A 115,343-nucleotide genomic window follows, 5' to 3' on the forward strand; every position below is an offset into this window, starting at 1 on the left:
ATCTATACCTTTTTCTAAAAAGAAATTTGTAAAAGAAAACTTATCTTCAAATTTTTCTGGAATTTGATATTTTTTTGAAATGTAATTTTCACTGACAATAATTATTTCATCATCTTTCAAATACTCTTTTTTAAATTTTTTAAATCCATGATCAAAAATAATTTTAAATTTACTAAACCATTTTGGAGTTTGTGAATTTTCTTTTTTTATTTTAGTAGAAGTTACTGGCATTGCTGAGGCAAAAGGTTTAAGCAAACCAAAAAAATTTTCAGCTACAAATCTTCCTTGTTTACTTATGTTATAAACAGCTCCTATTGATTCAAGTTTTTTGTATGCATTAATAGCAGTAATTCTAGAAATTGAAAATTTTTGCATTAAAAAAGCTTCCGAAGGCATAATATCATTTGGCTTTTTTTTATTAGTTATTATTAAATTTATTAAATACTTTAATATTATTTCTTTTTTTGTTTCCATAAAAAAAATTTTAAAGTTTTTTTACCAAAAAATTACTAAACTTATTGATATAAAAATTTAAAGTATATTTGATAAAAATTGCTCCCATTAATAAAAAAATTAAATGCATAAAATTACAATGATTGTTTTTTATTTAAAACAAGATTTCTAATTTCTAAAATTTTTTACTGAAAAATAATTGAACTATTTTTCAAAACTCAAAAATCACTTTTATCATTTGAATCATCAAAATCAGAATTAAATAAAATCTTTTTATTTTCTAATTCTTTTAGATAAATATTTTCATTAGAAAAATTATGAGCTATAAAAAGTTTTTCTTCTTGATGTTGAATTTCATAGAAAACAAATCCCTTTTTGATTTTTAAAAAATTAACTTTTTCAAAGTTATTGTCTAATTTAAAAAAATTAGAATTTTTATAAAAATGTATCAATCTTGTTAAAAAATTAAAAACATGTTTTTTAACTAAATCATTATTTAGATTTTGTCATTTTAAACCATTTGTGTAATCACTTGTTTTATATGAATTTTCATTAACTCAAAAATTAGATTTATCAACCAAATTATTTTCACTATTCAAGATTTTTAAAGATCTTGCTGAGTCATAACCACTAAAATCAGTTGGCTTAGAATGACAAAATTCTGTTCCTGCTAAAATTAGTTGTTTTCCTTGTGTGCTAAATTGCATCATTAAAGCTTGTCTATAAATTTTTATACTATCACTAAAACTTTTGTTCGTTGTTGTTATTATTTTGTCTCACAAACTAAAACCATCATGACAAGCACTATATTGAAGATTCATGTTGTAATCTTTTGAAAAAAGATGATAGTTCTTTTTTTCTAAATTACTTTTTTGGAAAAGTGGATATTTTTTTACATTACCAACAATCGAAAAAAGATAATGATCAAAATAATCTAAATTACCTTGAATAAGGCCATAACTTTTTTCAATTAAATCAAGGTCATCACTACCTTTAATTGCATTTCTAGTTGTGTCATTAAAATAAGCAAAACCTTTAGAGTTTGTGTTTGTTCCTTTGGTATAACTATTTTCATAATTTAAATCACTAAACTCTCATGCTTCTCCATGTAAAATGATATTTGGATTTATTTTTTTAAGTTTTTTGAAAATTAAATTTAAAGTTTTTTTATCAATAAAAGTTGAAAGATCAAAGCGAAAACCATCGACTTTAAAATATTCAACAAAATAAACAAGTGAGTCAATAATTAATTTTCTAACCATTTTAGATTCAGTATTTAATGCAAAATCATCAACTGGTAAAATTTGAGAATTTTCTCTAAAAAAGTAGTCCTTTAAAATATTGTTCATTAACATGTTAGTCATCATGTGATTGTAAACAACATCCATGATAACTGCTATTCCATTTTTATGAGCCTCTTCAATAAAATCCCTAAATTCTATAATTCTATTTGAAGGATCTTCTGGTTTAGAAAAATATCATCCTGCTAAAGAAAAATAATTTAAAGGATCATATCCTCAATTGTAATTTGTACTTCACTTTTGTCCATTGCCTTTTTCTATTATCTCTAAATTAGAATCATCTAAAGTATAAATAGATTGAACTGGCAAAAGCTGAATATGAGTAATTCCTAATTTTTTTAAATATGAAAAAATTTGGCACTCTTGTGCTGCTTTAAATGTACCTTTTCTATTTTCTAATTTTTTATCTACTAAAGAACTAAAGTCTCTAATGTGCATTTCATAAATAACTAAATTTTGATCTTTTTTTATATCAAAATTTTTATCTGAAAAACTCTCGTTTTTAAAGTGTTTTTGTCAATCTATTATTGCAGCTTTTGGAGTTTTGTTTGTTTTACCTTCTCAGTTAAAAACAGAAAGAGATTTTGCATATGGATCTAACACTAATTTGCTTTTTTTGTTTTCATCTTGAACTTTAATATGATAGTAATAATCTTCAAATTTTAAAGGTATTTTGACTTGTCAAATTTTTTGTTTTTTAACAAAATTTATTTTTTCAACAACTTTATCATTGTCTAATTTATCATAAATAATTAAATCAACACTAAGGGCAAAAGGTTGCCAAAAATTAATAATAAAGTTTTTATCTTTTTTTCAAATTCCTAGCTTTGCATTTGTTGCAAAATTTTTGTCTATATAATCTATTCTTTGAGCAAAAGACTTTTTTATTCCTCTGAAATAAATCATGTTAGTAATTATATTTTCTAAAATAAAACATCACTTATTATCTTGATATAACAATGCAATTTTGTTTTAAAAAAATAATTTTTTTCAATTTTAAATCTAGTTTTTAAGCAAGATTGTCTAAATTTGAAAAATGAAAATAATATTTAAAAAATTAACTATTTTTTATAAAAATTCAAGTTGTTTAAATACAAGTTTTTAATTTTAAATCTAAAAATATTATTTTAATTTTGTTAAAGTTATCCATTATTTTTTATATTGTTTTATTGAACATTTTTATCTTAAATATAAGTGATTTAAGCTATGTTTAAATTAAAATAGTAAAATAAAAAAATATATTAATTTATTTCAAAATTTAGGAGTTTAAAATGACACCACACATTAATGCCAAAAAAGGTGAAATTGCTAAGGTAGTTTTAATGCCAGGAGATCCTCTAAGAGCTAAAACTATGGCAGAAAAATATTTAAAAAATTATAAATTAGTTAGTTCTGTTAGAAATGCTTTTATTTATACAGGTGAATACAAAGGAAAGCAAATTTCAATTGCCGCTTCAGGAATGGGTTGTGCTTCGATTGGAATTTACTCACATGAGCTTTTTGACAAATATGAAGTTGAAAAAATCATTAGAGTAGGAACTTCTGGATCATATGTAAAAGATTTAAACATTGGAGATGTTGTTCTAGCAAAAAGTGCCTACACTGATAATCAAAACTTTTCGCTAGTTTTAAGTGGTAAAGCCGAAAATGTTTTTTATCCTTCAAAAGAGCTTAATGAGCAAATTAGTAAAATTGCAAAAGATCTTTTGATTCCAATCAAAGAAATTCAAGTTCACTCAAGTGATGTTTTTTATGCCACAAGGCCTCTTGAAGAGACTATCAAAATTACTCAATCTCAAGCTGTTGAAATGGAAGCAAGTGCACTTTTTGCTGTTGCAAATAAATTCAATAAGCAAGCAGCAACACTTCTTACAATTAGTGACAATCTAATAACCCATGAAGAAGCTAGTTCTCAAACAAGACAAAACAACTTTACCAAGATGTTTGAAATTGCACTTGAAATTGACTAAGGTAAAATATGAGAATTGTAGATCTTATTAACAAAAAAATGACCGGTAAAGCACTAACAAAAGAAGAAATTGATTTTTTACTTGATAGTTATTTAAATGAGAGTATGCCAGATTATCAAATGGCTGCTTTTTTAATGGCTGTTGTTTTTAAATCAATGGAAAAAGAAGAACTGGCCCACTTTAGTTTAAAGATGCTTCAATCAGGAAAAATAATTGATCTTTCATCAATTAAGCAAATCAAAGTAGATAAACACTCAACTGGAGGAATAGGTGATAAAACAACTTTGGTAATAGCCCCTATTATTGCAGCTTTAGATTTACCAGTGGCTAAAATGAGTGGAAGAGGCCTAGGTCACACTGGAGGAACTTTAGATAAGCTTGAGTCTATTCCTGGATTTAGAATTAATCTTTCAGAAGAAGAATTTATTAATCAAGTTAAAAAAATCAATATCTCAGTTATTAGTCAAAGTCAAAGCCTTGTTCCTCTTGATAAAAAACTCTATGCTCTTAGAGATGTTACAGCAACAGTTGAGTCAATTCCTTTAATTGCCTCATCTATAATGTCTAAAAAACTAGCAACAGGCTCTGATGCTATTTTACTAGATGTAAAATGTGGTAATGGCGCTTTTATGAAAGATATAGATAGAGCAAGAGAGCTAGCCAAACACATGGTTGATATAGGAAAGGTTTTAAACAAAGATGTTGTTGTTGAAATTACTAATATGGACAGGCCTTTAGGAAAAGAAATTGGTAATAAAAATGAAGTTATAGAAGCAATAGAAGCTCTTAAAGATAAGTGATCTTGAGACTTTAAAGAACTTATTTATAGCTCATGTATTAACATTTTGTTAATGACCAAAAAAGCCTCTACAAATCAAGAGGCAAAAACTATGATTGATAGTGTCATAAAATCTGGAAAAGCTCTTGAAAAATTTTATGAATTTGTCCAAGCTCAAGGTGGAGATGTTGAGATTCTAAAATCGAAAAGTTTTTGAAATCCAAAATTTAAATTAGAAATTAAAGCCAATAGCAATGGATATTTAAATATTTATGATGCTTTAACTTTTGGAATTGTAGCTATGAAATTAGGAGCTGGTAGACAAACAAAAGAGGAAAAAATTGACTTTGAAGCTGGTATAAGTTTGAATAAAAAAACTAATGATTTAGTTAAAAAAGGTGATGTTATTTTTAGTTTATATTCATCAAAGCCCATTGATCCTAGCTTAATTGATGAGCTAAAAAATTCTTGAAAAATAAGTGAGAGCAAAGTTGATTTTAAAATGATTTTAGATAAGTTTTAATTACAAAAACAAAGCCCTTAGAATAAATAAAAAGTTTTTATGAGAAAAATAGCTCTAAAAACTTTTTTTGTTATAAAATTGCAAACCAATATTTGCTTAGCAAAAAAGCACCCTTAAAATTTGGTATAATTTTAATATCTTAAAATCTTGGAGGATATTATGAAAATGAAAAAAATTCTTTTAATATCAGTTGCTAGTATTTCTTCAGCCTTTGTTATTACAAGTGTTGGAGCAATATCGGCTAAGGTAGTAAGGGATAAAAACGTCCTTGGCCTAGTAGAAGAGTTGCAAGAAGAGTTAAAAGCTGTTGAGTTTTTAGCAATCAAAGATAATGCAAAAGAGCTTAAAGAACTCTTTGCCTCACAAATAAATGATGCAAGTCTATTAACTACTGAAAACATTGACTTAGTATTTAAAGATCGCTTAAATAAAAGTCTTGATCCAAAGATAAAAATTTCATATGAATTAATCCCTAATGAAGATGAGCAAAAAGCAAAAAGTGCAAATGATGATGAAGGTAGTTTGTTAGTTCGCATAAAACTTCAAGTTGATAGTAGTATAACAACCCAAGATATTAAATTAAATGGATTTAAAACTTTAATTCAAAGCATAAAAACAAATGATTTAAATCTTAAAGTTTTAAATAAAGACAAAGTTTTAGCTAGTGAGTTATTTGAGCCAAAGCAAAATAGCATAACAAAGCAATTAGAATTAGTAGATAAAAATACAAATCTAGATCTTGATAATTACAACTTAACTTATGAAAGTCTCTTTTTAAATGATCTTGAGGGTAGAGCTAAAATTAGAGTTAATGCAACACTTAAAACAAATGAAAATATCAAAAATCATTTTGATTTTGTTTTAGAGAATTTCAAAAAATTTGCTCTTGATGAATCTTTACTTAATGCTGATTTTACTTTAACAAAACAAAATCAAACAATTCAAGAATTACAAAATGCAATAGCTCAGGCTTTTAGCAATCCAAATGATAGCAATGCTAACTCACTTGAAAAATTAAGCAATCACTTAGATATAAAAGTTCCTGAAGGTTTTGAATTTGAATTTGTTTCACTTGAGCCAAAAAATAATGATTTTACAATCGCTAATTTAAGCTACAAACTAGTTGTTAAAAACTTGCACAATGCTGATGAGCAAAATCCTAATTCAAAAAACGGAATACTTAAAAGTCAAACAAAATCTATTGAACTTTCATCATTTGTTGACTACTCTGATGAACTTCTAAAATTGATGGATAAAATTTCTAAAGTTGTCTTAAGTCAAAACTCAAAGTTAAAAGAAACTTTACCTTCAAAAATTGAAAAAGATAAGTTAAATTTAGACAATTTAAAAATACTTACAACCAATGGAAAAAATGATAGTGATTTTCAATTGTTAGATGGTTATAATCTTGATTTTGATATTGTAAAAAATGAAGATAGAAATGATGTTGAAGGAAGTTTAAATCTTAAAATAACTCTTAGCAAAGATGGAAAACAATCTAAGTCCAAAACTCTTGTTTTATCAGGACTTTTATCTGAGATAGATTTATTAAAAAATAATAGTTTTAAAGTTGAAATTCCAAATAAACAAAACATACTAGCAAGTGATTTAATTTCAAACAAAACTAATGTTGAAAATGTCATTAAAAAAGATCTTCAAATCAAGGATTTAGAAAATTTTGATTTTGCAAATTATCAAAGAATTTTTAAAGCCGTTTTTGTCAATGACAAAGAAGGAAAATTAACTCTAAAGATGAATTTAATTTCAAAAGAAAAAAACAAGAAAAAAGATTTTACTTTTCAAATTAGTGGATTCAAAACTTCTCAAGTTTTACCAATGAATTTATTAAACTTAAAGAATGTTAAAATGCTTACTGTTGATGAAATTTTTAGATCATTAAATCAACTTAAAAATCTTCCAGAAAACACTAAAGATCAAAATTCAAAACAAACATTAAAAAATCTTTTTGATGTTGTTTTAGATTCAAATTATGAATTTAATTTTGTAGATTTTAAAGCAAAGGAAAATGCAAAAGATGTTGGGCTTTTAACTTACTTTTTAAAAGACAAAAAAACTAATATAGTAAGTACAAACATTGAAGTTGGAGTAAGTGTTTTTGAATCAATTTCTAAAGCAATTGAAGATCATCTTTCTAAAATAGTTGAGGCTTTAGTTGTTTCTAATTCTAGCTTAACTAATAAATTGGCTACTGAATTTAAAGTAGGGCAAAAACTAGAAAATTCAATGATTCAACTTTATGATAAAAACAAAAATTTAATTAAACCAACAGAAGGTTTTGAACTTTCATATGTTATTGCAAATAATCCTAATTATGATTTAAAAAATGGTACAGTTGAAATTGAAGTTCAATATAAGAAAAATAACACTGTTCAAAAAGTTACAAAAAAACTTAGTGGCTTTAAAAAACTAGAACAAAGTGATTTTGATGTTGTTGCAAAAAGAGATATTTTAAATCAACATCCAAGAGTTTTAAAAGATGACAAAACTAACTTTAACTTTATTAAAAATACTCTTTCAACAAAGACTTTTGATCTTAAATTTAAAAATAACCAACAAAGTAATGAAATTCTAAATAACTATGATTTAACTATTGAAAATGTTAAATACAAAAACATCTCAGGTCAAGTAAATTTTGATATTAAATTCACCAAAAAAAATGGCTCAAAAAATGATGAAATTATCTTTAATAAAACCCTTACTGGACTAAAAGCTGATTTAATTTTTAAAGATTTTCACCAATACTATGAAGGTGATGAAACAAATCATAGAATTATTTCAGTAACAGCTAAATTACCTCGAAATCAATTTATTCAAAAAATTGTTGAAGCAAGAGAAAACAATGACATAGATGCTCTTGTAGATTATTGATTAAAATTGATTGCACCCGATGTTCCAGGTCACATTAAATCTAAGAAATTAACTTTCTTAATAAGAACTAGTAATCTTGGCTCAACTAACTCAAACAAAGGAGCTCATAGAGTTGATTATTTAGATCAAAGTGCTGAGCAATTTACAATTTTTAGAGATTTAGATGTCTCTGGTTTTAACAAAAGTGAAGTAATTAAAAATCATCTAAAAACTTATCTTTCTCAATATGTTTTTGCAATTAGAAAAAACAATTCAAAAACTCCAGAAGAATTTAAAAATGAATACAACGCAGCAAGGGATTCTAACTCAAGAATTAGAGTTATTCAAAGTTACTATAATTTATACATCCCACAAGGATATGAAATTACCATAGATAATAACAATTCCTTAAAAGCGCTTCAATATAAATTTGATAATAGGCTTTCAAAAGAAGATAAATTTAGTGACTATGAATTAACATATAATTTGAAAAAAGGTAATCAAACAATTCAAAGAAAAACAATTTTAAGTTATGGTCAAAAAGTGTTTTTACCTATTGCAAATAAAAATGGTTTAAACTTTGCTTTTATTAAAAAAGATTATCTAGGTAGATATTCAGATGATATGTGAAGATGACATTTAAAAAGCTCTCTAAAACAAATTAAATATAGATGAGGAAATAAAGAAGTCTTCTTCTATGATGTTAAACCAAGTGATTTTTGAATTTGAGACAAAGGTAGTTGAAGAGTTCATCTAACAGTAAGAACAGGTCCTCGCTATGGACAAATTAGACGTATTTGAGTTAACTTTAGATTAGTTGATGGAAAAATCCAAATTTGAGGAGATCACCCAATTGATGGAATGCTTTTAGCAGAATAACTCTTCAAAAAACAAAAAACCAGCCAATTTTACTAGCTGGTTTTTTGTTTTAAGCTTGATTCTCTAAAAAGTAAATCTTTGACAATTTAAACTTTGTCTAATTGCATTGCTTTTTTTCTTTTTGTCTTTTTGTTTTACAAAATCAAAAAAGCTAACTTGTTTAAAAAAGTAGTATTTTTAAAACTTTTAAAATATTAATAAATATTTTTAGATTGAAAAGGTTTTGTAATAGTTTTTTTGACAAAAAATGCCTCAACCTAAAAAAAGGTTAATTTTAGTATAATTTAAATGCATTGGAAAGTATTATGAAAACTAAAAAAACTCTATTAATAACTCTAGGGATCACTTCTGTAATACTTGTAGGAACAAGTATAGCAGCAATGACCACAAAAATATTAAGTGATAAGACAAATTTTTCTTTATCTCAAGATTTAAAAGGCGAAATTAATGATGTTGAATCTTTAAAAATTAATCAAAAAGCTTTTGAGTTAAAAAAAATTTTTCCTTCTCAACTAAAAGATACTAGCCTTTTAACTTCAGAAAATATTAATTTAAAATTTAAAAATAACCCCAACGTTGCTCTTGATCCAAAGATAAAAGTTTCATATGAATTAATAACTGATGAAAATAAACAAAAACAAAATCATGCAAATGATGACGAAGGATCTTTGCTTGTTCGTTTGATCTTTTCTCTTGGAAGAGCAAAAGCTAGCAAAGATGTAAAATTATTTGGATTTAAAACTCTAGTTGAAAACACTTAAAAAAGTGTTTTAAATTTTAAAGTTTTAGACCAACACGAAATTTTCTAAATCAATTATTAGACAAAAATAGCTCTCTTAAATCTGATCTTTTTACCATTAAAAATCAAGGTAAATTTTAAACCTTGATAAATATAGAGTGTTTTTAAATGATGTTTAATTAGAGCTAAAATTAGAGTTAATACTAAAACAAAATATCAAAAAATTATTTTGATTTTCTTTTAGATGATTTTAAAAAATAATCAACTAAATCCAATCTTTGTCAAACAAAACTATTTAAATAGATATGATAATGGTAATTTAAAATAAGAACTTCCTAACTTTTATTAAGCAAGTTAAGTTTTACAAAAATAACAAAGCAGTTTTCTTTGTAGATGTTAAAAAAAGATAAGCCAGTTTAAAGCAATAACATCTTTCTAGTCTTATATCAATATTAAACAATGAATGCATCAAAATTTATTTTAGATTTATTGATGGCAAAATCCGAATCTGAGCAAACCATCCAATTGATGTTTTTGGCATAATTTAATAAACTAACAAGTGATTTTTGAAAAATCAACTCTAAAAGTAAAAACTAATTTTTTATGACTTTGGTTTTTACTTTTTTTATTAATCTTTATCTTTAATAATTAAGCAAACTAACTAATATAAAAGTATTTGAATTAATAATTTTAGTTTTTGTTTATCTAATAAAAAAACTATTTTTTTAATAATTAGTTTGTTTTTTAACATTTTAAAAAAGTTGAAAGTAAATCTAAATTAATTTAATTTTTTAAGATGTTTTTAAAGTTTAAAACAACAAAAAAGAGCTTGTTTATTATAAATAAAAAAAATTTTATAAAATATGTATTGATTTTTTATTTATATGTTAAAATTAAAAAGCCTATTTTGATATTTTTTAAAAACACTCTGAATTTGGTATAATATTACTAGATTAAATTTGGAGAGCGTGTTGTATGAAGCTAAAAAAAAGTGTAATAATATCTATTATTGCTGGTGCACTTACAGTTGCTACAATAAGCGCAATTGGTATTGGTGTAAAAGTAGCTAGCGATAGAAGAAGTTCTCCTCCAATTAGGCAAAACATGGATGATGTAAAAAGACCCCAAAGCCCTGAAAATGAAACAATCAAAAATATAAATCATTTAGAAATAAAAGAAAAAGCAAGAGTTTTAAAAGATTTATTGGCCTCAGATTTAAAAGATCCAAAACTTTTAAATTCAGAAAACATTGATTTAAAATTTAAAAACTCATCAATTAACAAACTTGATGAAAAAATAAAAATAACCTATGAACTTATCACAGGAAAAACAAATAATGTAAATGACGATGAAGGTAGCTTAGTAGTTAGGGCTAAATTCCAAGTTGATAATCAAGAAATTGTTAAAGATTTAAAACTAATTGGATTTAAAACTTTAATCCAAAGTATTAAAGCAGGTGATTTAAACTTTAAAGTTTCAAATAAAGATCAGATTTTAGCAAGTGAGCTTTTAAGTTCAAACCAAAATGTTGCAACTAAGTCACTAGAGCTAAAAAACCAAAGTAAAAAATTAGATCTTAATAAATATAACCTAACATATGAAAAGATATATTTCAATGATGTAACAGCTAGTGCAAAAATTAGAGTTAATGCAAAGCTTAAAACAAATGAAAATATCAACAATAAATTCGAATTTGTTATAAATGGTTTTAAAAAATATGTTATTGCAGATTCATTAGAAGCTAAATTTACTTTAGTTAAAAAAGATATAGCAATTGAAGAGTTAAAAAGAGTTGTTACTGAAGCTTTTAAATCAAAAACAACTCAAGAGGCTTTTGCTAGTCTTAAAAATTATTTAGACATAAGTCTTCCTGAAGGCTTAGATTTTTCTTTTGTTTCAATTGAGACAAAAAATGATGATCCAGAAAGTGCAATTTTAACCTACAAACTAGTTATTAAAAACTTGCATAGCGGTAGTCAAGCAAATCCTAGTTCAAAAAACGGAGTAGTTGAAAGTAAGTTAAAAACTTTTGAAATAAAAAGATCTCAAATTCAAGAAGAGCAGCCAAAACCAAAGCCAAAACCACCCGAAAAAGATAAACCTAAAGAAGAGAAACTACCAGAGAAAAAAATGGATAGAGTTTCTAAAATTGAATTAACTCAAAATTCAGTGTTAAAATCAATTTTACCTTCAAAGGTTAACAATAATCAATTAACTTCATCTAATATAAGACTATTAAAAAATGATGGTGAATTTATTTTACCTTATGGAACAAGTCAAAAATTTGAAATTCTAAAGGCAGATGATGTCAACGGTATATTAGAAGTTAAACTTAGTCTTTCACAAGGTGAAAAAGTAATTGAAACAAAAACTTTAGAATTACAAGGGCTTTTAAGTGAGTTAGACTTTGCAAGCCAAAGTGATTTTAGTGTAATTGAAATTGAAAAAAGAGCACAGCTTAATATTGGTAGAATAGCTTCTAAAACAAATGAACTTGAAAAGCTTATTATTTTAAATCCCAAAGCAAAATTCAAAATGGAAAATTATGATAAAACTTTTTTAGTCTCTTATATTAGTGATAGACGCGGAAAAATAATTTTCAAAATGACTTTATCTACAAAAAAAGGAAATAAATCAAAAGTATTTAACTTTGAAATTGATGGATTTTATAGATATTGAAATACTCCAGAAATTTTAATGCATCTTGAAAATCCTTATAAATTAACAGTTCAAGAAATGATTGATGGATTTTCAAAACTAAGAAAAGGTCATAGCCCTAGAGAAGCAGCTGATAAACTAAAAGAGCTTTTTGTTGAATTTGTTCCAGTAGGTTATGAATTTTACTTTGTTGATTTTAAAGCCAAAGCAAATGCAAAAGATATTGGTGTTTTAACTTACTATTTAAAACATTTAAAAACTGAAGATGAAACTGGTCATATCCAAACTGAAGTTCAAGGATATGATCCACTTCTTAAAGCTATTGAAAAATCTTTAAATAGTATTTCAAAAATTGAACTTGATGCTAATGGTCAATTAAAAAACAAACTTGCAACTGAATTTGAAGAAAACCAAGTATTAGATAGCAAATACAATAGTGAATTTAAACTCTATGATAAAGACAACAATCTAATTACTCCATTAGAAGGAGTAAACTCTTTCTACAAAATACATAATAATCCTGATTATGATCTAAAAGAAGGATCAATCAAAATTGAGTTTCACTATAGTAAAGATGATAAAAGCGGTAGAATAAGTAGAACAGTTACTGGTCTAAAAAAATTTGATGCTAGCTTATTTGATGTTGCTATAAAAAATGAATTTAAATATGCCAATTATTTTGGAGTATTAAGAGGAGCTAAAGAAAACTTTAAATTTTTAGAAAATTCACTTGAAACTCGAATTTTTAATCTTAATTTTAAAGATCCTAAAATAGGCCAACAAATTATAAAACACTATAGTTTTAGTGTTTCAAACCTTCAACAAAAAACCATTGAAGGTGATGCAACCATTGACGTTAAAGTTTTTCAAAAAGGACAAAGAGAGCCTATTTTTTCAGCTAACAAAGCTTTTGATGGTTTTAAAAATTTTGAATTTTTTGAAGCTTCAGGACTTTGAAAAGATAGATATAAAATAGAAAATGAACAAGAGCCTAACAATCATACAGTCTTTTCTATACAAACTTCAACCATCCGTGAAGATTTTATTAAAAGAATTGATTATATTAGAAACATAAATAATTTAGAGGCTCTTAGTGCTTATTTATTTAGCTTAATAGATCCTGTTCATTTGAATGGAAATAGCTTTACATATTTAATTAGAACTAACAATCTAGGTTCAAAACAACAAAATAGAGGAGCTCATAGATTAGACTATACAAGTGAAAGTGGAGAACAATTTAGAATTGTTCATAATTTAAATATTCGAGGTTTAAATCAACAACAAAAAAAGGAAAAAATAAGACAAGAAATATTCAATTATTTTAAAACAGCTGTTTTTGCAATTAGAAAAGACTTTTCAATAGATGCTCTAAAATTTGAAAGCGGATTTACATCTCAATGAACTTTAAGTTCAAATCCTTCTAAGGCAAAAGTTGATTTTCTTAAAAAATACTATGATCTTTACATTCCTAGTGGATATGAATTAACTATTGTGCGTGGTGATTATTTATGACCAATACAATATGTTCATGATAAAAAAATCTGACAGGGTAATGAATTTACTGATTTTGAACTAAATTACACATTGAAAAAAGACGGAAAAGCCATTAAAGGTCAAACCATTTTAACTTATGCTAAAAAAGTATATTTAAGAGCTCCACAAAAAAATGGACTAAATCCAGTATTTGTCAAAGCTGATTTTATAAAAAAATATAATGACAATGTTTGAAGATGAGCATTGCAACACTCAGTTAAACAAATTAAATACCGAGACAATAAAGATCAAATTTTCTTCGTTGATGTTCATAAAACAGATCAATGAGGATATGGAAAAGATAATTCTGTAACACTAAGACAAGAATTTAAAAAAGATGGAAAATGAATAAAAAACAAAGTTAAATTTAAATATGTTGATGGAAAGATCCAAATTGAAGGAGATCATCAAATTGATGGCTTAGTTATTTTAGAACCAAAAAAATAAGTCCCTATTTTAGATTTGTCTTTAACTTAGGGTTTTAGATTTATTCTAACAAGCATATTTTAGTTTTATTAAATTTTTGATTTATTTTCCATCCAAGTTTTTTATCCATTGAAATCAACTTTTATGAAAAACTAGCTTATTTTTCTCAAATAATTTTGTTTTTTGCTTTTTTTAAAATTTTTGGCAATTAACTTAAGAATAGAAAAATAAGTCGAAATATGCTCTGTTAAGTAAAAACTAAAAAGCAAAAAAAAGCAATAATTTTATGCAAAAACAAGGCTTATAAATTAACCAATGTCTCTAGATAAGATCTTGTGACTTTTAAAAATTTATTATTTTGTATAATTTTAGTATATTGAAAGGAATTTTATGAAAATAAAAAAAGCTATTTTGATAAGTGCCATAGGAGGTTCTGCGGCAATCGTGGCCTCGGGTTCTGGTATAGTAACTTGAAAGGTTTTAAAAGATAAAATATGAATCTTCTTTATCAGAAAAATTAAGTGCTGAAATACAAGATGTCAAAGAATTAGAAATTAAAGAAAGTGCAAAAGATTTAAAAAATTTATTGCCTTCTCAAATAACTGATTCAACTCTTTTAACTAAGGACAATATTAACATAAAATTTTTAACTGACACAGATACTCAACTTGATGAAAAAATAAATGTTTCATATAAATTAATTTCTAATGAACAAAAGCAAGAAGAAAATAGTCAAAGAAATTCAAACCAAAATCAAAATGAAAAATTCGCAAATGATGATGAAGGTACTTTAAAAGTTCTGGTTGAATTTTCATATAACGGAGTACCCGTTACTAGAGAAGTTAAATTACATGGTTTTAAAAATACAATCCAAAAAACTCAATCAAATAATTTAAACTTATCTCTTTCTAACAAAGAGCAAATTCACCCTAGTGAGCTTATTGATTCTAATCAACAATTAGTAACAACTAATTTTGAACTAAAAAGTTTGTTAGAAACTTTAGACATTGAAAAATATAAAGTTCTTTATGAAAAAGTTTATGTAAATGACATTGATGCTGAGGCTAAAATTAGATTAACTCTACAACTTAAAACAAACGAAAATATAAAAAATTCATTTGAATTTGTTTTAAAAGATTTTAAAAAATACAATCTAGATGATTCTTCACTTAAAGCTAAGATAAATTTAGTTAAAAACGACCTAAGCATTGAAGAGCTATTGAACATTACATCAAAAGGCTTTGGAGCTAATAAAACTGAAGATGATGTAAATAAGTTAAAAGAAACTTTAAATATTGATCTTCCTAATGGATATGAATTTGAGTTTGTCTCACTTGCACCAAAAGCAAATGATGCTTCAGTGGGTCTTTTAACTTACAAATTAGTTAAGAACAATTTAGATAATGGAACTAGTGAAAATCCTAATTCAAAAAACGGAAGAATTGAAACTAATACAATTGTTGAAGAAATTACAAATTTATCTCTTAAAAAGAATGACTCTAAAGATGAGCCTAAAAAAGATAACTCTAACACAAATTCTAAAGATGAGCCTAAGACTGATGAGCCTAAGGTTGAAGAGCCAAGAGAAGATGAGCCTAAGACTAATCCAATGAGTGATTCTAAGGATAAACCTAAGATCGATGAGCCTAATGAAAAACCTAAAGACCAACCTAAAACAGAGCCTAAAAATGAACCAAAAGACAAACCTAAGGTTGAACCTAAGGATGAAACATTAGCTATATTTGATAAAATTTCTAAAATTGAACTTAAAGAAAATTCTCAACTAAAACAAAAACTTCCTTCACAATTCAAAGAAAGTGATCTAAATCTAAGTAATTTAAAAGTTTTAGTAAGTGATGATAAAAATAAATTTTCAGAGCTTTCTTTACCACAAGGATATTCAATTAGTTTTAAACTTGCTTCAAATAGTAACAATGATGAAGGAACTTTAGATGTTAAAGTGATTGTTCAAAAACAAGGTAAAGAAGTTAAAACAAAAGAATTAAAATTAACAAATTTATTAACAGAATTTGAATCATTAAAAGAATCAGATTTTCAATTAGATTTTTCGAATAAAAAAGATAGACTTGCTAGCTCTGTTGTTATGAATGACAAGATAATCAAAGAAAGTCTTGTTGTAAAAAATAAAACTATAGAAAATTTTGATTTTAACAAATATGATATTTCTTACTCAGTTAGTTCTCTTGATGAAGTTAATGGTAAGTTAAAAATTAAAATGACAATTTTTAAAAAAACAAAAGATAGATTAAAAGAATTTTTATATGAAGTTGTTGGATTCCAATTAGGAATAACTAATAAAAATATTTTAATAAGTGTAAGAAATGATAAAAAATTATCAGCTGATCAAATTATTAGAGAATTCTATTACCTAGGAGACAATGCAACTCCTGAGCAACAACTTGAAAAATTACAATCTCTTTTTTCAGTGGCCATTCCCGATGGACTTGAATTTGAGTTTATATCTTTTAAAGCAAAAGCTAACTCTAATGATAGAGGTATTTTAACCTACACTCTAAGAAACAAAAAAACAAATGCAAGATCAGGAAAAATTAATGTTGAAGTTAAAACACATAACATAATTGATAGTTACTTAGCTCAACATGTTCTTGAAGTTAATGAAATTGCTTTAGAAAATGACTCTCCATTTAAAAACAAATCAATTAATGAACTTTCACCAAATCAAATCCTAGAAAACATTACCTTATTTGATAAAAACAAATCTATAATAACTCCTGAAAAAGATATTCAAGTTAAATATAAAATTGCATCTAATCCTCAATATAATCTAAAACAAAATTCTATAAATGTTGAAGTTATCTTTGAAAAAAATGGTCACTCACAAAAAGTAACAAGAGTGCTTAATGGATTTAAGAAATTTGATGCTTCATGGTTTGATGTAGTTGCAAAAGGAAATATTTTAAAAGACAATCCAAGAGATATTAAACAAGATAAAACACATTTTAAATTTATAGCTAATACTTTTGGTACAAAATCTTTTTATTTTAAATTCCAAAATAATCAAACAAGTAAAGAGCTTTTAAAACACTATAATGTTTCAGTTGATAATATTGAATATAAAAATGTAGCAGGTGAAATTCACTTTGATGTTAAATTCACTAGAAAATCTAACTCAAGCAGTGAAACTAATATTGTAATAAGAAAAGTCTTTTCAGGATTTAAAAAAGATCTTATTTTCACAGACTTTGAACAATATGACGATGAAGATACAAGAGAGCATAGATCAATTGCTATAACAACCAAAATGCCAAGAAATCAATTTATTCAAAAAATTGTAGAAGCTAGACAAAACAATGACTTAGATGCTTTGGTTGATTACTTTACAAATTTAATAGCTCCTTTTAGAATTTCAAATGAAACCCTATCATTTTCTATAAGAACTCAAAACATGGGATCACCTAGAAAAAATAAAGGTGCTCATAGAGAAGATATCGCTGATCAAACAGCTGAGCAATTTACCATTTTACATAGACTAAGTAATCTAGTTACAAATAAAGAAAAAAACATTAGAGATCACATAAGAGAATGACTTAATGAAACAGTTTTTGCAATTAGAACAAGCCATTTAAAAACTTCTGAAGAATTCAAAAATGAGTTCTTAGCAAAAAAAACTTCAAGTGAAAGAATTGAATTAATTAAAAAATACTACGATTTATACATTCCAGAAGGTTATACTCTTAACATCTATAACACTCATAATATAACTTCACTAAAATATAAATATGATAATCAAGTTGAAAAAGAAAATAAATTAAGTGACTTTGAGATCTTATATATAATTACCAAAGGTAATAAATCTTCACAAAGAAAACTAATTTTAAACTATGGACAAAGAATTTACTTTAACCATCCTAAAGCAAATCAGCTAAATCCATTATTTATCAAAAGAGACTTTTTGAAATACAAAGATGAACATTGAAAATTTGATTTACAAGGTGCTCTAAAACAAATTAAATATAGAACATATAATAAAAAAGTATTTTGAATTGATCTTGATAATAGAAGAGACAGCTGAAATCAAACTGATGATAATACTTGAACTCTTAATATAAGTGTTAGAAATCATTGATATGAATATAGAAAATACTTTAAAGTTCACTTTAGATATGTAAATGGAGAAATTCATATTTGAGGTGATCACCCTCTTGATGGAATCTTATTAGCTAGATAAAAACTTTGAAAAACAAAAAAACTAGTTATTTTACATGACTAGTTTTTTTGTTTTTTTTTTTTTTTTTTTATTATTATTATTATTATTATTATTATTATTACCCATTAGTCTTAATGAACTTTAGATTTTATTTGTAAACACTGCATTTCATATGTTAGTTTAATAAAAAACAACAACACATATTAGTGCTGTTGTTTTTAAAGGTGATTTTAGTCAATATACTTAATTAATACTTCATTAACTTGATCACTTGGTACCTGGTCACTTTTATCAAAAATCAATAATCAGTCAAAATTTTCTTCTTTAATTGCTTTATTAAATGAATCTCTTATACCATCCCTTTCTTTTTGGATAGTTAATTCAATGTTTCTAGTACTTTTATTATAATTTAATTGTTTTATTATAGGACTTTGATATCTATCATAACCCCCTAAATAAACATGGTAACCTCGAAAATAAAATAAGCTATGTTTTTGAAAAAAATTTTCATCAAAATTTTCAATATTTGGTTTTCCTGGAAAAAGTTTTTCAGGAAAATATTTTCTAAATTTTTCCATCGAATCAATGAAAAAAGCATCACCTGTTTTAAGATGTTCAATTAACTGATCTTTTGTTATATGTGGATTTTCATTTAAAAAGAAATTAAAATCTTTTTCTTTATACTCTGATCTACCCCCTTCTTTTCGAATGCTTTCTCCATACATACTATGACTAGAAATTTTGATATTCTTGAATGTATTGCTTTTGACTTGGTTTGGATCACTTTGACACGAAACAAAAGCTACTAGTGATAAAGGCAAAATGGTTAGTGATAATAATATTTTTTTAAATTTATTCATATTTTCCTATCTATTGTATGCTATAAGAAATAGCTAAATCATAACTTTGATTTCTAGACATTTTTTTGTATTGTTTTACTTTTATATCATATCAACCATCTTTTGTTGCATATAATGAAGCAACCTCAATATTTTTGTTTCTAAATGTAGAAACTTTATTTAAAGCCAAAAATACAAAATCAGTAAATTTATTTTTAATTTCATTTACAAAATATTGCTTGTTTTTAATTGCAATTGTAATTTTCAAAATATCATGTCTTCTATATTTTTCAACAAGATCATTGTAATTTTTTAGAATATTTTTATCTACAACATCTTCATTAACTTTTACAACTTGATGTTGCTTTGGAACAAATGCACCAAGTGTATTTAAAGATAAATTTAATAAATCTAGTTTCATAACTAACCCCTTATTTTTTATACTAAATTAAGTCTTGTTTTAAGCTTAAAAATTTAATAAAATAAATGATAATTAAATTATAGTTTAAATAATTTGTTATTGTTGATTTGAGTCAAAAAATAAGGAAAAAATAAACACAATTTATTATTGCTACTTGTTTTTTATTAACACATTGCTCTCAATGGCCTTTAGTAAATTTATCAAGAATAAATTTTGAAACTTTTTAAAATGAAATTATCTTTAGATTTTATTTGTGTGCACTACATTTGATTTAGTTTTGAATTATTTAAATTTTTAATTTAGCAAGTTCAATTTTATTAAAATTAATAATCATGTTATAGTTCTTCTCTATAAGAATACAAAAGAAAATTTATAAATTAAATTAATTATCTCGAAAATAAATTAACTAACTAAAAATTTAAAAAATTTAATATTAACAGTTAGTTTAATGAAAAACAACAACACATATTAAACTGGGACAAAAAAATAAAAAACACTTTTTAAAATATACTTTAAATAGGAGTGTTTATGAAACAACTAAAACCAGAACAATGAAAGAAATGATTTTCATTATATGAAGAATTTTATGATGGAAAAATTAATATAAAAAAATATATATTTTTAGTAAACAAAAATATTGGTAAAGATTGAAAAAATACATATGTAAAATCTTGATTTTTCAAAAAATATTCTGCTTTTCAAAAAGATGAACAATCTTTAATTTCACAAACTGGCAAATCTACAGCTAACAAAAAAAATAACGGTAGACCACCAAAAAGAAAAGAAGTTAATGAATATACAAGAGAAGAATTAGAAGAGATTGTTAAAATTTATAGAATAATTTTTGATGACATTAGTGAAAAAGAAATTCGAAAAAAAATTAAAGAACATAAAGATAAAGAAAAAATATTAACTAAAATTTCATGAAAAGAATTTCTCTTTTCAAAATCAACATATTATTCTTGAAAAAAACCTAAACTTGCAGAGCCGAAAAAAGATCAAGAAATTGAAGAAATTATTAGAAAATCATTTCATGAAAACAAAGGTATATTTGGTAGAAAAAGATTAGAAATTTATATTCAAAATAAATATAAAAGGTATATAAACTATCGAAAAATAGGTAGAATTTTGCTTAAATTAAATCTTTTTTGCAAAATTAGAAGAGCAAAAAGAAAAAATGAAATTAAAAATCTTAATACTAAATATCAAAATCTAATTCAAAGAGACTACAATGGCAAATTTAACAACATAGTTGCCACTGATGTAACTTATATTCCAAGCCCCAAAGATGCAATTAACAATCATGTTTATTTATCGATTGCAATTCATCATCAAAGCAAGAAAATAATTAATTGAAATCTAAGTAAAAGAAATGATGTTAAGTTAGTTTTAGATCATATTTCTAAAATCAAATTTGATAAAGAGTGAATAATTCACTCAGATCATGGAAGTCAATATTCATCAAATCAGTATAGTGAAATTATTAAAGAAAACAATGGGATAATTTCAATGAGTAGAATCGCAAATTCACTTGATAATCGAGAAGCAGAATATTTCTTTTCAAATATCAAAAGTGAGTGCTTAAATGATCTAAAAATTTCAAAATTATCATTCAAAGAATTGCAAGAAATTATTCAAAATTATATTGACTGATACAATAATGAAAGATTACAATCAATCTTAGAATGAAAAACACCTCAACAAAGCTGAGATGTTCTAAGTGTTTTTTAAATAGTCACTTTTTTTGTCCTAGTTTATATTAGTGTTGTTGTTTTTAAAGGTGATTTTAGTCAATATACTTAATTAATACTCCATTAACTTGATCACTTGGTACTTGGTCACTTTTATCAAAAATCAATAATCAATCAAAATTTTCATCTATAACCGCATCATTAGCTGAGCTTCTTATACCATCTCTTTCTTTTTGAATAGTTAATTCAATGTTTTTAGTACTTTTATTATAATTTAATTGCTTTACTATAGGCCATTGATATTTAACATAAGCCCCTAAATAAACATGATAGCCCCGGAAATAAAATAAGCTATGTTTTTGAAAAAAATTTTCATCAAAATTTTCAATATTTGGTTTTCCTGGAAAAAGTTTTTCTGGAAAATATTTTCTAAATTTTTCCATCGAATCAATGAAAAAAGCATTACCTGTTTTAAGATGTTCAATTAACTGATCTTTTGTTATATGTGGATTTTCATTTAAAAAGAAATTAAAATCTTTTTCTTTATACTCTGATCTACCCCCTTCTTTTCGAATGCTTTCTCCATACATACTATGACTAGAAATTTTGATATTCTTGAATGTATTGCTTTTGACTTGGTTTGGATCACTTTGACACGAAACAAAAGCTACTAGTGATAAAGGCAAAATGGTTAGTGATAATAATATTTTTTTAAATTTATTCATATTTTCCTATCTATTGTATGCTATAAGAAATAGCTAAATCATAACTTTGATTTCTAGACATTTTTTTGTATTGTTTTACTTTTATATCATATCAACCATCTTTTGTTGCATATAATGAAGCAACCTCAATATTTTTGTTTCTAAATGTAGAAACTTTATTTAAAGCCAAAAATACAAAATCAGTAAATTTATTTTTAATTTCATTTACAAAATATTGCTTGTTTTTAATTGCAATTGTAATTTTCAAAATATCATGTCTTCTATATTTTTCAACAAGATCATTGTAATTTTTTAGAATATTTTTATCTACAACATCTTCATTAACTTTTACAACTTGATGTTGCTTTGGAACAAATGCACCAAGTGTATTTAAAGATAAATTTAATAAATCTAGTTTCATAACTAACCCCTTATTTTTTATACTAAATTAAGTCTTGTTTTAAGCTTAAAAATTTAATAAAATAAATGATAATTAAATTATAGTTTAAATAATTTGTTATTGTTGATTTGAGTCAAAAAATAAGGAAAAAATAAACACAATTTATTATTGCTACTTGTTTTTTATTAACACATTGCTCTCAATGGCCTTTAGTAAATTTATCAAGAATAAATTTTGAAACTTTTTAAAATGAAATTATCTTTAGATTTTATTTGTGTGCACTACATTTGATTTAGTTTTGAATTATTTAAATTTTTAATTTAGCAAGTTCAATTTTATTAAAATTAATAATCATGTTATAGTTCTTCTCTATAAGAATACAAAAGAAAATTTATAAATTAAATTAATTATCTCGAAAATAAATTAACTAACTAAAAATTTAAAAAATTTAATATTAACAGTTAGTTTAATGAAAAACAACAACACATATTAGTGTTGTTGTTTTTAAAGGTGATTTTAGTCAATATACTTAATTAATACTCCATTAACTTGATCACTTGGTACTTGGTCACTTTTATCAAAAATCAATAATCAATCAAAATTTTCATCTATAACCGCATCATTAGCTGAGCTTCTTATACCATCTCTTTCTTTTTGAATAGTTAATTCAATGTTTTTAGTACTTTTATTATAATTTAATTGCTTTACTATAGGCCATTGATATTTAACATAAGCCCCTAAATAAACATGATAGCCCCGGAAATAAAATAAGCTATGTTTTTGAAAAAAATTTTCATCAAAATTTTCAATATTTGGTTTTCCTGGAAAAAGTTTTTCTGGAAAATATTTTCTAAATTTTTCCATCGAATCAATGAAAAAAGCATTACCTGTTTTAAGATGTTCAATTAACTGATCTTTTGTTATATCTGGATTTTCTTTTAAAAAGAAATTAAAATCTTTTTCTTTATACTCTGATCTAGGTCCTTCCTTTCGAATACTTTCTCCATACATACTATTATGACTAGAAATTTTGATATTCTTGAATGTATTGCTTTTGACTTGGTTTGGATCACTTTGACACGAAACAAAAGCTACTAGTGATAAAGGCAAAATGGTTAGTGATAATAATATTTTCTTAAATTTATTCATATTTTCCTACCTATTGTATGCTATAAGAAATAGCTAAATCATAACTTTGATTTCTAGACATTTTTTTGTATTGTTTTACTTTTATATCATATCAACCATCTTTTGTTGCATATAATGAAGCAACCTCAATATTTTTATTTGAAGATGTAGAAGATGATCTTATATTTTGGTCAACTTCACTTTCAATATATAAGTCAAAATCATGAACTATTGGTTTTTCAATATTATTTGTGGGAATTCATAAGTTATATCAATGACTATCTTGTTCAAATTCATTTTTGAAATTTCACGCTAGTGCTGCTTTTAATTTTTGACCTTTTTTTAGATAAACGCTATGTGTGACTATTTTATCCTGAGACATTAAGTGATCATCACTACCTTTAAATTCAATATATTTTAAATTATCTAAAGATTTTTCAAGATTAGGAATATTTAAAACTCCAGCTCCCATTTTTTCATCAATTCCATCTTGTTGAGTTGATGAACTAGATAATGCCGAAAGACTAATTAAATTATCTAAACCTTTTTTATAAATTTGTTCTTTTTTGTTCATTAAACTTGCAATTACTCCAGCTACCAAAGGAGAAGAAAAACTAGTTCCAGATAGAATTGGAACTGGAGTAGAAAGTGTTACACTTTTACCACCTGAAAAAGAACCATAATTACTATAAGATGCAACTTTAGAAAAATCATTGTGATCCAAAGCTCCTACAACTATTGAATTATATGATAATTTATTTTGCTGCAAGTTGTGATCCTTTTCCTTATATATAGCATCATTTCCAGCTGAAGTAACAATTGTAACTTCATTATTTTTGTTATTTTGCAATTGATCAAGATAATTTGCATATTCATTATATTTATTACCTGGCCCAAGGCCAAAACTCATATTAATAACCTTTACTCCATTAGACATTAATCATTCAATTTCTTGTGATATTCCATTTCAATTAAATCTTTTAATACCATATAATTTTATTCTTTCGTTAACTCCTTTATAACCCCCTGCAACAGAAGCTACATTTGTAGCATGTTCTCCAAAAGTATTATTAAATCATCAAAATCTTTCCTTGTTTGTGATTCATTCTTTATCAAATAATAGTGGATTTGGAGATATTTTTCCATCATCATAAATTCCCAACTTAACATTTTGCTCACCTGTAGAAAATTCTCTTCTTTTTTCTTCTGTTAGACCAACATAATCATAAGCTCGTTTCCTTTGTAAATATTCATTGTCAAGACCAATAAAAATTTCCTTAGAGGGAATATTTCTTGAAAATTCTACTTTTTCTTCAGAAATTGGAAAAATATTTAGAGAATAAAAATTTTTAATTTTTAAGATCAAACTTAAATTTTCTAAAATCTTTTCCTGTCATCCTTTATTTAAAGTCAAAAATACAAAATCAGTAAATTTACTAACATAAATTTCATAATCACCTTGAAATTTATTTTTAATTTCGTTTGCTAAATATTGCTTGTCTTTAGTTGCGATTGTAATTTTCAAAGTATCATGTTTTCTATATTTTTCAACAAGATCATTGTAGTTTTTTAGAATATTTTTATCTACAACATTTTCATCAACTTTTACAACTTGATGTTGGTTTGGGACAAATGCACCAAGTGTATTTAAAGATAAATTTAATAAATCTAGTTTCATAACTAACTCCTTCATTTTTTAAGTCTTATCATTTAAAAAAATAAATGATAATTAAATTATAGATTAAATAATTTGTTGTTGCTAATTTTAGTCAAAAAAATAAAGAAAAAGGAAGCACAAATTATTATTGGTGCTTGTTTAATATTAGTTATTCAAAATAATTAAAATATTAAGCAGATTTCATATGTTTGTTAAAAAACAAATCAAGTCTTGAAGATTTTCTTAAAGCAGTATTTTTGTGAAAAACACCTTTAGATTTTGCTTTATGAATTTCATGGTGAGCATCACTGACTAATTTCTTGGCATTATCTGAGTCTTGAGTTATAGCTAATTTAGCCTTTTTAATAGAAGTTTTAACTCTTGATTTAATCATTGAGTTTCTCTTTCTTGCCTTTTCCATTGTCTTGATACTTTTAATTTTTGATTTTATATTTGCCATAATTTTCTCCTTTTCTTCAAAGTAAATGCTGCTTAAATTAATAATTGCTGCGTTATTATACAATAAATATGAATGAATTATCCAACTTATTCAAAAAATTATTTTAATATAAAAGTTTAAATTTTTGAGAAAAAAGATCTAATTTTTCCTAAATTATTTTTTTTATTGAAAAATTTTGAATTTTTAGCTATTTATAGTTGTAAGACAATTAAAAATTTAAAAATTCAAGGAGAACAAAATGCTTTTATATAGATTAGGAAAAATTATACATGTAAATAAAAAATACATAATTTTTGAAAGTGACTCAGCCGGTTATACAATTAATATTACACGAGCTGAAAATTTTGAAAAAGATCGTACTTTAAAGCTTTATATTTATGAGCTTTCAAATGAATATCAAAAAACCCTTTATGGTTTTACTCACTTTAAAGAAAGAGTTCTTTTTGAAGATCTAATTTCAATTAATGGAATAGGTCCACGTATTGCATTAATATTATTAAATGATGGATGAGAAAAGATTGCTTCATTGATAGCAAATGGAAACTGGGAAACTCTAAGTAGATATCCATATATTAATGTCAAAAATTGTCATCAGATAATTTTTGAATTACAAAACAAATGAGCTAAGTTTCTTGAAAAAGATGAAAAAGTTCCTAGTGCAAATATTCAAAACATCTCGGATGCAACAGAGACTTTAAAAATGCTTGGTTTTAAAAGAGAACAAATTAAATATGCTCTTGAAAGTGCGAATTTACAAGATGATGTTGAAACACTAGTTGAAAATGCAATTAAGAAAATATCAACTGTAAATGGCAAAGAAGCAAGAAATTAGACCTAAAAATTTTAGTGATTTTGTAGGTCAAAACAAGTTGAAAAAGCTACTAAAGGTAATGATTAGCTCAGCACAAGTACAAAATCGTCCTTTAGATCATATTTTGTTTTATGGTAATCCCGGAACAGGAAAGACTTCTCTTGCTAGCATAATTTCAAATTCTTTAAATTCAAGAATTAAATATGCTCAAGGTAATCTTTTAGATAAAAAAACTGATATATTAACTCTTTTTGCTTCAGTAGAGGAAAATGACATTATTTTTGTTGATGAAATTCATGCGATCAACAAAAATATTGAAGAACTTTTATATTCAATTCTTGAAGATTTTGTAGTTGATATAGTAATAGGAGTTGAATCAAATAGTAAAATAATGCGTCTTAATTTAAAACCTTTTACATTTATAGGAGCTACTACTCAAATAAATAGAATTTCAAAGCCATTAAGAGATCGTTTTGGTTTGATTGGCCAAATTTCAAACTATCAAGTTGAAGATATTGAAAAAATTATAAAAAATAATTCTAAAAAGCTTAATATCCAAATTGATGAAAAAGCTACTAACTTAATAGCACTTTATTCTCAAAACATTCCTCGTCTTGCAATTAATTTACTCAAAAGAACAAAGGATTTTTGCATTTATGAAGAGTGTCAAATTATTGATTACAAATTAGTTAATAAAACTTTAAAACAACTAGGAATTTATGAAAATGGCCTAAATGAATCACAAGTTAAGTATTTAAGGTCTTTAAGTGAGACTTTTTATAAAAAAGCTGTTTCTCTTGATCTAATTGTAGGTTTTTTATCTCTTCAAAAAGAAACTATTATCTCAGAAATTGAACCGCTTTTAATTTCTAATAATTTAATTGTAAAAACACCAAGAGGAAGAAAAATAACTCAAAAAGGAATTAGCTATTTAGAAAGAATATAAAAAGCTAATTTCCCATCGAAAATTAGCTTTTGAAATTAAGAGACAAAATCATTTATTCCATTGAATGTTTGTTCTTCAACAAAACCAACACTTCAAAAGTTATTTGCTTTTCTTCTTCTAATCATCTTTTGTCTAAAGGTTTCTAATTTCACAAATAATCATGAAGCTATAAAAATAGATGAATAAGTTCCTGAAATTAAACCTACAAATAGAGCTATATTGAAGTTTACTTCAGTTGATCCTCTAAATGATAGAAGAACAACTATGGTAACTAAAGTAGTTATTGTTGTAAGCATTGACCTTTTAATAGTGTCTTTAATGGCTTTGTTGGTAATATTGATTAGCACTTTTTGATCAATTTTTTGGTGATAGTATTCACTATGCATAATTTCTTTGATTCGATCAAAAGTAACAATTGTATCGTTAATTGAATAACCAATAATTGAAAGAATAGCAGCTACAAAGATTGGTGAAATTTCTAATCTAAATATTATAAAGAAAGCAATTACAAAGACAATATCATGTAAAAGAGCAACAATTGCTGCTATTGAAAAAGTTCATTTTAATCTAAAAATTGTATAAAGAACTATTCCAACAATACCAATAGAAATTGAAACTATAGAATTTTTAACCAATGAGCTTGCTTCATTTGTTGAGACTATAAAAGGAGTAGAAGAGATATTTGAAAAAGTTTTTGAAACTTCTTGGATTATGTAGTTAATTTGATCTTGATCAAAAACTTGTTTTGTTTGAAGAGAAACTACATAATTGCTTCTAGCTTGATTTTTAGCATTGATAAAAATATCTTGAGCTCCACTTGTAATTAAGTTTTCACTTCCATTAGCCGTGTTTTTTAAATTTACAAGAGTATTTTTAATTTCTTGAGCTTCAGCTAAAGATAAATTATCAATTGAACTTTTTTCAAAGGAGATATTTGTTCCACCTTGAAATTCTAATGATCTTTCAAAACCTGACAAGAAATTTCCATTGATTCCAGCAAAAATTGAATAGATAATTATAGCTATTAAAACAAAGACTCCAAAGAATAAAATAAACCATTTAGAAAGTTTGAAATAATTTAATTTTTCAAAAAATGTAATTATTTTTTTCTCTTTTGTAAAGAAGCTTCTACCTACACCAATTAAATAAAGTCTATTGTCAAAGAAGCCTGTTCCTATTAATAAAGAAGTTGCCATTCTAGTGATAATTAACATCACAAACAAAATAAATATTATCGAGAGAATAAGTGAGATGCTAAAACCTCTAATGAGCTTTGTACCAAAGTAAAAAAGAATTCCACTAACAATTAAAGTAGTTATGTTTGAGTCCAAAATTGTTGAAAGAGAGAATCTATGAGCATTTTTAGTAGCTTTTTTTAGACTATCTCCATATTTGAGTTGCTGTTTAATCCGTTCAAAAGTAATAATGTTGGCATCAACTGACATACCTATAGCTATTACTAAAGCCGCTATTGTAGCTGGTGAGTATTCTCCATTTAATCAAGTAAAAACAGTTAGTGAAAGGAATATGTAAAGTCCAATGGACAAAGAGGAGGCTATTCCAAGAACACCATAGTTGTAAATCATAATTAGAGCAATTACAATAAATGAAATTATTCCTGCAATAATGGCATAGTTAAATGATTGAGTTCCTAAAGTAGCATCAACAAATCTTGAAGATAAAAGCTCTAAAGTGTAATCACCTGAACCAAAGTTTACATCAAGGGCAAGTTGTTTAGCTGAAGAGGCAGTTAAATTACCAGTAATTATAAAAGTTTCGGCATTAAGAGCTTGTCTAACATTGGCCTCTGAAAGAAGAAAACTACTTACATTAAGGCGACTTTCTCTTTTAGCATTAGGAATAAGTCTGTTAACTCTTCTATCTATTTCAAAAGGTCTATTGCCATTAAAGACAAAATTGTATGGTCTTTGTCCTGAAGCTTCTCAATCAGCTGCATTTTCTGCTAGTTGACCTTTTTCTACAAGTCCTTTAAGATCAAGTCAAAAAAGTAAGGTTGGAATTCTACTTTTTGAAATATAGTCAGTTGCTTTGGCAAATTCTGTAATTGCATCTTGATTTTTTAGTCCAATTTGTACTATTGAATTACCAGGTCTTGAAGGATCAGGTAAATCTCTAGCTGAGGATTCTTTAATAGGAGCTACATATCGATGTCACTCAATTTCTTCAGGTTTTGAATAGTCAAGTCTTATATTAGGATTAAAAAATCCATCTTGGAAAATAGGATTAGAATTAACATCAGTTAAGATTAAAGAAGGTTTTTTGACAATTGAATCTTCAAATTTCTTTTTATCATCATCTGAAGAAACACCTGTACTACTAATTCTAATTTTACCCCCACCTTCAACACTAACATTTGAGCCATTGACACCAGCTCCACCAGTAAGTCTTTGATGAAGGGAATTAGAAACTTGAGAAGTTAAATTTTCATCAGCATTTTCACCTTTGGCATTTCTAACTTGAATTAGTGATTCAATTCCTCCACCATAGTCAATTGATTTATTAACATTAGGAGCAACATACAAACTTGAACCAATACTTACAGATAAAACTGTGGTTATGGTAATTAAAAAAACAATAAATCATCGTTTAGGGTTAGTTAAACTAAATATTTTTTTAAAAAATTCTTTCATGTTCAACTCCTCTAAAACTTAAAATTAAAATAAATTACATTTTAAAAATAACGAACATTATTTTAACACAAGAAAATATATGTTCGTTACACAAAATCACTATAATAAAAAGTTAAATTTTTTTATTGACCCATTTTAATTTTAAAAATAATTTTATCCATTATTTCATTTTCGCCAATCATTTTAGGCCCGTGAGCTTCTCCTGGAAAAAAGAAAACAAACTCATTAGAATTTAAAGAAAGTTTATTTCTTGTAGTATCTAAAGCATAAAGTTTAATATCAGCTGCTGTGTCAAATTCTTTTTTAAGATTTTTTAACTCTTCTTCTTGAGCATAGTAAATATCTTCTCTTGGATCTACAACAATATGTAAATCAGCATATTTTTTGTGAACTTCATATAATCCACTTTCAAGATTGTAACCATCCATTTTAACTTTAACTACAAAAACATCATCATTTTTTAAAAGAGTTTTTCCTTCAACAAGCTTATCAAGAGAATTTTCTTTTAATCAATTTATAACAAAATCTAAATTTGGGTGAATATTTTTATAACGATTTAAATTATTTAATTTATCAACTATCATATTAGCTCCTTTTTCTCATAAAAATTTTATATAAAATTAAATAAAAAATTTTCAATTGAATTGAAAATTTCTCTTTTAATATGGAAAAATAAATTTTTTTTCATAAAAATTAATTTTTTGTGGAAATATAATTCTCTTTTAAATTATTTTTATTTAATTTTGATTCTTTTCTAACAGAAATTAGCGCTGGAATAATTGAAACTAACAAAATTATCAAAAGAATTACAAGTTTAATTATTGAAGATTGTTGATCTTTTCCTTCCAATATAAATATATTTGCAACTGATACAACAAATATATAAGCAAATGTTGAAAAGAAAAATACAATTGTAACAATAGCTGTTGGAATAAAATATTTTTTCTTTGCAGTTTTAATTTTTTTAGTTTTTCTATTTATTAAAGCTCCTAGAATAGTTACAGTAATAATTGAAAATAATAAAAATGATGAATAATTTGTTAGAACATCAACAAAACTATATAAATAAGTGCCAGTTCCATATTGTCCAAGATCTCAAGTATCTATTCTGTAGGCAAGAATAGCAATTAGTCCAAAAACTATAAAAAATAAAGTGCTTGATAAGAATAAATAAATTCATGAAACAAAAAGAGTTTGTTTTCTATTTTTAACATCTACTTCTTGTTTCAAAATGATTTTGTAGATAAATTTGTGTAAAAATCTAAACTCATTTGCTTCACCTTGTTCATATAATCCTCTAAGTTGATATGGTGAAGAAAGAGCAAGAGAGTTAATAATTCCTAAAATTCCAATAGCTATACATGAATTAAAAAATGCAAATAATCTAGCGTTTTCAGGTTTTTCTAAAAATGAAATAGTATTAATTGTTCCATCATTTGAACCATAATTAAAGGCAACAGTAATTAACATATAAATAACAGTGATAATGGCTAGTCCAATTACAGTTGCCATTCCAATTTTCTTTTCTGCTTTAGGACTTAGCTCTTCTTTAATATTTGAAATTGCATAAAAATTGTCATAAGCAAAGGTAATAGCAGGAAGACCAGCAATAATAATTAATCACTTACTCATTCCTGTAATTCCCACTTCAGGCTTAATTTGTTTTTGTAAAAAAGTATTACCAAGTTCCAAATCAGCAAAAACAAAAGCTATAACTGGTAAAACAAAAAGAGGAACTACTTTAACAATTGTTGTTATTCATTGAGCAACTTCACCAATTTTAATTGATATTAAGTTGATTACCATGAAAATAAGAAAATTAAAAAGGCAAAAAGTAGAACTAATCAACCATTTTTTAAACTAACTCCTACATCAACAAAAGAAGAAGTAACATAAATGGTCATCGTAAATAAAGAAACTGGAATAAAAAATCACTTTTGATAATTTAAACTAGCCTTGTGGAATCATTTAGGACTAAAAAGGAGAGTCCATTCTAGGGTTCCTTTATTAGTTTTTTGGGCAGAAAAAAGTTCAACTATAGCAAGACCCATTGCAATAATTCCAATTAATGAAACAAACCAAGCAGATAGAACAAAGGCCAATTCACCATGAGCCATTCTTAGTAATTCTCTATTTTTGAAAAATATCCCAGCACCTATTGTTGATCCTACAACAAAAATAATTACTGACAAGTACGAAAATTGTTTCACTTTTTTCATAACACTCCAAAATTTTCCATTTGCTAATTTCTATATTTAAACTCATATATAATGATTTAAGAATTAAATATATTTAATTCAAATTTAAAAATAGTTTTTTAATTATCTCCAAATTATTAAAAATTTATTAAAAAAATAGATAACTTAAGAATGAAAAATATGAATGATAAAAAAATAAAAATTGACCTTCACCTACACTCTCCATACTCAAGCACAAATGGAACAAAAATCAAATGAACTTCAGAAGAAGAAGCCATCAGAATTTTAAAGGACAATAACATTGCACTAGCGAGTTTTACAGATCACAATACCTTTAATTTTGATTTTTTTACTAGAATTCAAAATTTAGCATTGGAATATAGCCCTAAAGTAGTTTTTCTACCAGGAATTGAAGTTGATTTAGTTAGAAAAGATGGTAAAAAGGGACAATCAATTTTTATTTTTAACCCAAAACAAGATTTAATAAAGCTTCAAAAACACATCAAGAAAATTGCTAGAAAATGGATGTACACTTATCAAGAATTTTTGGATCAACTAAAAGATTTTGATTTTTTAGCAATTCCTCATATTGGGAAAGGATCAACTGAAGATTTTTTGAAACAAGAAGACATAGAATCTTGTCAAGTTGATGCTTTGGAAGTGACAAATTTAAATCATACAAATTACAAAAAAATAATAAAAAGTAACCCTAATTATTCAACAGTTGCTTTTAGCGACACTCATGCATGGAATAAATATCCTCAACATACAAAGCTAATAACAATGATAGAAGGAGATCCATCATATGAAAATTTAAAAACTAAGTTACTAGAAAGGAAAAATTTTGTCAAACAGCCTCACAAAGAAAGTGAGTAAAAGCAATTAGAAAGTGAAATTAGTATGATTAATAGCATTACAATAAAATCAAAGAAAAACAATGAAGAAAAGGAAATAAATTTTGGAAAAATAAATATCATAGTTGGAGAAAAAGGGTCGGGAAAAAGCACTCTTTTCCAAATTTTAATTTCCCATTTTTTAAAAAGTCAATGCTATCCTTTAGTGGATTTTTTGACAAAAAAGAATATTAATATTAGTACTATTAAAATAGATGATGAAGAAATTTCACTAAGTGATTACACAAAAGTAAAACAAGGTGATTTTGATAAAAAAGCTGATAAGTTAAATTTTATTAGTCGTCAAAATGATGAGATAAAAACAAAACTTGATAATAATAAAACCATTAAAAAACAACATGAAAATAGTTTAGATCAATTTGTTGATGAAATCATTGAAAAAAATAGTTTATCTCTAGTGGATAAATTAAAAGAGTTCAAAGAAAAAATAGATTATTTTAATCAAAAAAGTCAAGAGATAAATTGACGAAGTTTTTGGGAAGTAAAAAATCCAGCTGATAATATTCGTTTTGATCCAGAAAAAATTGACTATGACAATGCTAAGGAAATTGGTAAATTAAAAAATAAAATTGACGTTAATGAAAAACTAATTAAAGAAAGCAAGGCATATATAAACATATTAAAAAATAGCAAAAAATTTTATGAAAAAGAAAATAACAAAGCTAGCTTTCCTTTTATAGAAGAAGAAAAACAAATTGTTTTATCTATTGAAGAAAATATTTTAAAAATTGAAGAGTTAATCAAAAATTTAGAAACATACAACAAGAAATTAAATTTAACTAGAATTGTTCTTGATTTATTTAAAAGAAATTTTATCATTCAAAAAAATGAATACAAAAAAGAGAAAAATGAATCAGAAAAAAATAGATTAACCTCTTCGAAATTTGAAAAATTTTTTAAAGAACAAGCAAAAATTCTAGTTGGAATTAAAAAAACATTTAATGAAATAGAAGGTTATATTGATCAAAAAATAGATCTAAATTTAGAAGAGAAAAATACTGATCTTTTAACCTTTAAATTAGAAAGATTTGTTTTAGATGAAGAAAAAATTTTTGATTCCTTTGGGATATTTTTATATAAAACAGGTCAAACAGATAAAAGATTACATAGTAATTGAATGCTTAAAAATAAAGGAGATAAACAGAAAAAAGTAAACAATTGAAAAGATGAAGCTGAGAAAAAAATTATTGATTTTTTTGTAAAAGATCATGTTCATATTTATGCAGGAAATAAAAAATATGAGAATATGTCTCCAGGAGAAAAATCAATATTTGGTCTTAAATATAAAATGTTAAAAAATGATCAACAATATTTATTTTTAGATCAACCAGAAGATAATTTAGACAATCATACAATTAAAGAAGAAATAGTACCTTTATTAATAAAAGCAAGAGAAGAAAACAAGCAAATTTTTATAGTTACACATAATTCAAACATTGGAATATTAGTAAATCCAGATAAGGTAGTAACTACAAATATCCATGAAAATGATATTGATAAAATTTTTTCAGATTCTAAATCTATTAAAAATAAAGAAGGAGAAGAGGAAATTTTAGAAGTTTACTATTTAGAAGGTGGAGAAGAAGCGATTAAAAAAAGAATGGATTACATAAAGAAAAAAGAAACTATAAAGGAAAAACATGATTCAAATTAATATAGATTATAAAAAAAGACAAGACCAAGAAGATAATTTTGAAATTATTATTAGCTTATCAAATAGTAAAGATGAAATTGTAATAAATGAAAAAAATGTAGATAGTTGACAAAAAGATAAAATTAATGATTTTTTAATTAAAATATCAACAATAGATGCATCAAAAATAGAGCTTATAACTCCTAATGAAGAGACTTTGGCATTGAGTCCACATTTAAAATTTGTTTGCAAGCTTTTTAGAATTTTTATAGATAACTATAAACTTGAGTCTCAAAAATTATCTTAAATAAACTAATAAAAAAAGTAAAAAATGGTATAATGGCAATAGTGCTGTGGGTCAGTACTCAAGTGGCTGAAGAGGCGTCCCTGCTAAGGATGTAGGGGAGGCAACTCCCGCGGAGGTTCAAATCCTCTCTGACCCGCCATTTTTTTTATTTTTTTGGCAAAAAATAATGTATTGTTTAAAATTAACTTATTATGGACAAAAAAAACTTCACTAGATTTCTTTGATATTTTTTATCATTTTTGTTTCTTGTAATTAACATAGTAGTTTTTTGACTTATTTTTCATCTAAATTATGTTTATTTTAGTTTAATGATTGCTATTGTTTATTTAATTAACACTGGAGTGGTAGTTTTTATTTTTATGCAAAATAGGAACTCTTCATCAAAGCTTTCTTGAATTGTTGTAATTACTATTTTGCCTTTTTTTGGACATCTTCTTTATTTTCTAGTTGGTCAAAAATATAGACATAGAAAAGACTATGATGCTTATTATAAAAATTTTAATAACATCTTAAAAGATGGGACCAACATTGATGATTTTTCAACTATGATTCATGACTTTGGAGAAAAAAATTTATTTAATCAACTCTCACTTTTAAGTCAAAAGCCAATACTTCCAGCTAAATTCAAAATGTTTAGTCATCCTTATAAATATTTTAATTCTCTTTTTGAGCATATTGAAAAAGCTCAAAAAGAAATTTGAATTGTTTCTTACTATGCAAAAGATGGTGAATTAGTTGATGAATTTTTTTCACTTCTAATTAAAAAAGCAACTAATGGTGTAAAAATTAAATGACTAATTGATGATTTTGGTCAAAGGCATTTAAAAAGAAAAACCTTAGATAGGCTAAAACATCCTAATATTGAAATTGAATTTATTGGTAGATTACGCTTTGGTTTTTTGATCTCTTCAAATTTCTACAGAAACCATAGAAAATTTTTTATCATTGATAAAAAAATAGTTTTTAACGGAGGATCAAATATATCAGATAGATATATTTCACTAGACTCTCAATTTGGTTATTACCATGATATTAACTATATGATTAAGGGTCCTTATGTTCATTCTTACATCATCATTTTTATTTACATGTGAAAAAGATGAAGAAATATAGAACTACGATATAAAGAGCCAATTGGTGAATTAGAAAATAACTTTGAGTCAAGAGCAATTATCTTTGAAGATGGTCCTGAGTTAAATGACTCAATTATTGAAGACTCACTTATCAAATTAATTGCAAATGCTAAAGAAGAAATAAAAATATCAACTCCTTATTTTTCTCTTTCAAATGGTCTTTTCAATGCTTTTAAAATAGCTCTTCTTTCAGGGGTAAAGGTATCTATTTTTTATCCTGGTTATTCAGCTCAAAAACTTGTTCACCAAATAGGATTAGTTGAGCTTAAAAAACTTGAAAAATATGGAATCAAAATTTATTTTACAAATGGCTTTTTCAATCACTCAAAAATGGGAATTTTTGATAAAAATATTGCTTACATAGGAACTTTAAATTTTGATATTAGAAGTTTTTATGCTCAATATGAAACAATTGATATTGTTGAAGGTGAAGTTGTCAAAGATATTCAAAAACTTTTTGATGATCTTGAACAAAGATCAGTGCACTTTTTAAAAGACTATCAAAATATGAGAAGTTTTTTACCAAAACAAATTCTTTTTAAAATTTTAAAACCTCTTACTTAGAAAAAATAGTCTTATTAAATTTAAAAAAATTTAATTTATAATCCTTTGAGTTGCTATAATTGAAAATGTTATTGGGGATGTAATGGTTTCGACAGGCATTTATAACCTTATAATGCAGTAGTTTGGCAGACTATAATGCTACTAGGCGTTTCAATAAACGGAACAAAAAAACAAGAAAATGACTATCAAGATTTAATGATTAGTCAAAATCTAAACCAAAATCTAGCTTTTGCTAGCGTTTAGCAGCTAGTTGCTCCATTATATGTTCTGGATAATGGAAGCATGCCTAAGAACTTAGTGAAGTTGCTCTAGCATCAATTTCATGAAATTTAGCTAGTTGATTTAATAGAATTTTGTTCAATTTTTTCTATTAAATCAACAATTAAAAATTGGAATAAACTGTAGATTTATAAGCATTGTGAATGTGTGGACCCGGGTTCGACTCCCGGCATTTCCACCATTTTTTTATTTTTTTAAAAATATCAGCAAAACTAATAACTAAAACTTTTTTAAAGTTAAATATCGAATGATTGAATATATGTATAATCTTTTAAAGTTCAATGACACTAAGGAGTAAAATGACTAAATATATTTTTGTCACTGGAGGAGTTGTCTCTGGTCTAGGTAAGGGTGTAAGTGCTGCTTCAATAGGTAATTTATTAAAACATAGAGGTTTTAAAATTTTTGTTTTAAAATTAGATCCTTACTTAAATATTGACCCAGGAGTAATGTCCCCTTATGAACATGGAGAAGTCTATGTTACAGCTGATGGAGGAGAAACTGACCTTGATCTAGGACACTACGAAAGATTTATTGATGTAGAACTTTCAAAAGATAGCAATTACACAAGTGGAAAAATCTTTTCAAATTTATTTACTCAAGAAAGAAATGGTAATTTTTTAGGAAAAACTGTTCAATTAATTCCACATTTTACTAATGAAATTTTAAATACAATTGAAAAAATAGCCACAAAGCATAAACCTGATTTTATGATTGTTGAAATTGGTGGAACAATTGGAGATATTGAATCAAACTCTTTTATTTATGCCATGGCAGAGCTTGCTCTTGCAAAACCTGATAGATTTTTCTTAGTTCATGTAACTTATGTCATTTTTTTAGAAGCTTCAAATGAGTTTAAATCAAAGCCAACTCAAGTAAGTATTAACTCTTTAAGATCTTTTGGTATTAGCCCTAATTTAGTTTTACTTAGAAATTCAAAAATGGTGCCTGACAATATAGTTGAAAAAATTGCTAAAAAATCAGTTTTAAATAAAGATTATGTAATTTCAGTTCCAGATATGAAAAATATTTATGAAGCTCCTTTATATTTTGAATCACAAAATATAGCTCAAATTATTTTGTCTCATTTTAAAATTAAAGACATTGAGCCAGATTTAAGCAAATGAAACAAATTAGTTGATTCAATAAAAAAACCAAAAGCTTATAAAGCTAAAATTTTAATGGTAGGAAAGTACGTTGAGTTTTTGGATGCTTATAAATCAATAATTGAAGCTTTTAAAGTTAGCTCATATGAAGAAAATATTGATTTAAAAATGGACTGAGTTGACTCAAGCAAGTTAGAGTTAACTAACTTAGATGAGTTTTTAAAAGGCTATGACGGAGTTGTAATTTTACCTGGCTTTGGAATTAGAGGTTGAGAACAAAAAGTAAGAATTGCTCAGTATACAAGAGAAAATAAAATACCTACTTTTGGAATTTGTCTTGGTTTTCAAGCAATGAGTGTAGCTCATGCTAGAATGAAAGGTATTAAAAATGCAAATTCACGAGAATTTGCCAATGACAAAAATGATGAAACTTATATTTTAGATTTAATTCAAGGAAAAGCAAAAGATAAAAATTTAGGTGGTACACTAAGACTAGGAAATTACACAACAACAATTAAAGAAAATACTCTAGCTAAGAAAATTTACCAAAAAGATCAAGTCATCGAAAGACATAGACATCGCTATGAGATAAATTCTAAGTATATAGACTTACTTGAAGATGAAGAATTTGTATTTTCAGGAATTTGAAATGAAGGGAAATTAGCTGAAATTTGTGAAGTTAAAAACCATCCTTTTTATCTGGGAGTTCAATATCACCCAGAATTTACATCAAGACCGCTAAAACCAAATCCTCTATTTACAAGTTTTCTTAGAGTTTTAATAAAAAACAATTAAAGGATAATTAAATGAACGAGAAAAAAGATTATAAAGATACCCTAAACATGCCTCAAACTAACTTTGAAATGCAAGCTGGTTTAACAAGAAAAGAAGCACAATTTAGGCAAAGATGGCTTGATAATAAGCTTTACCACAAAATACTAGCTAAAAATAAAAACAACAAACAATTTGTAGTCCATGATGGGCCTCCTTATGCAAATGGATCAATTCACATCGGACATGCTTTAAATAAGATCTTAAAAGACATAGTTGTAAGATTTAAAAGCTTACAAGGTTTTTATTCACCTTTTGTTCCAGGATGAGACACTCACGGGCTTCCTATTGAAAATAAAATGCTTAGTGAGCTAAAAGTAAATCACAAACAAATCGAAGTTGTAAAACTTAGAAAAGAAGCTGCTAAGTACGCTATAAATCAAATGTTAATTCAAAAAGAACAATTTTTAAAATTACAAATGCTTTCAGATTTTGAAGAAATTTATTTAACTTTAGATAAAAACTTTGAAGCAAAGCAACTTAAATTATTTAAAAAAATGTTTTTTGATGGACTAATTTATAAAGGACTTAAGCCAGTTTATTGATCTCCTTCATCAATGAGCGCTTTAGCAGAAGCTGAAGTTGAATACTATGATCATGTTTCACCTTCAATTTATACATGTTTTACAATAACTAAAGGAAATGAATTTGTAGAAGTTGATGATGAGCTTTTAATTTGAACTACAACTCCTTGAACTTTAATTGCTAACTCTGGAGTTGCAGTTGGTCTTGACATTGAATATTCAAAAGTAAAATTCAATAAGAAAAACTACATTGTAGCTAGTGATTTGCTTGAAAAAGTAATGGAAATTTTTGGTGTTCAAAAATACAAAGTAGTTGATACTTTTAAAGGAAAAAACTTGCTTGGTGTTGAATATCAAAGACCTATAAAAACTGATTTGTTTGGTATTGTTGTAGCTGGTTACCATGTTTCTATTGATGCAGGAACTGGACTTGTTCATATGGCTCCTTTATTTGGTGAAGATGACTTTATCATTGGTCAAGAAAATGAGCTTGATCAAATTATGCACATCAATGATGATGGAAGCATTAACTCTGAAGGAGATGAATTTCAAGGTCTTTTTTATAGCTCGGCTAATATAAAAATTAAAGAGTTTTTAGAAAAAAATGACAAAGTAATGTTTTTTGAATACTTTACTCACTCATATCCTCATGATTGAAGAACTAAAAAGCCGATAATTTTTAGAGGTACTCCTCAATGATTTGTCTCAATAGATAAAATAAAGCCAGCTATTTTAAAAGAAATTGAAAAAATTGAAGGAAGACCTTCTTGGGCTGTTAAGAGATTAGCTACAATGATTGAAAATAGAAAAACTTGAACTATTTCTCGTCAGCGCTCTTGAGGAGTGCCTATTCCTATTTTTTACAATGAAAAAAATGAAATAGTTAATGATGAAAAAGTTTTTGACCATGTAATTGAACTTGTTGAAAAATATGGAAGCGATGTTTGATTTGAAAAATCAGTTGATGAACTTTTACCAAGTGAGTATAAAAATAAAAATTGGACTAAAGAAACAAACATTATGGATGTTTGGTTTGATTCAGGTTCAACTTCAATAGGTGTTGAAATTGAAGGAGTAAGTGTTCCTTTTGATCTTTATCTTGAAGGAATTGATCAATACAGAGGTTGATTTAACTCATCTATTATTAATTCAGTGGCTTATTGAGGTCAAAGTCCTTATAGACTACTTCTTTCTCATGGTTTTGTCCTTGATGGAAAAGGTAAAAAAATGTCTAAACAACTTGGAAATGTAGTTGATCCTCAAGAGATAATTCAAAAATATGGAGCTGATATTTTAAGACTATGAGTTGCAAATTGTGAATATGCCCATGATGTAAGTGTTTCTGAATCAATTATTAAACAAACTGTTGAAAATTATAGAAAAATTAGAAACACAATCAAGTTTTTATTAGGTAATTTACAAGATTATGACCATTCTAAGTTTAATTTAAAACTTGAGGGAATTCATGAGCTAATCAATGAAAGACTAAAGAAAGTAAAATTTGATATTTTACAAGCTTATAATGACTATGATTTTAATGATGTAATAAAAACTCTAACTAACTTTTTAACTGATCTTTCAAGTTTTTATTTATCAATTTCAAAAGATTCTCTTTATGCAGATAAAATCAATTCTAAAGAAAGAAGAATGATTCAATACAACATGTACAACATTTTAGAAGCAACTTTAGTTGTTATAGCTCCAATTATGCCAACAACAGCCGAGGATGCCTATGATAATTTCAACAAACAAGACAAACAAGAATCTGTTCATCTAGAAAAAATGTTTGAAGCAACAATAGTAGATGACAAACTTGAAAAAACTTGAAAAGAATTCTTTGATTTAAAAGATGAAGTTTACAAGGAAATTGAAGTTGAAATAGCTAATAAAAAAATCAAAAGAACCAATGACGCTCATGTAACGATTAATACAAAAAGTAATTTTTTAATGTCACTTGATCTTAAAAAATTACTAATGATTGGTAAAATATCATTTGGTAGTTCACTAAGAGTTGAAACTTTTGATTCACACAAATGTCCAAGATGTTGAAACCATATTGAAAAAACTGAGGTAGTTGAAGATTTATGTCAAAGATGTTACCAAACAATAAATTCATAGTAAAAGCAAAATCTTTTTCTAAAGCTTTTGCTGATGATTTTTTAAGAAGATGAAAACAAAACAAAAAAATAATTTTAATGAACTTTTTAGTTTTGTTTTCAATTATGACTCTTGGGATTATTTTCGACCAAGTAACTAAAAGCCAAATTTTTGTCTGAAATGCACAAGGCAACAATGGTATTATGGTTGATGATAATAACTATGGCTGAATAGGTACTCGTTCTTTTGGAAACTATGGAATAACTTCAGGAATTACAAGTAGTATTCCTTTAATTCAAACCTTTAGCATTTTAGCCATTATTGCAATTATTATTTCAGCTTATTATTCTTCTCATCCATTAAAAATGATTGGATTTTCACTAATTGCTACTGGAGCACTAGGAAATGCAATAGATAGATTCGCTTTTAATGGTATGGTAAAAGACATTATTTACATACCTTGATATAAAAATGGTGAAAGTGGAACTTTTAACATAGCTGATGTTCTAGTTGCTATTGGATCTATTGTATCTGTTTTAACAATTGTTTTAAGCTTTATGAATATCCAAAGGATAAAAAATCAAAAAGCTCAAGAGCAAATTTTAAAAAAACAATCTCTAGAGATTAATACTTTAGAAAATGATAAAGACCAGCCAAATGATGAGGCAAATTTAGAAGAAAAAGCTTTGGAAAAACAAGATATTGAAAATGTTAATTTGGATGAGTCTAATTCAAAAAATCAACAAATAGATAATAAAGAAATTTAAAAACAATAAAACCTCACATTTGCATGTGGGGTTTTTTATATCTTATAAAGCTAATTTTTTTAAATAAGCTTGTCTTTGAAATATATTAGTTTTTTGCTCTAAAGCCTCTAATAGTTATTCTTCTTATTATAAGTTGTGATCTGTCTTTTGTTAAAATTATGTAAGCATACAGCTCAGTTCCTCGATCTGAGGATTCTAGTATTTTTGGATTTAAACCTAGAGATTCATTAATTGATAAAAATTGTTCAGAAGAGACAAGTTTGATGTCATATCCTTGATTAATTGGATTTTTTTCATCGGTAAATTCAAAGAATTGACCAAAGTGCGCTGGATAGGCACTTGCTGGAATATCTTCTTTTGGAATTAGATCAGAGGCACTATAATTTTTTAGATCAAAACCAGGCTTAGTTCTAATTGCTCTTCCTAGGCTTGAAAAGTTTTGTCTAATAAATTCATCAATTGTTCTAAAGCCTGAAATTTGAATATCTTTTTTTTCAACAGTTAAATTATCTTTTGAAAGTTGAAGAGTTACTTTAATAGTTCCTTTTTCATCATTGACAGAAAATCTAGATTTTTCAAAAAGCAATTTATAAACAAAGCCATCAAAATTTTCAGGAAGATCAACTATTTTTTCCAAGTCATTAAGCTCAACATTAGAAGGAAGTAAAGTTGAATAATTATTTTTTAAATTTAGTGAATCAATTGCATTTATCGTTAAATCTAAATAATCTTGCAATTTTAAAAATCCATCTATTGTAATTTTTTTAGACTCAACTACTGATTTTTTTCTAGCATAAATTAGAGCACTAAGAGTTCCTGCATTATCATTTGCTCCATCTTTTTCTAGCTCAATTGAAAAATCAATTCCGTTAACACTTTGAGGCATTTGGAAAAAGTCTTTTAAAATACTTGTTGAGCTAATTTGGCTAGGTAAAATTTTATTGTATGCTTTTTTGCTTTCGAGAGACTTAATTTTGCTTAGCTCTTGTTCTACTTCTAAAACCTCTTCATTTTTAATTGGAGCAAAGCCCGTTAGTTCAACTTGGCTAGAAAAAGAGAGTTTTTTTAGTTGATTAGGATTTTGTTGATTTTGATTTTTAACTTGTTTTTCTAAGTTATGTTTTAATAAAAGCTCTCTTGTGTTATTAGTAAATTCTAAATCTTCAGGAATAAATACTATATCTTTTGAAGTGTTTATTTCAAAAATAGATTCTATTTTTTGTCTTTTTTCTTCTGGGGTTTTTAATAAGTCATATTGGGCTTTGAATTCTTTGGCTAAAGGCCTATTTAAAACAAGTTTTTGTCTAATTGAAAAATCATCTTTTTCAAAGATAAATTTTTTCAAATTAGTAAAATCCAAAACAATATCTTTTTTTATTGTTGGATCGTTAATTAAAGAAATCCTTATGTGGTATTGTCTTTTCCCATTTAAATCATCAACTAAGCTTTGAGTTACTAAAACACTATATTTAGATAAGTTCAAAGGTAAAAGTTCTTGGCTTTCTTGGTTATATCTTTGAATTTGGATGTTTTGCTCTTCAACTTGAGAGGGTAAAACATTAGTTGAAATTTTTTTTGCATCAACTCAAGTTAGTCGAAGAGACTTGCTATATTCTTCAAGTTCTAAGAGTTGTTTTTCTCTTGTTAAAGGTGTGTAAGAAGCTTTTGAAATCTTAGAAAGCTCAGTGAATTTTGAAACATAACCCATTGATCTTTCATTTACTTGATAATATAATTTTTTAAAATCATCAGAGACTTTAAAGTTTAAGTTGTAATTAGTTTTTAAATCTTTTGTTTCAATAATTTCATTAAAAAAAGCAGATACATCAAAGTTATTATGTTTTTTAAAGTTTTCTTCAACAATATTTAAGAAAAAACTTAAATCCTTATCAGTTTCATTTTTGTATCTAAACTTTAGTGTTGGTACATTTTTGGTATGTTTATATACTATATATGAATAAGAACCAACAGAAATGATGGCTGAAAATGTAAAAGCTGTAATAAAAATAGCTTTTTTATTAATTCCTTTTTTTAACTTTATACCTTGTTTATTATTTTCAAATAGCATTTATTCCTTAAAAGTTTTCATTTAATTATTTGATTTTTTAAAGTATTTGTAAAAATACTAGGTTTTAAAACTAAAATTATAAAATTAAGTTAAAAATTCTTAGTTTCCTTGAGTTTCTTGAATTGATTTTTTTAAAATTGCTTTACGTTTTTGATCATTTTATTTTGTAAGGTAAAATGAGCTTATCTTGACCTTCTTTTTCAAATTTTAAAAATACACTAAGGCTTTTTTGTTCACTATTTATTTCAAAAAGCTTTCTATTTGGATAAATATTTTTAATCTCTTCAATGCTCTCTACTATTGAAACTTTGTAGTTTTTTAGATCTTTGGCTATGTCAGTGTTGATTTGAAACAAATCAAAAAAGTTATTTTCCTTTGTTTTGTCAAAACTTAGAGTTTCAAAAGATATATTTGAGAGATTTTTATTTTCTTTTAACTTAACTAGATTAGTGTTTTTATCAATTAAGTTATTAAAGTGTTCTATAGACATTTTTAGATTTGAAAGCTTAATTGCTTTTTTGGCTTGTTGTTTTATTCCATTGACATTTTTGGATAAAACAACTTGAACTAAAGCCTCACCTGTTTTATCATTTAAAACAAAACTATTGTCCTCTTGTTTTCTATAAAGTTCTAAAGAAGAGTTTTTAAAATTGTCAATAGAGCTAGATAATTCAAAATAAGAACTTAAATTTTCGTTAGTCAACTCTGAAGGAAGAATATCATTGACTGGTTTATTTTTGAAAAGATCTTGAGAGCTAAATAATTCTACTTTTTCCTTAAGATTTGAGTAAAATCCATTAATTTGAATTTTTTGACCTTTAGTAATTTGTCCATAGCTCAAAGTTAAATTAGCTTCTATATAATCAAGATCATCATTTATTGAATCTTTTAAAAGCTCAAGTTGCACTTTTACATCATTGATTGAAATAGGAATATGGAAATATTGAGATAAAACATCAATGCTTGTAATTTCTGAGGGTTTAACTTTAAGAGTCTTAGTTTTGGCTCTTAATTTAAAGTTTTTTAAAACACTTTCAATCTTGTCAGATATTCTATTTTTTGAAAAAGATTCTAAGTTAATAGAAATATTTTTTTTGCTTAGATATTCTTTTGCTTCTAACTGGCCAAAGCTAGCAATGGGTTTTTTTAAATTAGTTTGTAAATTAAAATTTAAAATAAGTTTTGAATCAACAAGTTCAACTTTATTAACTTCAATTCTATAATCTTTTTCAATTTCAGAAAGATCATAATAGTTTCTTAATAAATTTAATTTACTAGCTAGTTGATCTTGAGAGTTAATTAAATTTACAAAATCTTTATCACTAGTTTTAAAATCATTAGAATTTTTTAATTTTAATAAAAAGTTTTCTTGAAATTTTTCAGCTAAAAAATTCTCTTTTCTAAGCCCGCTCATCTTCAAGTGAATAAAATTGTGTATTTGAGTTTTTTCTTCTATTGGATCGATAAAAACTTCAGCAATAAGCTCACCTGTTAAATCGTTTGCATAAACTTTATTAATGGAAACAACTCTTTTTAAAATATCAATTTGAGATTCTTTATTATTTTCAAGACCAATGACTTTTAATTGTGATTCACTAACAGAAGAGGCAAGATATTTTTGAGCACTAGCCTCTGGGTCAATAAATCTTAGAGCATACCTAGCATGCTCAGTAGTTTGTGAGTTTTCAATTTCATTGATTTGGCTTTTTTTTGATAAAAGATTGTCAACAAAAATTTGATAGTAAAGTTTTGTAAATTTTTTATCAACTGAAAAAAAGATTTTCTCATTTGTTTTTAGTAAATTAATCCTTTGGATTTTTTTGTGAAAAAAATCATTAACAGAAAAGCTTTTTAGATTGTTTTTTTTATCTTGTTCAAAAAGCATTTTAGCCTCATCCAAAAGTTCATTAAGGCTTTGGTGTTTTTCAAGGCGATTTTCAAAGTTGATTTTTCTAGGTTCAAAAGTTTGAAGAGTTTTGTTTTGAGATGTTTTTGAGACAAAATAAAGTCCTGCACTTGCAGCAAAAACTAAAAAAGTTAAAGAAGATATTCAAAATATTTTAATTGATGGTTTTCTTATAGCCATAAATACTTCTCCTACATATTAAAATGTAACTTTAAAATATTAACACAAAAAAATAAGCTAGATTATTTTAAAATTTAATCACTATAATTTTAAATCCAAAAAATTTTATTTTAAAAAATTGAATTTTCATTATTAAGCTTTAATAAACTTTGCAGAAAATTTTGATTTGTTTTAAATAAAATAAAGTTTTTTGAAAATAAAACAAAAAAAGTCCAAATGGACTTTTAGAAATAATTCTCTAAAAACTGAATAGCACAAACATATAAATACCATTTAAAAAGATACAATACTTTTAAACCTATCAATTTATTAGTACCAGTCAGCTGAATGTATTACTACACTTACACCTCTGGCCTATCAACCTCGTAGTCTACAAGGAATTTCAAGGGAATACTCATCTTTGAGGAGGCTTCCCGCTTAGATGCTTTCAGCGGTTATCCTTTCCGTACTTAGCTACCCAGCTATGCTTCTGGCGAAACAACTGGAGCACCAGTGGTACGTCCACTCCGGTCCTCTCGTACTAAGAGCAGCTCTCATCAATATTCCAACGCCCACATCAAATAGGGACCGAACTGTCTCACGACGTTCTGAACCCAGCTCGCGTACCGCTTTAATTGGCGAACAGCCAAACCCTTGGAACCAACTCCAGCTCCAGGATGCGATGAGCCGACATCGAGGTGGCAAACCTTCCCGTCGATGTGATCTCTTGGGGAAGATAACCCTGTTATCCCCGGGGTAGCTTTTATCCGTTGAGCGACAGCCATTCCATAATGAACTGCCGGATCACTAAGTCCTGCTTTCGCACCTGCTCGACTTGTAGGTCTCACAGTCAACCACACTTTTACCTTTGCGCTCTACATATGGTTTCTGACCATATTGAGTGTAGCTTTGAACGCCTCCGTTACCTTTTGGGAGGCGACCGCCCCAGTCAAACTACCCACCACGCACTGTCTCCTGACCGGATGACGGTCATAGGTTAGAAACTCAATTTAACAAGGGTGGTATTTCAAGGTTGATTCCACAGAAACTAGCGTCTCCGCTTCTCCATCTCCCACCTATCCTACACATGTTAAACCAAATTCCAATACGAAGTTGTAGTAAAGCTCCACGGGGTCTTTTCGTTTTGATGCGGGTATCCAGCGTTTTCACTGGAACCATAATTTCACCGAGTCCAATGTTGAGACAGTTGAGAGATCATTGCGTCTTTCGTGCAGGTCAGTATTTAGCCGACAAGGAATTTCGCTACCTTAGGACCGTTATAGTTACAGCCGCCGTTCACCCGGGCTTCATTTTGCTGCTTTGCGTAAGCTAACAGCTCCACTTAACCTTCGGGCACTGGGCAGACTTCACCCCCTATACATCGTCTTGCGACTTAGCAGAGAGCTGTGTTTTTGATAAACAGTTGCCCCTCACAATTTAATGTTGCCATTCAAAGAATGGCCCCCCTTCTCGCGAACTTACGGGGTGAATTTGCAGAGTTCCTTAACATTGGTTTTCTCGCTCGCCTTAGAATACTCATCTTGGGAACGTGTGTCCGTTCTCGGTACGGGTTCCTATAGTTTTATAACGTTTAGAAGCTTTTCTTGGAAGCGTGAAATCATTCAATTCGGTAATTGTCGAAACTTTCCCTATGCATCAGAACTCAAGGTTAAACAATGCGGATTTGCCTACATTGACCCCTCATTTCCTTGCCCCAAAATCCATTAATTGGTAGAATTATCCTTCTCCGTCACTCCATCACTTACTATCGGAAGTACAGGAATATTAACCTGTTATCCATCGACTACGCTTTTCAGCCTGATCTTAGGACCCGACTAACCCTGGGTGGACGAACCTTCCCCAGGAAACCTTTCCCAATAGGCGTCAGAGATTCTCACTCTGAATCGTTACTCATACCGGCATTCTCACTTCTAAGCACTCCACTAATCCTCACGGTTTAGCTTCGCCGTCCTTAGAACGCTCCTCTAACGCATTTAATAATGCCCGTAGCTTCGGTATTATGTTTAGTCCCGTTACATTGTCGGCGCAAGGTCTCTTGACTAGTGAGCTATTACGCACTCTTTAAAAGATGGCTGCTTCTAAGCCAACTTCCTAGTTGTTTGAGAAACCTCACAACCTTTATCACTTAACATAAATTTTGGGACCTTAGCTGACGATCTGGGTTGTTACCCTCGCGAGCATCGACGTTATCACCGATGTTCCGACTGCATGATAATACACAATGGTATTCGGAGTTTGATTATAGTCAGTACAGCTAGGCGCCGCCATTCCATATTCAGTGCTCTACCACCAAAGTTTAACATCACACGCTAGCCCTAAAGCTATTTCGAGGAGAACCAGCTATATCCAGGTTCGATTGGAATTTCACCGCTATTCACAAGTCATCCGGGCACTTTTCAGCGTACTACGGTTCGGTCCTCCACTTAGTATTACCTAAGCTTCAACCTGCTCATGAATAGATCACCTGGTTTCGGGTCTATGTCAACATACTAATTCGCCCTATTCAGACTCGATTTCTCTTCGGCTCCGCTTTTATCCACTTAACCTCGCATGTTAACATAACTCGCCGGTCCATACTGCAAGATGTACGCCATCACACATTAACGTGCTCTGACTAATTGTAAGTAAGTAGTTTCAGAATCTATTTCACTCCCCTCCCGGGGTTCTTTTCACCTTTCCCTCACGGTACTAGTTCACTATCGGTGTCTGGTTAGTATTTAGCCTTACCGGATGGTCCCGGCAGATTCAGACAGGGTTTCACGTGCCCCGCCCTACTCAGGATGCAGTCAAGAGAATTATGCATTTCGTATACGGGGATATCACCCTCTATGTCAAAGCTTCCCAGCTTTTTCTACTATACATAATCTTTGTAACTCTATGTAGACTGTCCTACAACCCCGTATAAATACGGTTTGGGCTCTTCTGCTTTCGCTCGCCACTACTAACAGAATCATTATTTATTTTCTTTTCCTCTTGCTACTAAGATGTTTCAATTCACAAGGTGTCTCGCTCACACTTTCTATATATTCAAAAGTGGGCAACTAGAGATTAATCTAGTTAGGTTTCCCCATTCGGAAATCCCCGTCTCAAAGTTTATATCCAACTAAACGAGGCTTATCGCAGGTAATCACGTCCTTCTTCGACTTCCAGACCCAAGGCATCCACTACAAACTCTTCTTTATTTAAAAGTAATTTATTTCCTATTGTTGAAATTTATTTTTTAGATGTGTATCTTAAGGTATCTATTTTATTTTTTAACAAATTGTTAAAAAATGACTCGGATCAAAAATTTTACATTTTGATGTCGTTATCATATTAATTTATATGCTATTCAGTTTTTAAAGAACTATTTGTTTTGAAAGATAGAACTTTCAAAACTGAATACTAGATATCTAATTGGCAAGATACACATAAGGACTTTCTATAACTATTGATAGAAAAATGCCAATTCTAAAAAAATGGTTTTGTACTCCGTAGAAAGGAGGTGATCCATCCCCACGTTCTCGTAGGGATACCTTGTTACGACTTCACCCCAGTCACCAGTCCTGCCTTAGACAGTCGCCTCCGAGGTTAGCTAAACCGACTTTGGGCATTACCAGCTCCCATGGTGTGACGGGCGGTGTGTACAAGACCCGAGAACGTATTCACCGTAGCGTAGCTGATCTACGATTACTAGCGATTCCAACTTCATGAAGTCGAGTTGCAGACTTCAATCCGAACTGAGACCGGTTTTTTGAGATTTGCTCCATGTCACCATCTTGCTTCTCTTTGTACCGGCCATTGTAGCACGTGTGTTGCCCCACTCGTAAGAGGCATGATGATTTGACGTCATCCCCACCTTCCTACCAATTGCTTGGTCAGTATCTTTAAAGTCCTCAACTTAATGTAGTAATTAAAGATAGGGGTTGCGCTCGTTGCAGGACTTAACCGAACATCTCACGACACGAGCTGACGACAACCATGCACCATCTGTCACTCCGTTAACCTCCACTATATCTCTATAGCTTTGCGAAGGATGTCAAGAGTGGGTAAGGTTCTACGCGTATCGTCAAATTAAACCACATGCTCCACCGCTTGTGCGGGTCCCCGTCAATTCCTTTAAGTTTCACTCTTGCGAGCATACTACTCAGGTGGATCATTTAATGCGTTAGCTGCGCTAGTGAAAAATTCCACCAGCTAATGATCATCGTTTACGGCGTGGACTACCAGGGTATCTAATCCTGTTTGCTCCCCACGCTTTCGTTCCTCAGTGTCAGTACATAACCAGTTAGCTGCCTTCGCCATTGATGTTCTTCCTAATATCTACACATTTCACCGCTTCACTAGGAATTCCACTAACCTCTTTATAACTCTAGTTTGCTAGTATCAAAAGCGGGCCAGGGTTGAGCCCCGGGATTTAACTTCTGACTTAACAAACAACCTACGAACTCTTTACACCCAATAATTTCGGATAACGCTTGCACCCTATGTATTACCGCGGCTGCTGGCACATAGTTAGCCGGTGCTTTCTGACAAGGTACCGTCATACTTAGGGCATTTCCTCCCTAAGCTTTTCTTCCCTTATAACAGCAGTTTACAATCCGAAGACCTTCATCCTGCACGCTGTGTCACTCCATCAGACTTTCGTCCATTGTGGAAAATTCCCTACTGCTGCCTCCCGTAGGAGTCTGGGCCGTATCTCAGTCCCAGTGTGGCTGTTCAGTCTCTCAACTCAGCTATACATCATCGCCTTGGTAGGCCATTACCCTACCAACTAGCTAATGTAACGCACTCCCATTTCAAAGTGAAGCAAACGCTCCTTTGATATCTAAATCATGCGATCTAAATACATATCCGGTATTAGCAACAGTTTCCTGTTGTTATCCCAGTCTTTGAGGTAGGTTAAATACGTGTTACTCACCCATTTGCCGCTAAGCACTAATAAATTAATACTCCGCTCGACATGCATGTATTAGGCACACAGCCAGCGTTCATCCTGAGCCAGGATCAAACTCTCAAAAAAATTGACTTATGTGTTGTTGTACAATCTAGTATTCAGTTTTGAAAGAACTATTTTCAATTTAATGTTTGGCAACATTCATAAAAAATTACCTATGCAAATATAGCATAATTTTTAAATTTTTCTAAATTAATTTATAAATTTTTTAAAATTTTAAAAGTCTCTTAGAAACAATGGGACTTGTTATTTTAAGTCCTCTTTAAAAAAGTTGCTCTGTCATAATAGCACATTTTTTTAAAATTTTCTAAAATTTTTTGAAATTTTTTTAAAAACTTTAATAAAGATTTTTTTAGAAAATGATGGGCTTTTTTTGGGCCCTCTTCAAAAAGTTGCTAAATCATAATAACATAGTTTTTTTAAAATTTTCAAAAATTTTTTATTTTTTTTCTGGTTGTATATTTAGAAGTGAAATTACTTTATTTTCTCTAGTTGAAAGCTCTAAAACAACTGCATTGAATTGACTTGGATTTGATGAAACTCTAAATCTTAAGTCTGAATTATTTCTCATTTTTTCATAAACTTCATTATAGTTAGCACCAACAGCACTATTTGCAGGTCCTGTCATTCCAACGTCAGTTAAAAATGCAGTTCCTAATGGTAAAGTTCTTGCATCATTTGTTTGAACATGAGTGTGAGTTCCAATAAGAGCATTAACTTTTCCATCTAAATATAATGAAAGCACACTTTTTTCACTAGTTGTTTCAGCATGGAAGTCAATAAAATGAAGATCTGATTCATTTGTTAGTAAAACTTTATCAATTGCATCGAAAAATGAATTAGCATATTCTTCTTTTCATGGTGAAAGCAGTCTATTAAAGGCAATTCCCATTATTGATGTAACTCTTAGAGTCACTCCTTTGACATCAAAGACCTGAGTTCCATGACCTCTATAAGTATTATTAATATTTAAAGGTCTAATTACATCATCATTATCAATAATAGAGTGAATGTCATCTTTGGCTCAAACATGATTTCCTAAAGTAAAAACGTCAATTCCAATAGATTTAAGTTTTTTATAATCTTTTTTTACAAAGCCTTTTCTTCCAGAGACATTTTCTGCTTGGGCAATGGTAAAGTCAATATTATATTTTGACTTTACCAAATCAAGGTGTTCTTCAACACATTGAATTCCCGGTTTTCCAAAGATATCACCTATAAAAAGGACTCTTATTTTTTTATCATTACACATTCAAAACGCTTTCTTTAATAACTTTATTTAATATAAGGCTATTTTTCTTTTTTTATCTCTTCTAGGATTTGTTCAATTTTTAAGCTTTTTTCAAAAGTATCATCAATTTTAAAATGAAGAGAAGGAATTTTTCTTCATTTTAAAATTGATGAAAGCTGTTTTTTAATATATCCGCTTGCTTGATTTAATCTTTCTAAGTTCTTTTTTGAGTTTTTAGAAAAAGTTACATAAACATTGCAATGAGATAAATCACTAGATAATTTAATTCCAACAACAGTAGTTAGAACATCTTTTAAATTTTGAACTTCTTCACTAATAATTCTTGAAATATTAATTAAAATGTCTTGTTCTCTTTTTTCTAATTTAATATTTTGCATAAAAACCTCACTTAGATAAAATTATTTTTTAAAGCTAAGATTAGTTTTGGAAAAACTTGATTTTTCTTAAAAACTTATTCTAACTTCTCTTGAATTGCAAAAAGCTTTTGAACTCCCTTTTTAATTGAATCATGAACTGCACTTTTAGAAATTGAAAGTTCATCTGCTATTTCATTCATTGAAAGATCTTCTATTAAATATAATTCTAAAGTTAATTTTTGTCCCTTAGAAAGAAGTAGGCCAAATTTTTCAAAAAGTTCAATTATTTTTTCTCTATTTTCAACTAAATCATTACTTTTTTTCATAATTTTCAATTAAATCTTTGGTCATTCCATAAATAAAAGAGTCAAGGTCAAAATCTACTAGATCATCCATTTTTTCTCCAAGACCAATTAATTTTACATTTAAATCAAATTCATCTTTTATTGATAAAACAATTCCACCTTTAGAAGTACCATCCATTTTGGTCAAAACAATACCTGTTAAATTAGTAACTTCTTTAAAACTTCTAGCTTGAGAAACTCCATTTTGACCAGTGGTAGCGTCAATAACTAATAATGATTCATCAACACTTCGACCTATAAATTTGTTAATAATTTTATTAATTTTTTCAAGCTCATTCATTAAATTAATTTTATTTTGCAATCTTCCAGCTGTGTCAATGATTACTAAATCAAAGTTATTGTTTTTAGCATATTCAAGACCTTGATAAACAACAGAGGCTGGTTCTTGGTTTTTTTGGCTTGCTTTAAAAATTTCCACTCCAACACGATTGGCCCAAATTTCAAGTTGCTCACTAGCAGCTGCTCTAAAAGTATCTCCTGCAATGATCAAGATTTTTTTTTGTAAATCTTTATATCTTTTAGCAATTTTAGCTATGGATGTAGTTTTTCCCGAGCCATTAACTCCTACCATTAAAAAAACATTCATTCTTTGCTCTTGATAATTTAAATTAATATCAATAAAAGATTTATTAGCATAAATTAAAAACATTTTATCAACGATAATTTCACTAATAATTTTAGGATCATCTATATTTTGAATTTTAACTTCTCTTTGGATTTCATCAATAATTAAAAGTGCTAACTTGGCAGAAATATCTGACATAATCAAAATTTCTTCAAGCTCTTCAAAAAAATCATCATCTAATTTAACATGATTATTTTGAAGTTCTAAAATAGCTTTTGAAAAATTTGAATTACTCTTGTTAAGTCCAGTTACAAATTTTTGAACACTTTCTAATTGAGCAATTTCCTTTTTTTGATCTTTTTCAAGTTTAATTTGAATTTTTTGAAGTTTTTTTTCTTCTTTAGCTTTTAACTTAGCCTCTTCAAGAATTTTTTTTTGCTCTTCAAGCTCTTCTTTAGTTTTTAGTTTAAATAATCTATCTTTTAAATTTTTGAAAAATCCCATAGTATTGCTATTTTAAAGAAAAGCATTATAAAATGAATTAATTTATTAATTTTTTTAAAAAAATAAAAAAAATGGCGATCACGAGAGGATTCGAACCTCTGACCACAAGCTTAGAAGGCTCGTGCTCTGTCCATCTGAGCTACGCGACCAAACCATGAGTTATTTTATAACATTTTTTAAAAAAATATTTAAAAAATTCCATAAAAAATAAAAAGACCTAAAGACACAACACTTCTCAATGCGGATGCTCCATTTCTGTCCTGACCGGGTTATGAGGTTATTGTTCTAAAGGCATTGAAATTATAATGAAATTTTTCAAAATAGGCCAAGTTTTTTAATTAAATGTATTAATATAAATACACTATGCAAGAATCGTTTTTGAATTTTTGTCAAGAAATTAACTTTGACATTCCAGAGTATCTTAAAAATACCAAAATAGCAAATCCTTATCATGATGAGGAAAAAAGTTTTTTTTCTTGTGAAATTGATTTTCTAGAAACTCCTAAATTTGAAGATTTTAAAAGCTTTTATTTAAAAACTAAAAACTTTTTAAATCAACTAGTCAAAGAACAAAAATTACTTTTTAAAATAGAAAATATTTTTTATGAAAAAAGTGAAATTAAAAAATATTTAGATTGAATAGCTGAACATTTTTTTAAAAATTTTGACTTCAAAAACACATTTAGAATTGATGATTTAAAAGTTAATCTTGATGGAAAAATTTTTTTAACAGCTCATAGTAAACATAGCTTTGATTTATATAAAGATTTTGTTGAATTTGCAAACAAAAAGATGCAAAGTTTTGGCTTTGAAAATTTTTTACTTAAACTTGAATTAAATCAAATAGAAATTACAAATAATCAACCTTTAGTCTCTTCTATAAATTCACAAGTAAAAACTCAAGCTAGTTCAGAAAACCAAAGTTTTAAAAAATCAAATTTTTACAACAAAAAAAGACATATTCAACTTTCATTAAAAGAGCTAATCAAAACTCAAGAAATGTTTGTAAGTGTTGTTGGAATGGTATTTAAAAAAGAGATAATTACAACAAACAGTAAAACTAAAATTTTCAAAATTTCAATCACTGATTTTCAAGAAGCAACAAGAGCACAAAAGTTTTCATATTTAGAAAAAGATCAAGAAATTTTTGATTCAATTCAAATAAATGATTGAGTGAATGTTTGTGGTGAAATTCAACTTGAAAAAATGTCTTTAAAACAATTTATCAAAATTGAAAAAATTGAGAAAATTCGAAGCCCAATCAAAGATAGACAAGACAATGAAAAAGAAAAAAGAATTGAACTTTCTTTTAGATCAAAAATGTCTACAATGGATGGAATTTTATCTCCTTTAGATATTGTTAAACAAGCCAAAAAATTTAATCATAGTTCCATTGCTATTTTAGACCACAACTCAGTGCAAGCTTTTCCTGATTTTCATAATTTAACATATAAAGACAAAGACTTTAAAGTTATTTACGGAATGACTTTAAGTGTTATTTCAAAAAGAAACAAAATTTTTGTTGAGCCTTTAAAAGATAAATTTTTTGACTACAAAATTTTAGATCAAGAATATGTTGTCTATGACATTGAAACAACTGGTCTTTCACCTATGTTAAATGAGCTAATTCAATTTGGAGCTAGTGTTATCAAAAATGGTCGTATTATTGAGACACATCATTTTTTTATTAAGCCAAAATCTAAGCTAGATTCTTTTACTACAAAACTCACAGGAATAACTCAAGAACATCTTGAAAAAGGATATGAACTTCAAGAAGCTTTAGAAAAAATTTCTTCAATTTTTAAAGCAAGGATCATGGTTGCACACAACGCTGCTTTTGACCATAATTTTTTAAAGCAAAAATTTATAGATAACAACATTGAATTTGAAGAGATGATATCCATTGATACATTAAATCTTGCAAAGGTTTTAAATCCAATTTATAGAAGCTATCGTCTTGGAGAAGTAGCTTCAAAATTATCTGTTGTTTATGATCCTTCTATTGCTCATAGAGCAGATTATGACTCTTCAGTTTTAACCAATATTTTCATCTTACAAATGTCACATTTAAAAGAAAAAGGTATTAACTTATTTAAAGAATTGAATTCACTTTCATCCGAAAAGTTTTATTCAAAAATGTTTGCAAAAGATATCTCCATAATTGCTAAAAATCAAGCAGGATTAAAAGAACTTTTTAAAATCAACTCTGATGTATTAACCAAGTATTATTTTGCTAATCCAAAGATGTTTTGAGAAGACATAAAAAGAAGTAAAAATTTATTAATTGGTTCAGGGGGATTAAATTCACCTTTAATTGATAAATTGCTTTTTTCTACTCAAGAAGATGTGCTTAATGAAATTGATAAGTATGACTATATAGAAATTCCTTCACCAAATAATTTTTCACATTTTTGAACTACTAAATTTAGTGATCAACAAATTAAAATTCAACTTCAAAAATTAATTAAATGAGCTAAAGAAAAAAACAAAATTATTGTCGCAATTGGTGAGCCTCGTTATAATGAAAAATGACAAAAAATTATTCATGAAATTTATATAAATTCAACTGGTATTGAAAATTCTCTTCATCCTCTTTTTATTATTAAAAAAGATATGGATACATTTTATCCAGAACAAATTTATAAAACTACAAATGAGATGAAACAAGAATTTTCATTTTTATATGATCCTGAATTAATAGAAGAAATTGTTGTTAAAAATCCAAATTTAATATCTTCACAAATTGAAAAAATACAAGTTATCAAAGATAAACTTTATACACCAAAATTTGATGATTCTCACATTAAATTAAAAAAACTTGTTTATGAAAATGCATGAAAAAAATATGGAAAAAATCTCCCTGAAATTATTGAACAAAGAATTGAAAAAGAGCTTACACCAATTTTAAATTATGGTTTTGATGTTATTTATTGAATAAGTAGTATCTTAGTTCAAAAATCATTAAGTGATGGTTATCTTGTAGGCTCAAGAGGATCAATTGGTTCTTCATTAGTGGCAACACTTTCTGGAATAACTGAAGTTAATCCTTTAGCTCCTCACTATATATGTTCAAAGTGCCAATATTTTGAACTTGTAAAAGATCCAATGACAAATAGTGGCTTTGATTTAGATGATAAAAAATGCCCTAAGTGTAATAGCTTTTTAGATAAAGATGGTCAAACCATTCCTTTTGAAACATTCTTAGGTTTTAAAGCAGATAAAGTTCCAGATATTGATCTTAATTTTTCTGGTGAGTATCAAGGTAAAATTCACGATGAAGTAAAAAGACTTTTTGGTTCTAAACACACTTTTAGAGCTGGAACAATTTCAACAGTTGCTGAAAAAACAGCTTATGGTTACATTAAGAAATATTTAGAAACTGCCTCACTTGATTATAGTGATAATTTTGTTGATTTTTTAACCGAAAAATCAACTGGAGTAAAAAGAACAACAGGGCAACATCCAGGTGGAATAATCATCATTCCAAAAGAATTTGATGTTGAAGATTTTACTCCAGTTAATTTTCCAGCAAATGACACCGAAAGTTCATGAAAAACAACTCACTTTGATTTCCATGCAATTCATGACAATGTTCTTAAATTAGACATACTTGGTCACGATGATCCAACGGCTTTAAAAATGTTGGAAAAACTCACTGGAGTAAATGTTAAAGACATACCTAAAAAAGATGAAAAAATAATTTCAATTTTTACCTCACCAAAAGCTCTTGGAATTAGCTCAGAAGAGATTCTAGGAGAAAAAACAGGTGCTCTAGGAATTCCTGAATTTGGAACAAATTTTGTTCGTCAAATGTTAAGTGAAGCAAAGCCAAAAACATTTGCAGATTTAGTCTCTATTTCAGGGCTTTCTCACGGAACTGACGTTTGAATTAATAATGCTCATTACATAATTCAAAGTTTAGGTAAAACTCTTGATCAAGTTATTTCTTGTAGAGATGACATCATGGTTGATTTAATCAAAAAAGGAGTTCCTATTGATTTATCTTTTACTATAATGGAACAAGTAAGAAAAGGTAAAGGTCTTTCACTTGAACAAAAAAGAAAATTAATTGAACATGGGATTGAAAATTGATACATTGAAAGTATGGAAAAAATTAAATACATGTTTCCTAAAGCACATGCCACTGCATATGTTCTTATGGCTTGAAGAGTTGCTTTTTACAAAGTTTATTATCCTTTGGAATACTATGCAACTTATTTTTCAACAAGAACTGAATTTTTTGACATTGAAATTATGTCAAAAGACAAACTAACACTTGAGAGTAAAATCAAAGAACTAGCATATCGCGAGAACTTAAGAAATGATAATCAATTAACAACAAAAGAAAAAAATACATTACCTACTTTATATATTGCAAACGAAATGAAAGCAAGAGGATTTAATATCCAAAATATTAACTTAAAGATTTCTTTGGCAAATGATTGAATCATAGATAAGAACAGCAAAAGTCTAATTCCTCCTTTTAATGTTATTGATGGGCTTGGAGAAACTTTAGCTCAAAAAATAGTAGATTCTAGAAATGAAAAAGAATTTTTATCTGTTGAAGATTTTATTAATAGAACAGGAATTAATTCTACCTTAGTTGAAAAATTTAAATCAATGGGTATTTTTGAACAAATACCAGAGACAAATCAAATATTTCTAATCTAAAATTTGAAAAATTAAAGAGTCATATTTTGACTCTTTTTTTGTTCATTAATGGAAATTTATAAACTTGGTCAGATATTAAATTTAGAAAAGGGCAAATCAAAATATAATGCAAAATATGTTTCTCAAAATATCGGAATTTATAATTTGTACTCTTCAAAAACAAAAGATCAAGGTATATTTGGAAAAATCAATTCATATGACTTTAATGGTGAATATATTTTAATTACCACTCATGGTGCATATGCAGGAACAGTTAAATATGTAAATGAAAAGTTTTCCACAACAAGTAATTGTTTTATTCTAAAAGTTAATGAAAATATTGTTAAGACAAAATTTTTAAGTTATTTATTATTGTTACAAGAAAAAACATTCAATGATATGGCTATAGGTTCTGCATATGGTTATTTAAAAAACTATAACATAAATGATTTTGAAGTTAATTTACCTAACTTAAAAATTCAAAGTGCAATAATTAAGATTATTGAACCTTTAGAAAAACAAATAAATGCATTTGATGAATTGATTTTCAGTGAGCAAAAAAGTCTCCAACATTATTTAAATTATTTTTTAAATAAACTTGCATCAATTAATCCTTCAATTTTCAAAAATTATAAACTTGGAGATATTACAAAAATAGTTTCAGGAAATCCTAAATTTACAAAAAGTTACATAGAAAAAAATGAGGGTGTGTATCCAGTAATTTCTAGCTCATCTTTTAATAATGGAGTTTATGGTTATATAAATACATTTGACTATGAAAAAGGTATCACTATTTCAAAAGATGGCTCAGTTGGAAACATATTCTATCAAAGTAACTGTTTTTCGATAAATGCATCTGCCATGTTGATTCAACCTGTTGAAAATATGATTTTAGAAAAATATTTATTTTATTTACTAAGAAGCAAGGAAAAAAATATAAAACAAGTTTTTAGTGGCAGCGTTATTAAGCATATATATCCTAGAGATATTGTTAAAATTAAGGTTGATCTTCCTACTCTTAAAACCCAAAGTGCAATATTAGGTATTAATGAACACTTTCATTATGTTTAAAGTCTTTTAAAAAAAGTTATTTTATGAATCATTTGTTTTTAGAATTAATTTTTCTTATTTAAAAACTCATTTAGATTTTTTTTAAACTCATTTTCATATTTAAGCAATTCTTCATTGATTTTTACAATTTCACTTTCAACAAAATCAATGTCAATATCTTCACTTTCTTCATCAAAATTATCTAGATCATAAAATCTCATAGATAATGAATATTCATTTTTAACAATGTCTTCATAAGATATATATTTAGAGAAATTTTCCTCTTCTCTTTTTTCTTTTCAAGCACTAAAAATTCTATTAATGTTTTCATCAGATAAAGTATTTTGTTTTTTTGCATTTTGGAATTCTTTAGTTGCATTAATCATGAAAATTCTCTTGTCATTTGTAGGTTTGTTTTTTCTAGCTACAATAATACAACTTTCAATACTTGTATTATAAAAAAGGTTTGGCGGAAGGAAAATAATAGTATCAATGTAATTTTTATCAATAATATATTTTCTTATATCCTCTTCAGCTTTAGGACTTTTACGACTTAATATACCTAGTGAAAAAACAGATGCAATAATTCCATTGTCTTTATTTACATGAAAAAGCATGTGTTGAAGAAAAGCAAAATCTGCATAGCTTTTTGGTGCCAAAGATGGATAAGGATTATATCTTCTATCCTTGGATAGTTCTTGAGTTGGATTTCATTTTTGGCTAAAAGGAGGATTGGCCACTATACAATCAAATGAACCTTCTTCTTCAATATGTAATGGATTGATAAGAGTATCTCCTGATCTAAGATCTAATTTAGAAAAAGGCACTCCTCTTAATATGAAATTCATTCTTGCAAGATTGTATGTCGCTGTTTTAACTTCCTGACCATAAATTTTGTTATATTTTCCCACTTTATTAGCTAGTTTTATTAACAAAGAACCAGAACCACAAGCTGGATCATAGGCTTTATTAATTTTATTTTTTCCATGAGATATTATTTTTACAAGAAGTTCAGCAACTTTACTAGGAGTATAAAACTCTCCTGCTTTTTTACCAGTGTCACTAGCAAATTCTGATAATAAATATTCATATGTATTACCAAAGTGATCTACTTCATCCATTGATAAATTCAAAGTATTTATTTCTTTAATAATAAGTTGAATTGTTTTTTCTTTTTCTTCATCAATGTTTCCTAGATTTTTATTACTAAAATCTATATTTGTAAAAAGGTCTTTGAAAAACTCCTTTTTTTCATCATTTAATTCACTGTTAATACTTTCAATTTTATTAAAAGATTCTTCAATTGTAGGAATAACATTTTTTCCTTGATTCATCATATCTACAACATTTTGAAAACTATATTTATAAGCTAGAAAAAAATCATCATCATTTTGAATAATTATTTCCTTGATTTTTTTAAACTGTTCATGATTTTCATCAAATTCAGAATATTTAATATAATCAACTCTTTCTTTAAACTCTTCAAAGTTTTTTTCAGATTGTTCTGAAAGATATTTGAAAAACAAAAAACCCATTATGTAATCTCTATATTCAGTTACTTCCATTTTTGATCTTAATTGATCACAGATTTTTTTAACTACTGCTATTAATTCTTTACTATTTGACATACTTTAAATTTTGCTTTCTATAATTTTATTCATTTTTATTTCAAAGTCTAAAAAGGCCTCAATGCTTTCTTTATATTCAATGGACAATTTATCAATAATATCCTTATCAACTTCTTTAGATCTTCTTGATCATTTTTTTATAAATTCAGATTTTTCAATATCATCTAGATCTTTATCGTTTATTCTTTTTTTTCAATCTTTGCGTATTTGATCATTATTAATTCCATGATATTCTTTAAGAATTTTTTCAAGTCACATGGCTTCTATTTGATTTTTAACTTTTTGAAAAACACTTTTCAAAATCCTTTTTCCATAATCTATAAATTCTTTTTCATCTAAGGATTTATCTTTTTTGATAAAAAAGTTTTTTATTTCATTTTTTCATTTTTGTACTAAAAGTAAGAATATTTCATATTCTTTTTGATTAATTTTTCCTTGATTGTAATTATTTTTTATCAATTGAATATGTTTATCTATTTCACTTAATGTATCTTCATAAGTCAATCTATTATTTGGGTATTTACTAATTTTTTTATTAAAGAATAATAAATTTTCCAAATATATTTCATCAATTATCATTTCTTTATAAGCAAATTTAATATTGCTAATATCAATTGAGTTTAAAACTTCATAACTTATTTTTTCTTTTTCATTAGTAGATAAATTTTTTTTGATCTCATTTGCTCATTTTTGATATTGATTTAATTGTTCCAAAGAAAAATCTGAAATTTTTTCATTTTTTCCATATTCTTTAAAAGTTTTTAATGAAGAAAAAATATTTGAAACTTGACTAAGATTTTTTAAATATTTTTTCTTATTTTCTAAAGAAATATTTCTAAAAATCTCATTATTTTTCTCATCATAAATATTAGAAAAAGAGATTTTTAAACTATTTCAAAAATTAATAAAATCTTCAACTACCTGTTCATATTTTTCTCCATAAACAAGTTGTTGTATTTCTTTATCACTACTATTTGCATATATTTTAAAAGCATCATTGATTGATTGTTCTTCAAGAGAAAAATTAACAATTATTCCACGCTTTTTTAAATAATCACTTAATCTATTTGTTCTAGAAAAAGCTTGAATTAAATTATGATTTTTTAATTCTTTGTTTATATATAAAGTGTTGGTTCTTGGTGAGTCAAAACCTGTTAATAACATATCGACTACAATAACTATATCAATGCTATTATTTTCACTATTATATTCTTTAAAACGTCATTGAACATCATTGACATATTTGTCAAAATCTTCAACTTTAAAGGAAGTATTAAATTTTTCTTCATATCTTTTTAAAATTTTTTCTTTATGTTCTTTTAAATTGAAAAACTCTTCATTTTTTTCTTCATTTGAATAGCTACTAAATATTGGAGTTGCAAAAATATCACCGACATCCATTTTATAAAATTCATCATAGAAAGTCAAAGCATCTTGGATTGTATCAAAAGCTATTATTGAATTGTAGTTTCTATTATTTGTAAAATCTAAATGTTTACTTTTGATAACATTAATTATTGACTTAATTTTTCCTAGATTAGAATTGTTATTTTCTCGAAAAATTCGTGTTTCTTGGTAGTAATTAACTACTTTAAATCCAAGAACATTTTTATCTAAAATTGCATCTTTCATGTTATATGAGTCAATTTCATTTCCGAAGATTTTTTGAGTTTCTCTATCATTATTTTCTTCAAATATTGGAGTTCCTGAAAAACCTATAATGATGCTATTATTCAAATAATCTTTAATTCTTTTTCCCATTAACCCAGCATTAGAACGATGACACTCATCAATAATAAAAACAAATTTTTTATTAGTTAAAAATTCAATTTTTTCATTTTTATAAGAAGATAAAACATTATTTAATTTCTGAATAGTAGTTATAATTAATTTTTCTTTTTTAAGAAAAATCTCATATAAGTCCTTTGAAGTGTCTTGATTTAAAAAATCAATTTTTTCATTTTTAGAACTTGACATAAGTTTTTGAAATGTTTGAGATGTTTGATCATTTAAATCATTACGATCAACTAAAAAAACAACATGATCAATGTCGGCATTTTTAGATAATATTTCAGCTATTTTATATGAAGTTAAGTTTTACCACTTCCTGCTGTATGCCATATATATGCATTGTTTAAATTATGCTTAGCATCTAAATTAGTTTTTAGTTGTTTTTCAACAAAGTTTATTGCTTTTTTGATTGCTCTTTGTTGATATGGTCTAAGTAAAATAATTTTTTCATCATCTTTTGATCTTTGAAAAACTACATAATTTTTTAGATATTCTTCTAAAGCATTTTTGTTTAAAAAATCTTTTATGAGCTCTTTTGAAGAACCACCATTTTCAGAAGTTCATTTGAATGAAAGAATCTTATTATTATTTGTTCTTTTGTTATTTGCTAAAAACTTAACTTCTTCAAAATTTGAACCTATCAAAATTTGAATAAATCTAAAAATACCTTTATTTAAAACACTACCTCTATATGATTCATCTATTTGATTTATTGCTTTATTAATATTTTCACTTTTGTCTTTAAATTCAAAAAGTATTAAGGGAAATCCATTGATTAAGATCAGCGAATCAAATCTTTTACCCATGTTGTTTTTTGCATCTCTTGTAGGAAATTGTTGCAAAACATAGAATTCATTATTAGCTCAATTTTCTCAATCAACGAACTTTAGGCGTATTTTTTTTGGACCATCATTTTTATAAATTTTAACAGTATCAAAACCTCATAAATACTGAGCAAATCGATAAGAAGATGCAGAATTGTTTGAAAGTAATTCTCTTCTTATATCCAAAATATTTTGTTCAGTTAATTCTATGTTATTGAGTCTACTTATATTTTCCAAAATTAATTCAAATATTTTCTCTTCATTTTTAATATCTAATTTTACATATTTTTGATTTTTAACCAAGTCATCTACAAATTCTTTTTCATAAAGAAGTTCATTTCTACTCATCTTTGATTTTCTCCTTGATTAAGTGATTTTGATAGTATATAAATCTTTTTTCAAGCAATTTTTTCTTTTGTTTTAAAAGATTAATTTTTTTATGCAATGGTTCAATAATACCTAATATTGCACTTTGAGTTTTTAGATTAGGAATTTCTAGTGTAAAATTTTCAAAATATTTTTTTTAATTATAGGAAATATTGTTCCGCTTGAATTTTCAAATTTTATTTTTGAACTTATTTTTTTAAGAAGAAAAAATAAAAACTTATCCATAACATAGTTATTATTTGCCTCTATTGAAGTTATTTGTTGGTTAAATCAAGATAAATTGTCTAAAATACCCACTTTCCCAATTGTTGCTGTAGAAGAAAATAAAATGGTGCCAGATCTTTTTATCATTTTTTCATTAAAAGTAATAAATCTTTTTGGAACCATATTATCAAGATCTCCCGGACCAAAAAAAGGTATTTCCTTTTTTCATAGTTCCTTTTTTGCAGTGGAAGGAGTTTTACCACTTAATATTTTTGCTATCTCTCCAAGTTTATAATTTTTGAAAATTGAAGGATTAATTGATGCAAGTTTATTTAAAAAATAATTTAAATAATGTTGGAGACTTTTTTGCTCACTGAAAATCAATTCATCAAATGCATTTATTTGTTTTTCTAAAGGTTCAATAATCTTAATTATTGCACTTTGAATTTTTAAGTTAGGTAAATTAACTTCAAAATCATTTATGTTATAGTTTTTTAAATAACCATATGCAGAACCTATAGCCATATCATTGAATGTTTTTTCTTGTAACAATAATAAATAACTTAAAAATTTTGTCTTAACAATATTTTCATTAACTTTTAGAATAAAACAATTACTTGTTGTGGAAAACTTTTCATTTACATATTTAACTGTTCCTGCATATGCACCATGAGTGGTAATTAAAATATATTCACCATTAAAGTCATATGAATTGATTTTTCCAAATATACCTTGATCTTTTGTTTTTGAAGAGTACAAATTATAAATTCCGATATTTTGAGAAACATATTTTGCATTATATTTTGATTTGCCCTTTTCTAAATTTAATATCTGACCAAGTTTATAAATTTCCATTAATGAACCTTTCTTAATAATAAAAAAATAAAGATCTTATAAGCAAAAGTTACAAAAATTTAACACTAGTCTTGATGATTTTTAATAAAAAAATATTTAGTATTTTCAAATAAAGTTATAAGAGCTTAAACACTTTATATTATAAACATCTAATCAAATTTACATAATTAAATTTTTATGCTTAAAACAACCTAATTGCAAAAAAATAGACAGCACTTTTTCTGTTTAAAGTCTATGTCTATTTTTGTAACTAAATTTTTATTTAATTAAATTAGGATCAAAACTATATTTTAAATTTTTTCAAGAATTTAAAATTACTTTGATATTTTAATTTAAATAATCTTGCAAATCTATATTCAATACTGGTAGTTGTTTTATTAATTAAATCTCAATAATACAAAATTAAATCAAAGAAAGAATAACTAAAATATAAATTTTTTTAGTAAAACTATTTGTTTTTCATCAAAAATAAAAAGAAATATAAGCAAATATTCAAACTATGAAATCCACTATAAAACTTGCAAATACATTACAAAAATTACTTCAATTTTACTCTCATGAAAAAGATATTCAATTAAAAACAAAGGTAATTTTAATCTATATTATCCAAAAGCCAAAAGTTATTTGTTCTATTATTTTTTTAATTGAATAAGTAATCAATGCTAAAGAAATAAATAGATTAGATTCAATTCTAAAAAAGATCATTAAAAAAGCCAAATAATTTATACATATCTGATTCTTTAATATTTGAAAAAAAGAAAAAAATATTTAATCAATTCTTAAAGAATAGAAGGTTTTGATTTGTTAATAGACAATATAGATAGCCTTGATAGTACATATCAATATTTATTATCAAAATTTAGTATTATTGCAAATTTAGAAGCTGAAAAATTTTGCACATCTAAGATAATTTTTAATCTTATTGTAAAAGTAATGATGCATACAAAAATAAAATTATTAAAGACAACTAAGAAAATTTAAAAATATAGCAAAAATTTATGCTCAAAAATTAAAGAAGTAACATAAAATCTACAAGAATAAATTTAGTATTTGGAGATTTATTTTCCAAAATAGAAAAATACTCCAATTAATCAGCAAGATCAAGACAAAAAAGATGAATTTAATTTTAGTGTAGCAACTTTTTTTGCTAATGACTAAAAATAAAGCAAGGAATTGTTTTTTGATGTTTTATCAAAAAGATAAATTAAAATTGGAAATGATTAAAAAGTAAAATTTTTATAAAAAGTAAATTAAAAAGTTGCTTAATTAAGCAACTATTTTGCTGTTTTTTAATTATATTTTTAAAGCATAAATTAGCTTTTTAAATTATTCAAAAATTTTTAAAGTTATTTTAAAACAAGCCAATTCATTGCCTGATGTATCTTTTAAAACATAAGCAAAAAAACTTTCACTATCATTGTGTTCTAATTTGTTTAAAAGTGATTTTAAGAAAAATTTGCCTTGACCTAGTGCTATTGCATTTTCAACTTCTTCATTTAATTTTAATATCATTGTCATAGAATCGGTTATTATTAAAACTTCATTGGAATTACTATTTATTTCTATTCTAGAAAGATGCTCTTTTGAAGGTTCACTAAATTCATAAACAGTTGCACCTTCATATTCACTTATTTCAACCGGAGAGACAAAATTAATATTTTTTTCTTGACCTTCTTGAGTAAATTCTGAGTTAAATTCTATTTTCATTTTTTCATTCTCTTTTCAATAATTTCACTTCCAAATAAATAAATAGCTTTAGCAAGTTCTGGACCATGTTCTTGGAAGGTAGTTGCCTTTCTAATTGGCAAGAATAAATTTTTACCTTTTATTGATAATTTTTCTTGAGTTTTATTAATCGCCTCTTGAATTTGATTAACACTAAAATTTGAATAATCAATATACGACGAAAATGATTTTACTACATTTTTTTCTGCATCATTTAAATCAAGATCTTTTTCTTGATTTAAATTTGCTTGTTTATAAATTTTTAAGTAATTTTTTAATTGATTTAATGAATAAATATTCTCTTTATATAAATCTAAAAATAAGTTAATTCAATCATTATCATAGTCATTTAAATTTAAAATTTTTATTAACTCTTCATTAGGTGTGTTTTTCCAATATTGTTTAGAAAATCATTGCATTTTAGTTATGTCAAATTTAGAAGGAGATTTTGATAATCTAGTATATAAAAATGATTTAATAATTTCATCATGATCCATTAATTCTCGAGCTTTTTCATCAGTTCATCCAAGCAAAGTTAAGAAGTTAAAAATAGCTTGTGAGTTATATCCTTCTTCTTTATATTCATGAATAAATTGTTTTAAAGATAAATCTCTTTTTGAAAGTTTTTTTCCTTCCATATTTGTAATAATTGTAAGGTGACCAAACAAAGGTTTTGGAGCATTTAAATAATCATAGATCATCATTTGTTTAGGAGTGTTTGTAATGTGTTCTTCTCCTCGCAAGATGTGGCTTATTTCCATGTCGATGTCATCAATTACAACTGCAAAATTATAAGTTGGATAATCATCACTTTTTATGATTATTCAATCACCTATATCATTAGAATTTACTGCTATGTTTCCCCTTACTAAATCATCTCATTGGTAAGTGGTATTTTTGGGGCAAATTACTCTAATAGAATAGGCTCCGCTAGCGTCTCTTTTTTGTTTTTCTTCTTCAGAGATTTTTAAAAAATCTCTTTGATATCTAAAAGAAGCTACTCCTAATTTTTCAGAGTGTTTTTTTTGCTCTTCAAGTTCTTCACTATTGTCATAGGCTTTATAAGCATAGCCTTTTTCAATTAGTTCATGAGCTATTTTTAAATACTTTTCTAGCTTTTGACTTTGTCTATAAGGACCATATTTTTCATTTGGTTTTAATGGTGATTCATTAGCTTCTATATTTAATCATTTTAAATTTTCAATTTGAGAAGCCTCACCATCAGCGATGTTTCTTTTGACATCAGTGTCTTCTATACGAATGATAAAATCACCATTATAGTGCTTTGCTAATAAATAGTTAAATAAAGCTGTTCTAGCTCCTCCAATGTGCAAATATCCAGTAGGACTAGGAGCATATCTTGTTCTTAGTTTTTTCATATTTTCAATTTTAACCTTTTATTAATTTTTAGCTAGTCTAAAAGGCTAGCAATTTTTTCTTTTGTTGGCTCAAAAACTAAATATGTCCCAGCTACTAAAACATCTGCTCCACTTTTAAAAGCTTGCTTTGCAGTGATGTTGTTAATTCCACCATCAACTTGAATGACTAAGTTTAAATTTTGTTTGTTTATTTTTTCTTTGATATAGGCAATTTTTTCAAGTGAAGAGTCAATGAATTTTTGACCACCTTTTCCAGGTTCAACTGACATTATTAAAACTAAGTCGATATCTTTTAAAAATGGATCTAATTTTTCAATTTTTGTCTCAGGTTTAAGTGATATTCCTATCTTAACTTTTGATTTATATTTTTGAATTATTTTTCAAATTTCATTTTCATCTTTAAGAGCTTCAAAATGAAAAGTTAGATACTCAACTTTGTCTCAAAGTTTTTCAAAATAATAAAGTGGATTTTCAACCATTAAATGAGCATCTGCTATATGTTTTTTGGCATTTGTTTTTATATGAATAATCTCTTCAATTTCAATGGCATGATTGGGAACAAATTTGCCATCCATAACATCATAGTGAATTCATTTAATACCATTTTCAAGAAGCTCATTTGCAATGTTTAATCTTTGATCTTTTTTTAAATTTAAAAGTGAAGGAGCTATGTATTTCATTATTTAACCTCATCTAATAATTTTAAATAATTATTGTATCTAAAAAGTGGAATTTCTTGGGATTGAACTAATTGTTTAATGTTGCAATCTTCAAGTCTTTCATTTTGGTGTAAACAATGGCGATATTTACATCTTTGAGAGTATTTATCAAAGCTTTCAAAGCTCTTTGATAAATCTTTTTGTGACATTTGAATTTCAATTGATGAAAAGCCAGGAGTGTCAATGATTTGTCCGTTATTAAAATCAATCATCTTGACAACTCTTGTTGAGTGTTTTCCTCTTCCGAGAGCTTTTGAAATATTTTGAGTAAAAAAGTTATTTGAGCTAACTTTATTTAAAATGGTTGTTTTACCAACACCGCTTTGGCCAACTAAAACTGAGATTTTTTTTTCAAAAATATCATTGAGTTTTTTGTAAGAATTTTCATCATCTAAACTAGTCAAATATGACTGATAAGTTTTAAGATAATAACCTATATCTTCTTTTGTATTTAAATCAGCTTTGGTAAAAATAATTACTACTTTAATTTTTTGAAATTCAATAATTGATAGAAATTTATCTAAAAGAAAAGATGAAAATTTAGGTTGATCAAGCGAGATAACAATTATTGCTTGATCAATGTTGGCAACTTTAGGACGAATTAAAATGTTTTTTCGAGGCTCAATTTTAGTTAAAGACTCATCAAAAACAACTAAATCCCCTACTACGGGATTTAGTTTTAAATTGCGAAGATTTCCAATTGCCCTTACACGATAAAATTTATCTTCGCATTTAATATCATAAAAACCTGAAATGACTTGATAAACTCTTCCAATCATATTTTATTTTGTAACAACAAGTATTAATATCACTACAACAGCTATAAAAACAGCTACTGCAAGAGCAAAGACAGGTCAAAATCATTTGCTTTGTAAAAACATTGAAATGCTTTTTCTACTTGGTTTATTTGGATCTAATTTTAAATCAAAATTATGATCTGGATTTAAATAAGTTTGAAGAGCTCTTCTCATTTCATACATTGAGGCATATCTTTGAGCTGGATTTTTAGCTGTAGCTTTTGCAACAATGTTAATTAGTGCAATAGGAATTTCTGGATTATATCTTCTTAAATCAGGAAGACTTTCAGTTTTTTGCATAGAAAGAGTTTGGGCCATATTTGAACCATTAAAAGGAACACTTCCAGCTAACATTTCAAAAAGCAAAATTCCAAGAGAATAAATATCACTTTTTTCGCTTGCTGGCTCTTTTGTTAGAATTTCAGGGGCCATATAATGAACTGAACCAATTAATTTTCCATCGCTTGTATATCTTTGGCTATCAGGGGTTATGGCAATACCAAAGTCAATAATTTTGACTTTGTTGTTTTTAGTAACAATGATATTAGAAGATTTAATATCCCTATGAGTAATTGCATTAGCATGAAGTTCACCAAAACCAGTGCATAACTGAATTGCTAATTTAGCAGCTAAGTTATAACTTAGCCTTCCACCATGTTTTTTGATAAAGTCTTTTAAAATAGGACCATCAATATATTCCATTACAATGTAGGGTTCAGGATTAAATTTTCCATCTAAAAATTTAGCAACATATTCTGAGTTAATTTTTTTATAAAGATTAATTTCATGTTCAAATCTAAGTTTTCTAGCTGGTTCTTTGTCATTTAAAATTAATTTTTTAATAGCAACTTGGTTTCCTTGTGGATCTTGAGCAAGATAAACTCTAGCCATTCCACCTTCACCAATTTTGGTGATAATTTTGTAGTTATCCAATAGTTCTGTAGTCATACAAAGCTCCTCTAATATTTTCTAGTTTTTAAGATCCATAATGATAACAGTTAGGTTATCGGTTGATCTTCCAATTAAGGCTTCTTTAATTAGCTCTTTTGTTTTTCATTCAAGAGAGACATTTTCTTTTCTAACTATTCTTTCAATAGTGTTTCTAGGTAAAAAATCATGAATTCCATCTGAAGTTAAAATTAAATATTCAACTTTGCTATCTTCATTGATTTCAAAGACTTCTAGGCTTGTCTTTTTCTTTGGTCCCAAAGCACTAGTTAGTGCAGAAGCTCCTGGCATAGAAGCGGCTTGAGTTGGATCAAGATTTGAATTTCTAATATAGTGATTCATCAAGTTGTGGTCAATGGTTACTTGGTGTAAAAGGCCATTATAAACATAAGTTCTTGAATCACCAACATTAAAGATATAAATTTGCTTGTCTTGTTTAAAAACTAAAGCCGCTGTAACTGTTGTTCCCATGTCATTTTTAGCAACATCATCACCTGCTTCAAATTTCATTTTTTCTCTAGCTCTTTTTAGTCCAAATTCAAACCATTCATAAAGAGTTTTTCGATTACTTGGTATGCCTTCTGAAAAAAGTTTTTCAAATTCTTTAACTGTAATTGAAGAGGCAAGAGATCCACCAAAGTGACCTCCCATACCATCACAAAGAATTAAAAAAGCTGTTTTTTCATTTTGAAAAAAAGCTGCTCTATCTTGATTTTCTTCTCTTACAGTTCCAGTATCTGTTAACTTAAATATATCCATATTAACCCTTTTTAACCCATCGTTTTTTTAAGTATTATTTTTTCAATTTCTTCTGCAGCTTGTTCAGGCGTGTGATTTGTAATTTTGAATTCAAAAAGATCTCTATCTTTTAACTCTTCTTTTGCCTTTGCCATTCTGATGGCTATTTTTTCTTTTGTATCAGTGCCTCGCTTAATAATTCTGTTTTCCAGCTCTTCAAATGAAGGAGGATCTACAAAAATAGTTATTCAATTAAAATCTTTTTTATCTTTATACTTTTGTAATATTTTTTTTGCTCCGTAAGTTTCAACTTCTAAAACTGGAATTCTACCTTGCGAAAAAATTAGTAAAATTTCAGAAAGCAATGTTCCGTAGTAATTATCGAAGTGTTCGTTCCATTCCATAAACTCGTCGTTTTCAATTTTTGATTCAAATTCTTCTTTGCTAATAAAAAAATAGTGAATTCCATTGATTTCACCTTCTCTTTTTTTTCTAGTAGTAGCAGAGCGAGAAAGTGATAATTTCAATGTTTTACTTTCAAAAAGGATTTTTTCAATTGTACCCTTACCAACGCCACTTGGTCCTACTAACAAAACGATATTTCGTTTGTGTATATTAATCATAAATATTGTTATTATATATTATATAAACTTAACTTAGTTATAAATTGTTTAGTTATTATGATAAACAAAGTGACAAACTTTTTGATTGTATTTTTTAGACTTAACAATCACAAAGTTTTTAGGGATTTTTATATTAGCTTCTACAAGGGTTTCAATGATGATTTTTCCATTTTTTTCAAGCATCTTATGCTTTGCAATTTTTTCTAAACATTCATTTAATAAAGCAACATCTTTAAAAGGTGGATCTAAATAAATAAAATCAACTTCAATACCTTTTTTTCTCTCTAAAAAATCAAGAGCATCCATGTTGTATAAATCCATGTTTTCAATTCCAAGTAATTGAACATTTTGTTTTAAAATTTTAAAAGCTTCATGATCTTTTTCAACAGCAATTGATTTAAGCGCTCCTCTAGAAACAGCTTCAATAGGATTGGCTCCTGAACCTGCAAAAAGATCAAGAAAAATTTTGTTTTCAATTTCAAAGTGAATTGAAGAAAAATTAGCTTCTCTCATTCTATCAATTGTTGGACGAGTAGTTTTTGATGAGGGAATTTTAATTAGTCTATGACGATATTTGCCAGCTATAATTCTTAACATTTTAAAATGTTAGCATTAATAAAATAAAAAAAGAAAAATAAAAAATCTTTGTAATAAAATGTTAACTATGTTTAAAGTAGAAATTGTGCAACTGCCCAAAAAAGTTTTGAGACAAAAGTCTAAAAATGTTAATATTCCACTAAATAAAACTAATATTGAATTAGCAGAAAAAATGATTTATCACATCGATGATTCTCAAGGTCCAAATACTAAATTTCGTCCTGGAGTAGGAGTAGCTGCTGTTCAATATGGAATTTTAAAAAATGTTTTTTATGTTTGTGTTCCTAATGATTCAAGACTTACTCAAAGAGATTCATCTCAAGAAGTAAAACCAGAGGATAAATATCTTTTTAGAGATGTAATTTTTAACCCTGAAGTGATTTGAAAAAGCGATGAAATGGTGGCCATTTCTCAAGGTGAAGGATGTCTAAGTGTTGATGAGTCTTGACCTAACCAAGAAGGCCTTGTAAGAAGACACATGGAAATAAAAGTTAAGGGTTATTCTTACTTTCAAAAAAAAGAAATGATCTGGCATGTAAAAGGATATGTAGCAATTGTTTTTCAACATGAATTGGATCATTTAAATGGAATGCTTTTTATCGATAGAATTGACCCAAAAAGACTTTGAGATAAAAGTGGAATCAAAGTTTTATAAGTTTTAATAAATCACTAAGTTTTGTTAATTTAAACAAATCTTTTTTTTATAAAAAAAAGTGCTCAAATAATTTTGTGCACTTATTTTTTTAATTGTTGATAACTAATATCCCATAGCTTTTTCATATTCATCTAAATTGCCGCGAAAAATGTAAGATTCATTTTCTTTTAACTCTAAAATAACATTGGCAACTTTTTTAATTAAAGCTCTGTTATATGTTGTAAAAATACAACTTGATTTGTATTCTTTAAGTCCTTTAATTACTGAATCAATTGATTCAGTATCAAGGTGATCAAGAGGCTGGTCTAAAATGATGAAATTTGATTCTTCCAACATCATCTTTGAAAACATCAATCTAGCTTTTTCTCCTCCACTTGTAACATTAACTCTTTTAAAAACAGTCTCTCCACTAAAGAGCATTCTTCCTAAAAAACTTCTCATTCTATGATCTGAATTATCCTTGTTTGCCTCAAGCTCGTTAGTAAGAGGAAATTGAGAAATTCAATCAAGAATTGAAAGGTCATTATTAAAGTAATTATCATTGTTTAATGGAAAATAACTTGTTTTAATAGTTTGTCCTCATTCAACTTTTCCACTTGAAGGTTTTTCAATACCTAAAATAACTTCAATTAGCTTTGTTTTAGCTAAATCATCATTTCCTATAATGACTAATTTTTCACCAAGTTTTAAACTAAAAGAAACATTTTCAAAAAGCACTTCACCTTTTTTATTTACATACGAAAGATTTTCTACATTTAGAATTTGTTTTCCAGGAACACGATTTATTTCTCATTTAATAAAAGGATATTTTCTACTTGAAGGTTTAATCTCATCTAGAGTTATTTTTTCTAGAGCTTTTTTTCTACTTGTAGCTTGAGATGATTTAGATAAATTGGAACTAAAACGAGCTATGAAAGATTGAAGTTTTTGAATTTGTTCTTCTTTTTTCAAATTAGACTGTTTTCTTAGTTCAAGAGCTAACTCAGATGATTCTTTTCAAAAAGAATAATTACCTGTAAAAATTTTTGCCTCACCAAAGTCAATATCAACAATATGGCTACATACTTCATCAAGAAAATCACTATCATGGGAAACTACTATAACAACATTTGGATAGTTAGCTAAAAAGTTTTCAAGTCATTTAATTGACTTTAAATCTAAGTGGTTAGTAGGCTCATCCATAATTAAAATGTCGGGATTACCAAAAAGTGCTTTTGCTAAAAGAACTTTAACTTTTTCATTTGCTTTAAGCTCTTTCATTTTTAAATATCATTTGTCTTTATCAATTGTTAAAGATGAAAGTAAAACTTGAGCATCATTTTCAGCATTTCATCCACCCATTTCACCATATTTTTCTTCTAACTCACTTGCTAGAGTATAGTCTTTTTCAGTTGCATCTGGGTTGTTGTAAATAGCATCTTTTTTGTTTTTAATTTCATAAAGAACATCATTTCCCATAATAACTACATCGGTGACAATTTCATCATCAAATTCATTATGGTTTTGTCCTAGAGTTGAAATCCTTTTATTTTTTTCTTTTAGAATTGTTCCACTTGTTTGTTCAATAGTTCCTGCAAGTATTTTCAAAAAAGTTGATTTACCAGCTCCATTGGCACCGATAATTCCATAAACATTTCCTTCAGTAAATTTTAAATTAACATTTTCAAATAATTTTTTATCACTAAAAATTTTCGAAAGTCCTTGTACTTCTAACATTTTTTCCTACTTTCATATTCAAATATTTTGAGCAAATTTTATTACAAAAAATAAAAAACGTTTTCATTATAAATATATAAATGAAATCTTTTGTTTTTTTTATTTATTTTTCACCAGATATTATTTCCAAAGGCATGATTGCAAGTCTAACTACATGTGCAAAATAATGAGCACTTTTTAAAAGTTGATCTATATATGGACCTGTGCTTCTATTTTGAAAATGTTTGTGGTTATTTAAATTTAGAAAATCCAAATTTTGTGATGAATATGAAATATTTATTTGATCATTGAATTTCCAAATTGTATATGTTTTTGGATTAACTTGAAGTGATAAGTTATAAAGCTCTTTAAGCTCAGAAAGGTGCATGATTCTTGGAAATAATAAAAACAGATTTGAATATATTGGTAAAACTTTAAGAAGTGATGTATGGATGTTTGTGTTTTGCAAATGAGTGATTTTATTTTTAGGTTTATAAAAGCTATAGTTAGATTTATATTTAGTTGAACTAGAAGGTAAATTTAAGATTTGTATTTGAGCAATTACTTCAATGTGAAAATGATTTACTACTTTTGAGTCTACTTCCATTTTTCAACTAAAAATAACATTTTGAATTTTTATTAAATAATTTTTTTTATATATCAAAGTTATTGTTGGTGATTTTGTTCTAAGAATTGCACTTTCAGGAATTTTTTTGTTAAAAAGTGATTTAAAATCTAAATCATCATGTTTGTTCATTTTTAAATATCTAAAGCCATCTAGATTATTAAAAATTGATTTACAAAAAGCATCATTTATAAGTGTGTAATTTTTAAATCTTGAAGCTTTTTTAAAGTTAATAAATAAAATTATATTTGCAATTAAAAAGATAAAACTAAAAGCAACTACAAGACTTAATCAAATTGGATTTTTTAAGAAATACTCAAAACTTCAATTTCTTTTATGCAAAATTCCATGTGTTAACAAAAAAGCTATGATTGACAAAAAAGATAAAATGTAACCCATTCAAAATCAAGCTTTTTTTAGAATGTTTTTGTTTACTTTTTTATCAAACTTTTTATCTTCATTTAAGATGTTTGCAAACTCTTTTGTAACAAGCTCTTTTGCTATTAATTCATAGTCAGTTTTTGTGTTAAATCTCTTGTCCATAATAGTATAGAATTATACTAAAAAACTTAGCTTTTAAATGCCTATAAATCTAAGTATATTTAATCAAAAAGTTTATTACACTCTTCAATAACTTTTAGTATGTTTTGCCTTTGATTTTCAATGGTTCCTTTTAATATAGCTCCACTAGCTTGAACATGACCTCCGCCATTAAAAATTTTAGCAACTTTTGAAACATCAACTCCAGAAGAGCGAAATTCAATTCTAATTTTTTCATCCTCTTCTTCTGTAAAAGAAATTCATACTGGATAACCAATGATGTTAGCCAAAATATTAGGACGAGCAACTTCCAAAGGGCTTTTGTTTAACTCTTTTATTTCTTGTAAATTTAAAGTGTAATAAATAACATTTTTATCTGTTTGAGCATTTTTAATTATGTAAGAATTAAACTTTAAATCATCTAGTTTTTTCTTATCTAAATTTGAGCTTACAAAGTTATGATCAAGTCCATTTTGAAATAAATAAGAAACACACTTATGAGTTCTTGCAGATGTATTAGAAAATTTAAATCTTCCACTGTCTGTCAAGATTCCTAGATAAATATATGAAGAAGTATTTTGATCTAATTTCAACTTTTCTTCCATTGCTAAAAAAGCAATTTGTTCAGCACTAGCTATATAAGATGAATCAACTCATCTTATAGTATTTTGTCCTAGATCATCATCATTTGGATGATGATCAATTCTTAGTATTTTTTTAAAAGGAATTTGCTCAAGAAGATGAGCAAATTCTATTCTTTCTTTAAAGTTTGCATCTACAATTATTGCTAAAGCATTTTGAAAATCCACATTGCTAATATCATCATGTTGAAGATTCAAAAAATCAAAACTATTTTTTGAATCACCTACAACATAAACTTTTTTATTTTCTAAATTAAGTTTTATTAAATTAGCAAGACCAAATTGTGATCCAAGACAATCTCCATCTGGTCTAATATGGTGAAAAATAACAATTTCATCATATTCTTTTATGGTATTTCATGCTTCTACATGATTTCCAATTTTCATGATTTTCATTTTACACTAACAAAGCTTTTTTTGTTTTAGAAATAATCTAATTTAAATTTTAAAATTAGTTTGAGTCATTAGGATCTAAAACTAGATCAGTTCAAATTAAGGTATGTCTACTTATTACTTCATAAATGTAACTATATTCATCTTTATATTTTCTTCCTTGAGTGCTTTGAGTTTTTGGTGCTTTAGGTTTTCTTTTAGAAGGTTTTTTAGAAGTTGTTGTTTTAGTTTGTTTTGCTTCATTATCAACTTGTTGATGAAATTCTTCTTTGTTTAAAGGTGTGTTATTTTCAAAAACTTTTCATAAATCATAAAAGCCTGTATTTTGAGTTTTTAAATCACCTTTATAAAAAATTTTGTTTAGTGTTCCACTATATTCATTAGTATTGCTTTTCTTTAAACTATTTGAATTTTCAGCTTTGTCTTCAATTAGACTTTTGTAATTTAAATCCAAAAGTGGTTTGAATGCACTAGCTTCATTTCCAGTAAGAATTCCTGTGTAGCCCATGAAAAATAGTTCATTGTTAGCTTCATCTAAATTATCGAAATATTCCATTACTTCTTTTGTTCTAAGGGCCTCTGAAACCTCTTGACTTCCCTGATATTTGTAATTTGTTAGACTAGTTTCTTTAGTATCTTTTGAATTAGATTTATGTGCAAAATCATTTTGAGCAAAAACTACAGTAAAGTCATTTTTAACATCACCTTTTGTTGAAAACTTAATACCAAAAGGAGGACGAACATAACTTACTTTTTCACTTGTATTAAAACTACTATTTCATGGTTGGTTTTCATATAAGTGACCTTTGTTTGTATTTTGATTTTTAAAAGATTCAATATTAAATTTATTTTCTTTGTAAATTACTCCAATATATCTTGCTAAATTTACAGGAAAACCTTCTCCTTGTTTTTTCTCTGATATAACTTGAACTCATTTATCACTTGAGTCTTTAGATAACTTATTCATCTCCTCTACAATTTTTGTAAGTGTTTCTTCATGAACAAGTCCACCTATTCCAACTAAATCTAATTTATTATGATCAATTACTTTTGCAACAGCGAAGGCTTTACTAGCACTTGATTTACCTACGCTTTCATTAATGTTTCAATAACCAATTTTAACTTTTTTAGCACTAACATCTATGGCATTTTGATTAAGACTTTGGTTGTTTGGGTTTTTACCTATAATTACGTTATTTTGAGATTCATTTGTTTCTGGTGTTTCTTGGTTTTGAGTATTAGTTGAATTTGAATTATTAACATTGCTTTCAGATTTAGAGATTTCTTCTTTTTTATTATCAATATTTTCTTCTTGTTTATTAGTTGAATTTGAATTATTAACATTACTTTCAGATTTAGAGATTTCTTCTTTTTTAGTGCTGCTATTTTCTTCTTGTTTATTAGTTGAATTTGAATTGTTTGATTCAGTATTTGTTTTAGTTTCTACTTGGTTAGTTTTTTCTTCATTTTTCAAATTAGAATTAGTGCTATCTTGAGTTTTTGCGCTAGTGTCTATTTCATCTTTTTTTGTAGATGAATTTTCATTATTTTGTGTTTCATTTTTTGTCTCAACATTACTTGAATTTGAACTTGGATTTTTTGTAGTTAAATTTTGTTTTTGTTCACTTCTTAGATCATTTTTTGTCTGTCTAGAATTAGAAGTGTTTTGTTCTTTGGAATCATCATTTTCACCATTATTTGAATGTGAAATTTCTTGATTATTTTCAAGATTTGGGTTTATTTGTGGAGAGGATTCTTTTGAAGGTTGAGTATCATTTTTTGAACTAGATAAATTACTATCTTTTTGATCATTTTGTTGTGATTTAATAGCATTGTTTTTTGACTCATCTTGAGAGTCTAATTTTTGATCTTTTTCATTAGTTGTATTTGAATTATTTTGACTTGCATCACTTATTTTTTTAGAATCATCTTGAGTGTTTTGATTTTGCTCATTATTTGTTTTAGGTTTATCTAAATTTTGTTTAGAATCATTAGAATTTTCATCTTTATTTTCGCTATTTTTATTTTGATCATCTTTTTGGAGCAGTATTAAATCAGTATAAACAATTGTATGATCACTTATTGCGTGTAATACATAAGAATATTCACCTTTATATTTGTCTTTTGCTTTTTTTGAACTTCTATATTCTTCAACTTTTGTTTTAAATTCTTCTTTATTTAGAAGATTGTCATCAAAAACTTTTCATAAATCATAAAATCCTGAATTTTCAACTTTTAAATCACCTTTATAGAAAATTTTGTCATAAGGATTTGCATATTCTCCTCATCTTTGTGCTAAGCTTGTTGCATTTTCTTTTACATCTTTAATTAAACTTTTATAACCACTTTGTAATAAAGGTTCAAATGCTTTTGCTTCATTACCTAATTTGATGTTGGTGTCACCCATAAAAAAGAGTTCATTATTTACACCATCTATTGAATCAAAGTATTCCATTACTTCTTTTGTTCTAAGTGCTTCTGCTACTTCTTTGTGACCTTGTCCTGAATATCCCTTTGCAGAAATTTCCCCTCTTTCTTCTTTAACACCAGGGGCATCACTATGCATGAACACTACTGTAAAATCATTTTTAATATTTCCTTTTGTTGAAAATTTGACTCCAAAAGGTGGTCTTACAAAATCTATTTTTTGACCTTTTTTAAATGGATCATCTCATAGCTTATTTTCATAGAATTTTCCTTTTGATTTTTCTTTGTCATCAAAGGATTCAAGAGTTAATTTATTTTCCTTATAAATTATCCCAACATGTTCTTCTTGTCCACTAGAACCAGTTGTTCCACGTTTTTTTAAACTAACTATATAATTCCATTTATCACTTGAGCTTTTATTTAGCTCATTTATAATTGTTTTAACACCATTTTCATTAGTTATTTCCGTTAAACCAACAAGGTCTAATTTATTGTGTAAAATCACTTTGGAAATTGCTAAATTTTTAGTAGGTATATTTCCTGATTGATTAAGTACGTTTCAATGTCCAAGTCTTACCTTAGTAAGGGTTAAATTTTCATCATTTTTACTTGATGAATTTTCTTTGTTGTTATTGACTGAATTATCATTTTCATTATTTAATTGTTGATTTGATTGACTTTGATTTTTATCATTTATTTTTTTAGAATCATCTTGGTTATCTTGCGTTTGATTAGAATCATTTTTTTCATTAGCTTTTATATTTTCTTTAGCAGAATCAATTTTGTTAGTGCTGTTATTGTCTTCTTGTTGTGTTTGTTGTTTTTGTAAACCTTCATCTTTTGAATTTGAATCAACTTTTTTTGATGGTTTGTTAATTTGTTCATTTTTATTAGCTTCTTCTGATGCTTGATTTGCTTTTGAATTTATGCCTAAAGAACAAGAAACAATGCTAACAGGAGCTAGAATTAGTGTGCTAATAAGTGTTAATAAATTTTTTCTTAATTTCATGTTTTTTGTCCTTTTTTAGTTTTGTATTTAAATAAATTTTTAATATTTTTAATTAAGTTGCATCATTGCCATTTAATATTAAGTCAGTTCAAATTAATGTGTGATCACTTATTGCTGATCTTACATAATAAATTTCTGAATTATTTTTACTGTTTTTGTCAATTGCCTTTTTAAATTCTTCTTTGTTTAAAATTTTGTCGTCAAAGACTTTTCATAAATCATAGAATTTAGAGTTTTCAACTTTTAAATCTCCTTTATAAAAAATCTTGTCATATGTATTTGCATATTCTCCTCATCTTTGTGCTAAGCTTGTTGAATTTTCTTTTACATCTTTAATTAAACTTTTATAACCACTTTGCAATAAAGGTTTAAATGCTTTTGCCTCATTACCTACTTTGATGTTGGTGTCACCCATAAAAAAGAGTTCATTATTTACACCATCTATTGAATCAAAGTATTCCATTACTTCTTTTGTTCTAAGCGCTTCTGCTACTTCTTTGTGACCTTGTCCTGCATAGCCTGAAGCATTTTCTTCTTTATTTGCTTTAGTTATACTAACACCCGGAGAGTCGCTATGAACAAAAACTACACTAAAGTCATTTTTGACATTTCCTTTTGTTGAAAACTTTGCTCCAAAAGGTGGCCTTACATAATCTATTTTTTGGCCTTTTTTAAAAGGATCATCTCATAGCTTATTTTCATAGAATTTTCCTTTTGATTTTTCTTGATCATCAAAAGGTTCAAGAGTTAATTTATTTTCCTTATAAATTATTCCGACATGTTCTGCTTGTCCACTAGAACCAGTTGTTCCACGTTTTTTTTGACTAACTATGTAATTCCACTTATCACTTGAGCTTTTATTTAGTTCATTTATAATTGTTTTAACACCATTTTCATTAGTCATTTCTGTTAAACCAACAAGGTCTAATTTATTGTGTAAAATCACTTTAGAAATTGCTAAATTTTTAGTAGGTGTATTTCCTGATTGATTAAGTACATTTCAATGACCTAACCTAATTTTATTAAGCAAAAGATTTGGATTTGAATCACTATTGTTTTTGTTTGTATTATCACCATTTATGGGATTTTCATTTTGACTAGATTGATTATCATTTTTTTGATTTGATTCATCTTTTTTATTTTTGTTTTCTATTTGATATTTATAAACCACATAAGCTAGTCCTCCTAGAATCAAAACTAAAGGAATGCCGAGGAAAATAATTTTTCTTCATTTCATATTTTGTCCTTTCTTTTTATCTTTATTTTAAAAAAAATATTAAAAAATTAAACTTATAAAAGCAAGTAATTTAAGTTTCATAAAAATTTTTTTATTCTAGAGTTTTTAGAATAATTTTTATTAATCAAAAAAAGGACAAAAAAACCTTTATTTGCACAATAAAGGTTCAGAAAATTAGTTATCTTAAAAAAATATGATTTCTTTTTTACAAAAGCGCCATAAAAAACAATTGGATCACATGATCATGAATAAATGCATTTAGTTAATAATTTTTTTCTATGAATTAGATTTTTATCCATTGTTGCAAAATTATAAATTAAATTAATTAAAAATAAATGAAAAAAATTTGGTTTTTAAATAAGAATTTTTCAATGCTTAATTATGACTTGAATTTTGAATTTTAACTAAATAAAAAAATAAAAAAAATTGTTTTTTTAGTTTAAAACTAAGCCTAAAATTTAATATTAGTTTTTATTTTAAAAAAACATATAATTTAATGATATGTGAAAATCAGTAAGATTAGATGATGATACAGAAGCTAATATATACGTTATAGATAAAAAAGCTAAGTCAACTTTATTTGTTGTCCATGGGATGATGGCAAATAGTGATTACTTTTTAAATTTTAATACCAATGAAATTAAGATCAATTTTAATGTCGTTATAATCAACATGCCAAAGTCCAAATATCAAGATTATGATGATGACATAACACTAAAGTTATTAAGTAATTTTGTCTACCAAATTTATAAAAAATTAAAAACCAAAAAAAATTATATTTTAGCTCATTCCTTAGGTGCACCAGTTGTGCTTGATTTTGCTGAAAAAGTTGATGTTGAAAGATACTTTTTTTTAGCTCCTTTTCATCCTGGAATTATTCATTATCCTTCTTATAGACTTTTAAGTGCTTTTCTAAAATCTAAAATGTCAAATTTTTTAACTAAACTTACTCCATCAATTAATATAGTTGATGAAATTGATTTAGGTTTTTTTAGAAAAGCTTATGAAAATTATTCACTAATTTTTAGAGACAATATTTTTGATAGTGATTATATAAAAAAATTAGATAGACAATTTAGAGACAACGCTGATATTAGTTTCTACATTGTAGGTGAAAGAGATCTCATAATTTCAGATAAACACTTTAGCGATTATGTAGACACCCTTATGGATCAAAAGCTTTATAAAATTGGCCATGGTCATAATCCTTTTAAATTAGATTATTTGAAAATAATTAAATTGCTAAATAAGGAAATTAAATTCAAAAGGAGAATTTTTCCTTTATCAATTCTTAAAGATGCAAAGAAAAATCCAAGATAGTCTTGGATTTTTTCAATGTATAAGATAAAAAATTAAATTAAATTTTTTCTTCTTAAAGTTTTTGCAGTTTTTGCAGAAACTTTTAAATTTACTTTTCTGCCATTAACTACAACTGAAACTTTTTGAAGATTTAGATTAAAACGTCTTCTTGTTGCATTAAGAGCATGAGATCTATTGTTCCCAAACATAGGTCCCTTACCAGTTAAATCATCTCTTCTTGACATGTAACACCTTTCTATAAGTTCAATTAATGTATTATAATAGTCTGAACATCAATGCTAAGCATTTATTTAAACATTTTACCACTTTTATAAAAATGAGCTAATAAATTTTAGCTTTTTTTACTAGTATTAAATGATAAAACGTAAATTTTTATAAGATTTTTAAGAAAATCTTAAAAATGTTGGTTATAAGATTTATAATTAAAGTGTGAAGATATAATTAATTTAAATAGCCATTATCTTCACAAAATTAAAATTATGAGACATTTTAAAATCTTAAAAAAACATAAAATTTATTTTTGAATTTATCATGTGTAACCTTTCTTTTATTTTATTTATATACTTTTAACACATCAAAAAATTTTAATTTCTATATTTTAATCTCCCAAAATCTCTTTATTTTATTTATTTTTTACTTTTGAATGATACAAAGTCAATTGAAATAACTCTATCAGTAACCTTTGTGTATATTAACTAATTACCATTCTAAATTTAATATAGCTCTTTTTATTTTTGTTGTTCATTTTTCTTGCTTTTATAGTTTTTTTTACAAATAATTCAAATAAAAAATTTATGTTTTTTAAGATCATAAAAACATGTAAATTTAAATTACTTATTTTTCATAAACGCCACATTTTTTATAAAGATGTGGTGTTTTCTTTTACCTTTTAGTTAATTAGCTTTGAAATAGATTTATGATTTTTTATAAAAGTTTTAATTCCTTTATGATCATTCATTTTTACATGGATTATTTCATCTTCTTCTTTAACAACTTTACCTACTCCAAAGTGGTCATGTTTTATAAGATCACCAACTTTAATTTCTTGGTTATCTTTAGCATAATTTTGTTCAACAAATTTTTCTTTTCAGTCAAATGAAACATAATCACTATTTTGATAATAGCTATCTGTGTCATTTAAGCTTTTATGTGAAAATCTTTTTTCATAATTTTGAGAAGATGCCAGTCCCATTTCCTCAATAAATCTAGATATTTCAAGCTCTTCTTTTTCTCTATCTCTTGCTCAATATAAAGTCAAAGGAGCTGTTAAAAAGAGTTGTTTTTTTGCCCTTGTTACAGCTACATAACAAAGTCTTCTTTCTTCTTCGATTTCATCATCATAGTCATTACTTTTTAGCGACAAAAAATGTGGAAAATGCTTTTCTGCAAGACCTGTTATAAAAACATAATCAAACTCAAGTCCTTTAGCACTATGAGCTGTCATTATTGATACTTGATCACTATTTTCATTTTGATCTCCTGAAGTTAAAAGTGAAATTTCATTTAAATAATCATCAAGAAGCAATTCAGGATTTTCCTCTTCTCAAAAAGCAATAGATTCATATAGTTGATCTATGTCAAAATCAACTTGATCTTTTCTTTTATTTCTATCAAAAATACAAAAGCTTTTATAATCAATTTTCTCTACAAGTTTTTCGAGAACATAAGCTATTTTTTGATCGTTTTTTAAAGATTCTCTAGCTTCTAAAATAGCTTGGATAAATTTTTCTAAATCTTTTAAAGAAAAAAAACTTTGCAAGTTTTTGTTTATGTAAAGATTTTCTAAAAATTCAAAACTTTTTTCATAACCTTTTTCAGATGCTAGTGTAATTATTTTTTCAAGTGTCTTAGGACCTATGCTTCTTCTTGGTGTGTTAATTACTCTTATAAAAGAAACTTCAGAAGAGTTATTAATTAACCTCAAATATGCAAGAAGATCTTTGACTATTTCTCGTTCAAAAAATCTTGTTCCACCATATATTACATAAGGAATAGAATTTTGAAATAGCTCCTCTTCTAAATCGCGAGAGTATTTAGCTGTTCTTGTAAAAATTGCTATTTGGCTATATTTTGTTTGTTGGGATAATTCAATTATTTTTTCAACAATTCACTTGGCTTCTAGTTTGTTATTGTATTTTGTCAAAAACAAAGGATCAGCTCCTCTAGCAGAGGTGCTAAAAAGGTTTTTTTCCATTCTATTTTTGTTGTTTTTAATTAATTTATTTGCTATTTCTAAAATGTTTGGAGTTGAACGATAATTTTGCTCAAAATTGATGGTTTTTGTATTTTCAAAATCCTTGTCAAAATTAAGCATTATTCTAAAATCTGATCCTCTTCAACTATAAATGTTTTGATCAGGATCACCAACTATTGTAATGTTTTTATTTGAAGCTAAAACTTTAACAATTTCATATTGAATAAATGAAGTATCTTGAAACTCATCAACTAAAACATAGTCATATTTACTTGCTCATTTTTGCCTTGTTAAATCAGAGCTTGAAAAAAGTTCATAAGTTAGAATTATAAGATCATCAAAGTCTAAAAGTGATTGTTTTTTTAAATATGAAACATAGCCTTTATAAATATTTTTTAATAGCGCTAAATCTTCTTCATTTTCATTGTCAAGTTCTTCTTCAATAGAAGAAAAATATTTGTTTTTTTTCATTTTCGCAATATAGTCAAATGCATCTCAAATAGAAACATCTTTTGTGGTTATAGCAAGTTCTAAATAAATGCCTTTTAAAATTTGTTTTTTATCAGATTCATCAACTATTTCAAAGTTTTTTGGATAACCAATTTTATCAATGTCTTGTTTCAAAATTACATTACACAATGAATGGAAAGTACTTAGCTCAACATGGCTTGCTTTTGGTCCAATCATCTTTAGTGCTCTTTCTTTCATTTCTCTAGCTGCTTTATTAGTAAAAGTTAGCCCCAAAATTTTTCATGGGGCTATCTTTTCATGTTCTATTAAATAAGCAATTTTGCTCGTTATTACTCTTGTTTTTCCACTTCCAGCTCCGGCTATAATTCTTAGTGGTCCTTTAGTATAAACTACAGCTTCTTTTTGTCTTTGATTTAAATTGGATAACATAATTTATTCCTTAAAATTGGCAATATCTTAATTTACTATATCAAAAAATAAAAAAATTTCATATGTGTATATGAAATTTAAAAAGTAATTTTATAAATTATAGACCTAATTCTTCATCAGTTGGAATATTTAAATTTGAACCAACAAATGAGAAAATCTCAGGGCTTTGTTTTAGATATTTTCCTTCAAGAATTCTAATTACAGATTCAATGGTCTCATTTAAAGGAACATAAACTCCTTTTTCTTTAGTAAAGTTTTCTGCTGTAAAGAATCTTTGTGTAAAGAAGTTTTGTAATTGAAAAGCTTTTTTAACAATGATTTTAGAATCTTCTTCAAGTTCATCAAAACCTAAAATTGAAATAATATCTTCAAGTTCTTGATATTTTTGCAAAATATTTTTTGTCTCTAAAATTGCTTGGAAATGTCTTGTTCCTATAATTTTTTCATTAACAGAACTTGATGAAGAAGCTAGAGGATCAAAAGCTGGATAGATATTTTTAGCAGCTTGATCTCTTGAAAGAACCATTGATGAATCAAGGTGTGAAAAGATTGACACAGCTGAAGGATCAGTTAAATCATCCATTGGTAAAAAAACAGTTTCAAAGGTTGTAATTGAACCATTGGCATTTAAAAATAAACGATCATGTACAAATGAAACTTCTGTGTCCAAAGTAGGTTGATATCCACCAAGAGAAGGTTTTTTACCAAGAGTAGCTGAAACCTCTGAGCTAGCTTGAACAAAACGGTAAATATTATCAATAAAAAGTAGTACGTTTTCTTTTTCTCTATCTCTTAAATACTCAGCTGCTGTTATACCAACTGGCACAATTGACATTCTAGCTCCTGGAGCTTCGTTCATTTGTGAAATAAACATTACAGTTTTATCTAAAAGTTTAGAGTTTTTAAGTTCATCATAGAGCTCAAGTCCCTCACGAGAACGCTCTCCAGAACCAATAAAAATTGAGGAAGTATTTTTCTTTTCTTTTTGTGCTTGTGGAGCTTTGAATTTAGAAGCGTTGAAAATAATTTCCTTCATAACAACAGTTTTTCCAACTCCAGCTCCTCCAAGAATACCTAGTTTTGATCCTCTTAGAATTGGAATGAAAAAGTCAATTGCTTTAATTCCTGTTTCAAGAATTTCATTTTTAATTTCTAGGTTTTTGCTTTTTGTAATTGTTGAGTCAATTTCAACTTTTAGAAGATTTTTTGCACTTTTGTCATTTAAACAATTCCCAAGAATATCAAAGACTTTGTTCATAGAAGATTTACCAACTGGAACTTCTAATTTTTTCATTGTGTTTAATACAACTTGTCCAATGAAAACTCTCTGAGATGTTTTAATTAAAATAGCTCTAACTTCATCTTCTGAAATAATGTTTTTAATCATATAAACATTATTTTCACTACCTACTAAAATAATCTGGTCAACTTTTGGTTTTTGCTGAGATTTTTCAAATTTAACCTGAATAACATTAGTTCAAATTTTTACTACTATACCTTTCATATTATCTCCCTATTAATGAAACTAGTCTCTCTAGTTCTTGACTATCAAAATCTACAAAGTCTTGCTTAACTTTTAATTGAGTATTTTCACCTACATGTTTGAAATATTGATTAAGCGCATAGGCAAAAAAGTTTTTTATTACAAAGTCATCTACTTCAATGTCTTTTAAAATATTTTGATAAATGAACTTACCATAAGAATTGTTTTTAATTAAAATCAAAATAAATGCAAGAGCAGCTTTTGGATTTTTTACATCTTGTAAAAATCCTCATGTAATAATTCTAGTTATTATAAAAACTATCTCTTCTGAGTAATATTGAAATCCTGGTTGAACTAAAAGTTTTTCAATGGATTCTCCTGAAAAAATTAACTTAGCTGTTTCTTTGTTTAGCTCATAGTCAATTGATGAAAGTTTTTTCTGTCTAATGTAAGCATGATAAATTTTTGAAAGCTTAGCTGAAACTTGAGCAACAGATTTTTTTTGAATAGAACTTCCTGTACGAGAAACTGAAAAATCAAGATCAACTGCAGGAATTTTTCCTTCTAAAAATAGCTTTGTACTTGTTACAATTTGACCATCAGAAATTGATATTAAATTTGATGAAATTAATGAGGCTAAATTACCATCAACTGTTTTAACAATTGGAAGAGCAGCAATTGATTTTCTTCCAATGAATCTTCCACTTCTTTCAAGTAATTTTGAGTGGGTAAAAAAGATGTCAGGTGGAAAAGCTTCTTTACCAATTGGCTTATCAATTAAAAGAGAAATTTCTCTACAAATGTTGGCATGTTTTGTAAGGTCATCAAAGACAATTAAAACATCATCATTAAAAGATAAATTTTCAGCATGAGCCATGGCAACATGAGGTATTAAATATTGATCAAAAGCATTTTCAGATGAAGCTTCAAAAATAATTGTGTAATCAAGAGCATTTGCATTTTTTAATGTTGTATAAACATTTGAAAGATTCTTGTTATTTTGACCAATAGAAACATAAATACACTTTACTCCTGAGTTTCTTTGATTTATGATGGTATTAAGTGCAATATGAGTTTTTCCTGTTTGTTTATCACCAACAATTATTTCCCTTTGTCCTCTACCAATTGGGTTGAATAAATCAATTGATAAAATCCCTGTATAAAGTTGTTCTGAAAGGTGTTGTCTTTCTAACATTCCTACAGGTTGGAAAAAGATATTTCCTTTTCTTAAATTAGGCTCATAAACAACTGTTTTATTTTGTGTTACTGGATAGACAATTTCACCGTCAATATTAACAACTTTTCCAAAAAATTGTCTTGATGTTTGAATTTCATTATAAGCTGGTTTTACAATTAATTCATCTCCTATTTCAATAGGTACCTTTGATGTATCAACTAATAAAAAAGCTCTATTTATTTCAGCTGATAAAACAAGTGCCTTAACAGATGGTTTGTTTTTAATTGTGAAAAATTGTCCTTCTTCAAAGGGAAATTTTCCTTGAACTTCAATGACATAATCAATAATTGAAACTACTTTTGGCATTATTTGCATAACTATAAAATCTCCTATATCCTAATTAGCTTTTTGATTTGGATTTGCACTTGTTTGTGCATCAACTTTTTCAATAGTTTTTTCATTAGATTCAACTTTTTTATTTTTTGGTTTTTTAGTAGTTTCTTCTTTAATTATTGCATCTTCAGAAAAAGCTATTTTTAAGGTTTTAGTTTCACTAGAAACATAAACGGCAATACCAGGCAAAATTTCAACTATTTTTTTAGTTTCTAATAAGCGATTTACAATTCTATTATATGTTCCAAAAAAGTTTTGAGATACATTTGAATTGCCATCAATAAAATTTAATGAATCGCTATTTGGATTTTCAGAAGATTTAATTGTTGGAATTAAATCAACATAGCTATATCTATTATTTTTTACTCATGAAATTACAAACATTTTAAAAACAAAATCAAGTTTTCTTTTATATCCAATTTCAATTTTTTTTGGAAGTTCTTTTATGAATGTAACTTTATGATTTTGATTTGACTCTAAAAGCGCACTTCCAAAAACTTGAGTGTATCTTACAAAGTTTTTGTTTTTTGAAAGATCTTCAAAATCCTTAAAAATACTTGATTTATTCATTAACAATGATTTTTTGAATTTTACTCAAAAACTTAGATCATTGTTAGTTGCTTCTTTTACATTTTTAGTTTTATTCATCTTGTTCCTTTTTTAATATTGAAAATAAATTTCTAGTTCGATAAATATTTTATACTAAAATATTGATCCTTCTTTGCCCAATAAAAAAGAAAAATTTCAAAATTGGGTTAAGTATTTATAAATTTTAACTTAAAACGGATTTTTTAAATTAAATAAATTTTTACTTTTTTGTTCATTAGTTTTTTTGAATAGAACTAATATTTAAAAAAATCAAAAATATTAAGTAAAAAAGTTTATTAACTTTAGTTTTAATAGTTAATTTTTTTAGTTGTGCTATTATAAAAGCCACTATGCAAAAAAACCTTTTTACTTCAGAGTCAGTTGGTAGAGGTCACCCCGATAAAATTTGTGACCAAATTTCTGATTCTATTCTAGATGCTGTTTTAAAAATTGATCCAAATAGTCGCTGTGCAATTGAAGTTATGGCTTCAAATAGACTAATTATAATTGGAGGAGAAATTACAACTCAAGGTTATGTTGATTTAGTTTCAAAATCATGAGAAATTTTGATAAGCCTTGGCTACACTGAAAATGATTTTACAATCATATCAAATGTTAATGAACAAAGCAAGGAAATTGCAAACCAAGTTGATAGACAAGATGACAACATTGGAGCTGGTGATCAAGGAATCATGTTTGGTTTTGCAAGTGATGAAACCAAAAGCTTTATGCCTCTTGCCATTTCTATAGCTCATGACTTAGTTAAAAGAGCTGAAAAATTAAGAGTTGAAAATAAAATCAATGGTTTAAAAAGTGATATGAAATCACAAGTGACAATTGACTATAGTGATCAAAAAAATCCTAAGATTGACACAATACTTATGTCCCTTCAACATGACAAAGATGTTCTATTAGATAATTTTAGAAATGATGTTAAAAAATTGATAATTGAGCCAGTTGTCAATGATTACAATTTAAATAGCAATTACAAATGTTTTATTAATCCAAATGGTAGTTTTTCAATAGGTGGACCAATTGGTGATACTGGTCTAACTGGAAGAAAAATAATAGTGGATACTTATGGCGGAGCAGCCCATCATGGAGGAGGAGCTTTTAGTGGTAAAGACTACACAAAAGTTGATCGCTCAGCTGCTTACATGGCTAGATATATTGCAAAGAATTTAGTAGCTGCCAAAGTTGCTAAAAAACTTGAAATTCAACTCTCTTATGGTATTGGTATGATTGAGCCTATTTCTATAAATGTAAACAGCTTTGGAACTTCGAAATTTTCTGATTTAGAAATAACTGATTTTATTAGAAATAATTTCTCTTTATCACCAAAGTCAATTATTGAAAAACTTAACTTAAAAAACACTAAATATTTTCCAACATCTTTTTTTGGACACTTTGGTCGAGATGATTTAGATCTTCCATGAGAAAAGCTAGATCAAGTTGATAAAATCAAAAAATTTTTCAAATAAAAAAACAACAAATTACAATGTTGTTTTTTTGTTATTTTTTTACTATGTAGTTGCCTTTGGGCCTTAGTTTTGTTTTGAATTAGCTTCTTGATTTGCTTGACCACTTTGCTCTTTGTTTGCAGAAGGCGTTGAAGGAGTTTCTGCAGCTTTTTTAAAGCCAGTTAAACTAATAACTTTAGAAAATTTTGTGTTTTTATAACTAAGACTTACCATGATTTTTAAACTTCCGTTTTTATCATCTGCATTTTTATCATCTTTTGGTTCGATTATTTTATATTCGAACATAGGATTGTCTCGGTTTATATTAGAACTAATTATATCAAGTTTAGGATCATTTACTGAAATTTGATCTTTTAATTCATTTGTAGTTATTTGACTAGGAAGTTTTTGTCTTAGTTGTGAATCATCTTTTAATGAAAAACTAAAGTCTTGAAATCTTTTTTCTGCAGCATTTCCTAAATTTTTAACTTCTTTAGAAAAGACTTTATCAAAGACAATATCTTCTATTTTTCCTGAACTTTTGTCACTATGAACTTTAACATTTTTCTTAACAATTTTAAAGTTAAAAACAAGTGATGAACTATTATCGTTATTTTTTACCTCTATTGCTTTTTCATTGCTATCAAAATCAAGTCTTCAATCATATTCTTTTGAATTTGTAAAATTTAATAATTTGATATCAAAGTAATCTTCAATGCTTTGACGTATTCTTTTGTTACGCAACTCTTTAGATAAAGTTGTGTTGTTTTTGTAAAGGTTAATTGTGTTTAAAAAATCATCTACAAAGATTTGATTTAAAGATGATTTTTTAACAATTTCAACATCTCATTTTTCATCAGGTTTTGTTGCTTCAACTTTTGCAAAACCTGAAAGAACTAGTGTAATAGTTCTATTAATTGTAGAATCATCTTTTAATTTAAAAAGAACTTTTAGATAAAGTGTTCCTGTTACATCATTTATGTTTTCAACACTTATTTCTGTTAGATACTTTGCCAATTCTTTGGCTATATCTGTATTTGCTTTTGGCCCAATAGTAATTCTCTTATTTGCTTGTGATTGATCAAAATCTTTGGAGGTAATTGTTGAGGCTAAAATCTTGTCAATTGCATCTTTTGAAGTTCATTTTAATTCAACTTTATCAACTAATGAATTTAGTAATTTTTCTCTAGATAATTCTTCTTTTAGACCAGTTAAAATAATTGTAGATTCTTTTGATGATGGTCTAAAAAGTGAAGTTAATCTATTTGGATTTGATTCATTTCCATCAACAACTTTTCAACCAATTAAATAAGTTAATTTAACACTACCTTTTTGACCTTCAACTGTTTCAAGTTTATTGAATTTAATATCTCTATATTTATAAGATAATTTAGTATTTTCATTTGTTTTTAAATCAAATACAAAAACACTTTCTAATAGCTTTATTTTTTCATCATCATTTTTTAGTGAATTAAATTTTGAAACTAAACTATTTCCAGAAAAAGCACTTGCATCATTTTCACTTTTTTTGCTTTGTTCTTCAGTTACTTTAACATTGCTTAATTCTCATTTTAATGACTCATCACTTGTGTCAAATCTTTTGAAATTATTGGTTATTTGAATCTTCTGAATGTTTTGATATTTTTCAGAATTATTTTTATATTTAACTATAGCTTCAATTACTTTTGTTCCGGCTATATCATTTGAATATCCACCAACAAAAGCATTGTTTTCAGTTTTTAATTCAACATCAAATTCAGTGTTTTCACTTATGTTTTTTTCAACATTTTTATCATCTAAATATTTAATTTCAAGTTTAGATTTGTCATTAAATTGTGAAGCTCATATATCACTTTGTTTTTCAGATGCGCTCGAACCTTTAAAGTTAACTCTTAGATTTTTTGCAAAGTCATTTAACCTTTTTTGTTTGTCATCCATTACAACATCTTTTGATATTTTTGAACTAGTAATTTTTACACTTTTACTAATTGTTTTTTGAGATGGATTTACTATTTGAAAATAAATATCTTTGCCCAAAACACTATAAGTTATTTTTTCACCATTTTCAAGTGGAGTTTTTGATTGAAAAACTTTATTAAAAAAGTCATTAGCTGATATATTTGAGACTTTATTTTCATCTTGTCATTGGTTAATTAACTCTTCAATACTTTTGTTTAAATAGCTTTGATTTTTCAAATTAAACATTAGTTCATTTGCTCTTTTTACAAGGCTTGCAGACTCATTAGGAAGTTGTGAAATTCCATAGGAAATTCCACTAATAGTTCCAACAAGAGCCAAAGAAGCTAGTGCAAATGTTGAATAGATTAAAATCTTTTTTTTCATTTAGATTACCTCCATCTAAAGATTTTTTAAAACATACAATTGTTTTATTATACCAAAGATCAAAATCTTGATTTTTTACGATTTTGACTTACATAACTTTAATAAAGGATTATGTTAATGTACAAAAATTAAATATTGTCATAGTCATCATCTTCAAATTTTTCTTCAGTTTTTGACTTTGTTTTTTTAGAAGTTTTTTTAGCAACTTTATTATCTTGATCATCAAAAATTTGAGATTTTACTTTTTCTAAAAGTGATTTATTTTTTGATTTTAAAAGTGTTTTTTTCTTTTGTTTAGATTTTGAATTTACATTGTTTTTATTAACATTAAATGCCTCTAAAATTGAATCATCTTTTTCATTTGTAAAAAAGACAGTTGTTGAAACTAAAGGCCTTCTTCTTTTTTCAGTATAGAAGAAAACTTGAACTCTTTGACTTACTACTTTTTGAATATCTCTAATGGTTCAATTTGGATCATTTTTAATGGTAAATAAAACTGATCCATGAACTAATTTATTTACCTTTTCAACAAAGCCATTTGAGTTTTTAACATAGAAAGCTCCCTTTGAAATAATTTTGGGTTTTCCTATTATTATTTTCTTTTCTTTGTTAATTAAAACAACAACAAAAACAAAGCCATTTTCTCCAAGTAAAATTCTCTCATTTACAACATCATCACTTTCAGTTAAAATTGTCTCACCATCTATATAAACAGGCTTTACTTCAATTTTTTCACTAGAAAGTGAGATCTTTCCTTTTTCCATTTTAACAACTTCACCAATACCTGGAATTATGACATTTTCAGGTTTTACTCCTGAGCGTATTGCGGTTTGTCCATGAACAACTGACATTCTATATTCTCCATGATAAGGAAAAAAATATTTAGGTTTTGCAATTGAAAAAATCTTTTCATGTTCTTCTTGATAGGCATGTCCTGAAGTGTGCAAATATCCATCTACTCCATTTTCTTTAATGATTGCACCAAGCTTATAAAGTCGATTAATTAAAAGCTCAATTTTCATCTTGTTTCCAGGAATTGGAGATGATGAAAAAATGATTGTGTCATTTTTTCTTATGCTTACTTGAGGGTGTTTTTCATATGACATTCTTGACAAGGCAGCTAGTTGTTCACCTTGTGAACCTGTTGTCAATATTACAATGTCTTTATCTTCATATTGATCAATGCTTTTTTTATCAATAAAAGAGCTATCAGGAGTTTTTATATATCCTAGTTCTTTTCCAATGGCAATACCATTGACCATTGATCTTCCAAAGACAGCAATTTTTTTATTTAGCTTTTCTGCTAGTTCAATTATTACTTTGATTCTAATAAGATTAGAAGCAAAAGTTGTGATAATAATTTTTCGCTTAGCAGCTAACATAATTTTTTCAATATCTTTTAAAATGTCATTTTCACTTGGCGAGTGATTAGGTCTCATTGCATTGGTTGAATCACTAAGTAAAAGTGTTAGACCTTCTTTACCAATTTGCTCTAACTTACTAAAGTCTGTGTAATTACCAATTGGTCGATAATCAATACGAAAATCTCCAGTACATAAAACTGAGCCATCTGGGGTTTTAACTCTAATACCAAAAGCATCTGGAATTGAATGCTGGGCAGTCCAAAAATCAACAACAAGTGAACCTAGATGATGAGTGTCATCTTTTTTGATTTCAATAAATTCAACTTTGATTCTTAGGCCTCTATCTTCAAGCTTATATTTCAAATATTCAATAGCAATTTTAGGTGCAAAAATTTTGTTTATTTTAACTTGCTGAAGTAAATAAATAATTCCGCCAATATGATCTTCATGACCATGGGTTACAAAAATTCCTTCAATTTGATCTTCATGTTTTTTTAGATATGAATAATTGGGTATGATTCCATGTAAACCTGTTGTTGATGAATCTGCAAATTTAATACCAGCGTCAATAATTGCAATTGATTTTTCATGATGGATTACTAAGGTGGATTTTCCAATTTCATGAACTCCACCTAATCCAAAAATTTTAGTATATGACATTTTTCTCCTAAATTTTTTTAAGCCTTTAATTTCAAAAATAAAATTAGTAAAATAAAATTAGTATATTTAATAGTAAAATACAATAAATTTAATATTGTAAATAAGTTTAGATATGCCTATTATAAACAAAATATTATTTAAATAATTTATATTGTTGTATTTTTTAATTACTATATAATAAAGTTAAATTTAAACTTAGTGATTTATTTCATTTAATTTTTTTATCTTATTGCATGTTGTTTTCATCATAATTTTTTAAAAAATAGCTTTTTGAAAGGAAAAGATGCCTAAATTACAATTCTTTGCTCTAGGCGGTCAGGATGAAAATGGAAAAAATTGTTTCGTAATTGAATACAGTGATGACATTTTCATCTTTAACATAGGGGCTAAAGTTCCAATTAATTCAACTTATGGAGTTGATACAGTTATTCCAAGTTTTTCTTATCTTAAGAAAAATGCTAAAAAAATTAGAGGAATTTTTATAACAGATACTAAAAATTCCTCTTTTTCAGCTTTGCCTTGAATTTTAATGCAAATTCCAGGGCTTAAAATTTACACCTCTCCTTTTAGTAAGGTTAATGTTTTAGATCGAGTTAGCAAATACAAAATTGGACATAATGACTATGAAATAATTACCATTTCAAAAGATATCTCTTTTGGTGATATTACCATTAAACCAATTCAAGTCTTTGGCTCAGTTCCTGGAACTTTAGGTTTTGATGTTCAAAGTCCAATGGGTTCAGTTGTTTTTTTACTCAACTTTATTTTAGGTGAAAATGGCTTTTTTGGAAAAACAGATTTATTAGCTATCAAAAAGCAAGTTAATAATAATTTACTAGCTCTAGTTATGGACTCTGGAAAAAGCAAAAATCCAGGTTTTGCCAAAGACAAAATTCACCTTCCAAAATCAGTTGAACAAGTCTTTGAAAATGCAAAAGATAATGAACGAATTATCGTAGGAGCCTATGATGAAGAAATTGGCTCACTTAATTACATTTTAGATCTTGCCAAAAAATACAACAGACCAATAATTACTTATGGAAAATCTTATGGAAAACAGATTTTTTTAATTAAAAAAATCAATCCAAAATTCAAAACTTCTGAATTTTTAAATTACAAAAAAGCCAACTTTGTTCCTAATGCACTTATTTTAGTTACAGGTACAGTTGAAAGGCTTTATCAAAGGTTTTTAAGAATAGCTAAAAACGAAGATGTTTATCTAAATTTAAAAAGCAGTGATAATGTTATTTTTATTGCTCCTCCTGTCAATGGAATTGAAGTAATTGCAGCTCATACTTTAGATCAAGTTACAAAAGTTAGTCCCAAGATTCTTGATGTAACTGAAGAGGAATATTATAGACATCGTCCTGCTTCAAAAGACATCTATCAAACAATAGATGTTTTAAGACCAAAATACTACATTCCAGTTCAAGGACTTTATAGATATTTAGTTGATGCAGCTGCCCTTGTTAGACCACTAGGATACAACACTAAAAATACTCTTGTTTTACAAAATGGAAAAATAGCAGAATTTGATGGTGGAAAGCTAATAAGTCACAACAAAAAAATCAAACAAGTTGGTGATGACATAATTGATGGTTTTGGTTTAGGTGATGTTTCTCATGAAGTTATTAGAGAACGTGAAAAAATGGCTTCAAATGGTGTTGTACTTATTTCAGCTTGCATCAATAAATTTAAACAAATAAAAGGTAAAATTGAAATCAAATATTTAGGGCTTGTTTCAATTGCAGATCGCGATGAAATCAATGATTTTGTTAGATCAATTGTTGTTAATAATTTTTATGATGAAGAAAATTCATCACTAAAAGTTATTCAAGAAAAAATTAGAAAACAAGTAAGAAAAAAATTGTACAAAAAAATTGAAAAAGAGCCAATCGTTGTAGTTGTTTTCTATAAAATATAGCTATGAAAAAAAATAATAATCACATATCAAATTCAAAATTTAAAGCATTTTGAAAATATGTTTATTACATGATAGATGAGGATAATTATCTAAAAGGAATTATTCTCGTCTTATTTTTTTCTTTATTATTAGTTCTTTCTTTTTTTCCTCAAGTTTTTATACTCTCAATGCTCTATGGTTATACCCTAGGATTTATTTTTGGATATTATGCTATTTTTATTTATTCATATTTCATTATAAAGGGATTGAAAATAATGTTTAAAACTCAGATAGATAACTATACTATCAAAAAACCTAAATCCTTTTTTACAAAGATTATTTTTGAGTTTAATTCAATTAAATATACTCTCTTTTCTTTGTTCTTAATTTTGTTTATTCAAACCATAGTAATTGTTGTAGAAAAGCCTGAACAAAATAATCAAGAACAAATAAATTGATTTGATCATATATGAACTTCATGATTGAAATCATTTTCAAATGAAAATAACCTAGATCTTATTTACTATCCAAATTCATTAAATGCAGGTTTAATTTTTACATTAATAAGTGCAACTTTATTTAAATTTTTGCATTGAGGATGAATCTTAGTTATTTTATTTACATACTTATTAATCACATTTTTAATTGTCTTTAGAAAAGCTATTGCCAAAAAAATAAAAGCTCCTAAAGCACCTTCAAATAACGCTGAAAAAATAAGTCAAAAAGAGAATAAAAAATATTTAAAAATGTTGAAAAAATCAAAGATTCAAAATATTAGTTTTGAAAACCCACAAGAATATGAATTAAGTTCTAACTTTCAAGATGATAGTAAAATTGAAGATATAGAAAATAGCGATTCAAAAAATGATTTTTTAAATTACAATTCTATAAATTCATCAGAAAATAAAATAGAAGAAAAAAGTGATCCTTTTGATATTGGAGATACAAACATTTTCACTATTGAAACAAATGATGAAAACAATTCCAAAAAAGATGATCCCGAAGAGGATATATGAAGTTTAGAAGATGAAAATTTTTTAAATAATGAAAGGGAAAAATAATGGAAACACTACTATGAAAAGATGCTAGAGAAAAAATTAAAAAAGGTGTGAATTTTGTTGAATTTGCAGCACCTTGATGTCCAGATTGTGTGATGATGAAACCTGTAATTGAACAAGTTGAACAAGAGATAAAAAACCTTAATTTACCAGTTAACTTTTACCATGTCAATGCTGATGAATCAGGGATGTTTAGAAAAGCCGATGCTGAAGTTGCTGTGCTTAGAATACCAACTCATTACATTGTCAAAGATGGAAAACAAGTTTTCATTGGTTATGAATATTTTCCAAAGCATATTTTGGTTGAAAAAATTAAAGAACTTTTTAAATAAATTTATATAAATTCAAATTTCAATTGCTTAGTTAAATAAGCAATTTTTTATTCATTTTTTCAATTTGATTTTAGAACTTTTATCTTTATAATTTTTTATCTAAAAAATCAAAAGATAATTTCAAAACTTTTTTTGAAATTATGAAAATAAAAAAAGCACTTTTGAAATGCTTTTTTTAATTATGTTTTAGTAACTAAGAATTAAACGTATTTTTCTAGTTCTTTGTTAAATTTATCAAAATCAACTTGTTCATGAACGTTTTTGTTAATGTCTATATATTTAACAATCCCTTTTTCATCTGTGATAATTACAGTTCTTGCTAAAAGTCCTAACTCTTCAATTAAAAGTCCATTTCTTTTTCCGAAAACTAATTTTTTGTGATCTGAAAGAGGAACTATGTTATTTACTCCATGAGCTGCGCATCATTCATTTAAAGTAAAAGGCAAGTCAACTGATATAGTTAAAACTTGTAATTTATCTCCATATTTTTTTGCAATAGCACTAATTTCTTGTGTTTGAAAATCACATACACTTGTGTTTATAGCTGGAAATACAGATACAACTGTTAATTTTCCAGGTACATCAAATTCATAATTTTCTAAAGAAGTTGTAGTTGCTTCAAATGTTAATTTATCCCCTACTTGAATAGGATTGGCAAATAATTTATATTCATTTGTTTTAAAAAAAACTGTTTTCATGTTTATCCTTTATAACTTTTAAAAAATTTCAAAATTGAACTAAATAAATTTTCTGCTAAAACAAAATTTTCTTCATCATTTCAAGAAAAAATTTCCATTTGTAATTTTCCTTCAAATTCATCATAAACAAGTTTTATCATTGATTTTATTTTATTCTCTTTAATTAAAACACAATTTTGGCTTTTAATTAAAATTAAATTTTGGAATAAAGTATTTTTTTCACTTTTTGTTTCAATTAATTGATAAAAATCATTTAATGTTTTTTGTTCAACTTTTAAATTAGCTTTGTCAAAATAAAGTGGTGGATAAATATTCTTAACAAAATTTACAACATTAGATACATTTCCATTTTGAGTTTTATAGTAATTAATTAATTCAGTAAAAATAACAATAAATTCAAATTTATTAAAGAAAAATATTTTCTTGTAATTGAAGTTAAATTCAAGATCATCGTTAATTGCAAAAAGAAAATTTTTCATCTTTAAATTTTGATGATCTACTTGATCACTTTGAACAAGATTAACTTGATATTTTTGTGTTATAGGTTCAAAGATTTTTTCTAAAAAAGAGGGTATTAAAATAAAGCTCATTTGTGTTAACTCTTGTTTTAGTTTTTTGTTCATTAAATAGAGCTCTAAAAAAATTCTTAGAAGTTGATGTTTTTCAAGTTTTCTAGTTTTGCCATTGAAATTTAAAACAACATCTAAATCACTACCAAGTGAGTTAGTTAAAAATGCTAAATCAAACTTTATTTTTTTAAGTTTTCTAAAGATTTTTCAAATTTTAAAATTTGCATTTTTCTTACTTGTATTTGAAAAATATCTTATATCCATTGATCCTAAAATTCTCTTAGTAAAATTTTCAAAAGAGAAGTTATTTTTTGCTATAAAAACTTTTAATTTTCTTTGGTCATTTTTTCTTTCAAAATGTGCAATAGAATCATCTTTAAAATTGTCTATTAAATTTTTTGTTTTTATAATTCTAGGTGCTTTTTTATGGTACTTTATTTGATCAAAATTTATGTTATTTATTTCATTTAATATTTGCCCATAAAAACCAAGATCAATGTTGTATCCTTTTGAATCTAAAAATGATACTGAATAAGTTTTTTCAATGATGTCATATTGAATAAAAATCCCATAATCAAAATTTATTTTTTGAAAAGCATAACTTACAATATTTTGTATTTGACTCGGTTGATCTAAAACTGAAATTTCCATATTTTTAGCACCAAAGATTTCTTGGGCAATTGTTGAGTATTTATCTAATGATTTATTTGAGTTTTCTATAACTAAAATTTTATTATTATTTTTTATATCAATTAAGTTACAAAAAGCTTTTACAATTAGTGAAAAAGTTATTTCATTAAAATTAGAAAGACCCAATCCTTTTTTCATATAAAAACCATTTTTATTAAAAAAAGGTAAAGTAAAAAACACTTCTTTTGTTTTATCAAAATTTTTTCTTATTCTTTTTAATTTTCAAGTTGTCATTGGTCTTTTTTTATAAAAATCAAATCAATAATTTAATCTATCCATATTTCAAACCTAGCCTTGTTCTTTTAAAATCTATATTAACCTTATAAGGAATTTAAATATCAAGTAATTATTTAAGAAAAAAACAAATTCTTTTAATTTCTTAAAATTCTTTCTTATCATTATATGATAAGTAAATAATAGCAATTTAAAATAATCAATATTTAAATTTTAAAAACTCAAATTAATTTTAATTTTAGCTTTTATTGGACATAGATTTATTTACAAAAAAGCAAAATGTAAATTGTATATAATATACTTTAATTATGTCGAAGGTAGATTTTTTACACATTAAAGGCGCAAGAGAAAACAATTTAAAAAATGTTGAATTAACAATTCCAAAAAATAAATTAGTTATCTTTACTGGACTTTCAGGATCTGGTAAATCTTCACTTGCTTTTAACACCATTTATGAAGAAGGAAGAAGAAGATATGTTGATTCACTTTCTTCTTATGCAAGACAATTTTTAGGTGGAACTTCCAAACCTGATGTTGATTCAATTGAAGGGCTTAGTCCTGCAATTTCAATAGAACAAAAAACAACTCACAATAATCCTCGTTCAACAGTAGGAACAGTTACTGAAATTTATGATTATCTAAGGCTTCTTTATGCTCGAATTGGAAAGCCTTTTTGTCCTAAACATAAAATCAAAATTGAAGGTAAAACAACAAAGCTTATTATTGAAGGTATTGTCGACTTTCCAAAAAATTCAAAACTAATCATTCTCTCACCTGTTGTTGAACTTGAAAAAGGAACTCATCAAAAGTTAATTGCAAAATTAAAAACTGAAGGATTTTTAAGATTAAAAATTAACAATGAAATTGTTTCACTTAGTGATGATAAAGAAATAAATCTTGACAAAAATAAAAGACACTCAATTGATATTGTTGTTGATCGTATTGTTTTAAATGAAGAAAAAAAATTAGAAATTTCTGAAGCCATTTCCATAGCTCTAGAATATGGAAAAGGCATAGTAAAAGTTGAAAATGTTGAAACAGGTGAAATCAAGATTTTTTCAAGCAATCATTCATGTCCAAAAGGCGATTTTGAAATGCCTAAAATTGAGACAAGACTTTTTTCATTTAACTCACCTTATGGTATGTGTCAAAATTGTAAGGGACTAGGTGTTCAACTTCGAGGAGATTATAATCTTTTAGTGCCTGATCAAAACCTTTCAATTAGTGAAGGAGCTATTAAAATTTTTGAATCAACTGTTAATTCATCAAATCAAGAATGACAAGAATTTGAAGCACTTTTAAACTACTATGGAATTGATAAAAACATACCAATGAGAAAGCTCTCTGAAAGCGATCGTCAAATCATAAAATATGGTTCAAAAGAAGAAATTGACTACATCATTAAAAGTCAAAGTAATAAATTCAAAAGAACAAAAAGAATTGAAGGAATTATTGACAAAGTTGAAAGAAAATATTTAGAAACTTCTTCAGAGGGAATCAGAACTTGAATCAAACGATATATGTCAGAGTTTATTTGTAACATGTGTAAAGGTTCAAGATTAAATGAGCATGCATTAGCAGTTAAAATTAATGGTTTAAATATATGAGAGATTTCTTCTCTTTCAATTAATGATGTTTATGAACAATCTATAAATTTGAATCTTAGTGATTATGAAAGAGAAATCACTACTTTGCTTATTTCAGAGCTTACTTCTAGACTTTCATTTTTAGTAGATGTGGGTCTTGATTATTTAACACTAAATAGAATGGCAGAGTCACTCTCTGGAGGAGAGGCTCAAAGGATAAGACTTGCCACTCAAATTGGTTCAAATTTAACTGGTGTTTTGTATGTTCTAGATGAGCCATCAATTGGACTTCATCAAAAGGACAATGAAAGGTTAATTAAAACACTTAGAAAAATGGTTGAAATAGGAAATACACTTATTGTTGTTGAACATGATGAAGACACTATGAGAGCTAGTGATTTTATAGTTGATATAGGACCTAAAGCAGGAAGTCATGGAGGAGAAATTGTTGCTCTAGGAAGTGTTGAAGATATCATTAAAAATCCTATTTCCATAACAGGTAAATACCTTTCGGGAGAGTGGCAAAATGCAACTCCTAAATCAAGAAGAAGTGGAAGTGGAAATGTAATTAAAATTACAGGAGCTTCTCAAAACAATATTAAGAAATTAGATTTTAAAATTCCTCTTGGTAAATTCATAGGTGTAACTGGAGTTTCAGGATCAGGAAAATCAACTTTAATTAATCAAGTTTTAGTCAATGCAATTGAAAAAGGAATTGCAAGGGATTTTTCTCATGATAAAAACAAAAACTACGAAAAAATTGAAGGACTTCTTTACATTGATAAACTAATCAAAATTAGTCAAAGTCCAATAGGAAGAACTCCTCGTTCAAACCCAGCTACATACTCATCACTTTTTGATGATATTAGAGAAATTTTTAGTAATGTTCCAGAGGCAAAAGCACGTGGCTATCAAAAAGGTAGATTTTCATTTAATGTCCCTGGTGGAAGATGTGAAAAATGCTCAGGAGATGGCTCTATAAAAATTGAGATGTTTTTCCTTCCAAATGTTTATATAACTTGTGATCATTGTGATGGAAAAAGATACAATGAAGAAACACTTCAAATCAAATATCGCTCAAAAAGTATTAGCGATGTTTTAGACATGACAGTTAGTGATGCTTTAGCTTTTTTTGAAAACAGATTAATTGTCAAAAATAAGCTTCAAACTTTAGAAGATGTAGGACTAGGATATATTAAATTAGGTCAGTCTTCAACAACACTTTCTGGTGGAGAGGCTCAAAGAGTTAAACTAGCTTCACATCTACTAAAAAAATCAACTGGAAAAACTCTTTATGTTTTAGATGAACCAACAACAGGGCTTCACTCTCATGATGTTTCACTACTTTTAAAAGTTTTAAATAGACTAGTAGACAAAGGTGATACAGTAATTGTAATTGAGCATAATTTAGATGTAATAAAAAATTGTGATTATCTAATAGATCTAGGCCCTGGTGGAGGAGTCAATGGTGGTAAAATTATAGCAACTGGAACTCCTGAACAAGTTGCTCAAATTGAAAAAAGCTACACAGGAGAGTTTTTAAAAAGAGTACTATAATGAAGAAAAAACTATTTGTAAGCGAATTAATAAAACACTTTGATTTAGAAGTTTTAAATCATGATTTTCCAGAAATTGAAGATAGAGAAATTTTAACCCCTTCAATTAAAAGGCTTGGTCTAGAACTCTCTGGACATTTTATCTATGATGCAATTAGCGGTGTTATTGTTGGTTGAGGAACAAATGAAAGTAAATTTTTTGAAAAAATTGGAAGTGAAAAAGCTAAAAGTTCTATTGAAGAAATTTTTTCAAGAAAAATACCAATGCTAGTTCTTTCTAAAGGTTTTGACAAAAACTACTATTCAACAATTATTGAAATTGCTAATAAGCACAAAACACCTGTTATTTTTTACAAAGCTAGCCTTTCTGAAATCAACACTATTTTAGGAATTTACCTACTTCAATACTTTGCAAAAAAAGTTCAAGTTCACGGAACTTTAGTAAGTGTTTTTGGGATGGGAATTTTAATAGTTGGAGATTCTGGACTAGGAAAAAGTGAAGCTGCCCTTGAACTTGTTCAAAAAGGACATGTTTTAATTAGTGATGATGCTGTTTTGGTAAGTCACTATGGAAATAAATATTTCGGAAAAGCCCCTTACATAACTAAAAATTTAATTGAAGTAAGAGGGCTAGGTTTAATCGATATTTTAAGTGTTCATGGACTAAAGAGTGTTTTACCTGAGTGTGAAATTAATTTTGTAGTAGAATTAAAGGATTACGAACAAAACAAAAGTAATTTTGACCGGCTAGGTAATAAGGTGTTAAAATATCAAATCGGCGAATGAAAAATTCCTAAGATAGAAATTCCTATCCGGCAAGGAAGAAGTGTTGCTTCACTAATTGAAGCTTCAGCAAATATGTTTTTGTCCAAACTAAATGGACATGATGTTTTAGCTATGATCCAAGAAAGGAGCTTAAATGACGAGTAACTTTTTTCCTTATAAAGAAGGAACTGCTACTTTTTTAATTGATCCTTATGTTAGAGTCTATCCTATTGCAATTTTAATGGGTATGATTATTTCAATTTTAACAGTTGCTTTTTTTTGAAGAAAAGAAAAATTTAACTTTGACCATTTCTTTGCATTACTTTTTATTATTATTCCTAGCTCAATTATTGGTGCTAGGCTTTGATTTGTCTTTGAAAGACTAATTTATAATCCCCAAAATCCTTTCCCCGGCTCTGCTTGATATGCCATCTGAGAAGGAGGGCTATCAATTCAAGGTGGAGTTGCCCTTCCTGCTATTTTAAGCCTTGTCTACATTTACTTCAAAAGAGACTACATCGATTATCGAAAAGCTCTAAGTATGATTTTGCCAACAGTTCTAATTGGTCAGGCCATTGGACGATGAGGAAACTTTGCAAACCATGAAGTTTATGGAAAAATTGATCCAACAGGACAATCATCACTAATTTTTGGAGAGTGACTAGCAAGACATATGTTTATCTACAATGCAAATGAGTCTGCTGCAAGTGCTGCTTTTAGATATCCTTTATTCTTATATGAGTCTATTTCCTCAATTATTGGTTATATAATTATTGTGTGAATCATTCAAGAAAGAAACCTATTAAAACCTGGATCAAATGGAGGGCTATACTTTGTTTACTATGGAACCGTGCGTTTAGCAATGGAGCCTTTAAGAGAAGAGTCTTATTTTTACTACTCACTAGCTGCCATGTTTTCAATTTTAATTGGTGGAATGATGATGATTTACTTTGAAATTTGAGCAAATCCATCAAGGTATGTAAAAACTAAAATTGGTAAATTTAGATACCAATATGATTGAACAAAAGTTGTAGTTGATAAAAAGGATAAAAAAATTAAATTTCAAAGCAACAATAACAAAAACAAAACAGAAGGAAAGATAAAAAAATATGTCACAAAATAAAATCTATGATGTCGCAATTATTGGTGCAGGACCAGGTGCTTTAACCGCTGCAATTTATACTTCAAGAGGAAATTTAGATACTGTTTTTATTGACAATGCAGCTCCAGGGGGAAAATTAATTTATGCTTCAAAAATCGAAAACTGGCCTGGTGATACAATTGTTAAAGGAACAGATCTAGCTATTAGATTTTTTGAACATGCTCAAGCTTTTGGAGCTAAATATGAATATGGAAAAGTTGTTGATTTAATCAACATTAAGGATGATTTAAAAGAGTTAGTTCTTGAAGATGGAAAAAAAATTCAAGCTAAGTCAGTAATTATTGCCTCAGGAATGGTCTCAAGAAAACCAAGAGAAATTCTAAACTATGATGAATTTGAAAATAGAGGAGTAAGCTACTGTGTAATTTGTGATGGTCCTATGTATGGCCACAATCCAGCAATTATCATTGGTGGAGGAAACTCAGCTGTTGAAGAAGGTACATTTTTAAGCTCAATAGCTTCTAAAGTTTATGTAATTGTAAGAGATAGTGACTTTATTGCCGAAAAAGCTTTAGTAAATGATTTAAAAAGTAGAAAAAACATTGAAGTTCTTTTTAATGCAAGTGTTAAAGAACTTCATGGTAAAGATGCCTTAGAATATGCTATTGTAAATCACAATGGTAAAGAGGTTAAACTTGAAGTTGCTTCTCTTTTCCCATACATTGGATTTTTACCTTCAGCTGAATATGCTAAAAACGCAGGTGTGTTAGAGCCAAATGGTTTTATTAAAACTGATGAATTTATGGAAACTAAAGTTCCTGGAATTTATGCAATTGGAGATATAAGAATTAAAGATATTCGTCAAATTCTTACAGCTACCTCTGATGGAACAATTGCAGGAAAAATACTTACAAATAGAATTAAAAAATAAAACAAAATAAGTTAGATAAAATTATCTAATTTTATTTTTTATTTTGCTTTAAAATAGCAATAAAACAAAATCGCTAATGAAAATTTAGGGGGAAAATAAAAGATGAAATTAATCAAAATTCAAGCACATGGTTTTAAATCATTTGCAGAGCCAATTCAACTTTCCTTTGATGGTGGAGTAGCTGGAATCATAGGGCCAAATGGTAGTGGTAAAAGTAATATAAATGATGCCATTAAATGAGTCTTGGGTGAACAATCTTCAAAATCACTTAGAGGTGATAACATGGAAGATGTTATTTTTGCAGGATCTAAAAATGTTAAGGAGATGAACAAAGCTAGTGTTACTTTAACTTTTGACAACTCAAATAATGCCTCATCTGTGCCTCATAAAGTCTTTACAATTACACGTGAATTAGAAAGAGGAAAAGGCTCAAATATTTACTACATAAATGATGAAATAGTTCGCTACAAAGACATCAAAGACATAGCTCTTGAATCAGGAATTTCAAAATCATCTTTGGCTATTATCTCTCAAGGAACAGTTAGTGATATTGCAGAGGCAAGCCCTGAAGATAGAAGAGGAATTTTTGAAGAAGCAGCTGGGGTAAGTAAATACAAATCAAGAAAAAAAGAAGCTCTAAGAAAACTAGAAAAAACTAATGAATCTTTGGAAAAAATTCAAACTGTTATTCTTGAACTTGAAAAACAATTAAAACCTTTAAAAAACCAAGCTGAGAAAGCTCGTATTTATCTTCAAAAATCTAAAGAACTAAAAGATGTTGAAGTTGGTCTTATCATTCATAATTTAGACTTTTATTCAACCAAACTAAAAGAATTTGAAATTGAGCTTGAAGGTGTTGTTGAAACTAAAGAAAATCTTGAACAACAAGTAAGAAAATGTGAAAACATCATTGAACAAAATTCAGGTGATCGTCTTAAGTTTGAAAAAGAACTTCACTTCCTTGTCCAAGATCTTGATAATCTAAATGAAAAACTTAGAAATCTAGAGCTTATTTCAGCTAATGAAAATCAAAGAAGAGAACTTATTATTTCAGGACAAATTAAAGTCAACCCTGAAGAAAAAATGAAGGTTATCAAAGAACAACTTCAAATCATTAAATCAAGAATCAACTTTTACACAAAACAAACTGAAGAGTTAAGTCAAATTGTTAGTGATAAAAAAAATGAAGTTCAAGAACTTGAAAAAACAATTTCAACTAAACGAATTGAACAAAACAAAATATCAAATAAGCTAAATGAAACTAAAGTTAAAATCAACATTTTACTTGAACATAAAAAAAACAAAACTAACATGTTCAAAGGTACTAAAACCATTGTTGAACACAAAAACATCTTTAAAGGTTATCACGGGCTTGTTAGTGAAGTTTTAAAAGTAGATCAAGAATATATTCCAGCAATTGATGCAGTTTTAAATAATGCTCTTCAACACATTGTTGTTGAGGATGCTCAAATTGCAGTTACAGCTGTTAATTTCTTGAAAAAAAATGATGGAGGAAGAGCAACTTTTATTCCTTTAAAATCAATAAAACCTAAATCAATTAAAGATGAACATTTTTTAGCTTTAAATATGAAAAAAGGCTTTATTGATGTAGCTTCAAATCTTGTTAAATATGAACCTAAATTTGAAGTTTTAAGTAAGTTCTTGTTAGGTAATATTCTTGTAGTTAGTGACATAGAAAGCGCCAAAGATATAGCAGCTATTTTAGATAACAAATACATGATTGTTACCCTTGAAGGAGATCTTATTAGAACTGGTGGAGTTATTACCGGTGGAGTTCAACAAGCTAGCACAAATTTAATTGGTTTAGATGAACAAATTGCTAAGCTTGAAGAGATAGTTCCAATTATTTCAAAAGAAGTTGAAAACACTTCAAATCAAATCACTAACTTAGAACACAAAAAATATGAATTAACTAATGTAGTTAGTGAATTTAGTGTTGAAGCTGCTAAAGTCTATGAAAAACTTTCAAATGATCAAAAAAGCTTTGATAGTTTAACAGCTGAATATCAAACAATTTCAGCCAAAGATTTAGGTGAGTCTTCCTCAAGTGCTCTTGATCAACAAATCAATGAAATCCAAGCTAAAAAAGTTATTTTACAAGCTCAAATTAGAGCTAAAAAAGAATCAATTTTAAGTTTAAATACAGACTTTTCAAAAGTAACACTTGAAAAAAATGATTTAGAAAAATCTCTTCGTATTTTAAATGATTCTTTTTCAAAAAAAATCACTGAAAAAAACAAAGCTGAGTTTTATCTTGACACTAACCAAAAAAGATTAAGTGAATTTTATAACATGACTTATGAAATGGCCAAAGATAATTTCTCTTTATCAATAGACATCACTGAAGCTGAAGAGTTTGTTGGAAGAATAAAAGAAGAAATTAAAGATCTAGGAAATATCAACATTGATTCAATTAAATCTTATGAAGAAATTTCAGAAAGATATGATGGATTAAAAGCAACTGAAAGTGAAATAGTTGATGCCAAAGATAAAATTGAAAGTGCCATTAAAGAAATGGACAAAATCATAATCACAAAATTAAGAGACACTCTTAGTGCAATTAATGAAGAATTTAACAATGTTTTCCAAAGCATGTTTGGAGGAGGAGAAGCTAGAGTTGAATTTGTCGATCCTAGCGATATCCTTGAATCAGGAATTGACATCAAAGCTCAACCTCCTGGAAAATCAATTAAAAACTTGAAGCTTTTTTCAGGTGGAGAAAAATCACTTATTGCAATATCTTTACTTTTTGCAATTTTAAAATCAAAACCACTTCCTTTATGTATTTTAGACGAAGTAGAAGCTGCCCTTGATGATGCAAACGTTGTAAGATATGCTGAGTATTTACAAAAACTAAAAACTAAGACTCAATTTTTAGTAATCACCCATAGACACGGAACTATGTCAAGAGTTGATCACCTTTTTGGAGCTACTATGCAAACAAGAGGGGTAACATCATTTTTTAGCGTGGAATTGGCTAGAGCAAAAGAACTAATTAAAGACACTAAAATTGAAAGCTAATACCAAAAAAATTAAGCTCTAATTCATTAGAAAAAACAATTAATTTTTTAACAAAAATTTTATAAGAAAAACAACTCACTATATTTTTTGTGAGTTGTTTTTTATTTAACTTATTAAAACAATAAAGTAAGCTCTTTTTTCATAAAATAAGTGCCCCTTGAAACTGGGCACTTATTTTTAAAAATAAATTATTTATTGTAGAACTCAACAATTAAAGAATCATTAACTTCTTTTAAGAATTCATTTCTTTCAGGTAAACGAGTAAAAGTTGCTTTAAAGTCTTTAACACTTAATCAATCTGCTGCTGTTCTAATTTCTTTGTTTCTTAAAACTTGAGCATTTTTTTGTAATTTTTCTTTAATTTCAATTACTTTACCTACAGCTACTCTATATGAAGGAATATCAACTTTTTTTCCATCAACTAAAACATGTCCATGGTTTACAAATTGTCTTGCTTGTCTTCTTGTTTCTGCAAAACCTGCTCTATAAACTAAATTGTCTAATCTTTGCTCTAAGAATTGTAAGAAGTTTGTACCTTGAACACCTTTAAGTTTTGAAGATTTTTTAAATGAATTAGCAAATTGTCTTTCATTAACTCCATATAGATTTTTAACTTTTTGTTTTTCATATAAATGAAGTCCATAATCAGAAAGTTTTGTTCTTCTTTGACCATGTTGACCTGGAGCGTAATTTCTCTTTTTACCCTTATTAAATTCTTTTTCATTTTCTAAAACAGAAAAACCTAGTCTTCTAGATTTTTTAAATAATGACGATCTGTCTCTTGACATTTTTTCCTCTTTTCTGCAAAACTAGAGGATTTAATTCTTTTGAAGTTTTCTTAATCTAATGATTTCGGAATTAACAGCATACTTACTTTCAAATCTTAGGACAAATTAAGAAAATAAATCAAAATATTAAATTGCTGTTTTGCTAAAGCATATTTTACATTATTTTATTTAGAAAATCTATTTTTTGTTTTTGTTAAATTTTAAATTAACATATAATTTTAGCAATGCTTTGAGTTTTAATATTTATGATCCTTTTTTTCGCAATTACTTTATTAATTATTTTTTGGTTTTACATTCATTTAAAAATAATTAAAAAAGAAGCACAAAGCTCAAATAGACTTGCAAGTTGAGAATGAGAAAATCAAATAGCTCCAAGCTTAAATCGCTATGAAACAATGTCAATAAATGACAACAATTTAACCAAACAATATGATAGCATTTGTAGAATTTACCAAGAAATAATCGAGATTAACAAAAACATTAAAATAACATCTAAAAAAATCCTAGATTGATTTGAAAATCCAGATAGATTAAACATTCTATTTAAATACACAAAAGAATTAAAAGATTTTCAAAAACAATTTGAACATGAAGACAAAAAACTAAAAGAAGAAAGCTTTGTCTTTGACAACAACCAAATGCAATTTGAAAATCAATTAGAAAAATCTAGAAAAAATATTCAATGTATAGAAAAGTATTTTAAAGAAAATGAAAATGCTTTTTTTTCAACAAAACAAACTATTAAAGCTACTATCAAAAATGTTCAAGAAATCTTAGAACAAGTTGAACATGATGGTGTAGAAAGAATTACTGAACAATATAAAAAATTAGATAGTATTTCTTCATCAAACAATTTAATGTCAAAAAACTTAAAGAAAATATCTTTTCTTGATTATATAGCTAGCTTTAGAATAAAATATGTTATTGATGAGCTTGAAAAAATAATTCTTGATAGCAAAAAAAAGGGCATTGATTTTATTAACATTGAAAACAATTTAGAAGAGGTTAAAGAGCTCGGAGATTCCTTTGAAAAGGAAATTAAAATTTTAACCAGTGATACTAAAAAAACTTTTGTAATGAGAATTTATGAAATATATTTATCAATAATAAATTTATACAATAGAAACATTGCTAATTTCAATTGAATTCAAAGTAATATTGAACCTTTAAAAGAAGCAAATGAAGCAATTTACAAATATAGCCAGTTTATTTTAAGTGCTTTTAAAGATTCAGAGACAATGAAAAATTTTGAAAATCACACTATTGAAAATTGACAATCACAAATCATCTATCAACAAGACAAAATAGATGACTTTTTTGATAGATTAAAATTAAATCAAAATCCCCTTGATATTAACTTACTTTTAAAGTTCTTTTTTGACTTTTCACAACTTATAAATATGATGATAGATTTATATGAATTTAACAATAAAATTATTGAGGATATAAACTACACAAACTTTAAATTTTCACAAGATATACAAAATTATAAAAACCATTTTTCTTTTCTAGAATGACTAATTTCAATTGCATCAAAAAACAAAATGAGTTTTACTTATGAAGAGCAAAAAATCTTAGAACAAATTCTATCAATCAACGTTTTAATAAATAAAGAAAATGATGAAAATATTTCAATTGAAAATAAGAAAAAATTATCATGAAATATCTTAAAATTTGAAAAGCTATTAAATTCTTTTTACATAAAAGTTTGAGAAAAAATTGAATATATTCATCTTTATGAAATTATTGTTCAACAAAATCAAATAAGACGTTTAAATGATCAAGAAATTAACTTAGCCTTTCAACAAGCAGATAAAGAATTCAAAAAAAATCAATATCAAAATGCAGTTCATTTACTTATTGATTCATTAACAAAAGAGGTAAATTAAATATGAACTATCAAAAAATTTTAATTAGATATGGTGAATTAGTTTTAAAGAAAAAAAATAGATCCTTATTTATTAGCATTTTAAAACAAAACATTCAAAAAATTCTTGATACAAAAGTTGAAGATGAATTTGATAGAATGTTTGTTGAATACAAAGATGAATTTTTAGATAAGCTAAAATTCATCCCAGGAATAAGTTCTTTTTCTCCAGTTAAAGTTTGTGAAAAAAAGCTAGAAAATATTCAACAAGAAGTTTTAGAAGAAACCCAAAAAAATACTAATGAATTTACAAAAACTTTTAAAATCATTTCAAGAAGAAGTGATAAAAATTTTGAACTAAATTCACTAGAAATGAATAACTATTTTGGTTCTTTGATTTTAAAAAATTTTGAATTAAAAGTTGATGTTAAAAAACCAGATTTGAATATCAACATTGAAGTAGGTAGACACCATGCTTTTGTCTTTTGCAAAATTTATTTTTCAATAGGAGGTCTTCCAGTTAGCTCTTCAGGAAAAAGTCTTCATCTTCTTTCAGGAGGAATTGACTCACCAGTGGCAGCTATTGAACTAATGAAAAGAGGAATTAAAGTAGAATTTTTAGCTTTTGTAACTCCTCCTCACACTGATGAAAAAACAGTAAATAAATTAATGATGTTAAAAGATGTCTTTAATAAATTTCAACATGATTCAAAAATTCATCTTGTCAATTACACAAAAATAATGAACTATATTTCACTTATTTCTGATCAGTCTTATAAAATAGCCCTAATGAGAAGAAGCTTTTACCGAATAGCAGACAAAATTGCTAAAAGAAAAAAAATTATGGCCATATCCAATGGTGAAAATTTAGGTCAAGTAGCTTCTCAAACAATTGAATCAATGATTTGTATTTCTTCACAGACAAATCTTTTAATTTTTAGACCACTTCTAGCATGAAACAAAGTTGATATTATTAACTTAGGCCAAAAATACAAAACTTATCAAATATCAACAATTCCAGCTAGTGAATCTTGTGAACTTTTCGCTCCTGAAAAACCAGTGATTAAACCAACTATTTCTAAGGCTGAAGAACTTGAAAAAGAACTTGAAAAAATCTTTGAATATGAAGATGAATTAGTTGAAAGTGTTTTAAGTCAAAAATAAGGATGGTTCATAATGAGAGAATTTATTAACTTACATACAAATAGTGAATATAGTTTTTTGGACTCGCTAATTAGAATTAATGATTTAGTTCAATATGCAAAAGAAAATAATTTAAAAACTTTAGTTTTAACAGATACCAATTTTCATGGAGCTGATAAGTTCTACTTTTTATGTAAAAAAAACAATATAAAAGCTGTTCTTGGTTTAGACATTGAAGTTGATCATAAAAGAGTTATTTTACTTGCTAAAAACACAAGTGGTTTTAGATCACTAATGCTTTTTTCAGAGTCAAATAGAAATGGCTTAGAAATAAGCCTAAATCAACTTGAAAAAACACAAGATGATTTAATTATTATAAATCATCCAAGATTAGGTTTTTCAATGGATGAAATTGCTCAAAGCAGCATCAAAAATTTTTACAACACTTCAAATAATGATCAAGATCCTTTATCTTTGTATGTAGTTGAAAATAAACTTTTTAATGTTAAAGATAATCCCATTTTAGAAATGTTAAATTCTACTAATAATA

78 protein-coding genes, 2 tRNA genes, 2 rRNA genes, 2 other RNA genes and 1 pseudogene (2 of these 85 only partly in view) are annotated in these 115,343 nt (G+C 26.7%); 35 read left to right on the forward strand and 50 right to left on the reverse strand.

What is annotated here, in order from left to right; translation table 4 throughout:
* Together EXC36_RS03200 and EXC36_RS03205 are read right to left on the reverse strand one after the other, a co-directional pair.
* Positions 1–474 carry the 5' portion of a winged helix-turn-helix domain-containing protein gene (locus EXC36_RS03200; RefSeq protein ID WP_129690401.1) on the reverse strand. It extends 174 nt beyond the left edge of the window, so 474 of the gene's 648 nt are visible here — the first part of the coding sequence; its start codon is at positions 472–474; its stop codon lies off the left edge, out of view.
* A gap of 164 nt (positions 475–638) precedes the next feature.
* Entirely contained in the window at positions 639–2,660 is a 2,022-nt protein-coding gene (locus EXC36_RS03205) for an alpha-amylase family glycosyl hydrolase (RefSeq protein WP_050780383.1), read from the reverse strand.
* Positions 2,661–3,025: 365 nt separating this feature from the next.
* On the opposite strand from EXC36_RS03205, the gene deoD reads away from it, so the two are divergent.
* The 6 genes from deoD to EXC36_RS03235 all read left to right on the forward strand — a co-directional run bounded on the left by deoD (position 3,026) and on the right by EXC36_RS03235 (position 18,338).
* Complete coding sequence (gene deoD, locus EXC36_RS03210) at positions 3,026–3,724, forward strand: purine-nucleoside phosphorylase (protein WP_010925446.1); 699 nt, start codon at positions 3,026–3,028, stop codon at positions 3,722–3,724.
* Between the two features lie 8 nt (positions 3,725–3,732).
* On the forward strand, positions 3,733–5,025 hold the full coding sequence (locus EXC36_RS03215) for a thymidine phosphorylase (RefSeq protein ID WP_010925447.1): 1,293 nt from the start codon (positions 3,733–3,735) through the stop codon (positions 5,023–5,025).
* Between the two features lie 159 nt (positions 5,026–5,184).
* Positions 5,185–8,772 (forward strand): lipoprotein 17-related variable surface protein, encoded by a 3,588-nt coding sequence (locus tag EXC36_RS03220; RefSeq protein WP_129690403.1) that lies wholly within the window; start codon positions 5,185–5,187, stop codon positions 8,770–8,772.
* Positions 8,773–9,077: 305 nt separating this feature from the next.
* On the forward strand, positions 9,078–9,533 hold the full coding sequence (locus EXC36_RS03225; protein WP_041364191.1) for a lipoprotein 17-related variable surface protein: 456 nt from the start codon (positions 9,078–9,080) through the stop codon (positions 9,531–9,533).
* Between the two features lie 953 nt (positions 9,534–10,486).
* Complete coding sequence (locus tag EXC36_RS03230; protein ID WP_129690405.1) at positions 10,487–14,149, forward strand: lipoprotein 17-related variable surface protein; 3,663 nt, start codon at positions 10,487–10,489, stop codon at positions 14,147–14,149.
* Positions 14,150–14,657: 508 nt separating this feature from the next.
* Complete coding sequence (locus tag EXC36_RS03235; protein ID WP_223212154.1) at positions 14,658–18,338, forward strand: lipoprotein 17-related variable surface protein; 3,681 nt, start codon at positions 14,658–14,660, stop codon at positions 18,336–18,338.
* Positions 18,339–18,547: 209 nt separating this feature from the next.
* Here the strand turns inward: EXC36_RS03235 and EXC36_RS03240 are convergent, their stop codons facing one another.
* Positions 18,548–19,177, reverse strand: a complete 630-nt coding sequence (locus EXC36_RS03240) for a hypothetical protein (protein WP_010925453.1) — start codon at positions 19,175–19,177, stop codon at positions 18,548–18,550.
* 10 nt (positions 19,178–19,187) lie between these two features.
* The gene (locus EXC36_RS03245; RefSeq protein ID WP_010925454.1) at positions 19,188–19,577 is read right to left on the reverse strand and encodes a hypothetical protein; all 390 of its coding nucleotides are present in this window, start codon (positions 19,575–19,577) and stop codon (positions 19,188–19,190) included.
* Between the two features lie 528 nt (positions 19,578–20,105).
* Between EXC36_RS03245 and EXC36_RS03250 the strand changes: the two genes are divergently transcribed.
* The gene (locus EXC36_RS03250) at positions 20,106–21,308 is read left to right on the forward strand and encodes an IS3-like element IS1138B family transposase (protein WP_041363864.1); all 1,203 of its coding nucleotides are present in this window, start codon (positions 20,106–20,108) and stop codon (positions 21,306–21,308) included.
* 55 nt (positions 21,309–21,363) lie between these two features.
* Here EXC36_RS03250 and EXC36_RS03255 read toward each other — a convergent pair whose 3' ends face one another.
* The 5 genes from EXC36_RS03255 to rpsT form a co-directional block, all read right to left on the reverse strand.
* On the reverse strand, positions 21,364–21,993 hold the full coding sequence (locus EXC36_RS03255; protein WP_129690409.1) for a hypothetical protein: 630 nt from the start codon (positions 21,991–21,993) through the stop codon (positions 21,364–21,366).
* Positions 21,994–22,003: 10 nt separating this feature from the next.
* Complete coding sequence (locus EXC36_RS03260) at positions 22,004–22,393, reverse strand: hypothetical protein (protein ID WP_010925454.1); 390 nt, start codon at positions 22,391–22,393, stop codon at positions 22,004–22,006.
* A gap of 495 nt (positions 22,394–22,888) precedes the next feature.
* The gene (locus EXC36_RS03265; RefSeq protein ID WP_010925455.1) at positions 22,889–23,521 is read right to left on the reverse strand and encodes a hypothetical protein; all 633 of its coding nucleotides are present in this window, start codon (positions 23,519–23,521) and stop codon (positions 22,889–22,891) included.
* A 10-nt stretch (positions 23,522–23,531) separates the two neighbouring features.
* Entirely contained in the window at positions 23,532–25,178 is a 1,647-nt protein-coding gene (locus EXC36_RS03270) for a S8 family serine peptidase (protein WP_041364196.1), read from the reverse strand.
* A 169-nt stretch (positions 25,179–25,347) separates the two neighbouring features.
* Positions 25,348–25,617: a 30S ribosomal protein S20 gene (gene rpsT, locus EXC36_RS03275; RefSeq protein WP_010925457.1), complete on the reverse strand. Its 270-nt coding sequence runs from the start codon at positions 25,615–25,617 to the stop codon at positions 25,348–25,350.
* A 238-nt stretch (positions 25,618–25,855) separates the two neighbouring features.
* Here rpsT and ruvA point away from each other — a divergent pair, with 238 nt between their 5' ends.
* Both ruvA and ruvB read left to right on the forward strand, forming a co-directional pair.
* On the forward strand, positions 25,856–26,449 hold the full coding sequence (gene ruvA / locus EXC36_RS03280; protein WP_010925458.1) for a Holliday junction branch migration protein RuvA: 594 nt from the start codon (positions 25,856–25,858) through the stop codon (positions 26,447–26,449).
* Positions 26,427–27,374, forward strand: a complete 948-nt coding sequence (gene ruvB, locus EXC36_RS03285) for a Holliday junction branch migration DNA helicase RuvB (RefSeq protein ID WP_010925459.1) — start codon at positions 26,427–26,429, stop codon at positions 27,372–27,374. Before ruvA ends, ruvB begins: the two co-directional genes overlap by 23 nt.
* A gap of 35 nt (positions 27,375–27,409) precedes the next feature.
* Here ruvB and secDF read toward each other — a convergent pair whose 3' ends face one another.
* From secDF to EXC36_RS04075, 4 genes are all read right to left on the reverse strand, one after another.
* Positions 27,410–30,025 carry a protein translocase subunit SecDF gene (gene secDF, locus EXC36_RS03290; protein ID WP_041364199.1) on the reverse strand — a complete coding sequence of 872 codons (2,616 nt, stop codon included), beginning with the start codon at positions 30,023–30,025 and terminating at the stop codon, positions 27,410–27,412.
* A 122-nt stretch (positions 30,026–30,147) separates the two neighbouring features.
* Positions 30,148–30,609 carry a YhcH/YjgK/YiaL family protein gene (locus EXC36_RS03295; protein ID WP_010925461.1) on the reverse strand — a complete coding sequence of 154 codons (462 nt, stop codon included), beginning with the start codon at positions 30,607–30,609 and terminating at the stop codon, positions 30,148–30,150.
* A gap of 109 nt (positions 30,610–30,718) precedes the next feature.
* The gene (locus tag EXC36_RS03300; RefSeq protein WP_129690411.1) at positions 30,719–31,831 is read right to left on the reverse strand and encodes an APC family permease; all 1,113 of its coding nucleotides are present in this window, start codon (positions 31,829–31,831) and stop codon (positions 30,719–30,721) included.
* Positions 31,825–32,244 carry an amino acid permease gene (locus EXC36_RS04075; protein ID WP_129690413.1) on the reverse strand — a complete coding sequence of 140 codons (420 nt, stop codon included), beginning with the start codon at positions 32,242–32,244 and terminating at the stop codon, positions 31,825–31,827. The genes EXC36_RS03300 and EXC36_RS04075 overlap by 7 nt, the downstream gene beginning before the upstream one ends.
* A gap of 159 nt (positions 32,245–32,403) precedes the next feature.
* On the opposite strand from EXC36_RS04075, the gene EXC36_RS03310 reads away from it, so the two are divergent.
* The 9 genes from EXC36_RS03310 (at position 32,404) to EXC36_RS03350 (ending at position 42,378) form a co-directional block, all read left to right on the forward strand.
* Entirely contained in the window at positions 32,404–33,099 is a 696-nt protein-coding gene (locus EXC36_RS03310; protein WP_050780384.1) for a PHP domain-containing protein, read from the forward strand.
* Between the two features lie 24 nt (positions 33,100–33,123).
* Positions 33,124–34,791, forward strand: coding sequence for a hypothetical protein (locus EXC36_RS03315; protein WP_129690415.1), 1,668 nt, complete (start codon positions 33,124–33,126; stop codon positions 34,789–34,791).
* On the forward strand, positions 34,778–35,077 hold the full coding sequence (locus EXC36_RS03320) for a hypothetical protein (RefSeq protein ID WP_010925465.1): 300 nt from the start codon (positions 34,778–34,780) through the stop codon (positions 35,075–35,077). The genes EXC36_RS03315 and EXC36_RS03320 overlap by 14 nt, the downstream gene beginning before the upstream one ends.
* A 48-nt stretch (positions 35,078–35,125) precedes the next feature.
* Positions 35,126–35,216, forward strand: a tRNA-Ser gene (locus tag EXC36_RS03325).
* A 220-nt stretch (positions 35,217–35,436) separates the two neighbouring features.
* On the forward strand, positions 35,437–36,774 hold the full coding sequence (locus EXC36_RS03330) for a phospholipase D-like domain-containing protein (RefSeq protein ID WP_158304733.1): 1,338 nt from the start codon (positions 35,437–35,439) through the stop codon (positions 36,772–36,774).
* 73 nt (positions 36,775–36,847) lie between these two features.
* Positions 36,848–37,234: a transfer-messenger RNA gene (gene ssrA / locus EXC36_RS03335) on the forward strand.
* Positions 37,235–37,334: 100 nt separating this feature from the next.
* Positions 37,335–38,954, forward strand: coding sequence for a CTP synthase (locus tag EXC36_RS03340; protein WP_010925467.1), 1,620 nt, complete (start codon positions 37,335–37,337; stop codon positions 38,952–38,954).
* 11 nt (positions 38,955–38,965) lie between these two features.
* Positions 38,966–41,632 carry an isoleucine--tRNA ligase gene (ileS, locus tag EXC36_RS03345; protein WP_129690417.1) on the forward strand — a complete coding sequence of 889 codons (2,667 nt, stop codon included), beginning with the start codon at positions 38,966–38,968 and terminating at the stop codon, positions 41,630–41,632.
* A complete protein-coding gene (locus EXC36_RS03350; protein WP_165152528.1) occupies positions 41,599–42,378 on the forward strand; it encodes a signal peptidase II in 780 nt (259 codons plus the stop codon). The genes ileS and EXC36_RS03350 overlap by 34 nt, the downstream gene beginning before the upstream one ends.
* 85 nt (positions 42,379–42,463) lie before the next feature.
* On the opposite strand, the gene EXC36_RS03355 is transcribed toward EXC36_RS03350, so the two are convergent.
* From EXC36_RS03355 to ffs, 10 genes are all read right to left on the reverse strand, one after another.
* Positions 42,464–44,446: a lipoprotein 17-related variable surface protein gene (locus EXC36_RS03355; RefSeq protein WP_129690421.1), complete on the reverse strand. Its 1,983-nt coding sequence runs from the start codon at positions 44,444–44,446 to the stop codon at positions 42,464–42,466.
* Positions 44,447–44,588: 142 nt separating this feature from the next.
* Positions 44,589–46,532: a lipoprotein 17-related variable surface protein gene (locus EXC36_RS03360; protein ID WP_129690423.1), complete on the reverse strand. Its 1,944-nt coding sequence runs from the start codon at positions 46,530–46,532 to the stop codon at positions 44,589–44,591.
* 288 nt (positions 46,533–46,820) lie between these two features.
* Positions 46,821–49,720: ribosomal RNA gene (locus EXC36_RS03365) — 23S ribosomal RNA — on the reverse strand.
* 289 nt (positions 49,721–50,009) lie between these two features.
* A 16S ribosomal RNA gene (locus EXC36_RS03370) occupies positions 50,010–51,534 on the reverse strand.
* Together the 16S and 23S rRNA genes form the textbook arrangement of a ribosomal RNA operon.
* Before the next feature lie 373 nt (positions 51,535–51,907).
* The gene (locus EXC36_RS03375; protein ID WP_010925472.1) at positions 51,908–52,720 is read right to left on the reverse strand and encodes a TIGR00282 family metallophosphoesterase; all 813 of its coding nucleotides are present in this window, start codon (positions 52,718–52,720) and stop codon (positions 51,908–51,910) included.
* Between the two features lie 38 nt (positions 52,721–52,758).
* Positions 52,759–53,097: a 30S ribosome-binding factor RbfA gene (gene rbfA, locus EXC36_RS03380; protein ID WP_010925473.1), complete on the reverse strand. Its 339-nt coding sequence runs from the start codon at positions 53,095–53,097 to the stop codon at positions 52,759–52,761.
* Positions 53,098–53,171: 74 nt separating this feature from the next.
* On the reverse strand, positions 53,172–53,402 hold the full coding sequence (locus EXC36_RS03385) for a sigma factor-like helix-turn-helix DNA-binding protein (protein ID WP_041364208.1): 231 nt from the start codon (positions 53,400–53,402) through the stop codon (positions 53,172–53,174).
* A complete protein-coding gene (gene ftsY, locus EXC36_RS03390; protein ID WP_010925475.1) occupies positions 53,389–54,510 on the reverse strand; it encodes a signal recognition particle-docking protein FtsY in 1,122 nt (373 codons plus the stop codon). Before ftsY ends, EXC36_RS03385 begins: the two co-directional genes overlap by 14 nt.
* Positions 54,511–54,582: 72 nt before the next feature.
* Positions 54,583–54,659, reverse strand: a tRNA-Arg gene (locus EXC36_RS03395).
* Positions 54,660–54,713: 54 nt separating this feature from the next.
* Positions 54,714–54,810: signal recognition particle sRNA small type (gene ffs, locus EXC36_RS03400), an RNA gene on the reverse strand.
* Between the two features lie 63 nt (positions 54,811–54,873).
* On the opposite strand from ffs, the gene polC reads away from it, so the two are divergent.
* Positions 54,874–59,181 carry a DNA polymerase III subunit alpha gene (polC, locus tag EXC36_RS03405; RefSeq protein WP_010925476.1) on the forward strand — a complete coding sequence of 1,436 codons (4,308 nt, stop codon included), beginning with the start codon at positions 54,874–54,876 and terminating at the stop codon, positions 59,179–59,181.
* 48 nt (positions 59,182–59,229) lie between these two features.
* Complete coding sequence (locus EXC36_RS03410; protein ID WP_129690425.1) at positions 59,230–60,231, forward strand: restriction endonuclease subunit S; 1,002 nt, start codon at positions 59,230–59,232, stop codon at positions 60,229–60,231.
* A gap of 44 nt (positions 60,232–60,275) precedes the next feature.
* Here the strand turns inward: EXC36_RS03410 and EXC36_RS03415 are convergent, their stop codons facing one another.
* From EXC36_RS03415 to EXC36_RS03430, 4 genes and pseudogenes are all read right to left on the reverse strand, one after another.
* Positions 60,276–61,838, reverse strand: coding sequence for a type I restriction-modification system subunit M (locus tag EXC36_RS03415; RefSeq protein ID WP_129690427.1), 1,563 nt, complete (start codon positions 61,836–61,838; stop codon positions 60,276–60,278).
* A 3-nt stretch (positions 61,839–61,841) separates the two neighbouring features.
* On the reverse strand, positions 61,842–63,266 hold the full coding sequence (locus tag EXC36_RS04120; protein WP_408634250.1) for a type I restriction enzyme subunit R domain-containing protein: 1,425 nt from the start codon (positions 63,264–63,266) through the stop codon (positions 61,842–61,844).
* Positions 63,267–63,454: 188 nt separating this feature from the next.
* Positions 63,455–64,801 (reverse strand): annotated as a pseudogene (locus EXC36_RS04110) (DEAD/DEAH box helicase family protein); the annotation flags it as partial.
* A gap of 147 nt (positions 64,802–64,948) precedes the next feature.
* Positions 64,949–65,899 carry a restriction endonuclease subunit S gene (locus tag EXC36_RS03430; RefSeq protein WP_223212147.1) on the reverse strand — a complete coding sequence of 317 codons (951 nt, stop codon included), beginning with the start codon at positions 65,897–65,899 and terminating at the stop codon, positions 64,949–64,951.
* An 801-nt stretch (positions 65,900–66,700) separates the two neighbouring features.
* Between EXC36_RS03430 and EXC36_RS04010 the strand changes: the two genes are divergently transcribed.
* Complete coding sequence (locus EXC36_RS04010) at positions 66,701–66,880, forward strand: hypothetical protein (protein WP_041364212.1); 180 nt, start codon at positions 66,701–66,703, stop codon at positions 66,878–66,880.
* 345 nt (positions 66,881–67,225) lie between these two features.
* Here EXC36_RS04010 and EXC36_RS03440 read toward each other — a convergent pair whose 3' ends face one another.
* The 8 genes from EXC36_RS03440 to rsmD are packed head-to-tail and all read right to left on the reverse strand — an operon-like array spanning position 67,226 to position 73,425.
* Positions 67,226–67,606, reverse strand: a complete 381-nt coding sequence (locus EXC36_RS03440; protein WP_010925482.1) for a hypothetical protein — start codon at positions 67,604–67,606, stop codon at positions 67,226–67,228.
* The gene (gene gltX, locus EXC36_RS03445) at positions 67,597–69,003 is read right to left on the reverse strand and encodes a glutamate--tRNA ligase (RefSeq protein ID WP_010925483.1); all 1,407 of its coding nucleotides are present in this window, start codon (positions 69,001–69,003) and stop codon (positions 67,597–67,599) included. Before gltX ends, EXC36_RS03440 begins: the two co-directional genes overlap by 10 nt.
* A 32-nt stretch (positions 69,004–69,035) precedes the next feature.
* A complete protein-coding gene (locus EXC36_RS03450; protein WP_129690433.1) occupies positions 69,036–69,683 on the reverse strand; it encodes a ribulose-phosphate 3-epimerase in 648 nt (215 codons plus the stop codon).
* Complete coding sequence (gene rsgA / locus EXC36_RS03455; RefSeq protein WP_129690435.1) at positions 69,683–70,501, reverse strand: ribosome small subunit-dependent GTPase A; 819 nt, start codon at positions 70,499–70,501, stop codon at positions 69,683–69,685. The genes EXC36_RS03450 and rsgA overlap by 1 nt, the downstream gene beginning before the upstream one ends.
* A gap of 3 nt (positions 70,502–70,504) precedes the next feature.
* Positions 70,505–71,467 carry a serine/threonine-protein kinase gene (locus EXC36_RS03460; protein ID WP_129690437.1) on the reverse strand — a complete coding sequence of 321 codons (963 nt, stop codon included), beginning with the start codon at positions 71,465–71,467 and terminating at the stop codon, positions 70,505–70,507.
* Positions 71,468–71,488: 21 nt separating this feature from the next.
* Positions 71,489–72,226, reverse strand: a complete 738-nt coding sequence (locus EXC36_RS03465; protein WP_129690439.1) for a PP2C family protein-serine/threonine phosphatase — start codon at positions 72,224–72,226, stop codon at positions 71,489–71,491.
* An 11-nt stretch (positions 72,227–72,237) separates the two neighbouring features.
* A complete protein-coding gene (gene gmk, locus EXC36_RS03470; RefSeq protein ID WP_408634251.1) occupies positions 72,238–72,825 on the reverse strand; it encodes a guanylate kinase in 588 nt (195 codons plus the stop codon).
* 51 nt (positions 72,826–72,876) lie between these two features.
* On the reverse strand, positions 72,877–73,425 hold the full coding sequence (gene rsmD / locus EXC36_RS03475; protein ID WP_129690441.1) for a 16S rRNA (guanine(966)-N(2))-methyltransferase RsmD: 549 nt from the start codon (positions 73,423–73,425) through the stop codon (positions 72,877–72,879).
* 58 nt (positions 73,426–73,483) lie between these two features.
* Between rsmD and def the strand changes: the two genes are divergently transcribed.
* Positions 73,484–74,080 (forward strand): peptide deformylase, encoded by a 597-nt coding sequence (gene def / locus EXC36_RS03480; protein ID WP_010925490.1) that lies wholly within the window; start codon positions 73,484–73,486, stop codon positions 74,078–74,080.
* A 102-nt stretch (positions 74,081–74,182) separates the two neighbouring features.
* On the opposite strand, the gene EXC36_RS03485 is transcribed toward def, so the two are convergent.
* The 5 genes from EXC36_RS03485 to EXC36_RS03505 all read right to left on the reverse strand — a co-directional run bounded on the left by EXC36_RS03485 (position 74,183) and on the right by EXC36_RS03505 (position 82,647).
* The gene (locus EXC36_RS03485) at positions 74,183–75,796 is read right to left on the reverse strand and encodes an ABC-F family ATP-binding cassette domain-containing protein (RefSeq protein WP_129690443.1); all 1,614 of its coding nucleotides are present in this window, start codon (positions 75,794–75,796) and stop codon (positions 74,183–74,185) included.
* Positions 75,797–75,899: 103 nt separating this feature from the next.
* Positions 75,900–76,943 (reverse strand): hypothetical protein, encoded by a 1,044-nt coding sequence (locus EXC36_RS03490; RefSeq protein WP_129690445.1) that lies wholly within the window; start codon positions 76,941–76,943, stop codon positions 75,900–75,902.
* 59 nt (positions 76,944–77,002) lie between these two features.
* Positions 77,003–77,968 (reverse strand): DHH family phosphoesterase, encoded by a 966-nt coding sequence (locus EXC36_RS03495; protein WP_041364220.1) that lies wholly within the window; start codon positions 77,966–77,968, stop codon positions 77,003–77,005.
* A gap of 64 nt (positions 77,969–78,032) precedes the next feature.
* Positions 78,033–81,410 (reverse strand): MnuA family membrane nuclease, encoded by a 3,378-nt coding sequence (locus tag EXC36_RS03500; protein ID WP_129690447.1) that lies wholly within the window; start codon positions 81,408–81,410, stop codon positions 78,033–78,035.
* Positions 81,411–81,462: 52 nt separating this feature from the next.
* Positions 81,463–82,647: an MnuA family membrane nuclease gene (locus EXC36_RS03505; protein ID WP_129690449.1), complete on the reverse strand. Its 1,185-nt coding sequence runs from the start codon at positions 82,645–82,647 to the stop codon at positions 81,463–81,465.
* 501 nt (positions 82,648–83,148) lie between these two features.
* Between EXC36_RS03505 and EXC36_RS03510 the strand changes: the two genes are divergently transcribed.
* Entirely contained in the window at positions 83,149–83,967 is an 819-nt protein-coding gene (locus tag EXC36_RS03510; protein WP_010925496.1) for an alpha/beta hydrolase family protein, read from the forward strand.
* 32 nt (positions 83,968–83,999) lie between these two features.
* On the opposite strand, the gene rpmB is transcribed toward EXC36_RS03510, so the two are convergent.
* The 5 genes from rpmB to EXC36_RS03535 all read right to left on the reverse strand — a co-directional run bounded on the left by rpmB (position 84,000) and on the right by EXC36_RS03535 (position 90,762).
* Positions 84,000–84,191 carry a 50S ribosomal protein L28 gene (rpmB, locus tag EXC36_RS03515; RefSeq protein WP_010925497.1) on the reverse strand — a complete coding sequence of 64 codons (192 nt, stop codon included), beginning with the start codon at positions 84,189–84,191 and terminating at the stop codon, positions 84,000–84,002.
* A 665-nt stretch (positions 84,192–84,856) separates the two neighbouring features.
* Complete coding sequence (locus tag EXC36_RS03520; RefSeq protein ID WP_010925499.1) at positions 84,857–87,061, reverse strand: ATP-dependent helicase; 2,205 nt, start codon at positions 87,059–87,061, stop codon at positions 84,857–84,859.
* Positions 87,062–87,158: 97 nt separating this feature from the next.
* Entirely contained in the window at positions 87,159–88,565 is a 1,407-nt protein-coding gene (locus EXC36_RS03525; protein ID WP_010925500.1) for an MSC_0618 family F1-like ATPase beta subunit, read from the reverse strand.
* Position 88,566: 1 nt separating this feature from the next.
* Positions 88,567–90,096 (reverse strand): MSC_0619 family F1-like ATPase alpha subunit, encoded by a 1,530-nt coding sequence (locus EXC36_RS03530; protein WP_129690451.1) that lies wholly within the window; start codon positions 90,094–90,096, stop codon positions 88,567–88,569.
* 21 nt (positions 90,097–90,117) lie between these two features.
* Complete coding sequence (locus tag EXC36_RS03535) at positions 90,118–90,762, reverse strand: DUF2714 domain-containing protein (protein ID WP_010925502.1); 645 nt, start codon at positions 90,760–90,762, stop codon at positions 90,118–90,120.
* Positions 90,763–91,052: 290 nt separating this feature from the next.
* Here EXC36_RS03535 and metK point away from each other — a divergent pair, with 290 nt between their 5' ends.
* Positions 91,053–92,183 (forward strand): methionine adenosyltransferase, encoded by a 1,131-nt coding sequence (metK, locus tag EXC36_RS03540; protein ID WP_010925503.1) that lies wholly within the window; start codon positions 91,053–91,055, stop codon positions 92,181–92,183.
* A gap of 63 nt (positions 92,184–92,246) precedes the next feature.
* On the opposite strand, the gene EXC36_RS03545 is transcribed toward metK, so the two are convergent.
* Together EXC36_RS03545 and EXC36_RS03550 are read right to left on the reverse strand one after the other, a co-directional pair.
* The gene (locus tag EXC36_RS03545) at positions 92,247–94,505 is read right to left on the reverse strand and encodes a lipoprotein 17-related variable surface protein (RefSeq protein WP_129690453.1); all 2,259 of its coding nucleotides are present in this window, start codon (positions 94,503–94,505) and stop codon (positions 92,247–92,249) included.
* 128 nt (positions 94,506–94,633) lie between these two features.
* Positions 94,634–96,529: a ribonuclease J gene (locus EXC36_RS03550; RefSeq protein ID WP_010925505.1), complete on the reverse strand. Its 1,896-nt coding sequence runs from the start codon at positions 96,527–96,529 to the stop codon at positions 94,634–94,636.
* A 283-nt stretch (positions 96,530–96,812) separates the two neighbouring features.
* On the opposite strand from EXC36_RS03550, the gene EXC36_RS03555 reads away from it, so the two are divergent.
* From EXC36_RS03555 to EXC36_RS03565, 3 genes are all read left to right on the forward strand, one after another.
* Positions 96,813–98,453 carry a ribonuclease J gene (locus EXC36_RS03555; protein WP_010925506.1) on the forward strand — a complete coding sequence of 547 codons (1,641 nt, stop codon included), beginning with the start codon at positions 96,813–96,815 and terminating at the stop codon, positions 98,451–98,453.
* A gap of 254 nt (positions 98,454–98,707) precedes the next feature.
* Entirely contained in the window at positions 98,708–99,493 is a 786-nt protein-coding gene (locus EXC36_RS03560) for a hypothetical protein (RefSeq protein WP_129690455.1), read from the forward strand.
* On the forward strand, positions 99,493–99,822 hold the full coding sequence (locus EXC36_RS03565; protein ID WP_010925508.1) for a thioredoxin family protein: 330 nt from the start codon (positions 99,493–99,495) through the stop codon (positions 99,820–99,822). The genes EXC36_RS03560 and EXC36_RS03565 overlap by 1 nt, the downstream gene beginning before the upstream one ends.
* A gap of 200 nt (positions 99,823–100,022) precedes the next feature.
* Here EXC36_RS03565 and EXC36_RS03570 read toward each other — a convergent pair whose 3' ends face one another.
* Entirely contained in the window at positions 100,023–100,520 is a 498-nt protein-coding gene (locus EXC36_RS03570) for a peroxiredoxin (protein ID WP_010925509.1), read from the reverse strand.
* Positions 100,521–100,522: 2 nt separating this feature from the next.
* Positions 100,523–102,058, reverse strand: coding sequence for an MAG5620 family putative phospho-sugar mutase (locus EXC36_RS03575; RefSeq protein WP_165152530.1), 1,536 nt, complete (start codon positions 102,056–102,058; stop codon positions 100,523–100,525).
* 263 nt (positions 102,059–102,321) lie between these two features.
* Here EXC36_RS03575 and uvrA point away from each other — a divergent pair, with 263 nt between their 5' ends.
* The 5 genes from uvrA (at position 102,322) to EXC36_RS03600 (ending at position 110,995) form a co-directional block, all read left to right on the forward strand.
* Entirely contained in the window at positions 102,322–105,156 is a 2,835-nt protein-coding gene (gene uvrA / locus EXC36_RS03580; protein ID WP_010925511.1) for an excinuclease ABC subunit UvrA, read from the forward strand.
* Positions 105,156–106,085, forward strand: a complete 930-nt coding sequence (gene hprK / locus EXC36_RS03585; protein ID WP_010925512.1) for an HPr(Ser) kinase/phosphatase — start codon at positions 105,156–105,158, stop codon at positions 106,083–106,085. Before uvrA ends, hprK begins: the two co-directional genes overlap by 1 nt.
* Positions 106,075–107,043, forward strand: a complete 969-nt coding sequence (gene lgt / locus EXC36_RS03590; RefSeq protein WP_010925513.1) for a prolipoprotein diacylglyceryl transferase — start codon at positions 106,075–106,077, stop codon at positions 107,041–107,043. Before hprK ends, lgt begins: the two co-directional genes overlap by 11 nt.
* The gene (locus tag EXC36_RS03595) at positions 107,030–107,953 is read left to right on the forward strand and encodes an NAD(P)/FAD-dependent oxidoreductase (RefSeq protein ID WP_010925514.1); all 924 of its coding nucleotides are present in this window, start codon (positions 107,030–107,032) and stop codon (positions 107,951–107,953) included. Before lgt ends, EXC36_RS03595 begins: the two co-directional genes overlap by 14 nt.
* Before the next feature lie 102 nt (positions 107,954–108,055).
* The gene (locus EXC36_RS03600) at positions 108,056–110,995 is read left to right on the forward strand and encodes an AAA family ATPase (protein WP_010925515.1); all 2,940 of its coding nucleotides are present in this window, start codon (positions 108,056–108,058) and stop codon (positions 110,993–110,995) included.
* A 188-nt stretch (positions 110,996–111,183) separates the two neighbouring features.
* On the opposite strand, the gene rpsD is transcribed toward EXC36_RS03600, so the two are convergent.
* Positions 111,184–111,783: a 30S ribosomal protein S4 gene (gene rpsD, locus EXC36_RS03605; RefSeq protein WP_010925517.1), complete on the reverse strand. Its 600-nt coding sequence runs from the start codon at positions 111,781–111,783 to the stop codon at positions 111,184–111,186.
* A 245-nt stretch (positions 111,784–112,028) separates the two neighbouring features.
* On the opposite strand from rpsD, the gene EXC36_RS03610 reads away from it, so the two are divergent.
* The 3 genes in view from EXC36_RS03610 to EXC36_RS03620 are tightly spaced (at most 12 nt apart) and all read left to right on the forward strand, a layout consistent with a single transcriptional unit that may run on beyond the window.
* Positions 112,029–113,672, forward strand: a complete 1,644-nt coding sequence (locus EXC36_RS03610) for a hypothetical protein (RefSeq protein ID WP_041364229.1) — start codon at positions 112,029–112,031, stop codon at positions 113,670–113,672.
* A 2-nt stretch (positions 113,673–113,674) separates the two neighbouring features.
* A complete protein-coding gene (gene thiI / locus EXC36_RS03615; protein ID WP_129690459.1) occupies positions 113,675–114,814 on the forward strand; it encodes a tRNA uracil 4-sulfurtransferase ThiI in 1,140 nt (379 codons plus the stop codon).
* A 12-nt stretch (positions 114,815–114,826) separates the two neighbouring features.
* A protein-coding gene (locus EXC36_RS03620) for a DNA polymerase III subunit alpha (protein ID WP_010925520.1) crosses the window boundary here: on the forward strand, positions 114,827–115,343 show its 5' portion. 2,429 nt of this gene lie beyond the right edge of the window; the window shows 517 of its 2,946 coding nt (coding positions 1–517); it begins with the start codon at positions 114,827–114,829; its stop codon lies beyond the right edge, outside the window.

Source organism: Mycoplasmopsis pulmonis, assembly GCF_900660575.1.
GTDB lineage: Bacteria > Bacillota_I > Bacilli_A > Mycoplasmatales > Metamycoplasmataceae > Mycoplasmopsis_B > Mycoplasmopsis_B pulmonis.